This window comes from Acidovorax sp. NO-1, assembly GCF_000238595.1.
In the GTDB taxonomy this organism is placed as follows: Bacteria; Pseudomonadota; Gammaproteobacteria; order Burkholderiales; family Burkholderiaceae_C; genus Acidovorax.
Genome location: NZ_AGTS01000101.1, coordinates 1 through 114248 on the forward strand (window position 1 = coordinate 1; position 114248 = coordinate 114248).

At 65.1% G+C, this 114248-nt stretch carries 101 protein-coding genes, 6 tRNA genes, 2 pseudogenes and 2 riboswitches (1 of these 111 running past the window's edge); of the genes and pseudogenes, 33 read left to right on the top strand and 76 right to left on the bottom strand.

All coding sequences use genetic code 11. The features are described from left to right. Together KYG_RS16700 and KYG_RS16705 are read right to left on the bottom strand one after the other, a co-directional pair. A partial coding sequence (locus tag KYG_RS16700) for a DUF802 domain-containing protein (RefSeq protein ID WP_008906112.1) occupies nt 1–1402 on the bottom strand: 1402 nt, incomplete at its 3' end. Then, on the bottom strand, nt 1399–2220 hold the full coding sequence (locus KYG_RS16705; protein ID WP_008906113.1) for a DUF3348 family protein: 822 nt from the start codon (nt 2218–2220) through the stop codon (nt 1399–1401). The genes KYG_RS16705 and KYG_RS16700, both read right to left, overlap by 4 nt. A 343-nt stretch (nt 2221–2563) precedes the next feature. On the opposite strand from KYG_RS16705, the gene KYG_RS16710 reads away from it, so the two are divergent. From KYG_RS16710 to KYG_RS16740, 6 genes and pseudogenes are all read left to right on the top strand, one after another. Next, nucleotides 2564–3193, top strand: a complete 630-nt coding sequence (locus KYG_RS16710) for a YitT family protein (protein ID WP_182119131.1) — start codon at nt 2564–2566, stop codon at nt 3191–3193. 579 nt (nt 3194–3772) lie between these two features. Continuing rightward, nucleotides 3773–4051, top strand: a pseudogene (locus tag KYG_RS16720) (copper oxidase); the annotation flags it as partial. Nucleotides 4052–4072: 21 nt separating this feature from the next. Then, nucleotides 4073–4570, top strand: coding sequence for a plastocyanin/azurin family copper-binding protein (locus KYG_RS16725; RefSeq protein WP_034695072.1), 498 nt, complete (start codon nt 4073–4075; stop codon nt 4568–4570). Nucleotides 4571–4584: 14 nt separating this feature from the next. Further along, nucleotides 4585–5124 (top strand): DUF411 domain-containing protein, encoded by a 540-nt coding sequence (locus KYG_RS16730; protein WP_008906118.1) that lies wholly within the window; start codon nt 4585–4587, stop codon nt 5122–5124. Beyond that, nucleotides 5121–5507, top strand: coding sequence for a copper-binding protein (locus KYG_RS16735; RefSeq protein ID WP_008906119.1), 387 nt, complete (start codon nt 5121–5123; stop codon nt 5505–5507). The genes KYG_RS16730 and KYG_RS16735 overlap by 4 nt, the downstream gene beginning before the upstream one ends. Nucleotides 5508–5557: 50 nt before the next feature. Further along, nucleotides 5558–6566, top strand: a pseudogene (locus tag KYG_RS16740) (P1 family peptidase). A 145-nt stretch (nt 6567–6711) separates the two neighbouring features. On the opposite strand, the gene KYG_RS16745 reads toward KYG_RS16740, so the two are convergent. From KYG_RS16745 to KYG_RS16755, 3 genes are all read right to left on the bottom strand, one after another. Beyond that, nucleotides 6712–6788, bottom strand: a tRNA-Val gene (locus KYG_RS16745). Nucleotides 6789–6896: 108 nt separating this feature from the next. Further along, nucleotides 6897–9110 (bottom strand): bifunctional (p)ppGpp synthetase/guanosine-3',5'-bis(diphosphate) 3'-pyrophosphohydrolase, encoded by a 2214-nt coding sequence (locus KYG_RS16750; RefSeq protein WP_008906121.1) that lies wholly within the window; start codon nt 9108–9110, stop codon nt 6897–6899. Beyond that, entirely contained in the window at nt 9107–10066 is a 960-nt protein-coding gene (locus KYG_RS16755) for an alpha/beta fold hydrolase (protein WP_008906122.1), read from the bottom strand. The genes KYG_RS16750 and KYG_RS16755 overlap by 4 nt, the downstream gene beginning before the upstream one ends. A gap of 115 nt (nt 10067–10181) precedes the next feature. Between KYG_RS16755 and KYG_RS16760 the strand changes: the two genes are divergently transcribed. Continuing rightward, the gene (locus KYG_RS16760) at nt 10182–10964 is read left to right on the top strand and encodes a 3-hydroxybutyrate dehydrogenase (RefSeq protein ID WP_008906123.1); all 783 of its coding nucleotides are present in this window, start codon (nt 10182–10184) and stop codon (nt 10962–10964) included. Nucleotides 10965–11074: 110 nt separating this feature from the next. Here the strand turns inward: KYG_RS16760 and KYG_RS16765 are convergent, their stop codons facing one another. Then, entirely contained in the window at nt 11075–11788 is a 714-nt protein-coding gene (locus KYG_RS16765) for an SIMPL domain-containing protein (protein ID WP_034695074.1), read from the bottom strand. A gap of 217 nt (nt 11789–12005) precedes the next feature. Between KYG_RS16765 and ompR the strand changes: the two genes are divergently transcribed. Both ompR and KYG_RS16775 read left to right on the top strand, forming a co-directional pair. Continuing rightward, a complete protein-coding gene (ompR, locus tag KYG_RS16770) occupies nt 12006–12737 on the top strand; it encodes a two-component system response regulator OmpR (RefSeq protein ID WP_008906125.1) in 732 nt (243 codons plus the stop codon). Between the two features lie 10 nt (nt 12738–12747). Further along, a complete protein-coding gene (locus tag KYG_RS16775; protein ID WP_237707283.1) occupies nt 12748–14286 on the top strand; it encodes an ATP-binding protein in 1539 nt (512 codons plus the stop codon). Nucleotides 14287–14337: 51 nt separating this feature from the next. On the opposite strand, the gene ispF is transcribed toward KYG_RS16775, so the two are convergent. Together ispF and KYG_RS16785 are read right to left on the bottom strand one after the other, a co-directional pair. Beyond that, the gene (ispF, locus tag KYG_RS16780) at nt 14338–14817 is read right to left on the bottom strand and encodes a 2-C-methyl-D-erythritol 2,4-cyclodiphosphate synthase (RefSeq protein WP_008906127.1); all 480 of its coding nucleotides are present in this window, start codon (nt 14815–14817) and stop codon (nt 14338–14340) included. Nucleotides 14818–14918: 101 nt separating this feature from the next. Continuing rightward, on the bottom strand, nt 14919–15815 hold the full coding sequence (locus KYG_RS16785) for a 2-C-methyl-D-erythritol 4-phosphate cytidylyltransferase (protein WP_008906128.1): 897 nt from the start codon (nt 15813–15815) through the stop codon (nt 14919–14921). A 98-nt stretch (nt 15816–15913) separates the two neighbouring features. Between KYG_RS16785 and mfd the strand changes: the two genes are divergently transcribed. The 4 genes from mfd (at nt 15914) to KYG_RS16805 (ending at nt 21555) form a co-directional block, all read left to right on the top strand. Then, nucleotides 15914–19390 carry a transcription-repair coupling factor gene (gene mfd / locus KYG_RS16790; RefSeq protein WP_008906129.1) on the top strand — a complete coding sequence of 1159 codons (3477 nt, stop codon included), beginning with the start codon at nt 15914–15916 and terminating at the stop codon, nt 19388–19390. 68 nt (nt 19391–19458) lie between these two features. Then, nucleotides 19459–20118, top strand: coding sequence for a hypothetical protein (locus tag KYG_RS16795; protein WP_008906130.1), 660 nt, complete (start codon nt 19459–19461; stop codon nt 20116–20118). A gap of 100 nt (nt 20119–20218) precedes the next feature. After that, nucleotides 20219–20932 carry a phosphoserine phosphatase SerB gene (gene serB, locus KYG_RS16800; protein WP_008906131.1) on the top strand — a complete coding sequence of 238 codons (714 nt, stop codon included), beginning with the start codon at nt 20219–20221 and terminating at the stop codon, nt 20930–20932. A 26-nt stretch (nt 20933–20958) separates the two neighbouring features. Then, a complete protein-coding gene (locus KYG_RS16805) occupies nt 20959–21555 on the top strand; it encodes a protein disulfide oxidoreductase (protein ID WP_008906132.1) in 597 nt (198 codons plus the stop codon). A gap of 37 nt (nt 21556–21592) precedes the next feature. On the opposite strand, the gene KYG_RS16810 is transcribed toward KYG_RS16805, so the two are convergent. Beyond that, nucleotides 21593–22120 carry an Rrf2 family transcriptional regulator gene (locus KYG_RS16810; protein ID WP_008906133.1) on the bottom strand — a complete coding sequence of 176 codons (528 nt, stop codon included), beginning with the start codon at nt 22118–22120 and terminating at the stop codon, nt 21593–21595. A 92-nt stretch (nt 22121–22212) separates the two neighbouring features. Between KYG_RS16810 and ytfE the strand changes: the two genes are divergently transcribed. Together ytfE and KYG_RS16820 are read left to right on the top strand one after the other, a co-directional pair. Then, on the top strand, nt 22213–22950 hold the full coding sequence (ytfE, locus tag KYG_RS16815) for an iron-sulfur cluster repair protein YtfE (protein ID WP_008906134.1): 738 nt from the start codon (nt 22213–22215) through the stop codon (nt 22948–22950). Nucleotides 22951–22965: 15 nt separating this feature from the next. After that, nucleotides 22966–23412: a group III truncated hemoglobin gene (locus KYG_RS16820; RefSeq protein ID WP_008906135.1), complete on the top strand. Its 447-nt coding sequence runs from the start codon at nt 22966–22968 to the stop codon at nt 23410–23412. Between the two features lie 31 nt (nt 23413–23443). Here the strand turns inward: KYG_RS16820 and KYG_RS24870 are convergent, their stop codons facing one another. The 4 genes from KYG_RS24870 to KYG_RS16840 form a co-directional block, all read right to left on the bottom strand. Then, on the bottom strand, nt 23444–23617 hold the full coding sequence (locus KYG_RS24870; RefSeq protein WP_008906136.1) for a LiaI-LiaF-like domain-containing protein: 174 nt from the start codon (nt 23615–23617) through the stop codon (nt 23444–23446). A 97-nt stretch (nt 23618–23714) separates the two neighbouring features. Further along, the gene (locus tag KYG_RS16830) at nt 23715–23927 is read right to left on the bottom strand and encodes a DUF3820 family protein (protein WP_008906137.1); all 213 of its coding nucleotides are present in this window, start codon (nt 23925–23927) and stop codon (nt 23715–23717) included. A gap of 10 nt (nt 23928–23937) precedes the next feature. Beyond that, a complete protein-coding gene (locus KYG_RS16835; RefSeq protein ID WP_008906138.1) occupies nt 23938–24300 on the bottom strand; it encodes a translation initiation factor Sui1 in 363 nt (120 codons plus the stop codon). Further along, complete coding sequence (locus KYG_RS16840) at nt 24297–24764, bottom strand: DUF2721 domain-containing protein (protein ID WP_008906139.1); 468 nt, start codon at nt 24762–24764, stop codon at nt 24297–24299. The genes KYG_RS16835 and KYG_RS16840 overlap by 4 nt, the downstream gene beginning before the upstream one ends. A gap of 185 nt (nt 24765–24949) precedes the next feature. On the opposite strand from KYG_RS16840, the gene KYG_RS16845 reads away from it, so the two are divergent. Beyond that, a complete protein-coding gene (locus KYG_RS16845) occupies nt 24950–26233 on the top strand; it encodes a DEAD/DEAH box helicase (protein WP_008906140.1) in 1284 nt (427 codons plus the stop codon). A 35-nt stretch (nt 26234–26268) separates the two neighbouring features. Here KYG_RS16845 and KYG_RS16850 read toward each other — a convergent pair whose 3' ends face one another. Together KYG_RS16850 and KYG_RS16855 are read right to left on the bottom strand one after the other, a co-directional pair. After that, on the bottom strand, nt 26269–26604 hold the full coding sequence (locus tag KYG_RS16850; RefSeq protein WP_008906141.1) for a DUF6172 family protein: 336 nt from the start codon (nt 26602–26604) through the stop codon (nt 26269–26271). Nucleotides 26605–26693: 89 nt separating this feature from the next. Continuing rightward, entirely contained in the window at nt 26694–28340 is a 1647-nt protein-coding gene (locus KYG_RS16855) for a methyl-accepting chemotaxis protein (protein ID WP_008906142.1), read from the bottom strand. Between the two features lie 176 nt (nt 28341–28516). On the opposite strand from KYG_RS16855, the gene pstS reads away from it, so the two are divergent. From pstS to KYG_RS16870, 3 genes are all read left to right on the top strand, one after another. Next, a complete protein-coding gene (gene pstS / locus KYG_RS16860; RefSeq protein WP_237707284.1) occupies nt 28517–29614 on the top strand; it encodes a phosphate ABC transporter substrate-binding protein PstS in 1098 nt (365 codons plus the stop codon). Between the two features lie 113 nt (nt 29615–29727). Continuing rightward, nucleotides 29728–31254, top strand: a complete 1527-nt coding sequence (locus KYG_RS16865) for a CYTH and CHAD domain-containing protein (protein WP_008906144.1) — start codon at nt 29728–29730, stop codon at nt 31252–31254. A gap of 67 nt (nt 31255–31321) precedes the next feature. Beyond that, nucleotides 31322–32044 carry a 3'-5' exonuclease gene (locus KYG_RS16870; RefSeq protein ID WP_008906145.1) on the top strand — a complete coding sequence of 241 codons (723 nt, stop codon included), beginning with the start codon at nt 31322–31324 and terminating at the stop codon, nt 32042–32044. A 54-nt stretch (nt 32045–32098) separates the two neighbouring features. On the opposite strand, the gene KYG_RS16875 is transcribed toward KYG_RS16870, so the two are convergent. Then, nucleotides 32099–34153, bottom strand: coding sequence for an NADPH-dependent 2,4-dienoyl-CoA reductase (locus tag KYG_RS16875; protein ID WP_008906146.1), 2055 nt, complete (start codon nt 34151–34153; stop codon nt 32099–32101). 97 nt (nt 34154–34250) lie between these two features. Here KYG_RS16875 and KYG_RS16880 point away from each other — a divergent pair, with 97 nt between their 5' ends. Beyond that, nucleotides 34251–34883, top strand: a complete 633-nt coding sequence (locus KYG_RS16880) for a TetR/AcrR family transcriptional regulator (RefSeq protein ID WP_008906147.1) — start codon at nt 34251–34253, stop codon at nt 34881–34883. A 14-nt stretch (nt 34884–34897) separates the two neighbouring features. Here KYG_RS16880 and KYG_RS16885 read toward each other — a convergent pair whose 3' ends face one another. Together KYG_RS16885 and KYG_RS16890 are read right to left on the bottom strand one after the other, a co-directional pair. Then, complete coding sequence (locus tag KYG_RS16885; protein WP_008906148.1) at nt 34898–35125, bottom strand: SlyX family protein; 228 nt, start codon at nt 35123–35125, stop codon at nt 34898–34900. Between the two features lie 7 nt (nt 35126–35132). After that, nucleotides 35133–36323, bottom strand: a complete 1191-nt coding sequence (locus tag KYG_RS16890) for a PLP-dependent aminotransferase family protein (RefSeq protein WP_008906149.1) — start codon at nt 36321–36323, stop codon at nt 35133–35135. 188 nt (nt 36324–36511) lie between these two features. Here KYG_RS16890 and nth point away from each other — a divergent pair, with 188 nt between their 5' ends. Then, nucleotides 36512–37150 (top strand): endonuclease III, encoded by a 639-nt coding sequence (gene nth / locus KYG_RS16895; RefSeq protein ID WP_008906150.1) that lies wholly within the window; start codon nt 36512–36514, stop codon nt 37148–37150. A gap of 203 nt (nt 37151–37353) precedes the next feature. Then, nucleotides 37354–38487: a GGDEF domain-containing protein gene (locus KYG_RS16900; RefSeq protein ID WP_008906151.1), complete on the top strand. Its 1134-nt coding sequence runs from the start codon at nt 37354–37356 to the stop codon at nt 38485–38487. Nucleotides 38488–38546: 59 nt separating this feature from the next. On the opposite strand, the gene cobT is transcribed toward KYG_RS16900, so the two are convergent. The 22 genes from cobT to KYG_RS17010 all read right to left on the bottom strand — a co-directional run bounded on the left by cobT (nt 38547) and on the right by KYG_RS17010 (nt 67370). Further along, nucleotides 38547–39605, bottom strand: coding sequence for a nicotinate-nucleotide--dimethylbenzimidazole phosphoribosyltransferase (cobT, locus tag KYG_RS16905; protein ID WP_008906152.1), 1059 nt, complete (start codon nt 39603–39605; stop codon nt 38547–38549). A 369-nt stretch (nt 39606–39974) separates the two neighbouring features. Further along, nucleotides 39975–40169: riboswitch (cobalamin riboswitch) on the bottom strand. 36 nt (nt 40170–40205) lie between these two features. Then, nucleotides 40206–41117 carry a bile acid:sodium symporter family protein gene (locus KYG_RS16910; protein WP_008906153.1) on the bottom strand — a complete coding sequence of 304 codons (912 nt, stop codon included), beginning with the start codon at nt 41115–41117 and terminating at the stop codon, nt 40206–40208. A 36-nt stretch (nt 41118–41153) separates the two neighbouring features. Next, a complete protein-coding gene (locus tag KYG_RS16915; protein ID WP_034695082.1) occupies nt 41154–42902 on the bottom strand; it encodes an AMP-binding protein in 1749 nt (582 codons plus the stop codon). A gap of 441 nt (nt 42903–43343) precedes the next feature. Continuing rightward, the gene (locus tag KYG_RS16920; RefSeq protein ID WP_008906155.1) at nt 43344–44810 is read right to left on the bottom strand and encodes a cobyric acid synthase; all 1467 of its coding nucleotides are present in this window, start codon (nt 44808–44810) and stop codon (nt 43344–43346) included. A 35-nt stretch (nt 44811–44845) separates the two neighbouring features. Continuing rightward, on the bottom strand, nt 44846–45238 hold the full coding sequence (locus KYG_RS16925) for a DUF3037 domain-containing protein (protein WP_008906156.1): 393 nt from the start codon (nt 45236–45238) through the stop codon (nt 44846–44848). Next, the gene (locus KYG_RS16930; protein WP_008906157.1) at nt 45225–46019 is read right to left on the bottom strand and encodes a HipA family kinase; all 795 of its coding nucleotides are present in this window, start codon (nt 46017–46019) and stop codon (nt 45225–45227) included. The genes KYG_RS16925 and KYG_RS16930 overlap by 14 nt, the downstream gene beginning before the upstream one ends. Continuing rightward, nucleotides 46016–47092, bottom strand: a complete 1077-nt coding sequence (locus KYG_RS16935) for an aminotransferase class I/II-fold pyridoxal phosphate-dependent enzyme (protein ID WP_050813886.1) — start codon at nt 47090–47092, stop codon at nt 46016–46018. The genes KYG_RS16930 and KYG_RS16935 overlap by 4 nt, the downstream gene beginning before the upstream one ends. Continuing rightward, a complete protein-coding gene (gene cbiB / locus KYG_RS16940) occupies nt 47089–48102 on the bottom strand; it encodes an adenosylcobinamide-phosphate synthase CbiB (RefSeq protein ID WP_008906159.1) in 1014 nt (337 codons plus the stop codon). Before cbiB ends, KYG_RS16935 begins: the two co-directional genes overlap by 4 nt. Then, the gene (locus tag KYG_RS16945; protein ID WP_008906160.1) at nt 48099–49322 is read right to left on the bottom strand and encodes a Wadjet anti-phage system protein JetD domain-containing protein; all 1224 of its coding nucleotides are present in this window, start codon (nt 49320–49322) and stop codon (nt 48099–48101) included. Before KYG_RS16945 ends, cbiB begins: the two co-directional genes overlap by 4 nt. Continuing rightward, a complete protein-coding gene (locus KYG_RS16950) occupies nt 49309–52818 on the bottom strand; it encodes an ATP-binding protein (RefSeq protein WP_008906161.1) in 3510 nt (1169 codons plus the stop codon). Before KYG_RS16950 ends, KYG_RS16945 begins: the two co-directional genes overlap by 14 nt. Next, a complete protein-coding gene (locus tag KYG_RS16955; protein WP_008906162.1) occupies nt 52805–53473 on the bottom strand; it encodes a DUF4194 domain-containing protein in 669 nt (222 codons plus the stop codon). Before KYG_RS16955 ends, KYG_RS16950 begins: the two co-directional genes overlap by 14 nt. A gap of 2 nt (nt 53474–53475) precedes the next feature. Continuing rightward, nucleotides 53476–54933, bottom strand: coding sequence for a DUF3375 domain-containing protein (locus tag KYG_RS16960; RefSeq protein ID WP_008906163.1), 1458 nt, complete (start codon nt 54931–54933; stop codon nt 53476–53478). A 176-nt stretch (nt 54934–55109) separates the two neighbouring features. After that, the gene (gene cobO / locus KYG_RS16965) at nt 55110–55679 is read right to left on the bottom strand and encodes a cob(I)yrinic acid a,c-diamide adenosyltransferase (protein ID WP_008906164.1); all 570 of its coding nucleotides are present in this window, start codon (nt 55677–55679) and stop codon (nt 55110–55112) included. A 29-nt stretch (nt 55680–55708) separates the two neighbouring features. After that, nucleotides 55709–59926 carry a cobaltochelatase subunit CobN gene (gene cobN / locus KYG_RS16970; protein ID WP_008906165.1) on the bottom strand — a complete coding sequence of 1406 codons (4218 nt, stop codon included), beginning with the start codon at nt 59924–59926 and terminating at the stop codon, nt 55709–55711. Then, nucleotides 59923–60309, bottom strand: coding sequence for a DUF2149 domain-containing protein (locus KYG_RS16975; protein ID WP_008906166.1), 387 nt, complete (start codon nt 60307–60309; stop codon nt 59923–59925). The genes cobN and KYG_RS16975 overlap by 4 nt, the downstream gene beginning before the upstream one ends. Then, on the bottom strand, nt 60306–60773 hold the full coding sequence (locus KYG_RS16980) for a hypothetical protein (RefSeq protein ID WP_008906167.1): 468 nt from the start codon (nt 60771–60773) through the stop codon (nt 60306–60308). The genes KYG_RS16975 and KYG_RS16980 overlap by 4 nt, the downstream gene beginning before the upstream one ends. Nucleotides 60774–60802: 29 nt before the next feature. Continuing rightward, entirely contained in the window at nt 60803–61597 is a 795-nt protein-coding gene (locus KYG_RS16985; protein WP_034695088.1) for an ABC transporter ATP-binding protein, read from the bottom strand. Continuing rightward, complete coding sequence (locus KYG_RS16990) at nt 61594–62628, bottom strand: iron ABC transporter permease (protein ID WP_008906169.1); 1035 nt, start codon at nt 62626–62628, stop codon at nt 61594–61596. Before KYG_RS16990 ends, KYG_RS16985 begins: the two co-directional genes overlap by 4 nt. Next, on the bottom strand, nt 62625–63527 hold the full coding sequence (locus tag KYG_RS16995) for an ABC transporter substrate-binding protein (protein ID WP_008906170.1): 903 nt from the start codon (nt 63525–63527) through the stop codon (nt 62625–62627). The genes KYG_RS16990 and KYG_RS16995 overlap by 4 nt, the downstream gene beginning before the upstream one ends. Next, nucleotides 63527–64114 carry a bifunctional adenosylcobinamide kinase/adenosylcobinamide-phosphate guanylyltransferase gene (locus KYG_RS17000; RefSeq protein ID WP_008906171.1) on the bottom strand — a complete coding sequence of 196 codons (588 nt, stop codon included), beginning with the start codon at nt 64112–64114 and terminating at the stop codon, nt 63527–63529. Before KYG_RS17000 ends, KYG_RS16995 begins: the two co-directional genes overlap by 1 nt. Next, complete coding sequence (locus KYG_RS17005) at nt 64111–65490, bottom strand: cobyrinate a,c-diamide synthase (protein WP_008906172.1); 1380 nt, start codon at nt 65488–65490, stop codon at nt 64111–64113. The genes KYG_RS17000 and KYG_RS17005 overlap by 4 nt, the downstream gene beginning before the upstream one ends. After that, nucleotides 65487–67370, bottom strand: coding sequence for a TonB-dependent receptor domain-containing protein (locus KYG_RS17010; RefSeq protein WP_008906173.1), 1884 nt, complete (start codon nt 67368–67370; stop codon nt 65487–65489). Before KYG_RS17010 ends, KYG_RS17005 begins: the two co-directional genes overlap by 4 nt. An 81-nt stretch (nt 67371–67451) precedes the next feature. After that, nucleotides 67452–67691: riboswitch (cobalamin riboswitch) on the bottom strand. Between the two features lie 35 nt (nt 67692–67726). Here KYG_RS17010 and KYG_RS17015 point away from each other — a divergent pair. The 3 genes from KYG_RS17015 to KYG_RS17025 all read left to right on the top strand — a co-directional run bounded on the left by KYG_RS17015 (nt 67727) and on the right by KYG_RS17025 (nt 69455). Further along, a complete protein-coding gene (locus KYG_RS17015) occupies nt 67727–67954 on the top strand; it encodes a hypothetical protein (RefSeq protein WP_008906174.1) in 228 nt (75 codons plus the stop codon). After that, the gene (locus KYG_RS17020; protein WP_008906175.1) at nt 67951–68301 is read left to right on the top strand and encodes a cell division protein ZapA; all 351 of its coding nucleotides are present in this window, start codon (nt 67951–67953) and stop codon (nt 68299–68301) included. Before KYG_RS17015 ends, KYG_RS17020 begins: the two co-directional genes overlap by 4 nt. Before the next feature lie 338 nt (nt 68302–68639). After that, nucleotides 68640–69455 (top strand): sulfite exporter TauE/SafE family protein, encoded by an 816-nt coding sequence (locus tag KYG_RS17025; protein WP_008906176.1) that lies wholly within the window; start codon nt 68640–68642, stop codon nt 69453–69455. 61 nt (nt 69456–69516) lie between these two features. Here the strand turns inward: KYG_RS17025 and KYG_RS17030 are convergent, their stop codons facing one another. From KYG_RS17030 to hemN, 4 genes are all read right to left on the bottom strand, one after another. Beyond that, nucleotides 69517–71955 (bottom strand): EAL domain-containing protein, encoded by a 2439-nt coding sequence (locus tag KYG_RS17030; protein WP_034695090.1) that lies wholly within the window; start codon nt 71953–71955, stop codon nt 69517–69519. Beyond that, nucleotides 71952–73253 carry an HD-GYP domain-containing protein gene (locus tag KYG_RS17035; RefSeq protein WP_008906178.1) on the bottom strand — a complete coding sequence of 434 codons (1302 nt, stop codon included), beginning with the start codon at nt 73251–73253 and terminating at the stop codon, nt 71952–71954. The genes KYG_RS17030 and KYG_RS17035 overlap by 4 nt, the downstream gene beginning before the upstream one ends. Before the next feature lie 187 nt (nt 73254–73440). Beyond that, complete coding sequence (locus tag KYG_RS17040) at nt 73441–74187, bottom strand: sulfite exporter TauE/SafE family protein (RefSeq protein ID WP_008906179.1); 747 nt, start codon at nt 74185–74187, stop codon at nt 73441–73443. 6 nt (nt 74188–74193) lie between these two features. Further along, nucleotides 74194–75576, bottom strand: a complete 1383-nt coding sequence (hemN, locus tag KYG_RS17045) for an oxygen-independent coproporphyrinogen III oxidase (protein ID WP_008906180.1) — start codon at nt 75574–75576, stop codon at nt 74194–74196. Between the two features lie 185 nt (nt 75577–75761). Between hemN and fnr the strand changes: the two genes are divergently transcribed. Further along, on the top strand, nt 75762–76484 hold the full coding sequence (gene fnr, locus KYG_RS17050; RefSeq protein WP_008906181.1) for a fumarate/nitrate reduction transcriptional regulator Fnr: 723 nt from the start codon (nt 75762–75764) through the stop codon (nt 76482–76484). Between the two features lie 40 nt (nt 76485–76524). Here fnr and KYG_RS17055 read toward each other — a convergent pair whose 3' ends face one another. From KYG_RS17055 to KYG_RS17095, 9 genes are all read right to left on the bottom strand, one after another. Further along, a complete protein-coding gene (locus KYG_RS17055) occupies nt 76525–76818 on the bottom strand; it encodes a hypothetical protein (RefSeq protein ID WP_034695093.1) in 294 nt (97 codons plus the stop codon). Between the two features lie 56 nt (nt 76819–76874). After that, a complete protein-coding gene (locus tag KYG_RS17060) occupies nt 76875–77156 on the bottom strand; it encodes a FixH family protein (protein ID WP_008906183.1) in 282 nt (93 codons plus the stop codon). Nucleotides 77157–77217: 61 nt separating this feature from the next. Further along, entirely contained in the window at nt 77218–78663 is a 1446-nt protein-coding gene (gene ccoG / locus KYG_RS17065; RefSeq protein ID WP_008906184.1) for a cytochrome c oxidase accessory protein CcoG, read from the bottom strand. Between the two features lie 79 nt (nt 78664–78742). After that, nucleotides 78743–79660 (bottom strand): cytochrome-c oxidase, cbb3-type subunit III, encoded by a 918-nt coding sequence (ccoP, locus tag KYG_RS17070; protein WP_008906185.1) that lies wholly within the window; start codon nt 79658–79660, stop codon nt 78743–78745. A gap of 24 nt (nt 79661–79684) precedes the next feature. After that, complete coding sequence (locus KYG_RS17075) at nt 79685–79822, bottom strand: CcoQ/FixQ family Cbb3-type cytochrome c oxidase assembly chaperone (protein WP_008906186.1); 138 nt, start codon at nt 79820–79822, stop codon at nt 79685–79687. Nucleotides 79823–79833: 11 nt separating this feature from the next. Continuing rightward, nucleotides 79834–80466 (bottom strand): cytochrome-c oxidase, cbb3-type subunit II, encoded by a 633-nt coding sequence (ccoO, locus tag KYG_RS17080; protein WP_008906187.1) that lies wholly within the window; start codon nt 80464–80466, stop codon nt 79834–79836. A gap of 20 nt (nt 80467–80486) precedes the next feature. Then, nucleotides 80487–81926 carry a cytochrome-c oxidase, cbb3-type subunit I gene (gene ccoN / locus KYG_RS17085; RefSeq protein ID WP_008906188.1) on the bottom strand — a complete coding sequence of 480 codons (1440 nt, stop codon included), beginning with the start codon at nt 81924–81926 and terminating at the stop codon, nt 80487–80489. Between the two features lie 64 nt (nt 81927–81990). Continuing rightward, nucleotides 81991–82128 (bottom strand): cbb3-type cytochrome oxidase assembly protein CcoS, encoded by a 138-nt coding sequence (gene ccoS / locus KYG_RS17090; protein WP_008906189.1) that lies wholly within the window; start codon nt 82126–82128, stop codon nt 81991–81993. Beyond that, nucleotides 82128–84569: a cation-translocating P-type ATPase gene (locus KYG_RS17095; RefSeq protein WP_034695096.1), complete on the bottom strand. Its 2442-nt coding sequence runs from the start codon at nt 84567–84569 to the stop codon at nt 82128–82130. The genes ccoS and KYG_RS17095 overlap by 1 nt, the downstream gene beginning before the upstream one ends. Before the next feature lie 102 nt (nt 84570–84671). Between KYG_RS17095 and KYG_RS17100 the strand changes: the two genes are divergently transcribed. Further along, nucleotides 84672–85115: a universal stress protein gene (locus KYG_RS17100; protein WP_008906191.1), complete on the top strand. Its 444-nt coding sequence runs from the start codon at nt 84672–84674 to the stop codon at nt 85113–85115. 138 nt (nt 85116–85253) lie between these two features. Here KYG_RS17100 and KYG_RS17105 read toward each other — a convergent pair whose 3' ends face one another. From KYG_RS17105 to KYG_RS17135, 7 genes are all read right to left on the bottom strand, one after another. Continuing rightward, complete coding sequence (locus tag KYG_RS17105) at nt 85254–86828, bottom strand: malonyl-CoA synthase (RefSeq protein ID WP_008906192.1); 1575 nt, start codon at nt 86826–86828, stop codon at nt 85254–85256. Between the two features lie 62 nt (nt 86829–86890). Further along, the gene (locus KYG_RS17110; RefSeq protein ID WP_008906193.1) at nt 86891–87694 is read right to left on the bottom strand and encodes an enoyl-CoA hydratase/isomerase family protein; all 804 of its coding nucleotides are present in this window, start codon (nt 87692–87694) and stop codon (nt 86891–86893) included. Nucleotides 87695–87835: 141 nt separating this feature from the next. Then, nucleotides 87836–88831 (bottom strand): tripartite tricarboxylate transporter substrate binding protein, encoded by a 996-nt coding sequence (locus KYG_RS17115; protein WP_008906194.1) that lies wholly within the window; start codon nt 88829–88831, stop codon nt 87836–87838. A gap of 87 nt (nt 88832–88918) precedes the next feature. Further along, nucleotides 88919–90406 (bottom strand): malonyl-CoA decarboxylase, encoded by a 1488-nt coding sequence (locus KYG_RS17120; protein ID WP_008906195.1) that lies wholly within the window; start codon nt 90404–90406, stop codon nt 88919–88921. Next, a complete protein-coding gene (locus KYG_RS17125) occupies nt 90403–91071 on the bottom strand; it encodes a GntR family transcriptional regulator (protein ID WP_008906196.1) in 669 nt (222 codons plus the stop codon). Before KYG_RS17125 ends, KYG_RS17120 begins: the two co-directional genes overlap by 4 nt. 363 nt (nt 91072–91434) lie before the next feature. Then, nucleotides 91435–92256, bottom strand: coding sequence for a prolipoprotein diacylglyceryl transferase (lgt, locus tag KYG_RS17130; RefSeq protein WP_008906197.1), 822 nt, complete (start codon nt 92254–92256; stop codon nt 91435–91437). 28 nt (nt 92257–92284) lie between these two features. Next, on the bottom strand, nt 92285–93211 hold the full coding sequence (locus KYG_RS17135) for a LysR family transcriptional regulator (RefSeq protein WP_034695098.1): 927 nt from the start codon (nt 93209–93211) through the stop codon (nt 92285–92287). 121 nt (nt 93212–93332) lie between these two features. Between KYG_RS17135 and ilvD the strand changes: the two genes are divergently transcribed. Continuing rightward, complete coding sequence (gene ilvD, locus KYG_RS17140; RefSeq protein ID WP_008906199.1) at nt 93333–95039, top strand: dihydroxy-acid dehydratase; 1707 nt, start codon at nt 93333–93335, stop codon at nt 95037–95039. A gap of 107 nt (nt 95040–95146) precedes the next feature. Here ilvD and KYG_RS17145 read toward each other — a convergent pair whose 3' ends face one another. Continuing rightward, nucleotides 95147–95389 carry a TIGR04438 family Trp-rich protein gene (locus KYG_RS17145; RefSeq protein WP_008906200.1) on the bottom strand — a complete coding sequence of 81 codons (243 nt, stop codon included), beginning with the start codon at nt 95387–95389 and terminating at the stop codon, nt 95147–95149. A gap of 113 nt (nt 95390–95502) precedes the next feature. Here KYG_RS17145 and KYG_RS17150 point away from each other — a divergent pair, with 113 nt between their 5' ends. Further along, entirely contained in the window at nt 95503–95808 is a 306-nt protein-coding gene (locus KYG_RS17150; RefSeq protein ID WP_008906201.1) for a c-type cytochrome, read from the top strand. Nucleotides 95809–95930: 122 nt separating this feature from the next. On the opposite strand, the gene KYG_RS17155 is transcribed toward KYG_RS17150, so the two are convergent. Further along, complete coding sequence (locus KYG_RS17155) at nt 95931–96413, bottom strand: hypothetical protein (RefSeq protein ID WP_008906202.1); 483 nt, start codon at nt 96411–96413, stop codon at nt 95931–95933. A gap of 189 nt (nt 96414–96602) precedes the next feature. Continuing rightward, a complete protein-coding gene (gene acs / locus KYG_RS17160; RefSeq protein WP_008906203.1) occupies nt 96603–98597 on the bottom strand; it encodes an acetate--CoA ligase in 1995 nt (664 codons plus the stop codon). Between the two features lie 222 nt (nt 98598–98819). Between acs and KYG_RS17165 the strand changes: the two genes are divergently transcribed. Beyond that, nucleotides 98820–99395 (top strand): TIGR00645 family protein, encoded by a 576-nt coding sequence (locus tag KYG_RS17165; RefSeq protein ID WP_034695101.1) that lies wholly within the window; start codon nt 98820–98822, stop codon nt 99393–99395. A gap of 115 nt (nt 99396–99510) precedes the next feature. Then, nucleotides 99511–100296 carry a Crp/Fnr family transcriptional regulator gene (locus KYG_RS17170; protein ID WP_008906205.1) on the top strand — a complete coding sequence of 262 codons (786 nt, stop codon included), beginning with the start codon at nt 99511–99513 and terminating at the stop codon, nt 100294–100296. Between the two features lie 142 nt (nt 100297–100438). Here the strand turns inward: KYG_RS17170 and fumC are convergent, their stop codons facing one another. Beyond that, the gene (gene fumC / locus KYG_RS17175; protein ID WP_008906206.1) at nt 100439–101848 is read right to left on the bottom strand and encodes a class II fumarate hydratase; all 1410 of its coding nucleotides are present in this window, start codon (nt 101846–101848) and stop codon (nt 100439–100441) included. Between the two features lie 170 nt (nt 101849–102018). On the opposite strand from fumC, the gene KYG_RS17180 reads away from it, so the two are divergent. Further along, nucleotides 102019–103575: a fumarate hydratase gene (locus tag KYG_RS17180; RefSeq protein WP_008906207.1), complete on the top strand. Its 1557-nt coding sequence runs from the start codon at nt 102019–102021 to the stop codon at nt 103573–103575. 102 nt (nt 103576–103677) lie between these two features. After that, nucleotides 103678–104550 (top strand): glutamate racemase, encoded by an 873-nt coding sequence (locus KYG_RS17185; RefSeq protein WP_008906208.1) that lies wholly within the window; start codon nt 103678–103680, stop codon nt 104548–104550. 78 nt (nt 104551–104628) lie between these two features. On the opposite strand, the gene KYG_RS17190 is transcribed toward KYG_RS17185, so the two are convergent. From KYG_RS17190 to KYG_RS17245, 12 genes are all read right to left on the bottom strand, one after another. After that, on the bottom strand, nt 104629–105165 hold the full coding sequence (locus KYG_RS17190) for a M48 family metallopeptidase (RefSeq protein WP_008906209.1): 537 nt from the start codon (nt 105163–105165) through the stop codon (nt 104629–104631). A gap of 166 nt (nt 105166–105331) precedes the next feature. Then, a complete protein-coding gene (locus tag KYG_RS17195) occupies nt 105332–105970 on the bottom strand; it encodes a DUF6806 family protein (protein ID WP_034695104.1) in 639 nt (212 codons plus the stop codon). A 13-nt stretch (nt 105971–105983) separates the two neighbouring features. After that, a tRNA-Leu gene (locus KYG_RS17200) sits at nt 105984–106076 on the bottom strand. Between the two features lie 156 nt (nt 106077–106232). Next, nucleotides 106233–106308 (bottom strand) — tRNA-Gly (locus KYG_RS17205). Between the two features lie 172 nt (nt 106309–106480). Then, nucleotides 106481–106554: transfer RNA gene (locus tag KYG_RS17210), tRNA-Cys, on the bottom strand. 59 nt (nt 106555–106613) lie between these two features. After that, a tRNA-Gly gene (locus tag KYG_RS17215) sits at nt 106614–106689 on the bottom strand. 84 nt (nt 106690–106773) lie between these two features. Continuing rightward, complete coding sequence (gene lon, locus KYG_RS17220) at nt 106774–109215, bottom strand: endopeptidase La (RefSeq protein ID WP_034695106.1); 2442 nt, start codon at nt 109213–109215, stop codon at nt 106774–106776. Nucleotides 109216–109341: 126 nt separating this feature from the next. After that, on the bottom strand, nt 109342–110607 hold the full coding sequence (clpX, locus tag KYG_RS17225; protein ID WP_008906212.1) for an ATP-dependent Clp protease ATP-binding subunit ClpX: 1266 nt from the start codon (nt 110605–110607) through the stop codon (nt 109342–109344). Nucleotides 110608–110709: 102 nt separating this feature from the next. Further along, nucleotides 110710–111318 (bottom strand): ATP-dependent Clp endopeptidase proteolytic subunit ClpP, encoded by a 609-nt coding sequence (gene clpP, locus KYG_RS17230; RefSeq protein WP_034695109.1) that lies wholly within the window; start codon nt 111316–111318, stop codon nt 110710–110712. A gap of 132 nt (nt 111319–111450) precedes the next feature. Continuing rightward, nucleotides 111451–112764, bottom strand: coding sequence for a trigger factor (gene tig, locus KYG_RS17235; RefSeq protein WP_008906214.1), 1314 nt, complete (start codon nt 112762–112764; stop codon nt 111451–111453). Nucleotides 112765–112839: 75 nt separating this feature from the next. Further along, nucleotides 112840–112926, bottom strand: a tRNA-Leu gene (locus tag KYG_RS17240). A gap of 90 nt (nt 112927–113016) precedes the next feature. Beyond that, on the bottom strand, nt 113017–114248 hold the final stretch of the coding sequence (locus KYG_RS17245) for an efflux RND transporter permease subunit (RefSeq protein WP_008906215.1). Its footprint extends 1951 nt past the window's final position; only the last 1232 of its 3183 coding nucleotides appear in the window; its start codon lies beyond the right edge, outside the window — the gene reads right to left on this strand; it ends in the stop codon at nt 113017–113019.

Here is a 114248-nt window from a genome sequence, read left to right on the forward strand (position 1 = left end):
CGATTTTCTCGACCGTCTCCTGCAAGGAAGCCAGCAGCGCCGTGGTGCGCTGTTCGAAGGCCTGCGATGCGGTCTGCAGCGACTGGTCAAGCTGCACCGCAGCGCCCTCCAGCGCGTGACACACGCCGCGCTGCTGCTGCGCCGTTTGTTCGCCCATCTGCTGCCATTTCTCCGCCAGTCGGCTGGCCATGCCCTCCATGGACTGGCTCCAACCTGCAAGGCGCTGCTGGTCCGCCGCCAGTTGGGCCGCCTGTGATTGGGCCACTGTCTCTTGCAATGTGATCACCAGCGCGGTGGTGCGCTGCTCCAGCATCTGGGTGATGGACTGCAGCGCGCTGCCCAACTGCACCGCCTGCTGGTCCTGCGTCTGCGTGTGGCGGTGCAAGGCCTCCGTCCAGGTGTCGGCCACCTGGCGGGCCGTGCCTTCCCATTGGGCCGTGAGGGCATGCATCTGCACACCGGTAGCCTCGCGCAGCCGCTGGTGCGAGCGCTCGGCCTCTTGCGCCAGCGTTGCCATGGCCTGCTCCACCACCGGGCGGATCGTCTCACCCGCCATGCGGGCGCTGGCGCCCAGACTGTCGTGCAGGGATGCGCCCACGGTGGTGGCGAGCTGGGTGTAGGCCGCGGCCGCTTCGCGATGAAACACCTGCTGCTGGTCTTGCAATTGGCCGTTTAACTGCTCGTGGCGGCGCTCCAGCCCTTCCATCAGGCCGTGCAGGCGCTCCGCAATCAGCGGCATGGCCTGCGCCTGGGCCTTCAGGGCCTCGAACATTTCCTGGCGCCGGTGGGCCGCCGAGAAGGGGCGCAGCTCGCTGGCGATGCGGGCATCGAGCGTGCGCAACGCTGCCAGCCGCTCGCGGCGGCACAAGGCGGACATCAGCCCCAGCATGGCCGACGCAGCCACCCCGGCCACCGAAGTGCCAAACGACAGACCCAGCCCCTTAATGGGCGCGGCCAGCGCCGCCCGGATCGACTCCAGGCTGGACGAGGCTTCCAATGCGAACACCGCACCCTTGAACGTGACCACCATGCCGAGAAAGGTACCCAACATGCCGAGCATGACCAAGAGCCCCACCAGGTAGGGCGCCAGCGCAGGGCCCGGCAGCGGCACACGCTCCCCGTCAATCCGCTGTCGTACCGGGTTGCGCAGGGACGGATGCAGGCGCTCAAGCCAGCCGCCCAGGTTCTCCAGGGACTGCTGCCCCAGCCCGGCCAGAGCTGCCGATAGCGACGAGGTCGCGGCCCGGAATTGCATCAGTTCAAAGGCGCCCAGTACATAGACGGCGGCGATCACCACCGTCATGGTGAGCGCCAGCGGGCTGGAACCGGCAAAGCCCCAGCCCACCCAGCCCACCACGGCCAGGCCTGTGGCAAAGATGGCAGCCATCACACTCTTGTTCATTCGATCATTCCTGTTTCCGGTTCCGGGGTCTTCCTGGTTTTGGGGGCGCTGTGCGTGGAGCAGGGGGCGTCGTTCTGTGCCGCTTCCAGCAAGCCCGCAAGGGGTTCGAGCCGCACCTGCAGCTCGGCCAGCAGCAGCGCCTGCAGGTCGCGCTCAAAGGCATGCAGCCAGCCCCCCGGCAGCGACCACCGGTGCGGATCGTCGTCCCGCCCTGCGGCCTTCAGATGCTGCTCATGGGCCGTGCGCAGCTGCGCCATCCGCCGCTCCAGATGGCCGGGTAATGAGGCCCAAAGCCTTTGCTCGCGTGCGCCCAGCATCTGCTGCAACACGGCATCCAGAGCCGCGAGCCTGCGCAAGCCCGGCGGCCCCACCGACAAACCTTGGCGCAGTTGCAGCCGCAGGGCGGCCACCCGCGCGTCCAGCTGCTTGTGCAGTGCCAGATACCGCGCCACGTGGACGGCAAACTCTGCTGCGGCCTGGGGGTCCGGCTGGTCGGGCGAGGTGTTGTCGGCCCGCTGCCGCCCCGGTTTGACGGGGGCCGGCGGGACGGTGACAAGCTCGACCAGCTCCGCCCTGGTGGACTGGAAAGCCGCCTGCAGCGCGCGCGAGTCCACAGGGTGCTGCTTGTGGGGAATCGCCGGGGAATCCGTGGACTCCAGGGCGTGCAGCGCACGGCTCAGCGCGACGGCATCCACGGTGCTGAGCCATTGGCTCAGCTGCTCGGCCACGTCCGGGCGCGGCTGCACGCCCTGGGCATGCGCCCATTGCTTTAGCAGGAGAACGAGTCTTGAGCTGTTGAGTTTGTGGTGCTGGTACATCGGTGGGGGCCGGTCAGGGCGCCTGCAGCAGCCAGAGGGTGCAGGCGCCTTGGGGAGGAGGTCCCCGCAATCGGCAAAGCCTGCTATTTTCGCAGGAACGCTGGCGCCCCAGCCCCCGGGTGCCCTGGGTTGCAGGTGTTACATCTGTCTCTGGGGGCCCCTGCCCATCGCGCGCGCGGGGCAAATCACGCTGCCGATTGGTGTTTTGTTGACCACGGACAAGTTCTGACGGCCGCCCGGGAGGTCCAATCGCCCTCACGCTGCGCCGCCTGCGCATGCCGTGGGATCCCCTATTTACCTGCAATTCGCCATGTCCAACCCTTCCGCACCCCTTGGCGCGCCCATGGCGAAGACACCCGCCCGGGAAGCTGCCCCCGTTGCCGTGCCCCACACGCTTACAGAAGACGCGGTCGCCATCTTCACCGGCGTGCTGCTGATTTCCGTGGGGGTGGCATTTTTTACCAGCGCGGGGCTTCTGACCGGGGGCACAGCGGGCCTTGCGTTTCTGCTGCACTACGCCACAGGCATCGGCTTCGGCAAGATCTTCTTTGTGCTGAACCTGCCGTTTTACTGGCTGGCATTGCGCAAGCTCGGGCGCGCATTCACCGTGAAGACCTTTGCTGCCGTCCTGCTGCTTTCGCTGCTGTCAGAGATGCAGGCACAGTTTCTGCAGTTTGCGCAGCTGCAACCGCTTTACGCCGCCATTGCGGGGGGACTGATCACCGGGACAGGTTTTCTGGTGCTGTTCCGGCACCGCTGCAGCCTCGGCGGCGTGGGCATCGCGGCGCTGTACCTGCAGGACCGCTACGGATGGCGCGCCGGCAAGGTGCAGATGGCGGTGGACTGCTGTATCGTGCTACTGGCCCTCTGGACAGTCGACCCCCTGCGGGTCGCGTGGTCCATCGCCGGTGCAGTGGCCCTGAACCTGGTCCTCGCCATGAACCACCGGCCCGGGCGCTACATGGCGGTGTAGTGCGCAGATAGCGCCCCATTTCCCTTCAGTAACGTCGGAACGGGTGGGAACCAACTGGTCAGCCGTCGTATCATCTCTCGCATGCGTCGCGGCTTTTTCATGTTCCTGATGTTGGTGCTGGTCCTCAGAGGACTCACCGGCATGGCCATGGCCGCAGGGGTTGTACCCCCGTTGGTGCCCGCGGGTTCTCATCTCCAGGAGCTAGCCCATCACCATGGCTCGGTGGAGGCTCAGGACACCTCCAGTCATCACGCCGGCGTCTTCGTTGGTCACGTCACTCTCGCGTCTGACGCTGCCGAGCCCTGCGCAAGCGGTTCGGAGGGCTGCGGCCTGCATGCGGACCATGCAGGCACCTGCTCCGCCTGCGAGATTTGCCACTCGGCCATGCTTGCCCCATCAGCGCCTTCGCGCGTACCCCCTGTCCCCCTGGACCCAATGCCCCCACAGGGCGCGACCACCTTTCACAGCGCGCCCGCTGCGCCGGACATCAAACCGCCCATCGCCTGATCTCCCACGCCCGAAGTGCGTCTGCCAACGCCTGAAACCCACCCGACGAGGTGCCATCAGCGGCAGCGCAACATGCCGCTGCCCGACAACACCTTCCCCATGATGACCGGCACCGGACAGTTCGGCCCGGTGGAGATGGGCGGCATGTTCACCACGTTCAAGGTACGGGCCGACCAGCCAGCGGGCGACTACCGCGACCCGGGCGACTTCAAGCACCCTGCAGGCACCGTGGCTTACGAATGGCAGGGCACCCCCGCCAGCACTCCACGCCCTGCGCGCACCGACGCCCCTGGCACGGCACCCGGCGCTGCCAACGCACGCAAGCCCCCCACCAGCGGCCACCAGCACTAACCTTTCCCATCAGGACACACCATGAACACTATTAAATTGATAGCTGCTTGCGCTTTATGTATAAGCGCCAGCACCTCTTTTGGCCATGAAAATGCCCATCACACTCCGTCGAACAGCCCGGTGGTCAAGGAGCAAAAGGACTGGGGCATCGCGGGCGACGCCAAGGCTGTGCGCCGCACCATCACCCTGCGCATGACCGACGACATGCGCTTTGCGCCGAACCACATCGAAGTGCGCGAGGGCGACACCGTGCGGCTGCGCGCCGAGAACCGCGGCAAGGTGCTGCACGAGATCGTGATCGGCACCAAGGCCGAGCTGGACGCCCACGCCGAAATGATGAAAAAGCACCCCGGCATGGAACACGACGAGCCCTACATGGCCCACGTGGCGGCGGGCAAGACCGGCGATATCGTGTGGCACTTCAACCGCGCCGGGAGCTTTGACTTTGCCTGCCTGATCGCCGGCCACTACCAGGCTGGCATGACCGGCACCATCACCGTGCTGCCCCGCACCAAGTAACGCCAGGAGAAACCATGACCACCGTACACCAACATCGCCGCGCATCCGCCGCAGCCAGCCCTGCACGCCGCCAATGGCTCGCCACGGCACTACCCTTGCTGGCTGCGGGCGCGGCCATCACCCTGCTGCCCGGCGCGTCCCGCGCAACACCCAAAACGCCCACACCGCTGGAAGTGTGGAAAGACCCCAACTGCGGCTGCTGCCAGGACTGGGTGGACCACATGCAGGCCAACGGCTTTGCCGTGAAGGTGCACGAAACCGGCAACAACGCCGTGCGTGCCCGCCTGGGTCTGCCGCAAAAGCTCGGCTCGTGCCACACCGCCCTCGTTGGCGGCTATGTGGTGGAAGGCCATGTGCCTGCCAGTGACGTGCGCGCCCTTCTGCAGCAAAAACCCAAAGCCCTGGGCCTTGCGGTGCCCGGCATGCCCGTGGGCTCGCCCGGCATGGACGGCGCGGTGTACGGCAACCGCCGCGACCCCTACGATGTGCTGCTGGTCGCCCGCGACGGCACCACCCGCGTTTTCAACAGCTACAACCCAAAGGCCCCGTCATGAAACCACTCGCCCACTCCACCGCTGCCCTGTTACTGGCCTGCGCGCTGGGTCCGGCCCTGGCGCAGGCCCCCGCCCCGGCGGACGGCCATGACAGCCACCACCCTGCTGCCGCTCCGGCCGCACAGGGAGCCACTGACAATCCATCGGCGGACCAGAGCGAGCTGAGCGAAGGCGAAATCACGCGCTGGGACCCGCGCACGCTCAAGGTCACGCTGCGCCACGGCGAAATCAAGAACCTGGAGATGCCGCCCATGACCATGGTGTTCCGCGTGGCGGATGCGGGTGTGCTGGGGGAACTGAAGCCGGGCGACAAGGTGCGCTTTCAGGCCGAAAAAAGGCCCCCGGGCACCTATCACGTCACGCACATCGAGAAAGCGCCCTGAACACCGACCCACCCGTCTGACGCCAAGTCGGCGCACCATAATCGACGGCCATGAGCTCCCCACACATTCTCACTGGCAGCGCCGGCAGCATCACCCGCGTGGCCGGGATCGAGGTAGGCCACTTCACCGACACGCGCCGCCCCACGGGCTGCACCGTTGTCATGGCGCGCGAAGGTGCCGTGGGCGGCGTGGATGTCCGCGGCGCAGCGCCCGGAACGCGCGAGACAGATCTGCTCGACCCGTGCAACCTGGTCGAAAAGGTGCACGCCATCGTGCTGGCCGGCGGCAGCGCCTGGGGGCTGGAGGCCGCCACCGGCGCCGTGCGCTGGCTGGAAGAGCGCGGCGTGGGCTTTGACGTATCCGTGGGCCGCCTGCCCATCGTGCCCGCCGCGGTGCTGTTTGACCTGCTGGTGGGCGACATGCGCATCCGCCCCGATGCCGCTGCCGGCTATGCCGCCTGCGATGCCGCATCTGCGACAGATCCTGCAGAAGGCAACGTGGGCGCAGGAACAGGCGCCGCCGTAGGCAAGATCTTTGGAATGCAGCGCGCCATGAAAGGCGGCATCGGCACCGCATCGGTGACGGTAGAGGGAGTCACGGTGGGCGCCCTCATCGCCTGCAATGCTCTGGGAGATGTGGTGGACCCCGACACTGCCCAGGTGATCGCCGGTGCGCGCACCGATGACGGCCTGCGGCTGCGCGACACCCGCCGCGCCTTGCTGCGGGGCGAGGCCCCTCAACCACTCCTGGCCGGCACCAACACCACCATCGGGGGTGGTGGCCACGGATGCTGTGATCACCAAGGTGCAGGCCCACCGGCTGGCGGTATCTGCCCACGACGGCCTGGCGCGCAGCATCAACCCGGTGCACACCATGTCCGACGGCGACACGCTTTTCAGCCTGGGAACCGGCCGGGCCGGCAAGAGCGTGGGGATGATGGTCTTGGCCACGATGGCCGCCGAGGCCACGGCCATCGCCACGGCGCGCGCTGTGCGGGCGGCCCGCTCGATCACGACCGCAGAGGGTCTGCATCTGCCCTGGGCCGGGGAGCTCGGCTGAAGCAGCACGTCCCTCGAAACCCGTCGCCCAAGGGGCATAAAAATAAAAGCCACCCGCTGGGGTGGCTTGAGAGATGATTTGCAGGCAGGTGCCTGCAGCAAGTTTTTTTGGAAACGTCTGAAGCTGGTTTCTTCGGACAAAAACTTGGTAGGCGCGATTGGACTCGAACCAACGACCCCCACCATGTCAAGGTGGTGCTCTAACCAGCTGAGCTACGCGCCTGTCGTTGTTTAGACCACGATTATAGCCATAAAAAACGGGCCCTCAGCGCAGCGCTCGACAAATCGCTCGAGGCACCGTTGCGAAGACTCCTCGCGCCCCAGCCACCGATCAGCGCCTGCGCGCCGAGCGCACTCCCTGCACCCCGGCCACGATGCCCAGCACCTTGTTCAACCGGCCCGAATCCGACACCTCCACGGTGAAGGTCATCCATGCGGTGCCTTTAACAGACTGCGTCTGCACGCCGATCACGTTGGTCTTCTCGCGGGCAAAAACTTCCGAAATATCGCGCAGCAGACCCTGGCGGTCTGCAGCCTCCACCGCCACATCCACGGGGTAGACGGCAGCAAGGGCGGAGGCCTTCGGGGCGCCCCACTCCACGTCGATCACGCGCTCTGCGTTGCGGGCCGCCATCTGGCGGAAGTTGCTGCAATCCGCCCGGTGCACGCTCACGCCCTTGCCGCGCGTGACGAATCCGCGGATCACGTCCGGCGGCGCAGGCTTGCAGCACTTGGCCAGCTGCGTCATCAGCGAGTCGATACCCACCACCAGCACGCCCCCCTTGGGCGACGATTCGTTGGTGCGCGTCTTTTTCAGCAGCAGGAAATCATCGGGCGGCACCACCGGCTCGGGCGGGCGCAGTACGGTTTCGATGTTGCGCAGCGAAAACTCGTCCTTGCCCACCACTTCAAACAGGCCGTCGGCCGACTTGAACCCCAGCTGCACCGCCAGGTCTTCCAGCTTGATGGCAGTTTTGCCTTCGCGCTGCAGCAGTTTCTCGACCGCCTCGCGCCCCCGAGCCACCGTCTCGTGCGTCGCCTGGGCGTTGAACCACGCACGCACCTTGGCCTTGGCGCGGTTGCTGGTCAGGTAGCCCAGTTCGGCATTGAGCCAGTCGCGGGAGGGGCGGCCCTCCTTCACGGTGGAAATTTCCACCGTCTGGCCGTTTTGCAGAGGCGTATTCAGCGGCACCATGGCGCCGTCCACCTTGGCCCCCCGGCACCGGTGCCCCAGGCTGGTATGCACCGCATAGGCAAAGTCCACCGGGGTGGCGCCTTGCGGCAACTCGACCACGGCGGCATCGGGCGTCAGCACGTAGATGCGGTCCTCGAAGAGCCCCCGGTTGGGCACGGCGCCCGAGAGGTCGCGCTCCCACGCCAGCAGCTGGCGCAGCACGGCAATCTTGGCGTCATATTCGCCGGCGGCCGACACCCCCGCGTAGCCTTTGCTGCCAGCTTCCTTGTAGGCCCAGTGTGCAGCCACCCCGTGCTCGGCGTGGTCGTGCATGGCCTGCGTGCGGATCTGGATCTCGATGGGTTTGCCATGGTCGTCGCGCACGATGGTGTGCAGCGACTGATAGCCATTTGGTTTGGGCTTGGCGATGTAATCGTCAAACTCCTCCACGATGGGCTTGAACTGCTCATGCACCCAGCTCAGCGCTGCGTAGCAATCTTTCACGTTGGGTACGACCACCCGCAAGGCGCGGATATCGAACACCTGGTCGAAATTGAGCGACTTGCCGCGCATCTTCTTGACGATGCTGTAGATGTGCTTGGGGCGGCCCTGCACGCTGGCGCTGATGCTGCGGGCGCGCAAGTCGGATTCAAGCCGCGCGCGCAGCTGCTCCATATACACCTCGCGCTCGCCGCGCTTTTCGTCGAGCAGTCGGGCCACCTCCTTGTAGGTGTCTGGCTCCAGAAACCGGAAGGACAGGTCCTCCAGCTCCCACTTCACCTGCCAGATGCCCAGGCGGTTGGCCAGAGGCGCAAAGACCTGCAGGGATTCGCGCGCCAGACTGGGCGCAACGGGCAGCTTGCTGGCGGCATGAAAACGCAGGGTCTGCAGGCGCGAGGCCAGGCGCAGCATCACCACGCGCAGATCGCGCGAGAAGGCGAGCAGCATCTTGCGCACGTTCTCGGTCTGCACGGCCGGATCGTCCAGGTGCTCGGCACCGCGGGCCTGCTGCTGCACGCGCATCAGCTTGGTGGTTTCTACCGCCAAGGCGGCAAAGTTCTCGCCAAAGGCCTTGGCGATCACCTCTTCGGGCTTGTTCAGATGGATGCAGGCATGCACCAGATAGCTGGCGGCCTGCATGGCCTCCGACCCGCCGATGCTCTTGAGAATGGCGGCGACGGCGTCAGCGTGGGCCAGGGTGTTCTCACCCGAATCCAGCGTTTCGCCGGCCATCAGCGGCTCCGCAAAGGCACGGGCCCGTGCCAGCGCGTTCACCTGCTCGGGCAGTGTGTGCGCGGTGGCGGCCAGCAGCTGTGGCAGTGCCTCCGCCTGGGGAGCGTGCGACGCCTGAGCGGGAGGGTAGGTTTTCATCCGGCCAGAGCACCTTCCTGCGCAAGGAGGAACTGTGTGACCGCAGCGACCTGGTCTGCCGCCACCAGCGTGGGCGCATGCCCTACGCCGTCAAATTCGACCAGGCGCGCACGCGGCCCCCGCAGGGCCATGGCCGTCGCGGTTTCGCGCGAGAGCAGGTCGGACTGCGCACCGCGCAGCAGCAGCGTGCGGGCTGTGATGTGGTCATACAGCTGCCAGAGCGTGGCCTCGCCCGCCGCCGCAGACTCCTGGGTCAATGTCCTGAACGGTACAGCGATGGCCGGGTCGTAATGGAGCACCAGGCCCCCATCGGGCAGCTCACGCACCATGTGGCGCGACAGCTCCAGCCATTGCTCGGGCGTGTGCGGTCCGAAGCTGGTAGAGATCGCCCACATGGCATCGGCCGCCTGCTGCAGCGATTCAAACCGCACCGTCTGCCCCAGGTATTGCCCGATGCGCTGCAGCGCCTCCCACTGGATCACTGGCCCCACGTCGTTCAGCACCAGCCGGCGCACGGGCACGGGCAGCGGCAGCCCGGGCTGGCCCGTGACGCCCATGCCGATCAGCCCCCCCATGCTCGTGCCCACCCAATCCAGGGTGGCCATGGGTGCCTGCTGGTGGATCTGGCCGAGCAACGCCAGCATGTCAGCTGCATATTGCGGAATCTGGTAGCCCATCGGGTCGGCCAGCCAGTCGCTGCGGCCCCGCCCCACCACGTCGGGGCAGATCACGCGGGCATGCGCGCTCAGCGTGCGCGCCAGGGTGTCAAAGTCGCGCCCTTGCCGCGAGAGGCCATGCACACACACCACCACATGCGGGTGGGCCGGATTGCCCGTTGCATTCCACTCCCAGTATGCCATGCGGTGCTGCGATGTTGCCGCCGTGGCCGCGCCTGCAGACGACGGTGGGGCCGCAGAACCAGGGCACAGTACGTAGTTCAGCGTAGGTTCATTCATGGGTGCGAAATCCTGGAGCGGCGCTTGATAATGCTTGTGAAAGTCGGCCCGCATCGCCCAGCGTGCGCGCCGACTTTTCCTTGCTTTGCATCGTAATTCATTCGGAGAGACTCCCATGCTGAAAGGCAAAACTGCCCTCGTCACCGGCTCTACCAGTGGCATTGGTCTTGGCATCGCCAAGGCGCTCGCCCGCCAGGGCGCCAATATCGTGCTCAACGGATTTGGCGATGTGGATGGCCCCCGTGCCGAAGTGCTGGCAGCGGGCGAAGCTGCTGGCGCCCAGGTGGCCTACCATGGGGCCGACATGAGCCGCGCCAGCGACATCGAGGACATGATGAAGTACAGCGCAAGCCAGTTTGGCCGCGTGGACATCCTGGTGAACAACGCGGGCATCCAGCACGTGGCCAATGTGGAAGACTTTCCCGTGGAGCGCTGGGATTCCATCATTGCCATCAACCTCACCAGCGCTTTTCATACTTCGCGCCTTGCGCTGCCTGCCATGAAGGCTGCCAACTGGGGCCGCATCATCAATGTGGCGTCGGTGCACGGCCTGGTGGGCTCTGCACAGAAGTCTGCCTATGTGGCGGCCAAGCACGGCATCGTGGGGCTGACCAAGGTCACCGCCCTGGAGAACGCCACCACCGGAGTCACCTGCAACGCCATCTGCCCGGGCTGGGTGCTCACGCCGCTGGTGCAAAAGCAGGTCGATGCCAAGGCTGCGGAACGGGGCCTGTCCAACGAGGACGCCAAGAAGTTGCTGCTGGGCGAGAAAGAGCCTTCGATGCAGTTCACCACGCCGGAAGAGCTGGGCGAACTAGCCGTGTTCTTCTGCTCGCCGGCCGCCAACAATGTGCGCGGCGTAGCGTGGAACATGGATGGGGGCTGGGCCGCCCAATGAGCGCATGGCACCCTGCTGCGCTTGCAGCGCACCGGGGTCATCACACCACCCAAAAATGATAGCTACCAGCGCTTATCCAGTAAGCGCTGGCGGCTAATTTGGCTTGAAAATCAGCGCATCTGCACGGAACCCGACACGTTCACGATGACCTGGGCCTTGCCAGCCTCCACCGGCACGGCCGGGTCGGAGAACGAGCCCATCTTGGCTTCGGCTGCCATCATGCGGGGGCGTGGTCCGGGGTTCATCTCGTTGCTGTTCACCGCCACTTCCCTCAGGCTGTATTGGGTGAAGCCGAAACCCTTGGTCAGCTCGGCGGCCCGGGCCTTGAACTGTTCGATCGCCTCTGTCTGCGCCTCCGTCTCCACCTTGGCGCGCGCCTCGCGCGACAGGCCAAACGCCACGTTGTTGATCGTCAGTGTCTGAATCTTGCCGGCCGTGGTCGTGATGCGTGAAAAGTCACGCCCCTCCAGCACCAGTTCGGCCCGGCCCTGCCAGCCGTTGATCTTGCCGTCCTTGCCATAGCGTGGGTAAAGTCCGAAGGGCCCCGTGCGCACGTCCATCTGCCCGGGCTGGGCGTTGCGTTTGGCTTCGGCCAGGGCCGCGTCCAGCGCCTGCTTGAGCTGGGTCTGCACAGTCGCAGCGTCGGCGGCTTCCTTGCTGGTGGCCAGATTGAGCACCAGCAAATCCTGCTGGACTTCCACCGTGCCGGAGGCCGAGAGCTGCACGACATTGCGCGGCTCTGGCGCGGTCATGGTTTGCGAAAAAGCGGCTCCAGCGCAAGCGATCAAAGCGCTTGCAGCTATCAATTTTGTAGTGTTTTTCATGGTAGTTCCGTCCTTGCTTCGGGTGCGCGAGCCCGGTTTGGGCTGTGCGGAACGTCACCATAACCGCAGTGCGACCCACCGGCCATAAAGCGTGTTCGCTGCCATCGCGAAGCTGCGCAAAACATGTAACAGTTGGTCAAACCCAAGGTCAAAACACGAACTTCGGCGTTTCAACTGGTCAGAATCGGCTCTGTTACAAATTGGACTTGGGATCAAGATGGCCACAACAACCAATCGCACCGACAAAGTTCTGGTGGTAGACGACGACGCACGGATCCGCGACCTGCTGCGCCGCTACCTCACCCAGGAAGGCTTTGAAGTGATGGTCGCTGAAGACGGCAAGGCACTGAACCGCCTGCTGCTGCGTGAGACGGTCGACATCATCGTGCTCGACCTCATGATGCCGGGCGAAGACGGGCTTTCCATCTGCCGCCGCCTGCGCGCTGCCAACGACCGCACCCCCATCATCATGCTCACCGCCAAGGGCGAGGACGTGGACCGCATCGTGGGCCTGGAAGTGGGTGCGGACGACTACCTGGGCAAACCTTTCAACCCCCGCGAGCTGCTGGCCCGCATCCACGCAGTGCTGCGCCGCCGCCCCGCACAGGAAGCACCCGGGGCCCCTTCGGGCGACAACGAGGTGGTCACTTTCGGCCCCTTCACATTCGATCTGGGTACCCGCGCACTGCAGCGCAATGGCGAAGAGTTGCCCCTGACCACCGGCGAATTCGCCATGCTCAAGGCACTGGTGCGCCACCCCCGCCAGCCGCTGTCGCGCGAGAAGCTTGCCCTGCTCGCCCGTGGCCGCGAGTTCGAGCCCTTTGACCGAAGCCTGGACGTGCAGATCTCTCGCCTGCGCAAACTCGTAGAGGTGGATGCCGCAGCGCCGCGCTACATCCAGACGGTGTGGGGGGTGGGCTACGTGTTCGTGCCGGACGGAACGAGCTGACCCGCTACCTATGCGCAAAACCGACGGAAATCCGGGGTCGCGTTCAGCATCGTCCCGGCAGTCCGTGACCGGGCCTGCCGACGCCACCAGCCCCGCCCCCCTGGAAGCCCTGCGGCAGGCCCGCGAGCACCGTGCGCGCGTGGGGCTCAACCTTTTCTGGCGCACCTTCTTCCTGCTGGCATTGCTGCTGGTGGGGAGCATTCTGGCCTGGCTGCAGACCCTGCGTGCGCTGGAGTTCGAGCCGCGCACACTGCACACCGCGCAGCAGATTGCCTCGCTGGTCAACCTCAGCCGCGCGGCGCTGGTGCACTCGGACGCCATCGCCCGGGTGTCGCTCATCAAGACCATGGCCGACCAGGAAGGGGTGCGCATCCTGCCGCGCGAGCCGTCCGACAAATTCGAACTGCTCCAAGGCACGGCCCTGGGCAACCGCCTGACCGACGAGCTCACCCAGCGCCTGGGGCCCGACACCATCGTGGCGCAAAACGTCAATGGCGAGACCGGCTTGTGGGTGGGTTTCAACATCAACGGAGACCCCAACTGGCTGCTGATGGACCGCTCGCGCTTCAGCCCGGCCGGGGGCCGCACGTGGTTGATCTGGCTCGTCACGGCAGGAGCGCTGTCCCTGGCCGGAGCCGCCGCCATTGCACGACTGATCAACCGGCCGCTCAAGCAGCTGTCCTATGCGGCCAACCGCGTCAAGGACGGTGACTTTGCCGCCAGCCACCTGGACGAAGAAGTGGTGACCAGTGAAATCCGCGAGGTGAATATCGGCTTCAACCGCATGGCGCAAAAGCTGGCCAAGCTGGAGCAGGATCGCGCCGTGATGCTGGCCGGTATCTCGCATGACCTGCGCACGCCACTGGCGCGCCTGCGTCTGGAAACCGAGATGAGCGTCAACGACCACGTCGCGCGCGAGCACATGGTGGCCGATATCGTTCAGCTTGACGCCACCATCGACAAGTTCCTGGATTACGCCCGCCCCGACCACGTGACACTCACGCCCGTCAACATGCACGCGGTGGTGTCATCGTGCGTGTACGCCGTGCAGGACCATCGGGAGCTGCAGATCACCATGTCGGTACCCGAAGATCTGAACGTGCTGGCCGACGAGGTGGAGCTTGCGCGCGTGATCTCCAATCTGCTCGAAAACGCGCGGCGCTACGGCAAGACCGAAGACACCGGCATCACCAGCGTCGAGATTGCCGCCAAGGGCCGCGAAAACTGGGTACTGGTCAAGTTGCGCGACCACGGTCCGGGCGTACCGCCTGAACAGCTGTCCAACCTGACCAAACCGTTTTTTCGGGGTGACTCCGCGCGCACGGCTGCGGCGGGCGCGGGCCTGGGGTTGTCCATCGTCGACAAGACGGTGCAGCGCATGGGCGGCATTTTTGCGCTGGCCAACTCCAGCACCGGCGGCCTGGTGGCCCACCTGCAGCTGCAACGCGCCACCGACCTGCCAGGCGGTGCCGATCCGAAGCAACGCCTGCAGCGCCCCTCCGTCAAACGGCAGTTGCCCCGGCGCCGCGCTGAAGACCGCGTGACCTGAAACGGGCAACGGCAGCCTGCAAGCGCACCGCAGGCTGCCGGGGCCCTGCCGTCAGCAGGTGCAGATCAGCACTGCGGCACGCGCCTCGATGGCAAGCCCCTGCCCCACCGGCCCCAGACGCTCTGCCGTCTTGGCCTTCACGTTGACCTGCCCCAGCGCAACGCCCGCCGCATGCGCAATGGCCACACGCATTCCGGGAATATGTGCTGCCAGGCGCGGCGCCTGGGCAATGACGGTGCTGTCGATGTTGCCGACCTCATAGCCCGCAGCGCGCACGCGCCGCGCAGCCTCTGCCAGCAGCACGCCCGAATCCGCGCCGCGGAAGGCGGCATCGGTATCCGGGAAATGGCTGCCAATGTCACCCAGGGCCGCGGCCCCGAGCAGCGCGTCCGTGATCGCATGCAGCAGCACATCGGCGTCCGAGTGGCCCAGCAGCCCCACGGGGTGCTCAATCTCCACACCACCTATCACCAGCCGGCGGCCGGGCACCAGGGCATGCACATCCCAGCCTTCACCAATCCTGATATTCATCCACTTGCCTTTGTGTATTTACGTGCCTTGCGGCGTTGTGTTTGCCACGCGTTCCCCCCGGTGGCCCGTGCAGCCAGCGGGTGGGCCGGGAAGGGCCGCCCCTAAAAGAGATTCTTCTTGCCTGGGGCGGTAGTCACCTGCCCCCGTTCGCCGCCAAAGCGCTCCAGCGTGGTACTGTGCGCGCGCTGCGCCAGCACTGCGGCGGCCAGCGCGAAATCGTCCGGGTAGGTAACCTTGAAATTCTGCGCCCCACCGGGTACCAGGCGGGGGTGAAAGCCCATGGCCTCCATTGCGCTGGCCTCATCGGTCACGTTGGAGCCTACCTTGACGATGGCATCCATCAGCGGGCCGATGCGGAACATCTGCGGCGTTTGCGCCAGCCATTTGTCACTGCGGTCCACCGTGGAGGCCACGCGTACTCCGCCGGGCCCGTCGATGGAGGTTTTGAGCGTGTCGGCCAGTTTGTGCGCCAACAGCCCTCCCACGCTGTCGCCCGCACACTGGTCAATGAGGGCGTTGATCTGCTCGGAGGTCACCAGGCACCGTGCCGCATCGTGAACCAGCACCCAGTCATGGGGCTGGGCGCCACGTTCCAGCAGCGCCTTGAGGCCGCCCAGCACCGTGTCGGCCCGCGTGGGGCCACCACACTCCACCACAAAATAAGCGGGATGCGCGTGGGTCTCCAGAAACCGGTCACCCGGTGCTACCGCCACCAGCGTCCCCAGCAGCCGCCCCACGCCTGCAAAGGCTGCGAGTGTGTGCAGCACCATGGGATGCCCCGCCACCAGGTGGTACTGCTTGGGTAACGGGCCTGCAGTGACCGCGGTGGGGTCCGAAAACGCCGCCACGGTGGAGGGCTGGGCGGGAGCCGCCTGCGCAGCACCCGCAATGCCCGCTGCCACTGCACGCGACCCCACGCCCGCACAGGGCACCAGCGCCCAGAACCGCCCCTGGGCAGACAAAGGAACGAGCGGGGGTTGCAGCAAGGGAGCAATCATGGAGCGCTCATTCTAGAATCCTCCGTTGCCCTCCGATCCAGCCCGTGCGTGTTCCGCGCCCCTGGGGATGCGGGGGGCCCAACGACGCCACCGTCCGCATGGAACTGCCCAAACTCTCCCCCGGAAAACGCTTCACCCTGCCCCGCCCCGTGGGCAGCGCCGACTCTCTGCTGCTGGCCCGCCTGGCCGAGCGCGACAGGGCCGCGGGCCGCACCACCGCCATCGTCACGGCCGACGCCACCGATGCGCAGCGCCTCATTGATGAGATGGCCTTTTTTGCGCCTGGCCTGCGTTGCGCGCTGTTCCCCGACTGGGAGACGCTGCCCTACGACAGCTTCTCGCCGCACCAGGACCTGATCAGCGAACGCCTGGCCACGCTGTGGCGCATCAGCCAGAAGGACAAGGACACCGGCGCCGACGTGGTGCTGGTGCCCGCCACCACGGCGTTGTACCGGCTGGCGCCACCGTCCTTTCTGGCGGGCTACACCTTCCACTTCAAGGTCAAGCAAAAGCTCGACGAGGCCAAGTTCAAGGCCCAGCTCACGCTGGCGGGCTACAGCCACGTCTCGCAGGTCGTAAGCCCGGGCGAGTACGCCGTGCGCGGCGGGCTGATCGACCTGTTCCCGATGGGCTCGCTGGTGCCGTTCCGCGTGGATTTGTTCGACGACGAAATCGACAGCATCCGCACCTTCGACCCCGACAGCCAGCGCAGCCTGTACCCCGTGCCCGAGGTGCGCCTGCTGCCCGGCCGCGAGTTCCCCATGGACGACGAGGCGCGCGCCAAATTCCGCAGCCGCTGGCGCGAGATGCTGGAGGGCGACCCGACCAAGAGCCGCATCTACAAGGACATGGGCGCGGGCGTGGCCACGGCGGGTATCGAGTACTACCTGCCGCTGTTCTTCGACGAGACAGCCACCGTGTTCGACTACCTCGGCGGTGAGGCCACCGTGGTGCTGCACGGCGATCTGGAGCCGGCCTTTCAGCGCTTCTGGCAGGACACCAAGGACCGGTTCCGGCTGGTGCAGGGCGACCCCGAGCGCCCGGCGCTGCCGCCCGAGGCACTGTTCCTCTCGGCCGACCAGTTCTACACGCGCGCCAAGGAGCATGCGCAGTTGTCCCTCCGCCCCGGCGTGGAGGACGTGGATGACAACCCGCACTTCCACAAGCTCGGCGACCTGTCGGTGGTGCGCGGTGCAGAAGACCCGCTGGCCCGGCTGCACGCCCACATCCGCAACACGCAGCACCGCGTGCTGCTGCTGGCCGAGAGCGATGGCCGGCGCGAGAGTTTGCTGGATTTTTTGCGCGCCAGTGGCGTGAACCCGCCGGCCTTCGACTCGCTGGCCGAGTTCCAGGGCACGGCCGACGAGAAGGTGGGCATCGCCACCGCGGGCCTCACCGTAGGCTTCAGCTGGATCGAGGACGGCATCGACTTCGTCACCGAGACCGAGCTGTTTGCCGCCGGCCCCACCACGCGCCGGCGCAAGAAGCAGGAGCAGGTGAGCGATGTCGAGGCGCTGATCAAGGATCTGGCCGAGCTGAACGTGGGCGACCCCGTGGTGCACAGCGCGCACGGCATCGGCCGTTACCGGGGCCTCATCAACATGGATGTGGGCAACAAGAACCCCGATGGCACGCCCGCCATGCAGGAGTTTCTGCACCTAGAATACGCCGACAAGGCAGTGCTCTATGTGCCCGTGAGCCAGCTGCAGCTCATCAGCCGCTACACCGGCGTCTCCGCCGACGAGGCGCCGCTGCACAAGCTCGGGAGCGGCCAGTGGGAAAAGGCCAAGCGCAAGGCCGCCGAGCAGGTGCGCGACAGCGCGGCCGAGCTGCTCAACATCTACGCCCGCCGTGCACTGCGCCAGGGCCATGCCTTCCGCTACAGCCCGCAGGACTACGAAACCTTTGCCAACGACTTCGGCTTTGAGGAAACGGCCGACCAGAACGCCGCCATCCACGCAGTAATCCAGGACATGATCAGCCCCCGCCCCATGGACCGCCTGGTCTGCGGCGACGTGGGTTTTGGCAAGACCGAGGTGGCGCTGCGCGCGGCCTTCGTGGCCGTGACGGGCGGCAAGCAGGTGGCCTTCCTCGCGCCCACCACGCTCTTGGCCGAGCAGCACTACCAGACGCTGGTGGACCGCTTTTCCAAGTGGCCGGTGAAGGTGGCCGAGGTCTCGCGCTTCCGGTCGGGCAAGGAGATCACCGCCGCCATCAAGGGCATCGGCGACGGCACGGTGGACATCGTGGTGGGCACGCACAAGCTATTGAGCGAATCCACCAAGTTCCACAACCTGGGCCTCTTGATCATCGACGAGGAGCACCGCTTTGGCGTGCGCCACAAGGAGCAGATGAAGGCCCTGCGCGCCGAGGTGGACGTGCTCACGCTCACGGCCACGCCCATCCCGCGCACGCTGGGCATGGCGCTCGAAGGGCTGCGCGACCTGTCGGTCATCGCCACCGCGCCACAGCGCCGCCTGGCGATCAAGACCTTTGTGCGCAACGAGGGCACGGGCGTGATCCGCGAGGCGGTGCTGCGTGAACTCAAGCGCGGCGGGCAGGTGTACTTTTTGCACAACGAGGTGGAGACCATCGAGAACCGCCGCCAGAAGCTCGAAGAGATATTGCCCGAGGCGCGCATCGCCGTGGCCCACGGCCAGATGCCCGAGCGCGAGCTGGAGCGCGTGATGCGCGACTTCGTGGCCCAGCGCTACAACATCCTTCTGTGCTCAACCATCATCGAGACCGGCATCGACGTGCCCACGGCCAACACCATCATCATGAGCCGCGCCGACAAGTTTGGCCTGGCGCAGCTGCACCAGCTGCGCGGCCGCGTGGGCCGCAGCCACCACCAGGCCTATGCCTACCTGATGGTGCCCGACACCGAGGGCCTGACCAAGCAGGCCGCGCAGCGCCTGGACGCCATCCAGCAGATGGAAGAACTGGGCAGCGGCTTCTACCTGGCCATGCACGACCTGGAGATTCGCGGCGCCGGCGAGGTGCTGGGCGAGAACCAGAGCGGCAACATGCTCGAAGTGGGGTTCCAGCTGTACAACGAGATGCTGAGCGAGGCCGTGAAGGCGCTCAAGGCGGGCAAGGAGCCCGACCTGCTCTCGCCGCTTTCGGTCACCACCGACATCAACCTGCACGCCCCTGCCCTGCTGCCCGACGACTACTGCGGCGACGTGCACCTGCGCCTGTCGTTCTACAAGAAGCTGGCCACGGCCAAGACGCCCGACCAGATCGACGGCCTGCTCGAAGAGATCGTGGACCGCTTCGGCAAGCTGCCGCAGCAGGCCCAGACGTTGATTGACGTGCACCGCCTGCGCGTACTGAGCCAGCCCTACGGCGTGGTGAAGGTGGATGCGGCGCCTGGCGTGATCAACATCACCTTCAAGCCCCAGCCGCCGATTGACCCGATGCGCATCATCGAGCTGATCCAAAAGAACAAGCACATCAAGCTGGCGGGCAACGAGAAGCTGCGCATCGAGCGCGAGCTGAAGGAGCCGAAAGACCGCGCGCAGATGGTGCGCGACATTCTGCGCAACCTGGGGCAGCCACTGGTTACCGCATGAATATCAATGAAAATGGCCTCTGACGCTTATCCAGCATGCGCAAGCAGCTATCAATAGTGTAGTGAATCATGTGGTTTGAAGCTGCTCTTGTCCTCGTCGCCATGGTGGCTGCGCTGGCAGCAGGGCCCTGGCGCATGCTGGCCAGCGGCAAACCCCTGGCGCACGAAACCCATGGCGCGCCGTCTGCGCTGTGGACGCCGCTGCTGGCCACCCTGGTGCTGCTGCCCTGGCTGTGGGCCCTGCCCACGCTGCACGCGATGCCGTTGCAACTGCAATGGTCGGGCGCCTGCCTGGTGGTGCTGATGCTGGGCTGGCCACTGGCAATCCCGGTACTTGCCGCTGTGGGCGTGGTGGCCTGCCTGGTCTCCCCTGCCATGGCCTGGGCCGATGCGCTGGGCGCCACCGTGTGGCTGGGCGTGGTGCCGGCGACGCTGGCGCTGGGCTTGGGCGCGCTGGTGCGGCGCTACACGGGCACCAAACCGTTTGTCTATGTGCTGGGCCGTGCATTTCTGGGCACGGTGGTCTGCGTGTTTGCGGCGGGCGTGCTGTCGCAGTGGAGCGGCCACCTGCTGCCCGGCGTGGGCGATGAGCTGTCGCTGGTAGCGCGCTGGCTGATGGCGTGGGGGGATGGTTTTGTCACCGGCATGCTCACGGCGATTTTTGTGGCCTTCAAGCCCGAGTGGCTGGCGACCTGGTCGGACCGGCTGTACCTGCCCCGGCCCGACTGAACCCGTGGGCAAGCCCCCGCAGCCTTTCCGTATATCGGCCAGGGGCGGGGCGATACCATTACGCGTTCTGATCCCTGCACCCACCTGCCCCATTTGTGCCATGACCCACGCCACCGAATTCGCCCCCGGCCTTGTTGTCCAGGGCATCGTTCCGCCCCTGTCCCTGTCGAGCTACAAGCTCATCGCGTTTGACATGGACTCCACCCTCATCAACATCGAGTGCGTGGACGAAATCGCCGACGCCGCAGGCCGCAAGGCGGAGGTGGCCGCCATTACCGAAGCGGCCATGCAGGGCGTGATCACCGACTACAAGGAAAGCCTGCGCCAGCGCGTGGCCCTGCTCAAGGGCGTGATGGTGCAGCACATGGAACAGGTGTTCACAGAGCGCCTGCGCTTCAACCCCGGCGCCAAGGAGCTGATCACCGCCGCCAAGGCGGCGGGCCTGACCACGCTGCTGGTCTCGGGCGGCTTCACCTTCTTTGCCGACCGCGTCAAAGCCGGGCTTGGTATCGACTTTGCGCGCTCCAACATGCTGGAAGTGCAAGATGGCCAACTCACCGGCCGCATGGTGGACCAACCTTGGGGCGACATCTGCGACGGTGCGGAAAAGCGCCGCACACTGCTGGAGGTGGCTTCGCTCATGGGTATCTCGCCCCAGCAGGCGATTGCCGTAGGCGACGGCGCCAACGACCTGCCCATGATGGGCGCGGCCGGCCTTTCGGTGGCCTACCATGCCAAGCCCGCCGTGCGCGCGCAGGCCAAGGTGGCCATCAACCAGGGCGGGCTCGACCGGCTGCTGGAAGTGCTGCGCTGACCCCCGCACTCCGCGACACAACCACCATGCTGAAGGCCCGCACCATCCGCGCCGTGCAGTCCCTGCGCAGGGGCTGGAAGCAGCACCTGGCCACGCTCACGCTCGCCTGGATCGCCATCGTGGCGGTGGACACCTGGCGCACCCGCGACCTGCCCCAAGGCCCTGCGCCCGATGTGGCACTGCTCATGGCCCCCACCCTGGCGGATGCCAGCGCGCCGCCGCTGCACACCACCCTGGCACAGTGGCGCGCCCTGCACCCCGGCCAGCCCGTGGCCCTGCACTTCTGGGCCGAATGGTGTTCCATTTGCAAGCTCGAAGAGCCCAGCATCGCCAGCCTGTCTGCCGACTGGCCCGTGCTGGGCGTGGCCATGCAGTCGGGCAATGCCGAACGCGTGGCCCAGGTGCAGCGCCAGCGCGGCATGGCCTGGCCCACGGCGGTGGACGCGCAGGGCACCCTGTCGCGCAGCTGGGGCGTGCGCTCCGTGCCTGCGCTGGTGGTCATCGATGCCGATGGCCAGGTGCGGTTTGCCACCTCGGGCTACACCCCCGAATGGGCCATGCGCCTGCGGCTGTGGTGGGCACACGCCATGCCGAGGTGGGGCGCCATGCTCCTGAATAAATAGCTGCTCGCACCCACCAGTCAAGCGCTGGCGGCCAATTTCATTCAAATTCAGGCTCTGCCGCCCCCGGCTTGCGTCGCCGCGCCAGCGCACTGTTGCGCGGCAGGGCCACCGTGGGCAACACGGTGCGCGCCGCACTCCCTGCGCCCGACGCCCCGGACGACGTCACCATCAGATCCTCGAGCGTCACGCCGTCCAGCACCGCCAGGAACGCCTGCATGGCCCGCCAGAGCGCGCCTTTGAGGCGGCAATGGTTGTTCAGGCGGCACTGGTTGGTGGCAGGGTCAAAACACTCCACCAGGTTGAAATCGGTTTCGGTAGCGCGCACCACTGCACCGATGTTGATGGAAGACGCGGGCACCATGAGGCGCATACCGCCTCCGCGCCCGCGCGTGGTCTCCAGCAGGCCCTGCGCGGCAAGCTGCTGCACGATCTTCATCAGGTGGCTGCGTGAGATGCCATAGCCCTCGGCCACCTCGGTGATGGTCACTGGCTGGGCGCGGCCTTGCGTTGCCGCACAGTACATCAGCACGCGCAGGGTGTAGTCGGTCCATTGGGTAAGGCGCACGGGATTTGTCGCAGGTCAAAGTGAAAGATGTACAAAAATTGCATTTTATTGGATAAAATATTCACATCACATGAATCTTTAAAAGGACCGCCATGAACGCCCGTATCGACACCCTGCACGCAGCCCAGCCCGCCCTCCATGCCGACCAGCAGATCGGCCAGATTGCCGTGCAGCTGCCCGGCGCGACGGCGGTGTTCCGGCGCCTGAAGCTTGATTTCTGCTGCGGCGGTCAGGTCAGCCTGGCCCACGCGGCGGCAGAAAAGGGCCTGGACGTGGATGCGGTGCTCGCAGAGCTCTCTGCCCTGCAGCGCAGCGACGCCGCGCCGCAGGCAGCCACACCCGCAGAACTCATCGACCACATCCTTGCGCGCTACCACGAGGTGCATCGCCAGCAGCTGCCCGAACTCATCCGCATGGCGCGGCGCGTGGAGGCTGTGCACCGCGACAACCCGCATGTCCCCGCAGGCCTGGCCGACCACCTGGAGGCCATGCACCAGGAGCTGCTTTCACACATGCTCAAGGAAGAGCAGGTGCTGTTCCCCATGCTCAAGAACGGCGGGAATCCATTTGTCGGTCAGCCCATTGGCATGATGCGTGCCGAACACGTGGACCACGGCGAGGCATTGGACAAGCTCAACGCCCTGACCAACGACGCCACACCGCCACAAGGCGCCTGCAACACCTGGCGTGCACTGTACGCTGGCATTGCGCAGCTCGGCGATGACCTCATCAACCACATCCACCTGGAAAACAATGTGCTGTTCCCGGTGTTCGAGGCCAGCGCAGCACCATCGCAGGGCTGCGGCTCGTCCGGCTGCGGCTGCAGCTGAGGCGGAGCTGCTGCCATGAGTCCACCCGACGCTGCACGCCCGAGCCACTACCCGCTTGCGCCAAGCGTGGAAAGCATCTCGCAGCTGGTACACGGGTTTTATGGCGACGTGCGCCGTGACCCCTTGCTGGGCCCGGTGTTTGAACAGGCACTGCACGGCCGATGGGATTCCCACCTGCAGCGCCTGGTGGACTTCTGGAGCACCGTGGCCCTGGGCACGCGCAGCTTCAAGGGCGACGTCTTTGGCAAGCACATGGCGCTGGAGGGCGTCACGCCCGCCCACTTTGCGGCCTGGGTGGGGCTGTGGCAGCAGCACACCAATCGCCTTTTTGCACCCGAAGTGGCGCGCGAACTGCAGGTGGCCGCGCATGGCATTGCGCGCAATCTGTTCAGGGGCTACTTCGGCAATGACCCGGCGTTTGCGCCTGCGCGCCACACACACAGCGGGCACGACGTGCATTGATCCAAGGCCGGAACCTTGGCGCCGGGACCGACTACTTCTTCTTCTCGCCGGGCGTGAAGAACAGCGCCAGGCCCACAGCAATCAGCGCCACCGGCCACCACACCCGCAGCAGCTCACGCAGGCTGATGCTGATCAACCCGAGGTTGGTCAGCAGAAAAAACACGCCCAAAACGACCAGGACGATCGCAGCGATATGGCCCTTCATGTGCATTCCCTCGGGGTTTGTTGTCAGATGGTGGGGGCCATTATGGTGGAGGCCGGTGTCGGGAAAAGGACGGTGAACGCAACCGCCCCGGCACCGATTAACGGCTCCGCAACGGCGTGAGCAGGTCGGACAAGCCGTTGTGGTCGATTTCGTGCATCAGTGCCAGCAATTGCCCCAGTTCGCCCTTGGGGAAACCTTCACGCGCAAACCAGTTCAGGTAGTTGCCTGGCAGGTCGGCCAGCAGCGTGCCTTTGTGCTTGCCATAGGGCATCTCGGTGGTCACCAGGCGCTGCAGCTTGTCCGCATCCATTGCCCGCCCCTTAGCCGCCCGCACGCTTGACCTTGTGGCCCAGCTTTTGCAGTGCGGCCATCACACGCTCCACGTGGTCGCCCTGCACTTCGATCACGCCGTCCTTCACCGTGCCGCCGCTGCCGCAGGTGGCCTTGAGCTGCTTGCCCAGTTGCTCCAATGCAGCCGAGTCCACCAGCACGCCCTTGACCAGGGTGACGGCCTTGCCGCCACGGCCTTTCGTTTCGCGGGAAACGCGCACGATGCCGTCGCCAGTGGGCAGGGGTTTGTTCTGCCTGCAGGAGCACTGCGCCAGGGGCTGGCGGCAGTCGGGGCACATGCGGCCCAATTCGGTTGAATACACCAGCCCGCCCAGGTCCGCCAGCGATTTCATTTCGAGCCCTCCGCATCGCGCTGGAGCATGTGAAAGTTCAGCAGGCGGGTGGCCAGCAGGGTTTCGGCCAGAAAGCACACCAGGGCCAGCAAAAACGACACCACCCCTGCCAGAAACCCGGCCACGGCCAGCCGGTTGGACTGGAAGTTGGTGGTCTCTCCGAGAAACAGCAAGATGATGGTGATGCCGATCAAAAACGCACAGAACGTGAGCAAGCCAATACACCCGTTGGCCAGCCGCCCGCGCAACCGCAAATCGCCCAGCTCCTGGTAGGCGCGGGCCACAAAATCTGGCTCGGTGTTGGCGCGGGCGCGGTCTTCCACCACGCGGGCACGGTCAATGATGCGCGCCAGCCGCCCAGCCACGGCTCCAATCATTCCGGACACGGCGGTCAGCAGAAACACCGGAGCCACCGCAAGCTGAATACCGTGGGTGATGGCTGAAGAATCGAGGGTGAGGGCCATGGCATTGAAATGGGAACGTCGGCGAATCGCCGGTGGGGTGATTATCGGCCGCTCCACAGCAGCGCGCGGCGGCCCTCGAGCCACTGCATTCACGGCCGTTGTGCAAGTGCGGTGACAATCGCAGCTTCTTTTTGCGATTGCGCTGGCGTGCGTTCACCTGTCGGGCGCCGCCTGGCGCTGCCTCCATGCCCTTTGCCTCTCTCGGTTTGTCCCCTGCCCTTGCCCACGCTGCAGAAAAAGCGGGCTTTGTCACGCCCACCCCCATCCAGGGTGCGGCCATCCCGGCCATCCTGCAGGGCGCGGACCTGCTGGGTGCGGCGCAGACGGGGTCTGGAAAAACCGCCGCTTTTGCCCTGCCCTTGCTGCAGCAATTGCAGCTGAGCGCCACCGGGGGGCCGCGCAGGGTGCGGGCCCTGGTGCTGGTGCCTACGCGCGAGCTCGCGGCCCAGGTGGGCGAGGTGCTGCGCAGCTTGGCCCAGCACCTGCTGCAACCGCTCAAGATCGCCATCGTGTTTGGCGGCGTGTCGATCAACCCCCAGATGCTGGGCCTGCGCGGTGGCGCCGACATCGTGGTGGCCACACCCGGCCGCCTGCTGGACCTGGTGGAGCACAACGCACTGCGGCTGGGCGCCGTGGCGCATCTCGTGCTGGATGAAGCCGACCGGCTGCTGGATCTGGGCTTTGCGGAAGAACTGCAGCGTGTGCTGGCACTGCTGCCTGCGCAACGGCAGAACCTCTTTTTTTCTGCCACCTTCCCAGCGACAGTGCAGACGCTGGCCGATGGCCTCCTGAAAAACCCCGTGCGTGTCGAGGTGCCTCACACCCCCGGCAAGGAACCCGCCATCGAGCAACGCGCCATTGCGGTGGACGCCAGCCGCCGCACCCAGCTGCTGCGCCATCTGGTGAAGGAGCACAACTGGTCACGCGTGCTGGTGTTCGTGGCCACCCAGTATGCCGCCGAGCATGTGGCCGAGAAGCTCTACAAGGCCGGCATCTATGCCACGCCGTTCCACGGCGGGCTCAGCCAGGGCGCGCGCAGTCAGGTTTTGCAGGAGTTCAAGGACGAGCGCTGGCAGGTGGTGGTGACCACCGATCTGGCCGCGCGCGGCATCGACATTGCGCAGCTGCCGGCCGTGGTCAACTACGACCTGCCCCGTTCTGCCGTGGATTACGTGCACCGCATCGGGCGCACCGGCCGTGCGGGCGAAAGCGGCGTGGCCGTGAGTTTTGTGACGGCGGACGCGGAGGCGCACTTTCGCCTCATAGAAAAACGCCAGCACCTCGCACTGCCGCGAGAACAGATTGCAGGGTTTGAACCCACCGAGGCACCCGCGCCCGCACCGGTCACCGACCCCGAAGGCACCGGTGGCGTCAAAGGCAAACGCCCCAGCAAGAAAGACAAGTTGCGCGCGGCCGCTGCGCACGCTGCTTCCGCCGATACCGCCGCCCACAACAAAAAAGGCTCCTGAAAGGAGCCTGTCATTGCTGGGTAAAACCGGGGCGTTCAAATTTCGTCGTCGGCCTCTTGGGTCTCGTTGCCAGCGGCCTCGCCCGGCGCCCTGGGCTTGCGCTGGGCAGCTCTGGCCAGAATTTCCACATAGAACTGCGCACCGCCCTCGGCTGCCACCTCGTTGATCAGGCCAGTCAAAGCCGACAGGTGCGCCTCCTGGGCGTCCTCCTTGGTCCGGCCAAAGCGGCAATCGAAATCCCAGAAATCGGCGCCTTCGGGCAGATCGCGGCGGCGCTCGCGCTTGATGTACTTGCGGATTTCGTGCTTGACGGCCTCCAGAACGCGGTCGCGGTTCTTGCCTTCAACGTGGAGTTGGAAAATTTTTCTCATGGGCGATGGTACCGCCTGCAGCGGCACCCACCCCACACCACCTGCGCGCACGGGCGCTGCACACCCTGCAGAGCCCCGCTTTTTTTGCGTCAGTGCGCGGGCAGCGACAGCGGCCGGGAGGATGTGGCCCCACCGTGCAAGGCCGGCACCGTAAGTCCCACCGGGCCCCCGGTCAACGCCACATCCCCGCCCCCAGGGGACGACGGCGCAAGCTGAAACTGCTGGACAACCTCCAGCAGGCGCCGTACCTGATTTTTCATGCCATTGGATGCGGACGAACTGTCATCCACGAGCAGGGCGTTCTTCTGCGTCGCAGCGTCCAGTTGGCGCACGGCCTCGCCAATCTGCGCGATACCGCGGGCCTGCTCCTGCCCGGCGTCCTTGATCTCACCCATCAGCGCCATCACGCCACCCACCCTTTGCACGGTCAGGGCCACGCGTTCACCCGCCTGGTCAACCAGGGTGGCGCCCCGCTCCACGCTGCGCACGCTCGCCGCGATCAGCCCCCGGATCTCCCGGGCTGCCGTGCTGCTGCGCTGGGACAAACCGCGCACCTCACCCGCCACCACGGCAAAGCCGCGCCCCTGCTCCCCCGCACGTGCAGCCTCGACGGCCGCGTTCAGGGCCAGCAGATTGGTCTGAAACGCGATGTCATCGATCACCTTGATGATGTCGGTCACCTTCTGCGACTGCACGCTGATCTCCTGCATGGTCGCAATCACGTCGCGCATGACCGTGCCACCTTCATGGGCCACCCGGGCGGCTTCCTGCGCAAGCTCGGTGGCCCGGTGGGCGTTGTCGGTGTTGTGCTGCACGGTGACTGTCAGTTGTTCCATCGATGCGGCCGTCTCCTGCAGGTTCGATGCCTGCACCTCGGTGCGGCGTGCCAGGTCTTCGGTGCCGCCGGCGATCAGCACGGCCTCCTGCGCCACGGTTTCGGTGCTTTCGCGCACCTCGGTGATCACGCGCACCAGCTGGTGGTTCATCTCGCGCAGGGCGCCCAGCAACTCGGCGGTTTCGTCGCTGCCGCGAACGTCGATGCGGGCAGTCAGATCGCCGCCCGCGACCGTGCGGGCAAGCACGACGGCCTGGCCCAGGGGCCTCGCAATGGAACGGGTGATGACCCAGGCCATCGCAGCTCCTGTCATCAAGGCCAACGCCGTGGCCGCCAACATCCACCAGTGGATGGTGTCGCTCAATGTCCGCGCTCCAGCAAACTCGGCAGCCGCCACATCGATCTGCATAGCCACCAGGCGCTCGATGGCCTCCTGCACCTTGACGGCGTTGGGGCGGATCTGGTTGATGTACAACTCGGAACCGTCGTCGTATTTGCCCGCCACCAATGCAGTGGAAGCGGGGATCAGGCCTTTGTCGAGGTAAGTGGCGTTGGCGTTGGCAAAGGCCTGCGCCAGGGCCTGCTCGTCGACGCTCAGGGGTTTGACGGCATAGTCATTCCACAAGGTCTGGATGCGCTCGACATTGGCGGTCAGGGCTGAGTGGCTGGCCTGCAGGTTGCTGGTGCCCGGGTCCATCAGCATGTCCATCACCAGCACACGGTTGCGCTGCGTGAGATGACTGATTTCAGCTAGCACGCCCATGGGCACGGTACGGTCGCCGTACAGCGCGGCGCTGCGCTCTGTCAATCGCTTGGCTCCACTGATGCCGCCCGCGGCCACGGCCGATATCAGCAGCAAAAGCACTGCGAACGCCAGTCCCAAGCGGGTACCAATTTTCATTTTATGAAGCATATGAATCTCTTGTAAACGTTCACCGGATATTGCCGCAGGGCTGCATTGCCCCATGCGGATCTTTACCTGATGTCAAAGATACTAATTGTTTCAAATGACAGAATAGTGACGACCCGAGACATTCAATCACTTTTCCGATACGCTAAAATTCGCGTCGCCTTAATATGATTAACATCAAAAATCTTCTGGACATGAAATATTTTTACTTCGTATTTTTGCTGTCGCTTGGGCTGATACCCGCCGACCACGCCAATGCTCAGAATGTGACCGGCGCTGGCTCATCCGCAGCCGCTCCCATTTACCGCAGCTGGGCCAAGGCGTATTTCAAGGCCACCGGTAGCAAAGTGGACTACGACCCCGTCGGCTCCAGTGCGGGCATGAAAAAAATCCAGCAGCAGGCCACCGGCTTTGGGGCCACGGATGTCTATCCACCTGAGAAGGACCTGATGGAATACGGCCTTCTGGCGCTGCCCGTGGCCATCACGGGCATTACTCCCATCGTGAACCTGCCCAAGGTGCAAAGTACGCAGTTGCGCCTGGACGGGAATGTGCTGAGCCGGATCTTCATGGGGGAAATCAACCGCTGGAACGCAGCGGAAATCACCGCACTGAACCCCGAAATGTCTCTGCCTGACCTACCCATCAAGGTGGTGGTGCGTGCAGATGGCTCGGGTACCACCTATAACTTTGCGGACTACCTGGGCAAGGTCAACCCCCAATGGAAGGCCACCTACGGCACCAAGACAAGCATTGCATGGCCTGCCGGGTTTCTCGCCTTCAAGGGTAGCGATGGCGTGGCCAAAGGCGTGCGCGACACCTTGGGTGCCATCGGCTACGTGGACTTTGGGTATGTAGCCGAATATGGTCTGGCTGCCGTGCAGATGAAAAATGCCGAAGGCGTGTTTGTCGGGCCCTCCATTGATGGGTTCAGGGCGGCCCTCTCCCATAGCGACTGGTCGGCCTCCGGAGCTTTCCACAGCACACTGACCCAGCGCCCGGGCAAATCGGTGTGGCCGATCACCATGGGCACTTTTGTGGTGTTTCCCAAAGTGACCCAGGCCCCTGAGCAGACAGCCCAGGCGCTCAAATTCATTATCTGGTCATTCTTGAATGGCGACACCCTGGTGCAAGAGAATAATTTTGTGCGCCTGCCAGACCGCGTACAGGCCTCGGCATTCAAACTCATTACATCGATTCGTGATCACCAGGGAAAGCCACTGGGAATGAGTTTGATGTCATCCTTGAACTCCTTCGCACAATAATCAATTTTGAGTTAATCATACATATTGCATGATATATTAATATTGGCCGTGGTGCGATTTTCAGCACTGAAGCGTTCACAAAGAGCAGATATTTCAGGATAATTTTGCTCCACATGGAAATCGAGTTCAAATTTTGCATCCCCGCGGAGCGCGTGGCAGGCGTGAACGCCGCCATGCGCCGAGGCCGTTTCGAGCCCATCCGCATGGAAGCGCGCTACTTCGATACGGCAGATGGCGCGCTGTCGTCCCGTGGCATTGCTTTTCGCTTGCGCCGCGAGGGCGATCAGTGGGTGCAGACCGTCAAGGCCCTGGGCGATGGCCCGCTGGACCGGCAGGAGCACAACGCCGCACGCGGCCCGGCCACCGCAGGCACCGTGCCCGAGCCCCTGCCCCGACTGCACACTGGCACTGTGGCAGGTGCCCGGCTGCTGGAGGCGCTGCACGCCGCCAACGGCCCGTTGACCGAAACCTACGGAACCGAAATGGACCGCATCACCCGCGAAATCACCCGGCAAGGGGCGGTGGTAGAGCTGGCACTGGACACAGGGCGGGTTGTGGCCCACCGTGGGACCGCGCAACAGCGCGAGGCACGCATTTGCGAGCTGGAGCTGGAACTCAAGGCCGGGCCGGTGGCAGGCCTGGCAGCGCTCGCCAGGCAATGGGCCACACGGCATGGACTGTTTTTGAGCACGGTGTCCAAGGCCGAGCGGGGCGAACGGCTGCTGACCGTGCCCGGCAACCACTCGCACCGCAAGACCAGACCTCTGTCCACCATTGACCAGCAACTGCCCACAGGAGCAGCATTGCAGCGCGCCGTGGTGGCGCAGTGCTTGCAGCAAATCCTGGGCCCTGCCAGCGACCTCGCCGAGGGCTCACGTGACGACGAGCACGTGCACCAGCTGCGCATTGGCATCCGCCGCCTGCGCACCGCCCTGCGCGAGCTGGCGCCCTTGGCCCCCGGCGGCTTCGACCCCGCCTGGGAGCCGCCGCTGGTGCAGGTCTTCCAGCAACTTGGCCACCTGCGGGACCGCAGCCAAGTGTTGCAACGCATCGGGGCAGAACTGCGCGCCGCCGGAGCACCCCATCTGGAGATGTTGGGGGATGGGTCAACCGGTTCCGCGCCCGCAGAGCACATCGTGCGCGATGCAGCCTTCCAATGCGCGCTGGTGGGCCTGATGGCCTTCACCACCCAGGGCCTGGATGGCGCCACCGGCAGCGAACCGGCGGGTCTGGCTGCAAAAGACACTCGTCGCTGGGTGCAACAGCGCCTGCACACACTGCATGCCCAGGTGCACAAAGGCATGCAGTGCTTTGCCGAACTCTCCCCCGACGCCCAACACCGCCTGAGAAAACGCCTCAAACGTTTGCGCTACCTCACCGAGTTTGTGGAGCCGGCTTTGGATGGGCCCAGCGCGCGGTTTCTGGACAGCCTGCAGCCTGCGCTGTCGGCTCTGGGCCGACTCAACGACGAGCGCGTGGCCGCGGCGTTGTACCGGGAGATTGCCGAGGCGGGCGAACCGAACGCCTGGTTTGGCGTGGGCTGGCTGGCGGCACACCAGGAGTTGGCTATCACGGCCTGCGCAGAAACCTTGTTGCAGATCGCGAAAGCTCCCCGCTTGCGCAAAACCGGTAAGCGCTGAGGTGGCCAGGAGGCCACGCCGTCGCGGCTCCATCAAGCCCGCCCGCCCGCACCTGCCGCACGGCACAATGGTCAGCATGACGGATTCTCTCCCTGACCCGCGCCTGCCGCACCCTGGCACGCGCCAGCACACTGCACGCACAGCCCAGCACCCCACGCCAGACAAAGACCAGATCGCCCTGCTGGAACCCTTTGAGCGCCTGGGCATGGACCGCATTGCGCTGGTCTCCACGCCCGCGCAGGCCGACGAGGCATGCACCGATCTGGCCACCGCCAGCGCCTGGGGTTTTGACACCGAATCCAAGCCCACCTTTGTGCGCGATGAGCCGTCGGACGGGCCGCACATCGTGCAACTGGCCACGCTGGAGCGGGCCTGGGTCTTCCAGCTCCACAACCCCGGCTGTCGCGCCCGCGTGGCCGAGCTGCTGGCGCTGCGCGGCGTGACCAAGGCAGGCTTTGGGCTGGGCGACGATACCAAGCGCATCCAGCACAAGCTGGGCGTTCAGCCGGCCGACGTGCTGGAGCTGAACACCGTGTTCCGGCAGCAGGGCTACCGCAAGGACATGGGCGTGAAAGGCGCGGTGGCCGTGCTGTTCAACAAGCGCTTCATCAAATCCAAGAAGGCCGCCACCTCGAACTGGGCCAACGCCCGGTTGACTGAAGCACAGTTGGTCTATGCAGCCAACGATGCGTGGGCGGCGCTGCGGGTGTTCCACGCGCTGCAAGGGCCTGACAGGCAGCATACAGCGGCACCACCATCACCCATTCACTATAAAAATAGTAGCTACTAGCGCTTATCCACCAAGCCCTGGCGGCCAATTTTAATTAAAATTCGGCCATGCACTTCACAGCCGCGCCGCCAGCCGGGCCGCCTGGTCGATGGCGCGCTTGGCATCCAGCTCGCCCGCTTCCAGCGCACCGCCAATGCGGTGCGGCTTGTGGCCCGCAGCCTCCAGCGCCTGCGCCAGGCTGAAGAGTGGCACCTGCCCCGCGCACAGCACGACGGTGTCGCACGCAATCCACGTGGGGTCGTCGCGCTTTTCGCCATAAGACACCAGCAGGCCCTCGTCGGCAATGCGCTCGTAGTTCACGCCGCTCACCATCTGCACTTCTTTCATCTTGAGCGTGGTGCGGTGGATCCATCCCGTGGTCTTGCCCAGGCCCGCGCCGAGTTTGCCCTTCTTGCGCTGGAGCAGCGTCACCTGCCGTGCAGGGGGCGTTACGCGCGGGCCGCTGGCGGCCAGGCCACCGCGCGCATCGGCCGGGTCGGTGATGCCCCACTCCGCCTTCCAGGCGGGCAGATCGAGCGTGGTGGAGGGGTGGTCGCCATGCGTGAGGAATTCGGCTACATCAAAGCCGATGCCGCCCGCGCCGATGATGGCCACGCGCTCGCCCACCGGCTTGCCGTGGCGCAGCACGTCGATATAGCTCAGTACCTTGGGGTGGTCCTGGCCGGGGATCTTCGGGTCGCGCGGCTCCACGCCGGTCGCGACGATGACTTCGTCAAAGCCCGCCAGGTCGGCGGCCTGCACGCGCTGGTTCAGGTGCAATTGCACGCCCGTGTCCTCCACCCGCGTGGCCAGGTAGCGCAGCATTTCGTGGAACTCTTCCTTGCCCGGAATCACCTTGGCCATGTTGAGCTGACCACCGATGGCGGGGGCGGAGTCGAACAGATGCACCTCGTGCCCCCGCTCGGCCGCCACGCTGGCGGCGGTCAGGCCCGCTGGCCCTGCGCCCACCACCGCCACACGCTTGCGCGACGACACCGGGCGGTACACCAGTTCGGTCTCGTGGCAAGCGCGCGGGTTCACCAGACAGCTGCTGGTCTTGTTCTGGAACACGTGGTCCAGGCAGGCTTGGTTGCACGCGATGCAGGTGTTGATGCGGTCTGCCCGACCCTCGGCGGCCTTTTTCACAAACGCCGCATCGGCCAGCAGGGGCCGCGCCATCGACACCATGTCGGCGCAGCCATCGGCCAGCACCTGCTCGGCCACCTCGGGCGTGTTGATGCGGTTGGACGTGACCAGCGGCGTGGTGATGCCTGCCGCCGCAAACTCGGCCTTCATCTTTTGTGTGACCCAGGCAAACGCTGCGCGCGGCACGCTGGTGGCAATGGTGGGCACCCGTGCCTCGTGCCAGCCAATGCCGGTGTTGACGATGTTCGCACCGCCCGTGGCCACGGCCTTGCCCAGGGTGACGATCTCGTCCCACGCGCTGCCGCCGGGCACCAGGTCGATCATGGACAGGCGGTAGATGATGATGAAGTCCGGCCCCACGGCCTCGCGCATGCGGGCCAGGATCTCCACCGGCAGGCGCATGCGGTGGCTGTAGTCGCCGCCCCAGGCGTCGGTGCGCAGGTTGGTGGCTTGCGACAGGAACTGGTTGATGAAATAGCCCTCCGAGCCCATCACCTCCACGCCGTCGTAGCCCGCCTCGCGCGCCTTCACTGCACAGCGCACGAAGGCGCGGATCTGTCGCTCCACCCCGCTCGCCGACAGCGCGAACGGCGTGAACGGCGAAATCGGCGACTGCAGCCGCGAGGGCGCCACGGCCAGTGGGTGGTAAGCGTAGCGGCCCGTGTGCAGGATCTGCAGCGCGATCTTGCCGCCCGCACCGTGCACGGCGTCGGTCACCACGCGGTGGCGTTTGGCGGCGCCCGAGGTCGCCAGCGTGCCCGCAAACGGCTTGGCCCAGCCCGCGATGTTGGGCGCAAAGCCGCCCGTCACGATCAACCCCACATCGCCCTCGGCCCGCTCGCGAAAGTACGCCGCCATGCGCGAGAGGTCGCGCCCGTCCTCCAGCCCGGTGTGCATGGAGCCCATGAGCACGCGATTCTTGAGGGTGGTGAACCCAAGGTCCAGGGGGGCGAGCAGGTGCGGGTACAAGGCGGCGCCGGGCATAGAGGCAGCGGCCGCAGGGGCGGCAATGGAGGAAGAATGCATGGAAGGAGCGTGGGCTAGAAGTATTTTCTAGAACTTTATTCTAGAATCCAGTTCCATGGCAAGCCGCAATTCCCCGCCTCCCACTTCATCCTCTGCCGAAGCCCCCACCGACCGCCGCCAGGACATCCTGAACGCCGCCCTGGCCTGCGCGGCCGAAGGGGGAGTGGACGCGGTGACCATCGACGGCGTGCGTGCGCGCTGCGGGGCCAGCGTGGGCAGCATTTATCACCACTTTGGCAACCGCGACGGCATCGTGGCAGCATTGTTCTTCGACATCTACCACGACCAGTCGCGCAGCGTGCAGGCGCAACTGGATGCCGCCCAGAGCGTGGAGGCGGGCGTGTTGGCCTTGGTCACGGGCTATTTGGACTGGGTGGTGGCGCAGCCCGAGCGGGCGCGTTTTCTGTTCCAGGCCCGGGGCGCCGTGGCAGCCGGCCCACGCACGCCCGACCTTGCCGAGGCCGCCCGGCGCCGCAACCAAGCCCTGGTGGCCTGGTTTGAGCCGCACCGGCAGTCCGGCGCGCTGCGCAACCTGCCGTGCGAGCTGATGCCCTCTCTGGTGATGGGGCCCGTGCAGAGCTATTGCAGGGCCTGGCTGTCGGGCAACGCGGCCCAGGGCGGACTGCCCTCGCCTACCACCTATCGTGCAGAGCTGGCGGATGCAGCCTGGCGGGCTGTGAAGGCTTAGATCGAAAAATCAGATCAGTAATGCGGCGGCAGCTCGTCGCGCAGGTTGCGCGGGCCGTTCGAGCCGCCTTCGGGCGCCTGCTGGCGCAGCTGGATGACCTCGTGCGTCAACCGGTCGATCAGTTGCTGCTGCTGGTAGATGGTCATGTTCAGCTGGTCCAGCAGGTCTTCGGTAAAGCTGGCCTTGATCTCCAGGCTTTCGAGGCGCTGGAGAACGTTGGCGAGATCGTTGGTGTCGGACATGGAGGCGTCAGATCGCCTGGCCCAGGCGCGCCACGCCTTCGCGGATCTTGTCCACATCGGCCGTGGCAAACGACAGGCGGAAGGTGGCGTGGTCGGGGTTGGCGCAGAAGAAGGGCGTGCCGGGCACAAAGGCCACGCCCTTTTCAATAGCGCGTTTGGCCAGCACGTTGCCGTCGGCCACCTTGCCGCCCGCACCGGTGAGCCGCGCCCACACAAACAGGCCGCCCTGGGGCTGCACAAATTCGATGGCGTCGTCCAGGTCGTTCCGCAGCGCATCGCCCATGGCCTGGGCGCGTTCGGCGTACACCTTGCGCACGTTGGCCAGCGTGGCGGGCATGCGGCCGGCCTTGAGGTACTGCGCGGCCGTGGCCTGCGCAAAGGTGCTGGTGTGCGCGTCGCTGAATTGCTTGCACATGGTGGCCTTGCCCAGCAGCTCGGCCGGGGCAATCATCCAGCCCACGCGCAGGCCGGGCGACAGCACTTTGCTCAGGCTGCCGCAGTGCACCAGCAGATCGCGGCTGCCGGGCACGGTGGCCGAGAGGTTCAGCAGGCTGGGCGGAGGCGCGTCGCCAAAGTACAGGTCGCCGTAGGGGTCGTCCTCGACGATCAGCGTGTTGTGCTTGACGGCCATCTCCAGCACGGCCTTGCGGCGCTCCAGGCTCAGCATGGCGCCGCTGGGGTTGCCGAAGGTGGGGATCAGGTAGACGAACTTGGGTTTGTGCTCGGCGATGAGTTTTTCCAGCTCGTCGGTTTTCACACCGTTGCCGTCAATGGGCGCACTGATGAGTTCGGCACCGTAGAGGCGAAAGCACTGGATGGTGGCCAGGAAGGTGGGACCCTCCACGATCACCTTGTCGCCGGGGCTGATGAGCGTCTTGCCCAGCAGGTCCAGCGCCTGCTGGCTGCCGGTGGTCACGATCAGGTTGTCGGCCACCACATCTTTGGCGCCCTTGGCTGTCATGAAGGCTGCCAGTTGCTCGCGCAGCGGGTTGTAGCCTTCGGTCGCGCCGTATTGCAGCGCAGCGCCGGGCTCTTCGGTCAGAGCGGCATTGCTGGCGGCGCGGATGCCTTCCACGTCGAACATCGCGCTGTCGGGGAAGCCACCCGCAAAGCTGATGATGCCGGGCTTGCCCAGCAGCTTGAAGAGCTCGCGGATGGCGGAGGTTTCTACGTTGTTCAGGCGGTCGGCAAATTGCATGGCGTGGACAGGATGGTTGGCAAAGAATCACGCATTGTCGCCAATTGGCGAGCAGGTTTCCTGCGGCTTACACTGCGTCGGCCTGTGCGTCGGCCTGTTGCAGGCGCCGCCGTTGCAGCGCAGCGGCTGAACAGCGCACCCCTTGCCACCGCACGCCCTTCGACTCCCCACCCCCACCCAACCCACCGATGAAGACCGCGCAGATTGAACCCTTTTTTGCCACCCTGAAGGCGGCCAACCCCCTGCCCAATACGGAGCTGGAATACACCACGGTGTTCGAGCTGCTGGCCGCTGTGCTGCTGTCGGCCCAGGCCACCGACGTGGGCGTGAACAAGGCCACGCGCCGGCTGTTCCCGGTGGCGGGCACGCCGCAGGCCATTGTCGAGCTGGGACTGGAGCGGCTGGAGGGCTACATCAAGACCATCGGCCTGTACAAGAGCAAGGCGCGGCACCTCATGGAAACCTGCCGCATTCTGGTGGAGAGCCACGCCGGCGTGGTGCCCCGCACCCGCGAAGCACTGGAAGCCCTGCCCGGCGTGGGCCGCAAGACCGCCAACGTGGTGCTGAACGTGGCCTTTGGCCAGCCCACCATGGCGGTGGACACCCACATATTTCGAGTGAGCAACCGCACCGGCCTGGCGCCCGGCAAGAACCCTTTGGCGGTGGAAATGCAGCTGATGAAGCGTGTTCCTGCGGAATACGCCGTGGATTCACACCACTGGCTCATCCTGCACGGCCGCTACGTGTGCCAGGCGCGCAAGCCGCGCTGCTGGGAATGCGCGGTGAGCCCGTATTGCGACTACCGGCCCAAAACGCCGGCGCCCTGATCTCGGCCCATTAGCTACATTTTTAATAGCTGTCAGCGCTTTACCATAAAGCGCCAGCGGCCAAAAATGCTTGAAAATCTGGCTGTAACCACCGCCCCACACCAGCGTCACTCAAGGCCTTCCGCCGCAGCGGGCCGTGGCTATACTGAGCGCCGCGTAGAAACATTTTTTTACGCCTTTATCCCCCAAGCCCGCACCACTGGATGACGAACCTCGACCCGCGTTCCATGATTGCCCTGGGGGGCTTCATGTCCGCCGTCATGGCCATGGTGCTGCTGTTCATGCGGCGGCACTACCCGCCCAGCATCCGGGGCGTGGGCGGCTGGGCGGCAGCGCCCCTGATCTGGCTGGGCTCCACCTTGCTGTTCGGCATGCGCGGCGCCATCCCCGACTGGCTGGGCCTGGTGCTGGCCAACCAGCTGCTGGTGCTGGGCAACGTGACCTACTACATGGGTACACGGCAGTTCCTGGGGCAGCCCCCCACCTGGCGCACCTGGAACTGGGTGATGGCGGGCAGCACCGTGGTGTTCATCTACCTCACGTACTGGGCCCCCAACTACCCCGCGCGCGTGGGGTTTTTCACCCTGTTGATGGGCGTGCTGTATGCCGTGCAGCTGCGCTTCATGCTGCGCCACGGGGGCCGCAACTTTCCCGTGCGGCTGGTCGAAGTGGTGCTGGCGCTGCACATGCTCGTGCTGGCTGTCCGGCTCGGCTCCATCGTGGCCGGGAAGGCGGGCAGTGGCCTGATGGAAGCCTCGGTGTTCCAGACCCTCTATGTGGGCGCCTACGTGCTCACGGTGCTGATGCTGTCGATCGGCGCGGTGCTGATGGCCACCGACCGCTTGCGCACCGAACTGGAGCACCTGGCCACCTACGACTCGCTGACACAGGCCCTGAACCGCCGCGCATTGCTGCAGCGCTGCGAGGATGAACTGGAGCGCGCCCAGCGCTATGGCAACGGCCCCTCCATCATGATGCTGGACCTCGACAACTTCAAGGCCGTGAACGACACGCATGGCCACCAGCACGGCGATGCCGTACTGGTGCACTTTGCCGAACGCACCCGCCAGGTGCTGCGCCGTGCCGACCGGCTGGGGCGCTACGGGGGTGAGGAGTTCCTGGTGCTTCTGCCGGGCGCAGACACGGCTGCGGCCGTGGGTGTGGCCCAGCGAATCCACGCCACGCTGGCCTCAGGCCACCCTCTCGACTGCCAGGTGAGCATCGGCCTCACCAGCTGGACCGGGCCCCAGGAGACCCTGGACGCCATGCTATCCCGTGCCGACGCCGCGCTCTACCGCGCCAAGGCAGAGGGTCGCAACAGGACCGTGGTGGCCTGAGCGACGGGCCTGGACAGGCGCAGCCCTGCCGGTATGGGGCGATTGCGCGCCCCTCCGTATCAGCTCTTCGGGGTGGCTACACCCGCTGATTCAAAGCTCGCCATCTCGGCCAGCACGGCACAGGCCGACTGCAGAAGTGGCCAGGCCAGTGCCGCTCCCGACCCCTCGCCCAGACGCAGCCCCAGGTCGAGCAACGGCTCGGCCTGCATCTGTGCCAGCATCAGGCTGTGGCCCCGCTCGCCGGAGCGGTGGGCAAACACGCAGCGCTGCAGCACATGGGGAGCCAGGCGACTGGCCACGAGCACGGCCGCGCTGGTGATGAAACCATCCACCACAATCACGCGCCGCTGTGCGGCCGCCTCCAGTACGGCGCCCACCATGGCGGCCACTTCAAAGCCGCCCAGCGACGCGAGCGCGGCCAGTGGCGTGGTGGCATCGACGTTGGCATCCAGCGCCTGCTGCAGCACTGCGCGTTTTCGCTCAATGCCCGCCGCGTCCAGCCCCGTGCCCGCACCCGTGCAGTCGGCAATCGGCAGGCCGCACATGCGGGCCAGCAGCAACGACGCCACCGAGGTATTGCCAATACCCATTTCGCCCAGCAGCACTACGTTGCCGGGCAGTTCGCGCACGAGTTCGACGCCGTGCAGGAGTGCCCGGGCGCACTGCGCGGCGCTCATCGCCGGGCCGCTGCTGGCATCTTGCGTGCCGGGCGCCACCTTGCGCAGCAGCAGACGCGGCTGGTCGGGAGCGTTTTCACGCGGGGCAATATCGCGCGCCACGCCGCAGTCCACCACCGTGAGGGCCAGGCCATGCTGGCGCGCAAGCACACTCACGGCGGCACCACCAGCCAAAAAGTTTTCCACCATTTGCCAGGTCACATCACTGGGGAAGGCCGAGACGCCGCGCGCGGCCAGACCGTGGTCGCCCGCAAAGACGACCATCTGCGGCTGGCTCAGCGCCGGGGTATCGGTGCCCAGAATCTGCCCCAGCCTGAGCGCCAGGGCCTCCAGGCGCCCGAGCGAACCCAGCGGCTTGGTTTTGTGATCAAGCTTGTGTTGAAGGGCCTGGGTGATTTGCGGATTGTTCAGGTCGGTAACCGCGGGCAGGTGTGTGGTCATGGTGTGTTTTTGCTCAAGCAGGACTCGGCGCAGCCCGAACGGGCCTGCGCTGGAAGGTGGGATATAGCGGCGGGCCAGCCCGTCGCGTAGAAATGGGTTCAGGCGGCAGGGCGCTTGAAACCCACTGGGGGCACGCAGTGCGCAGCGGTGAGGCTGCGACCGGTCACCACGTTGGGCACGGGCGTGGGCAAAAACTGCCCGCGCCCGTGGCGGTGAGAAAAGATGGCGTCGTAAATAGCCCGTATATGGCGTCGTCAATGGCGTCGCGGGCTTCTTGTGCGAAGTCGCGAACGCTTTGCGCGGCTGGCGCTGGAGCGGTATTCATGGCAGTCCCCTGTGCGTGAATAGGTGGCGCGCTGCCTGGCCTTGCAGCGCGTTGGATATTCAGGCCGGTCTTCTGGCTTGGAGTCTTCTGGCCCCTGCGCCTTCCCGGCCTTGGGGGCCAGTGGCATTGAGCAGGGGTCATCATCCTTACAGCGTTGGGCACGCGGCGGATTTGCACCGCCTTCCCGATTCTCCCGTTGCCGCCAAGCGGCATTGGGCACCTGAAGCCGCGAATGGTAGCAGCCCGGTGCGCCCCATCCATTCAAGGACTGGATCTCAGCTCGCCAGCACCGAGCCGTCCTTGGCACGGTCGCGGGCCAGTGCTTCGGCCATGCTCTTGCGGCGAAAAAACACTGTCACGATGCTGGAGGTGATCACGATGAACAGCGAGTACAGCACCGGAATCAACAGCACCTCCTGCTGCATGGGGCCGGTAAAAGTGAGAGTCACGATCAGCACAGCCAGCGGGCCGTTCTGGATGCCGGTCTCCAGCGCGATGGTGCGGCTGCGGTTGGGGTCCTGCTTGAGCAGCCGGGCCAGCCCAAAACCCAGTGCGATGCCAAAGATGCCCAGACCGATGGCGGCAAAGAACACGTACCACGGCGTGCCGGCCAGCAGCATGTGGTTGCGCGGAATCCACGTAAACACCAGGAACAGGATCACCGCCACCCCCAGCATGCCACCCAGCAATTCAATGGTGGCGCCGATGTTGGGGTTGAGCTTGCGCAGCACCATGCCAAGGACGGTGGGCACCAGCAGCACAAACAGCACCTGTGCCACGTTGCCTGCCGGAATCTTGAAATCGCCGCTCAGCCCGGCCAGCTGCGAGTAAAACTCCAGCAGCGCGGGCACCATGCCCAGCGCGATCAGCGACGACACCGAGGTCATCATGATCGACAGCGCCAGCACCGCCTTGCTGAAGTAGGTAAAGATGTTGGAGGTGGTGCCGCCCGGCATGCACGCCATGAGGATCAGCCCGACCGTCAGGCCTTGCGAGAGGCCCAGCGCCTTCGCCAGCACAAAGCCCAGCAGCGGCATGATGCCGTACTGGCACAAAAGGCCCACCATCACGCCCTTGGGTTTGCGAAAGGCGATGCGAAAGTCGCGCCAGGTGAGCGATGCGCCCATGCCGAGCATGATGACGATCATCATGATGCCCAGCAGCTTGGTCTCGAATTCGGAGATCATCTTGGAGTACTCGTTCTCAGGGTGGAGGGGTGGGGCTCAACCCCGGTTCAGCTCTTCGGCCACCGCCCTGCGCAGGTCCTTGCGCAGCACCTTGCCGACGGGGCTCTTGGGCAGTTCATCGCGCACCACCACCAGCTTGGGCACCTTGTAGGCCGCCAGGTGCTGCTTGCAGTGGGCGATCACGTCGGCGGGCATCACTTCCTTGGCGTGGTCCGGGTTCTGCACCACGTAAGCACGCACCGCTTCGCCCGTCTTGGCGTCGGGCACACCGATCACGGCGACCTCCAGCACATGGTCCATGTCAGCGATCACGTCTTCCACCTCGTTGGGGTACACGTTGAAGCCCGACACCAGAATCATGTCCTTCTTGCGGTCCACGATGCGCATGAAGCCGTGCTCGTCCATCACGGCCACATCGCCCGTGGCGAACCAGCCGTTGTTCATGACCTTGGCGGTTTCTTCTTCGGCGTTCCAGTAGCCCTTCATGACCTGCGGGCCACGCACCCAGATCTCGCCGGGTGCTCCCGGCGCGGCATCCTGCCCCTGGTCGTCCACCAGGCGCACGTCGGTGCCCGGGGCGGGAATGCCGATGCTGCCGTCGCGCGGCGTGCCGGTCAGCGGGTTGAAGCTCACCACCGGCGCGGTCTCGGTCAGGCCATAGCCCTCGGCGATCGGCGTCTTGGTCAACTCGCGCCAGCGCTGCGCCACCACGGTGTGCAGCGCAGTGCCGCCAGAAATGGACGCCTTGAGCGTCTTGGGCGGATAGGCCACGAACCACTCTTCGTTGAGCAGGCCGTTGAACAGGGTGTTGACCCCCGTCATCCATGTGATGGGGAAGTTCTCCATGGCGCGCTGCAGGTTCTGCACTGGCCGGGGGTTGGGGATCAGCACGTTATGCCCGCCAATCGACAGAAAGCCCAGCAGATTGGCCGTGAAGGCAAAGATGTGATACAGCGGCAGGGCCGTCAGCACGCATTCCTCGCCCATGGCCATGTGGGTCTGGCCCATGGCGCGGGTCTGCTGGATGTTGTTCAGCAAATTGTCGTGCGTCAGCATCGCGCCCTTGCTCACGCCGGTGGTTCCACCGGTGTACTGCAGCAGCGCCAGGTCATGGCGGCCCACGGTTTCCCAGTAGGTGCGGGCGGGCGTCTTGGCCAGCGTGGCGCGCCCCTGGGTCAATGCATCCTTCAGCCGCACATGGGGCACCGAAACCTGCGGCAGCACCCGGTTCCAGTAGCGTTGCACCCCGCGCACCACCGCGCCCGGCACGGTGGGGAAGAACTCCGAAATCGCCGCCAGCACCACTTTCTCGACACCCGTCTTGGCCAGCACGGCGGGCAGCTTGTCGGCAAACATGTCCACCATCACAAGCACCTTGGCGCCGGCGTTGTTGAACTGGTGGATCATTTCTGTCTCGGTGTAGAGCGGGTTGGTGTTCACCAGCACACAGCCGGCCTTGAACACACCCAGGGCTGCCACCGGGTAGCCCAGGCTGTTGGGCATTTGCACCGCTACGCGGTCGCCCGCCTTCAGGCCCGCCACGGCACGCAGGTAACCAGCAAACGCATCGGAAAGTTCGTCCACCTGCTCAAAGCTCAGACGGCCATTCATGCCGTTGGGCACCACGCAACTGAAGGCGGCCTTCACCTTGCTTTGCGCCTGCCACTTCTTGCAGCATTCGTGGGTCAGTTCGGCCAGGTTGCGGTAGGGCATCGACTCCAGTTCCGGGGCAATGCCCACCTGCTGGTACGACGGGTGCCAGGGCCTTAGAGGCAATTCGGTCATGGAATGCTTCGCAGAAGGGTTGAAAAATCGAACGGTCGTTCGGAACTGGCGGATGTTAGCCAAGCCCGGCCCGGATTTCTGGAGTCCGTTCTCAGTTTTACGCCGGGGTTTTCCCGCTTGTGGCGAACGCGCGCATGGCCGGTCGCGGGCATACGACCTGGGCTTCTCTGAGGCCCGCCGAGTGGGGGAGAGCCCCACCCGCGCCCGTTACCAACGGCGGTTGAGCGCGCCCGAATCGACAACCCGGGTGACGATGACCCTGCGGGCTGTTGGGCTACCGATCACCCTGGTGTTGATGATGGCAGCAGATGTGTCGACGTCAACGTGGGGTGCGCAATTGCTTCTTTTTTGATAGCTGCTGGCGCTTGATGGATAAGCGCTAGAGGCTATTTTTATATGAGTTTCATGCGCCATGCCCCCAGGGGAGTGCCATCGCGGGGCTTACTCGGCGTCAGCTTGCGCGACAAGGGCGTCCAGCACACCGGGTTCGAAGCGCCGGGCAACGCCATCGGCCAGCCCATCAAACACAGCCTCCAGTGTGGGCGCATGGGCACCAAAAAGGGCTTTCAAAACAGCAGCGTCTTCCAGCAAACCGTGCAGGTACACGCCCAGCACATTGCCCGCCGGGTTTTGCCAGGCGATGCCGGGGATGACCTCGCGCGCCACATCGCCCTTGGCAGCCATGGCCGGGTGCTGGGCTGTCTGGCCGTGGTGGATTTCGTAGCCGGTGACGGGCACACCCGCCAATGCCGCCCACGCGCCCTGCACTGCACCCAACTGCGCCTGCGTGCGCTGCACGGTCTTGGCGACTTCGAACGTGGTGACCAGGGGCAGCAGGCCCAGGCCCGGCGCATTGCCGTCGATGCCGGCGGTGTCGATCAGCGCCTCGCCCAGCATCTGCAGGCCGCCGCACACGCCCAGCACCGTGCCGCCCTGCCCCGCGTGCTGCGCTATGGCCTGATCCAGACCCTGTGCGCGCAGCCAGGCCAGGTCGGCGGCGGTGGACTTGGAGCCGGGCAGCACCACCCAGTCGGAGGGCTTCAGCCCGCCCAGGTCTGCCGGACTGCGCGCCCACAGCAGACGCACGCCGGGCACGTTCTTGAGCGGCTGGAACTCGTCGAGATTGCTGATGCGCGGGTAGGCCACCACGGCCACCGTGGTGTGCACGGCGCCCGCTGACAACGTGCGGTCATCGAATACACCATCTTCTTCGGGCAGACCGTGGCGCCACTGCATCGGTATGGTGGCCACCGTGGGCACGCCGGTCAGGTCTTGCAGCAACTGCGGCGCAGGGGCCAGCAGGCTGGCGTCGCCGCGAAACTTGTTGAGCACAAAGCCATGGATCAGCGCACGCTCGTCCTCGGGCAGCAGCGCCCAGGTGCCGTACAGGTGGGCAAACGCGCCGCCCCGGTCGATGTCGGTCACCAGCAGGCAGCGTGCATCGGCATGGCGGGCCACGCGCATGTTGACGATGTCACTCGCGTGCAGGTTGATCTCTGCTGGCGAACCTGCGCCCTCGATCACCACCACGTCGTTCTCGGCACGCAGTGCATCCAGCGCTGCAGCGATCTGCGGCCACACCTTTTCGCTGCGGCCGCGCCAGGGCATGGCCGTCAGCTCGGCACTCACCTGCCCCATCAGCACGACCTGGCTGTGCGTGTCGGCCTCGGGCTTGAGCAGCAGCGGGTTCATGCGCACCTCAGGCTCGGCGCGCGCGGCAAGCGCCTGGAAATACTGGGCGCTGCCGATTTCGCCCATCACACCCGCAGGGCCAGGCACCACACGTGCGTTGTTGCTCATGTTCTGCGCCTTGAACGGCGCGACCTTGAGGCCCAGGTTGCTGTAGTAGCGGCATAGCGCGGTGGTGAGCCAGCTTTTGCCCGCACCGCTGGTGGTGCCCAGCACCATCACGCAACGGGCCAATTGGGGAGCAGAGTTTTCAGTCAAGGCAATGGGCGGACCATGCGGTCCATGATGTGTTCAAGTGCTGCGGCCGCATCGGAGCAGCGGCCCGTGTGCACGGGCGAGGTCTGGATGATGGCGCTGCGTTTGGCGGTGAGCCAGTGAAAACGCTGGCGGTACGGCAGGCGGGCGATGGGGCCACAGCCTTCGTCGCCCGCACAGATGGCCACGATGGCGGCCAGATGGCGGCGCACGGTGTCGATGTCGGCGTGCGGGTCCATGGTCAGCAGGCGCGCTTCATCGAGCGCGATGGCAGCCTGGAGAAAGCCGGTGCGCTGGCACGACAGGATCACGCCGGCGTTGATGAACTCTTCGCGCTCCACGCGCGGTACCACGCGCACGATGGCGTAGTCGTACACCTCAGGCGCGTGCATCGACGGCCTCCTTCAGCGCATTCACCCAGGTGGTGCGCCCGGCAATGCGCGCGCAGAAGTAGTCCACATAGGCTCGGCGGTGGGTAGCGGCTGCGGTCAGCAGGCCTTCTTCGTGGTCGGCACCGGCCAGCACCAAAAACTCGTCGGGCACCTCGGCCAAAATGCCGGTCACCACCTCGGGCGTGAGGCGCGCGGCCAGCTCGGCATCCACCTGCGCGAGCAGCGTGGCCCGGGCCAGCAGCACATGGTCGGCAATGGGCGCAAAGGGCTTGGCGGGCAGGGCCACCGTGCCGTTCCAGGCGTGGTGAAAGGTCAGCGCCGCACCATGGTCGATGAGCCAGGGCTGGCGGTGCCACATGAGCAGATTGGTGTTGCGCGCGGTGCGGTCCACATTGCCCACCAAGGCATCGAACCACACGAGGCGTGTGGCAAAATCATCGGACACCACATCCACCGCCGGGTCGAAATTGAGCGCGCCCGACAGGTAGTCCAGCCCCACGTTCAGGCCGCCGCTGGCGCGCACCAGGTCCTGGATCTCGGGGTCGGGCTCGGTCTGCGCCAGCGCGGGGTCGAGCTGGGCCAGCACGATCTCGGGCACGGGTAGGCCCAGCGCACGGGCGATACCGCCCGCGATCATCTCGGCCAGCAGTGCGCGCACGCCCTGCCCTGCGCCACGGAACTTGAGCACGTAGGTGCCCAGGTCGTCGCCCTCAACGATGGCGGGCATGGAGCCACCTTCACGCAGCGGCGTGACGTAGCGATTGACGGTGATGGTTCTCACGAGGTCTCCCCTGAACCGTTTGAAACTCTGTGCGGGATGGTACGGCCCGGCAGCGCCTGCCATGCGGCCTGCAGCGCATCTTGAGCAGCAGGCGCCAGCACCCCCAGCCGCACGGTGCCGGGCAGGCCGAACGATGTTGCATCGCGCAGCTTGATGCCGCTGGCGCGCAGCGCGGCCAGGTCGCTTTGCAGCTTGACTGAGACGGGCTGCGCGCAAAAATAGTTGGCCAGGCTGCCGGCGTGCAAGGCCCAGCCCAGGTCGGTGCACAGGGCCTGCTGGCGCGCCTTCCAGGCGCCCAGAGTGCGCAGGCTGCGCACCAGCCACTGCTGCACGGTGGCTTGCGTCCACGCCTGCAGCAGTGCCACACCGTGGGCGCCCACGGGCCAAGAAGGGGCCAAGGCCGTCAGCCCCAGCGCCTGCTCTTCACCGTCTGGCGGTGCAATCGCATAGGCGGCACGTACGCCCGTCAGCCCCAGGGCCTTGTTGGGGGTCCAGAGTTGCCAGCTGGCCGATGGCAGGTACGGCTGCGGTGCGCCCGTCCATGCGCCCTCGGGGTCCAACCGCAGGGGGACATACGCGCAGTCGAGCACACGCCTGGCAGCAGCAGCATCGCCCGGCCGCCAAGCACCCAGCGCGGGGTCTTCCAGCCCCAAAGGGCTCGACGGCTCGCACGCCCATTGCAGGCCTGCTGCGGCGCCGCCGCCCCGCAGCACCTCCAGCCCCCGCACCTGTGCGGCCTGCGCGTAGTCGCCATAGCTGTATTGCGGCACGGCGACCTGCACAGCGCCCTGCTGTGCGGCCAGCGCGGTGATGCGGTGGATGAACTCGCTGGCACTGGCCGCCAGCACGATACGCCCCGGCGCCACGCCATGGAAGGCGCCCAGGGCCTCGCGCAGCGCCGTGTAGGCCGGGTCGGGGTAGCGCGTGGCGTCGGCCGCCTGCACGGCGTGCAGCGCCTCAGGGCATGGCCCGCAGGCGTTGCTGTTGGTCGAGAAATCAAACACCGGAACGCCCGCAGCATCCGGCCCACCGTGCAATGGCACGGACGTGGAGAAACATCTTGGGGAGGTCATGCGTGCGCCCAGGCAACCCCCACCAGCACCAGTAGCTGCAGGCCCGCCACCACGGGCACCATCGCCAGCACCACCTGCGTGCCCAGGCGCGCGGCACGCCGCGTATCCAGAGGCCCCGCCCGGCGGCCCTTGCTGTGCAGCGTGTACACACCGGGCTTGGCCAGGCGCACGTTCAACGCCAGCGCCATGGCCGCCATGGGCCAGCCGCTGTTGGGGGATGGCGTCTTGCGCGCCTGGCGGGCCAGCGTGGAAAACGGCAGGCCCCTGGCGACCACCGCCAGCAACAGGGCGGTGATGCGGGCTGGCACCCACGACAGCACGTCGTCCGCCCGCGCCGCCCACTTGCCCGCCCATTGCCAGTAGCGCCCGCCGCGCATGCCGGGGTAGCCCCACATGGCATCGGCCGTATTGGCAAAGCGGTACAGCGCAGCGCCCGGCAGGCCCAGCAGCGCAAACCAAAAGAGCGGCGCTACCACGGAATCATTCAGGTTCTCGGCCAGCGACTCGATGGCCGATTCGCGCACCTGTCCGGCGGTGAGTGCGCTCACGTCCCGGCTCACCAGCCGGGCCAGCTGCGCGCGCCCGGCGGGCAGCGACTGACCCAGCGCCACGTCCACCGCCAGCACCTCGTCGTGCAACATGCGCCAGGCCAGCAGGGGTTTGAGCAGGAGCGCCAGCAATGCCATGGCAAGGAACGCATGGAGCATCAGCACGAGGTGCTGAATCCCCCAGGCAACTATCAAAACAATAGCTGCCAGCGCATACCAGACAAGCGCCGAGCGCCAAAAAACCTTGAAATCTCGGGCCACAGGCACTGCGGGCGCCAGGCGGTCGCCCCACCACTGCAGCGCCTTGCCCATCCACACCACCGGGTGCCACGCGGCGGGGGGCTCGCCCAGCAAGTAATCCACCGCCAAAGCCAGGGGCACCGCCAAGAGAAACGCGAGCCAACCTGCGGCCCACATGCCGGGCAACATTGCGGGCCACAGATCGTGCAACGGCATGTTCATTCAGATTCCCCGGTCGGCTGCAGCACGGACAGGGCCTGCTCAACCCAGCCAAACCCGATGCGTTCTTGCTCCAGCCGCAGGGGGGGCTCTGCCCGCACCCGGCCATAGCGCAGGTCGTCGTAAAGCGCGGATTCATGAGGGTGCAGCCGTGGCAACTCGCGAGTCAAGGGCTGGGGTTCGTGCCCCCAGTGGTCGGCATGGGCCAGCAAGGTGGCGCGGTCCATCAACAGCGACTGGGCCTGCGGCAGCGTGGCGCGCAGTTGGTCCAGGATGGCAAAGCCGTGCGTGTCGATGTCACCCCAGTAGTGCACTGCACAGTGCCGCAGCCAGGCCGCGCCCGCCAGCACCTCAAAACCGTAGCCCGCGCCAAACACCACCAGGCTGTCGGCAACCGGTGGCAGGGCCAAAAAATTGACTTCGTTTTCGGTAATGAACACCCGGCGCACGCGCGGGTTCAAAGACTCGAAAGCGCCTTGTGTGATGGTGATATCTGTGATGCCCGCCCCCCACGGCGCGAGCGCAGCCGCCCCCAGCCAGCGCAGCCGAATGCGCAGCGGCTTGTCGGCAAAACCATAGCGGCGTGCAAACTGGCCCACGCCCGTGGCCGCAGCGTCCACGGCCTGGGGCGGCAGGACCAGGTCCAGCAGCTCGGTCAGCACGCCCCGGTGCGCTTCGGTGAACTTGGTGTCCACGCCGGGCAGGTCCATCTGGCGCAGGTAGATGCCGGGCCGGGGGTGGGCCTGCAACCATGCCACCACGGCCAGCAGCCGAGGCCAGGCCGCAGCCAGCGCCAGGGCCTGCAGAGGGCGGCGCGCCAACCAGGGCAACAGCAAGGGCTGCTGCCCGGCAGTGGTGGCCACCAGCGCGGCAAAGCGGCGGGCGTCGGCGGTTTTGCCGATCAGGGCCAGGGCTGCGTCCAGGCTGTCTACCCAGGCAACGTCGGGCAGGCTGTGCTGGCCTACCTCGCGGTGACGCAGTTCGCGTTCTTCCAGCCGGTAGTGGCCTGCGCCTGCCCGCAGGCTGCTGGCCCAAGCGCGGGCCTCGGCAAAGCGCTGGGCCAGCTCGCTGGAGCTGGGCGCCACCACGCGCAGTCGGCAGGGGAAGACCAGCGACGGCGTGTCCACCGCTGCATGGCCAGCTACCAGCGCGGCCAGCAGCTCGCCCCGGTCCCAGCGCTTTTGCACCTGCGCGCGCAGGTCGTCCGGGCTAGTCCAGGCCATGGCCGGGCTCCGGGTGGATGTGGATTTGCTGCGTGAGGCCCTCCAGCCGCTCTTTCTCGGCCTGGTACTCCTCAATGCTCAGGGTGCGCAGTTGCGAGTCGCGCCCCTCTGCGTTGTGCACAAAGCCTACGCTGGACACAAAGGGCTCGATGATGTGAATTTTTTGCAGCGGCGTGACGATGAGCAGTTGTAGATTGAGCCGCTGGAACAGCTGCAGGCCATATTGCGCCGATTCGTCCGAGCCCCTGCCAAACGCCTCGTCGATGACCACAAAGCGAAAGCTGCGCGAACGCGTCTCGCCCCAGGCCAGGCCAAACTGGTAGGCCAGGCTGGCGGCCAGGATGGTGTAGGCCAGCTTTTCCTTTTGCCCGCCCGACTTGCCGCCCGAGTCGCTGTAGTGCTCGTGTTCGCGCCCATCGGCACGCCAGCGCTCGCTGGCCGAAAACACGTACCAGTTGCGCACATCGGTCACCTTGGCGGCCCAGCGGCGGTCAGGCTCGGCCAGGCCCGGGCGGCCGCGCAGGCGCTCGATGATGGCCTTGACCTGCAGGAACTTGGCCTCTGAGTACTGGCTGCCCTGCCCCGCCCCGTCACCGGGCAGGGTGCCCGACATCGCCCCCGACAGGCAGGCCGTAAGCTCGGCGCGAAACTCACGCACCTCCACGTCGCCCGTGGCCTGAGCCTCCAGCACGATGAAGCGCTCGGGGTTGTAGTCGATCTGGGTGAGCGACTGGTTGATGAGCGCAATGCGTTCCTGGATGGTTTCGCGCTCGCGGTTGAGCTGCGAGTTGAAATGCGCCACCTCGTTGATGGTGTTCTCATTGAGCAGGCGTTTGAAGTCGGCCTCAAAACGCGGCAGGTCGTCGGCGTGCAGTTGCTCCAGCAACTTGCGGTATTCACTGGCCGAAGCCACCGCCACGTCGATTTCCTGCGTCTCCAGCGCATAGGCGGTGTTGAATGCGCGCATGGCGGCGATGATTTTTTCCACCAGTTGCTGGCTGCGCCGCCCTTCGGCGTCGATGGACTTTTGCAGCGCCTCGCGCAGCTCGCGCTCGCGGGCGTCGCAGTGGGGCAGCGTGAGCGGCTGGCCGCCCAGCACCTCGGACAACAGGGTGTTCAGGTGCTCGGCGGCAGCACGGTCTGTAGGGGGCTCATCGGTAAGGGCCGCTTCTGTATCGCTGCGCCGGGTGCGAGCGTGGGCCAGGTTCACCTCGGTGCGGGTGCGCCGGTCGCGCTGCTCGGCCAGGCGCCCCTCCAGCTGGACCAGTGCTCTTTCCACCTCAGCCAAACGCCCGGTGAGGGTTTGCAGCAGGTCGGAGGATGCGCGCAACTGCGCCAGTTCGTCGTTCAGCCTCGCCACCTCGCGCGCAGGGGTTTGCCAATCCAGCTCCGCATAGTCGCGAAACTCCACCAGCTTGTCGAGCCAGCGCAAGCGCTCTTGCACCGACTGCTGCTGCGTCTGCAGCTCGGCAATGCGGGCGCCCACGCGGCCCAGGTGGGCCTCCAGCACTTTGGCCTTGGCCTGCAGGGCCGCCAGCTTGGCGGTGTTGCTCCAGCCCAGCACGTAGCGGCTGCGGTCGGCCAGCGCGTGGCGGTCGTCCTTTTCGTGGCGCTCGCCGCCCTTGATTTGCCCGGCGCGGGTGATGGCCCGGGGCTCGCGGCGAAACTGCTCTTGGGTGGTGCAGCACACCACGTTGAAGCGCTGCCACAGCGCCTGCTCCAGCCAGCCGTAAAAGGGTGAATCGGGTTTGATGGAGAGCTTGCGCAACAGGGCATCGGCGGGCAGCTCCGGGACGTCTGCAGGCCGCGTTGGGTGCACCTTGTAGTACACCAGCCGTCCGCGCAGGGCCGTCTGGTCCACCCATTCGGCCACGCGCGCATAAAGCGCTTCGGGCACCAGCAAAGACAGGCCAAAGTTGTGCATCAGCCGCTCGATGGCGCCTTCCCAGTCGCGTTCGCTGTCTCGCACCTCGATCAGCTCGCCCGCAAAGGGCATGCGGTCTTCGGGCACGCCCAGCGCCTGGCACAGCGCCGCGCGGATGCCGATCTGCCGCGCATCGATGTTGCTGCGGCGCCCGCGCAGGCTGTCGATCTCGGCCGCCAGCGCGGCGTGCTCCTGCCGCCCCTGGTGCAGCGCGGCGCCCTGCTCCACCTCTTCGTTGCGCAGCTCGTTGCTGCGAGCCCCTTCCACCTCACGCATGCTTTGGCAGGCCTGCTGCTGGGTCAGCAGCTCTTGCGCGTTGCCCACCTGCAGCAGGCCCAGCGGCTGGCGCAGCGCGTCGTAGCGCGCGGCATGGGCTTTGCGGCGCGTGCTTTCGGCCTGGCTGCGGGCCATGGCTTCTTCCAGCTGGGCAATGCGGTCGCCACCGCTTTGGGCAATGGCCGCGCGCAGTTCGCGCTCTTGCGTTTGCTGGCGGGCTTTGTCGGTCTCCAGCACCTGCACCTTGGTGTGGTCGCTGGCCAGGGCATCGGTGAGCTGCGCAATGCGCTCATCCAGCAGCGCCAGCTTAAGCCCGGCAAAGTGCGCGCGCAGCGCATCGCGGCTGGCGCGCTGGGTGTCGATGTGGGCCTGCACCTGGGCATGGCGGTCGCAGTCGGCCACCAGGGGGGTCAGCAGCGCCACCTGGTGCTGCGCCTTGAGCACCGCCGCATGGGCGCGGCTCAGGTCGTCAAAGTGGGCCATCAGGCTCTGGATGCGCGGCGCCACGTCAAAGGGCTCCAGCATGTGGTGGCGCACAAACTCAGTGAGGTTGCCCACCGACTTCATCGACACCGTCTGGTGAAACAGCTCCAGCGCCTGCTCGCCGAGGTTGCCAAACCGGCGCCGAAAATGCGCGCCATATTGCGCAAAGCTGTCAAACAAGGCCACACCGCCTTTGCGCAGCCGTGTGCGCAGCCCGGTGATGGCGCTGCCAAACTGGGCAAAGTCGTCGGTAATCGACAAGGCCTTGTCGGCCACGGCGTACAGGCGTTCGGGCTGCCCCTGGGCCTCCTTGAGCCAGAACACCTGCGCCAGCGTCACCGTCTGGTCAAACCCCGCGTTGTGAAACACCCCCAGGATGACCGAATAGCTGCCCGCATCGCGCAGGGCCACGGGCTTAGCGCTACCGCTGGTTTCGTTGCGCTCGGACTTGAAATGCCCCAGCACATAAGAGCGCAAGGAGCGCTCACGCGCATCGGCCCCGGCGGCCTTGTTGTAGGCAATGCGGTGCGCTGGCACCAAGAGCGTTGTGACGGCATCGACCAGCGTGGACTTGCCCGAACCAATATCGCCCGTCAGCAGCCCGTTGCGGCCGTCCAGCGCCAACGACCACACACGTTTGTCAAACGTGCCCCAGTTGAACACCTCCAGCCGCATGAGCCGAAAACCCGAGAGCGCCGCAACTGTGGGAGCCGCCGCCCGCTCCTGGGCCCCGCTCGGCCCGGCAGGGGCAAGCGGGGCCGCGGGGGCCGCCGGGTCGCCCGCAAACAGGTCGCCCTCGTCACTGCTGTGCATCGTCTGCCTCCGTCTGCGAGGTGCTCAAGTGCTGCTGGTAGGCCTGCAGGCGCTCGTCAAAATCGGCCAGCCACTGGGCATCGACAAAGGCCTTCAGGATGCGGCGCACCTCGTACACCGGTGCCTGGCCCGCATGGGTGGCCTTGAGGCGGCGCACAAAGCCCAGCTCAATCACTTTGTTCAGGTGCGTTTCGATCTGGTCGATCAGCCGCGCATCGTTGGTGCTGGCGGGCATGAAGATGCGCACCATCTCCACCACCTCGTCGCGCGCCAGAATCAGCCGGGCTTCGCCGCCGGTGGCATCCAGCTCCGCCAGCTTCTTGCGCAGCAGGGCCAGCAGCAGGCTGACGTGAAAACTCAGGGGCTGGCGGCGCACCAGGCGCGGCAACTTGGCGGCCGCCTCGTCCTCCTCTTGCACGCGCGAGCGCACAAAGGCATAGCCTTCGGCCTCGTCCACCACCAGGTCCAGCGCCAGCACCGCCACGTAGTCTGCCGCCCGTGCACGCAGCGCCTGCAGGGCGTCCCACAGCGCAGCGTCTTCGTCGCGGTAGACCACGCCACGCAGCAACGGGATGACCACGGCAGACAGATCCCACTGCGGTAAGGGGTTGGCGATTGCATCGATGGGCGCTGCGTCGTTCAGGTCGTCGCTCATGCTCAAGTCCTCACAAAGATCACACGCGGCAGCGTGGCGCTGCGTTGCACGCCGTCGGATGCGGTCCAGTGCACCGTCTCTTGCACAGCTTCATCCACCACGGCCTGCGCGGCCACGCTGGCCAGTTGCAGGTAGGCCACCAGCTCGCCCAGCCCCTGCTGCAGCGGACGCATGTGCAGCAACTCACCCAGGCTGACCTGGGCCCGCGTTTGCAGCGCTTGCCGCACATGGGCAGCCAGCGCGGCCTTGTCCACCCGCACCTGGGTAAAGAGCGCCGCAGCGTCCACCCCAGCGTCGCCTACCTGCACGGGAGCATCGTTCAGCGCTACGGCGGCCGCAGGGCGAAACAGCGGGCGCTCCAGGGGTAACTGCACGGCGGGGTGCAGGGCGTCCACGCCGAACACCTCGCCGGGCGGGGGTGCATCGCGCAGCGCCACGGCCCGCGCTTCGATGCCGTGAAGCAGCTCCATGATGCGGCGGTTCTCCAGCCAGGCCTGGTCGTCCAGAAACCGGCGCAACTGCTGCGACAACTGGGCCACCGTGCGCTGGGCGTGTTCGCCCGCCTCCAGCCAGTCGTAGTGCACGCGGCGCAGCCGTGCATCGGGGGCCAGTTGCGCCACCGGGTCGAGGGCCAGCACGTGGTCGAGCAGCGCGCTCAGTTGCTCTTGCCGCGCCTGCGACATGAGGAATTCCCAGAACGCCCGAAAGCTCTTGCCCTGGTCGGATTCGGCAATGGCGTCGCGCTCGCCCAGGATTTCGCGCAGCAGCGCACCCCGGCCCTGCGTGGGGCCACCATCCCACAGTGCGATGCGTTCGCGCACCTTGCGGTCGAGCTGGCGAAAGTTGTGCTCCACCTCCCGAAAATCGCCCAGCAGCTCGCGCGCCAGGCTGGTGAACTGCTGGAACCGGTCTTTGAGCGCGGTGTCGTCCAGCAGCGGCATGTGTCCGCCCAGCACCTGGGCGATTTCCGCGTCGATGGCATCGCGGCGCTTGTGCAGTTCAGCGATGCGGGTCTCGGGGTTGGTGTCGGTGCCTTCGCTCATTTGCTGCAGCAGCGCAAACAGCGTGAGCAGGCGCGATTCGGTGCCCACAAAGCTGCGCTCTGTCAGGCTGGCCAGCCAGGTCAAGGCCCGCTCGGTGGCGGGGGTGAGGTCGAACTGCGGCTCGTCCGTGCCCGGGGGGTAGAACTTGCGCAGCCAGCCCTTGTCGTGCGCGGCCCAGTCGTTCAGATAGTCCAGCGCCGACCGGGGGAAGGCCTGCTCGCCCAGGCGTTCACGCAGATCGTAAAGCGTGTCGTTCAGCGCCTCCACCAGGTTGGCCTGCGCCATGGAGCGCACATTCGGCGCAATGAAAACGCGGTGCAGAAAACTGGCCACCAACGGCGCATGCTCGGCCACCAGCAGCCGCCAGGCGGGGTGCTGGCGGCGCATTTGGTGCAGCGTGGTGTAGTCCAGATCCATGCGAAGTTTGAAGAAGGGTCGGGGGCTTTGCACGAGCGGCGCCCAGGCTTCGACAGGCTCAGCCCGACCGGTAGTGGGTGTCGACAATGCGCCAGGTCGATACCGGGCGTGTTCGCCGCACCTTCACAAAGCGGGCAACACAGTCAGGCCGCATTGTCGGCCATGCGCGCGCCCCTTTAGTCCTCAATACCGCGCTGCGCGGGAATGCCCGCCTTGAACGCGTGCTTGACCATCTGCATTTCGGTCACGGTGTCGGCCAGTTCGATGATCTCGGGCGGGCAGCGGCGGCCGGTGAGGCACACATGCACGTCCTTGGGCCGCTCGCGCAGGGTCTGCAGCACGCCGTCCAGCGGCAGCCAGCCGTAAATCAGCGGGTAGGTGATCTCGTCGAGCACCACCAGAAAGTGCTCGCCCGACAGGATGGCGGCGCGCGCCTTCTCCCAGCCGTCGCGCGCGAGCTGGGCAGAGTGCTCCAGGTCCTTGCTCTTCCAGCTGAAGCCGTCGCCCAGCCCCTCGATGGGCAGGCCAATCTGCTCGAACATGCGGTGCTCGCCAAAGCGTGCGGTGGGCACCTTCATGAACTGGAAAATCTTCACGGCCTTGCCCCGGCCGTGCGCGCGCAGCGCCAGGCCAAAGGCGGCCGTGCTTTTGCCCTTGCCATCGCCGGTGTTGACGATGACGATGCCCCGGCGTTCGCCCTCGGGCTTTTCGTAGCGTTTTTCGGTGGGCGGGGTTTCGATCTGCATGGTGTCGATTCTTTCAGAGAGGCCGGGCATCACACGCCGGCCGGTTGCAAAGGGGAAGACAGCGAGGACGGACGGCGCGCCTGCCACGCGGCGCCCGCCATCGCCACCAGGGCCATGACCAGCAGGGCCACGATGCCCGCCATGCGCTCCACGGGGCTGGGCTCGGTGGCGCTGTCAGAAGGGGCTGGCTCGGGCTGCCGCTCCAGCAACACGCCCATGGTAGGCACGGCGGGCGCGGAAGGTGGTGCTTCTGCCTGGGCGGGCGGCGCGGGCAGGTCAGCGGCGGGGGGCGCGGGCTGTGGCACTGCCAGGGCTGGCGACTGCGGCGCAGCAATGGCCATGCCAGCAGCTGGGGTCAGCTCTACGGCCTCACCACGTGCCGCTCGCTCCACCCAGCGGCGCACGCTGGGCAGTTCGGCCGCCAGCGGCGCGGCACGCGTCAGTTCCTGGTACATCTGTGCCAGTTGTTTTTGCGTGTCGGCATCGGCCTGCCAATAGCCCTGGCGCTGCGCCTGCACCAGGCGCTCCAGCGACTGGGCGTAGGCCTGTGGATGTTCTTTCAGCCACTCGGGCAGGCCCAGCTGGTGCTTGTCGCGCACCAGCACGTCGTAGAAGCTTTGCCAATGGTCGCTGCGCACCGTGTCGGGCGCCACGGCCTGCCAGCCCCAGGCGAACTGCACGGCCTTGAGCACCTGCAGCGTGCCCGAATAGCCCTCGGCCTTCTGCGCCTGGAGCCAACCCGGGTGCAGGTAGCGCGACTGCATCTCCAGCGCAATGGCGCGCTGTGCAGTTTCGGTGGTGGGCTCACTCACATCCCGCAGCTGGGCCACATGCAGCTCCAGCCCCTGCGGCCGGCCGGCCACACGGGCTGCGGCCGACAGGCCACCCAGGTACTGGAACGGGTCGTCCGAGCTGACCATAGCGTACAGGTTCGAGCTGCGCGACAGGATGGCTGCGTCGGTGCGGCGCAGGTGCGCTCCCAGCGCCTTCGCCGCCGTGCCGCCCGCAACCCCCGTCACCGGCTCGCCCTCCAGATAAGGCTGGCTCATCCGCTCGAGGAACATCTGGCCCAAGCGCGCATCGTTGGTTTGCAGGCCGTCGCTTTGCACCGCGTCGGACAGGCCGGTGCCATAGTCGCCCACCGCATTGCCGAACGAGCGCACGCGCGCCAGTTGCTCGGCCTGCGCGCGGGGCACGCCCTGCTTGCGCAGCTCCTGGCCGATCTGCGCGGTGGTGCGCGCGATCACATTGCCGGGCTCGGCCGTGGCGGCCTGGGCCACCGCACGGTCCAGCAAGCCCATCAGCGCGGGGAACTGGTCGCGGTAGGAGCCGGTGATGCTCATGAGCACATCGACGCGCGGGCGCTTGAGCTCATCGGCGGCAATGGTCTCCACGCGCACCGGGCGGCCCGAGTCGTCCCACACCGGGCGCATGCCCAGCGCCACAAGCGCCTGCGCTTCCATGATGCCCTGGTGGCGCAGCGTTTCGCCCGCCCACAGCGACAGCGCCATACGCTCTGGCGCCCGGCCACCATGGCGCGCCTGGTAGTCCTTGAACCAGTCGTTGAACAAGGTCTGCGCCACGGCATAGGCCTGGCGCGTGGGCAGGCGGCTCGGGTCCAGCCCCGTGAGGTTGCGGCCTGTGGGCAGGCTGTCGGGGTTGCGGATGGGGTCGCCGCCGTAGGCTGCGGGCAGGAAGCGGCCCTCCAGCCCCGCGAGCAGGCCGGGCATTTCGCCTTCGGTGGCCAGCAAGCGCTCCAGCTCCTGCGCGCGTTGCGCAAGCTGCAGCAGCGCGGGCGTGTCGATGGGTTTGCGCGCGGCGCGGTTGGGCACATGGTCTTCGGCGCGCACCAAGCCGTCTTGTGCTGGCGACGCGTCAGGCGGCACGGGGCGCAGGTCCAGCACGCTGGCGGCCTGCGCATCGGTCAGCGCCACTTCCAGCCAGCGCGCGGGGCGTGCAGCCAGCACCGCGTCGTGCTTGATCAGGAAGGCTTCGTCGATGTCTTCGCCCAGCGCCTCGATCAGCGGCTTGCGCAGCGCCTGCAGGATGGTCTCGCGCCGCTGCTCGGGCGCGGGCACGCGGCCGAACACGGCCAGGCCCTTGGGCTGCGAGCTTTGCGCGAGCTGGTCCAGGTAGGGGTGCAGGATTTCAAGAAAGCCGTGGAAGTCGGCCGCGATGCGCTCGGCGCTCCAGCCCAGGTCGCGGTGCAGCTGGTGCTCCACAAACTGCGCCACCAGCTGCTTTTCGAGCGCGCGGCGCGTGGGGCCTTCGTCCACGGTTTCCCATTCGTGCATCACCTCGTGCATGTGGGCCATGCGCGCCTCGAAGCCCGCCGGGGCAAACACCGGCGTGCGGTGGCTCACCAGCACGGCGCGGCCCCGGCGCTTGGCGGTGAGGGCCTCGCCCAGGTTGTCCACGATGTAGGGATAGACCACGGGCAGGTCGCCCAGGGGCAGCAGCGCGTCGTCGTGCACATCCAGCGCGCGCGCCTTGCCGCCCGCCCATTCCTGCGTGCCGTGGGTGCCGAAGTGGATGAGCGCGTCGGCCTCCAACTGCGCCCACAGGTACACGGACAGGTAGTGGTGCGACAACGGCGCCTTGGACTTGTGCATGAACGGGTTCTGGCCCAGGCGCAGCGTTTCTTCGCGCGGGGGCTGGGGCAATACCGAGAGCTTGCCCACCTGCAGACGCGGGATGGCGAACACTTTTTCGCCCTGCCACTCGACCACGTAACGGCTCTTTTCGGGCGTGCCCCAGTGCGCGTTCATGCGCTCGCGCACGGCCTTTGGCAGCGTGGCCAGGTGCTGCTCATAACGCGCCAGCGGCAGCGCGGCGGCCTGGTCGTTTTGCAGCAGCGCGCGCACATCGGCGCCGGGGTAATACGCGGCGAGCAGCGGCTTGAGCCCATCGATCCAGCCCTGCTCGGGCACCTGCTGTGTGCGGTAGCCCGCCTGGGCCAGGCCGCCCGAAACCTGCTCTAGGCTGCGCGGCACGTTGAGGAACGAGGCGCCGAAGTTGGTGCCACCCGGCGGGTAGTTGTAGACCATGGCCACCAGGCGCTTGTCGGCGGCGGGTTTGGTCTGCAGCGCGATCAGGCGCCGCGCCTTCGCGGCCACGGCCTGGGCCTGGCGCTCGATGAGGCGGAAGTCTTGCCCCTCGGCGCCGTGGGCAGCGACCAGGACCGGGTCGATGGCGCCTGCCGCCTCAGGCTGCGCTAGGTAGAACGGCACATCGGACAGCGACAGGCCCGTGTCGCTGGCTTCCCACGCTGCCGCATCGCCTGCCCGGTAAGGCTGCGTGCCCAACAGCGGCACGCCCCAGCGGGCCAGCAGCGGCTGCAGCGCAGCGGCCTGGGGCACAAGCTGGTGCAGCACCAGGACCGAGGCATGCAGGCGGCCCGGGCCGGTGCCGCTTTCGGGGGGCAGCTCCAGCACCTCGGCCAGCGTCTGCGCCGTGACCTGCTGGCCAAAGGCCGCATAGGCGAACAGGCCTTGCTGGCGGAAGGTGCGCAGCCAGGCATCGAGCCATTCGGTGCTGCCATCGACAAAATGGTGGCGGTGCACCAGCACGGCCACGACCGGCAGGCTCCGCAGTGCCGGCTCACCCTGGCGCCAGGCCTCCAGCGCGGCGGCGTTGGGCAGCAGGCGGGGCGCATCGGGGTGGTAGATGCCCCGAGGGGGCAGGATGTCGGGCGCGGGCAAGGCGGACATGGCAGCACCCGCCACGGTGGCCCGCGCTAGGGCGATGGCGTTCTTCAGATTGCGCGGGCCGCCCGCCTGCAGGTAAGCCACCATGCGGGCGGGAGCCTCCAGCGCAGACAGGTCAACAGCCGGTGTGCCCGCAGGCACCCAGACCACGCGGCCCGGGGCGCTTGCGGCACGGGCATCGAGCTGAGCGCCCACCATGCGGCGCAGGCGCGCCTCCACGCTGGCGTGCGGAGCATCCACCCACACCATGGCGGCGCCCGCCAGAGCGCGCTCCAGCTTCTGGGCCTGGGCCGCGTCCAGTACCGCCGGGCCGGCCAGCGGGTAGTCGATGTGCACAAAGCCCAGGCCCGCGTCGGAGGCCAGGCGCAGCACCATGGCCGTGCGCGGGGTGGTGGTGATGTCGGACGTGAGCCAGAGCAGCACCGGCGCTGTTTTATCGGCGCCGCCCGCTGCCAAGGCTTTCTCAGCCTGGACGGCATGCACCAGCGGCGCAGCCAGCAGCAGGCACCACAGTGCCGCGCGCAAGATCAGTGTCTTCATGGCTTGGCGGGTGCCGGCGTGGCGGAGCCACCCGCGCCACCGGCCGAAGCTCCAGCTGGAGCAGCGCCCGTTTCAGGGATGTAGACGATATTGCCGTCTTCCAGCTTGTAGGCCACGCCCGCACGCACGCCCTGCCCTTGCGCTGCGCTGCCAGCGCCCTTGAAGCGCACTTCCTTGCCCTGCTCGCGCACGACCACTTCCATGTCGGGCTGGCCCGCATTACGGATGATGCTCACGCTTTCATTGGCACTCGTCTGGCTTTGCACGGCCACGGCCGTGAGCAGTGCCACCACCAGCACCAGGAACACGTCCACCAGGTTCACGGCCGACAGCATCGGATCGTCATCGTCCTCGGCGAGGACGCTTAGGTGCTTCAAGGTCATTGCGCCACCCCGCGCTCCTTGCGCACCACCAGCAGCTCGGCCAGCAGCCAGCGGCGGCGCACCGAGTACACCACCAGGCCCACCGACGCAGCCGCTAGCGCCAGCACCACGCCCGCAAAGGCGCCGCTGAAAACGGCGAGGGCCTGCTGGCCGTTGCCCGCCGCCACGCTCTGCAGCGCAGGGCCCAGCGGGATCATCGTGGCGATCAGCCCCAGCATGGGCGACAGACGGCTGAGCAGGCGCACGGGCTCCACCTGGCGCACTAGTTGCAGTTCCAGCTCTTCCATCGACAAACCCGGAGCCACGCGCAGCGAACGGTACTGCGGCTGGCGCCAGCGCTGCCACGCCTCCATGAGCGTGGCGCCGCCCGACCACAACGCGTAGACAAACGCCAGCCCCACCAGCACCAGCACCGGCCACAGCAACGACTGCGCGACCTGCGAAAAACCCGATTCGATGTTCATGCTTCCACTCCCTCAATCCATGTGTTGTTTCATTGGCTGTGCTTGCGCTGCATCGATGGCAGCGCCATCCACATGCCATCCAGATGCCGCACGTGGATGCGGTGATCAAACACGCTCTCCAGCGCCGCGTGCGTGGCGGGTGCATCGCAGGCGCCCTGGTGCAGCACGCGGCCCTGTGCCATCACCACCATGTCGTCGGCCTGCAGCGCGAGCGACACCTCGTGCAGCACGCTGACCACCGTGCCGCCCGCATCGACCAGCGCGCGCATGGTGTGCAGCCAGTCGGTCTGGTGCGGCGGGTCGAGGTTGGCCAGGGGTTCGTCCATCAGCAGCACTCGCGCCTGCACGGCGAGGGCGCGGGCCAGCAGCACGCGCTGGCGCTCGCCGCCCGACAGCTGCGACAGCGGGCGGTGGCGCCAGTCCCAAGCCTGGGTGGTGCGCAGCGCCTGCTCGACGGCGGCATGGTCGGCAGCACTTGGCGGGGCCAGCCAGGGCTGGTGCGGCAGACGGCCCAGCATGGCCACGTCGTAGCTCGTGAGGTCGTCGGCCGAGCCTTCGTTCTGCCCCAGCCAGGCGAGCTGGCGGGCGCGTTCGCGAGCCGGGATCTGCGCCAGCGGGCGGCCCAGCAATTGCACCTCGCCCTGCACGGCTGCGCGCGGCAGCAGGCCCGCCAGCACCTTGAGCAAGGTGGACTTGCCCGCACCGTTGGGGCCGACGATGCTGGTCCAGCGCCCGGCGGGCAGTTGCAGGTCAATGCCCTGCAATATCAAGCGGTTTCCGATGCTTGCGCCTATCTGGCTTGCCTTGATAGCTATTGAATTCATAGCGCACCGCCTTGCGATGTGCGCCGGTGCATGAGCCACAGCAGGTAGGTGCCGCCCAGGGCCGCCGTGAGCACACCCACGGGTAGCTCCTGCGGCGCGAGCACCCAGCGCGCGAGGATGTCGGCCGCCATGAGCAGCACCGCGCCCATCAGGCTGGAGAGCACGATGTGCCGCTCGTGCGTCACGCGGACGATGGAGCGCACCAGGTGCGGCGCGGCCAGCCCCACAAAGGCGATGAGCCCGGTCTGCGCCACCGCCGTGCCCGTGGCCAGCGCCATGGCGGCCACCAGCCCCACGCGCATGGGCATGAGCGGCAGGCCCAGGCTGGCGGCCGTGGCCTCGCCTAGCGTGAGGCCATCGAGCGCGCGCGCAAGCATCCAGGCCACCAGCGAGCACAGGGCCCACACGGCTGCCATCAGCACGCAGGCCATCCAGCCCACAAAGGCGGTGCTGCCCAGCGTGAAGGCTTGCATGGCCTGAAGGATGTCGGGCGAGGCCAGCTCCACAAGGTCACGCACGGCCCCCAGCACCACGCCCACAATCACGCCCGCGAGCAGCAGGCGCAGCGTGTGCTGCACCCCGCGCGCGAGGATCAGCGTGAGCACCACCGCCCCCGCCGCCCCCAGAAATGCCATGCCCGTGATGCCGATGCGGGCCATCCACTGCGCCGCCACCGGCGACACGCCGAACAGCGCCATCGCCACGGCACCACCCAGCGCGGCGCCCGAGGCGCTGCCCAGCAGGTACGGATCGGCCAGCGGGTTGCGAAACAACCCCTGCGCCACCGCGCCCGACAGGCCCAGCAGCGCCCCCGCCAGCCACGCGCCCAACGTGCGCGGCAGGCGGATGTCCCACACGATCTGCCAAGCCACGGGGTCGCCGTGCATGCGCAGCACGCTGTCAAAACCCGTGCTGCCCACGCTGGCGCCACACAGGGCCAGCAAGACGCTGGCCAGCAGCAACCAGGCAGCGCACCACGCGGCGCGGCGGGTGGCGGAACTGGTAGGCACACCGATGGAAGCGCCGGTCATGGGGCCTTTTCCACCAAGCAGCGTGCCATGATGCGCGCGGCTTCGGCCATGCGCGGCCCAGGGCGCACCACCACATCGGAGTCGCCAGAACCAAACACGCACAGCCGGTTCTCGCGGATTGCGCGCATGGTGGCCCAGCCGGGGTACGGCACCATAGCCTGCATGCTGCGGTTGCCGATCATGATGATGTCGGGGTTGGCGCGCACGACGAACTCGGGGTTCAGGCGCGGAAACGGGCCCAGCGACGCGGGCACCACGTTGCGCACGCCCAGCCGGGTGAGCGATTCGCCAATGAACGAGGCCTCGCCTGCCGCATAAGGCCCACGGCTCACTTCAAAATACACGCGCGCGTTCTTTGCCTTGGGCGGCAGCGATTGCGCCGCTGCCAACACGCCCGCGTCGATCACGCGCCAGAGGCGGTCGGAGCCTTGCGCGCGGGGCACGCCCAGCAGGTCGCTCACGGTGCCCAGCACGCGGCGCACGTCGGCATGCGTCTTCGGCTCCAGCTGCACCACCGTGAGGCCGAGCGCCTCCAGCCGGTCGCTGGCGCGCGAGCTGACGGACATGAGCACAACGTCAGGCTTGAGTGCCACAACGGCCTCGATGCTCGGGTCCAGCCCGCCGCCCACCTTGGGCAACTTGCCAATCACCGCCTCCGGCCAGTTGGAATAGCGGTCCACACCCACCAACCGGTGACATTGCTCCAGCTCGCACACGCTTTCGGTCAACGACGGCAACAGGCTCACGATGCGCTGCGGCGGGCGCGGCAACGAGATCTCGCGGCCCTTGTCGTCCTTGATCTGCACCGGCTGCGCCTGGGCCAGCCCGGCCATGAGCAGGCCCAGCGCGATGAGGATGGCGATCACCCAGAGGATGCGGCGCACGGGGGTGGGTTTCATCACCGGGGTTCTTTCAAGGTAAGAGGCAGGCCTGCGGCCATGAGCGTAACGCGGGGGCACACCTGCGCCACCTGCTGGTTGAGTATGCCCAGCGCATCCACAAAGGCGCGCACCTCACGCCCCATCGGGATGACCCCCAGGCCAATTTCATTGCCCACCAGAACAACGGGGCCGGGGGATTTCCGAATTGCTCCTAAAAACATAGCTGATTGCGCTTTCCAGTCAAGCGCTAGCGCCTGTTTTTGTTCAATACTCATGGATTCCACACCCACGGGCATGGTCCAGTGGGTGAGCCAGAGCGTGAGGCAGTCCATCACCACCAGCGTCTGCGGCGTGCTGAAGCGCACGAGGGCTGCCGCCACGTCGCGCGGCTCTTCCACCGTCTCCAGGCCGGGCACGCGCTCGGCGCGGTCACGCTGGTGGCGGGCGATGCGCTCGCGCATCTCGTCGTCCCAGGCCTGCCCGGTGGCGATCAGCACGGCGCGGTGGTCGGCAGACTGGGCCAGCCAGTCGCGCGCCAGCAGTTCGGCGCGGCGGGACTTGCCGCTTTTCTGGCCGCCCAGGATGAGTTCGGTGGTGATCGTCATACGGAAGCGCCTCCCAGCAGATGCGCCACCGCCTCGGGGCTGGATGGGAACCAGGCGTGGAAATAGCTGCCGTGGATGCTGCCCTGCCGGTACAGCGCCTCGCCCGCATCGGGCGCAACCGCCTCGTTCGGGCGCGCCGTGCGGGCCACCACGGGGGCGCTGCTGTCGCTGGTCGAATAGTGAAACGTATGGCCGCGCAGCGTGTGCCCTGCCACCGTCAGGTGCTGCGGGCCGAGGGCCGCCAGTCGCTTTTGCATGGTCACGCGGCCGGGCAGCAGGCCCCACAGCGGAGCCGTGCTGCCATCGGCCAGCGTGATGGAATCGAACAGCGCCATCATGCCGCCGCACTCGGCCCACAGGGGTTTGCCTGCGGCCACATGGGCACGCAGGCTGGCTTGCATCCCGGTGTTGGCCGCGATCTGCGCGGCGTGCAGCTCGGGGTAACCGCCGGGCAGCCACACGGCATCGCAGTCCGGCAACGCCGTGTCTTGCAGGGGCGAGAAGAACGCCACGCGGGCGCCCATCTGTTCCAGGCATTGCACATTGGCGGCGTAGGTAAAACAGAACGCCGCGTCACGCCCCACGGCCACGGTGCGGCCCGCGAGCAAAGCAGGCACGGCAACCTGGGATGCAGGCGCCGGAAAGTCCACGGCCCAGCGCTGCAGGTCCCCCAGCGTCATCTGGCCCAGCGGCGTGGTGGCCAGCGCGTCAGCCGCAGCGTCCAGCCGCTGCAGGCTGTCGTCCAGCTCGTGCGCAGCCACCAGGCCCAGGTGGCGTTCAGGCAGCAGTGCCGCACCGGACTTGGAAGCTGCAGGCGCGTGGGTTGGCTGCACCCGCATCAGCGCGCCCATCCAGTCGTCGGCATCGTGCAGGCCGTCCCGCAGCATGTCGGCATGGCGCGCGCTGCCCACACGGTTGGCCAGCACACCCGCCCAGGGCAGACCCGGACGGTAGTGGCGCAGGCCATAGGCCAGCGCGCCAAAGGTGCCGGCCATGGCCGAGGCATCGACCACCGCCAGCACCGGCACGCCAAAGTGCCGGGCCAGGTCGGCCGCGCTGGGGTTGCCATCAAACAGGCCCATCACACCCTCGATGAGGATCAGGTCCGACTCGCGTGCAGCATCGTGCAGGCGCTGCGCGCAGTCGGCCTCGCCGTTCATCCACAAATCGAGCTGGTGCACCGGCGCACCGCTGGCGAGCTGGTGCCAGTGCGGGTCCAGAAAATCCGGCCCGCACTTGAACACCCGCACCCGTCGCCCCTGGCGCGCATGCAAACGCGCCAGGGCGGCGGTAACGGTGGTCTTGCCCTGCCCGGAGGCCGGCGCTGCAATCAGCAGCGCCGGGCAGCGGGCGGAAGCGGTTGACGCCAGGGTCACTGCGGAGCCCACTTGACGCCCAAATAAACCGTGCGGCCTGCGGTAGCGTAGGTGCGGGCCAGCTGGTAGTCCTTGTCGGCCAGGTTGTCGACGCGGGCCAGCAGCGTGGTGTCGCGTGCGATGCGGGTACTGGCGTACAGGTTTACGAGCGCATACCCCCCCAGCACGTTGGTGTTGGCCACGGTGTCAAATCGGCGGCCCGAAGCCTGCACCTCGGCACCCACCGTCCAGCCCGCCAGGCGGGTGTCGGCGCCAAAGGTGGCGTGCTGCCTGGCGCGGCGGGCCAGCTGCTTGCCCGTGGCAAGGTCGCGCGGGCGCTGCAGGTCAATGGAGCCGTGAAGCTGCACATTGCCCACGCGGTGCGAACCCGCCAACGTCACGCCCCTGTATTCGGCGCGGGCGGTGTTGGCGTAGCAGCCAAATTCCGACAGGCAGCTGCCAGGGCCCGAGAACGAAATCAGGTTGGTCACCCGGTTGCGAAACAGCGTGGCCGAGAAGGTGCTGTTGCCCTGGGCATAGCGCAGCGCCACTTCGGCATTGCGGCTGCTTTCGGGGCGCAGCGTGGCCACACCGTATTCGCTGAAGCGGTGGTACAGCGTGGGCGCACGGAAGGCCGTGCCCACCGACGCGGTGGCGCGCCACTGCGGGGTGATGGCATAGCCGTAGGCCACGCTGCCGGTGCTCTTGCCACCGAATTCGCTGTCGGAATCATGGCGCAGGTTGAGCTGCACCGTGTGGCCTGCCGCGTTGTAGCCGTAGCCCAGCGCCAGCGCGTCTTGCGAGCGCTTGGCGTCAATGGGCGTGTTTTCCAGGCGGTCTTCGCGGCGCTCCAGCGCGGCCGTGACGAGGTGCGCGCCCTGGCGCCATTCGTTCTGGAAGAAGTAGCCACGCAAGCGCGTGTCGCTCAGATACCGCGAAGGGCGGGTTTCGTATTCGTCGCGCGAGTCGGTGATCGAAAGTCGCGTTTTGTAGGCGCTGTTCCACTGGGCCGTCCAGTTGAGGCCCAGCGCGTGCAGGGTGTGCAGGTTGCGGTCGTCCTTGCCCAGGCCGCTGTCGTAGCCGCTGTTGGTGTCATTCAGCATGAGGGTGCCTTCGAGGCGATGCACTGCGTTCACCTGCAGGCCTACCCGCGCGTGGCCCGCTGTGGAGCGGTAGCCGTCGCGGTCCGGGTTCTGCCCGGCGACAGGGCGCGCGTTGAAGCCCTTGCTGTCTTCACGCGCCAACCCCAGGGCGTAGTCCAGCGTGCCGCCGGCACCGCTGATCCCCGCCTCTAGCCTGGTGGTGTTGTGGCTGCCCACACCTACGCCCACGTACGGCGCCGTGCTGTTTTCGCCGCGCTTGGTGAAGATCTGCACCACACCACCCAGGGCATCCGAACCATAAACGGCACCCGCCGGGCCACGCAGCACTTCAATGCGGTCGATGAGGCCCAGGGGAATGCTCTCCCAGGGTGCGCCGCCGGTGGACTGGGAGTCGATGCGTACCCCATCGATGTACACCGCGGTGAAGCGCGACTCGGCGCCACGCAAGAAGACGCCGGTAGTGCTGCCCGGGCCGCCATTGCGCGAGAACTCGACACCGGGCAGGCGGGCCAGCAGGTCGGCCAGGCCGGTGGCACCACTGCTTTCAATGGTTTCGCGGTCCACGATGGAGAAGTCGGCCACCAGGTCGGACAGTGGCTGCGGCGTGCGCGTGGCGGCCACCACGGTTTCAGACAACGAGGGCGCGCGCAGGTTCTGCGCCAGCAGCTCACCGGAGGCCGGGGCAGTCTGGGCCAAGGCGGTGCAGGCGCTGCCCGCAACAAGGGACAGCATGGCCAGGCGCGGTGCGGACAGGCGCAACGACGCCACAGGGCGCGCACGAAGGGTACGGATTTTCATGGGAATCAAGATCAACAAACAACCCGGGCCGGCCTCCCGCCAGCGTGTGGGTGATACAGCCGCGCAGCGCCAAAAAAGAGCGCACGCAGCCACCGTGTTGGCCGGTATCCGGGCTGGCGGAACACCCCCCCAATGCCTTCCCAGGCGCTTGTTCAAGGCGCCCAGTGGCTTATGGATGGAGAGAGAATCGAGTGATTCGTCCGCTGACCGTTGCGGGGGCAGCGCAGGCTGGGCGGGTACCGGTGGTACCGCGCCTCCCTGCTTCCCGTTGAACTGCGGCGTGTGAACCACACCGCGAGCACCAACGGGCGAATTTTACGACCGATTTTTACGCCAACCCTACAATCAGGCGCTGTATGGCCACACCATCCACCATCGATCAGATCGCCGAGCGCGTCGAACGCCTGCTGTTGCGCCATGCCGAGCTGCAACGCACCAATGCACTGCTTGCAGATCAGGTCGCAGCCCTGACGCAGGAACGGGACTCGCTCAAGTCGCGGCTCAGCGCCGCCCGCGCCCGCGTGGATGCCCTGCTGGAGCGCCTGCCCGCCGCGACCCCCGCCGTCACGAAAGAAATCGAATGAAGCAAATCGAGGTGCAGATCCTCCAGCAAAGTTACCTGCTGACCTGCCCCGAGGGCCACGAGAGCCGTCTGCTCGACGCCGTTGAGCGCGTGGATACCGCGATGACGCGCATCCGTGACGCTGGCAAGGTCCGCGCCCGTGAGCGCATTGCAGTGCTGGCAGCGTTGAACCTGGCCTTTGAAATCGCCGATCGTGAGGCCGCCGACCTGGCAGCCAGCGCCATCAGCGCGACGCCAGCGCCGGCTGGACACCAGGCAGCGCTCCTGCCTGACGAGGAACACGAGGATCTGCAGAGGCTGGTTCAGCGTCTGGACCAGGCTCTCGGGGATGACGGACGCCTGATTTAGCCCGCCCATTTCACGCCGGATGGCGCGGGCTTTACATGCCCCACGGCTGGAATGCAGGTTGCCAGCGCCTACAATGGGAGCGTCTGCGAAGCCGCCGGGCCCTATATTTCCTTGAACCAATGCTCAACGAGCTCGGGCTTGGTACATTGCCCGGTGAGCGTGATCATCTCGCGTCAGATGAACCCAACGCTTGGCTGCCCTCGCCCACCTGAACCCCCGGTTCAGGATGAGGGTCCGGTGGCATTCGCAGACACCCATTTTCAGATGCCTGTCCAGTGCGCACCCTGCGCCCCATCCAGTGCACTCCCGCGTTCTCCCCTTCCTTTCTTTCTGACCCCATGCTGGATCCCCTCCTGATCGTTGAACTCGGCGTGCTCGGCCTTGCCACAGGTTTTCTGGCAGGTCTGCTGGGCATTGGCGGCGGCATGCTGCTTGTACCGTTCCTGACCTACATCCTCGGCGCGCAACAAGTGGCGCCCGATCTGGCCGTGAAGATGGCCATCGCCACTTCCATGGCGACGATCATGTTCACATCCATCTCCAGCGTGCGCGCCCACCACAAGCGCGGGGCGGTGCGCTGGGACATCGTCAAGCGTCTGGCACCAGGCATCGTGCTGGGGGGCTTCATTGCCAGCCTGGGCGTGTTTTCGCTGCTCAAAGGCTCGTTTCTGGCGATCTTCTTCGCACTGTTCGTGAGCTTCTCGGCGACGCAGATGTTCCTGGATAAAAAACCGGCGCCCGCGCGACAGATGCCTGGCGGAGCCGGACAGGTAGCTGCAGGTGGCGTCATCGGATTCCTGTCAGGACTGGTGGGTGCGGGCGGTGGTTTTGTGAGTGTGCCTTTCATGACCTGGTGCAACGTTGCCATCCACAACGCCGTGGCCACCAGTGCAGCGCTAGGTTTCCCGATCGCGCTGGCCAATGTGGTGGGCTACGTGATCGGCGGCCAGAACGTGACCGGTCTTCCCGCCGCCTCGGTCGGCTATATCTGGTTGCCAGCATTGCTGGTGATCGCCACCTGCAGTGTGCTGACCGCGCCACTGGGTGCCAAGGCGGCGCACAACCTGCCGGTAAAGCAGCTCAAGCGGGTATTTGCGTCCTTGCTGTTCGGTCTGGCGGCATACATGCTCTGGAAGGGCGTGGCAGCCCTCTGACCGGTTCGCGGCCGCCCGCGCGATTGCCAGCGCCAGCGGCTGGTGCCACGACCCGCCAGCACTACGCCGGGCTTCGCCTGCCCTGGGCTTTCAAGGGCAATGGTTTGCCCAGCATGACGCGAAACTCCTCGGACGGAAGCCCGGGCGCACACAGAAACCCCTGGTAGTGGTCGCACTGCATCTGCAGCAGCACCGCTTGCTGGGTTTCGGTCTCGACGCCCTCCGCGACAACCTCAATGTGCATCGCGCGGCCCATGCTGATGATCGCACTCACAATGGCCCGGTCGCCTTCGTCATCAGGGAGCCCCCGTACAAACGACTGATCGATCTTGAGTTTGTGGATAGGCAATTTTTTCAGGTAGGCGAGGCTGGAGTAGCCAGTACCAAAATCGTCAATGGCCAGTCCAATGCCCAGATCGGCCAGAGCCAGCAAACGCTGCTCCATTTCCTGCGCGTCCTGCAGCAGGATGGTTTCCGTGAGCTCCAGTTCAAGCAGCGTGGGAGGCAGTTGGTGCACCGCCAGCAAGCGCGTCAGCCGTTCGACAAAGTCGGGTTGCCGAAACTCCAGCGCCGACACATTGACAGAGATCATGATGGGCGTGCCACCGTGCATCCACATGGCGGCCTCGCGTACCGCCTGCTCCATGACCCATGCACCCAGCGTGACGATATAGCCCGACTCTTCCGCCAGCGGGATGAAGTGCGCCGGTGACACGGAGCCAAACTCGGGATCGGTCCAGCGGATGAGCGCCTCGGCGCCGGTGATTCGCCCCGTTGCCATGTGCACCTGAGGCTGGTAGTGCACCGCCATAAGGCCCTTGCCCAGCGCCTGACGCATGGCATGCTCCATCTGCATGCGCGACAGAAGGTTGGCATTCATCTGCGGCTGATAGAAGCCATAACTCCCCCGCCCCCGCTCCTTCACGCGGTACATGGCGGTATCGGCCTGCTTGATCAGATCATCGAGCGTGGCACCGTCCTGCGGGTAGAGCGCCATGCCGATACTGCACTGGATGGAGAAGCCCATGCTGTCGAGCGTGAACGGCTTGAGCATGTCGTCCAGAATGCGGCGAGCGACGCTCTCGGCCACTACGGCATCTCCACCATGCAGGTAGATGACGAACTCATCCCCACCGAGCCGGCAAAGCATGTCCGTCTGGCGCAGGCAGGCCTGCAGGCGCTCTGCCACCAGCTGCAGGACACGGTCCCCAAATGGGTGACCCAAGGAGTCATTGATGATCTTGAAGCGGTCGAGATCAAGGAACAAGATCGCAAAACCCGTATCGCTTTGGCGTGCCCCCTGAATGGCGGTATCCACCCGCTGCGACAACAGCAGGCGATTGGGCAAGCCCGTGAGCACATCACTGTAGGCCAACTCTTCAATGCGTTTCTGGGCTGCGTGCTGAAGGGTGAGGTCGCGCATGAAACCAATGCTCTGTACCAGACGCCCCTCATCGTCACGCAGTGCCACCCAGGACAGCTGCACGGCGCAGTAGGTGCCATTGTCACGGGGCAGCCAGAGCTCGCCCTCCCAGAAACCTTCATGGGCCCAGCCCTGCAAAACCTGCTCCATGAACGCTGCATCCGAACCGCCGCCAAACAGGGATGCTGCCACGCAGCCTTCAAACGCCTTCGCAGACGGGCCTACAAGGCGTTCGCAACCAGGGTTCATGCGCAGCACACGGTGCTGGCTGTCAGCAATAAAAATGGCGTCGAGACTGGACTCGAAAACGCGCGCAGCCAGTCGGAGGCTGGCATGTATCTCGGTCTGGCGGGTAATGTCGCGGTACGAATACACGCGTCCGACCGGTCGTCCCTGAATGAACTGGGGCACCGTGCGCATCTCCAGAACCATCCCATCCCGCAGCGTCACGATGTCGGTGCTTTCCAGCATGGGCTCGCGTACAAGAGCCGCCATGCGCTCCACGTAAGCGCGTGCATCCTGTGTCTGCGCCACCATGTGTGCATAAACCGCCGCGTCATCGCGCTCCACCAACAGCTCGTTGGGGATGTTCCAGAGTTGCGCCAGCCGCTGGTTGAATGCACGCACCGTTCCCTCGAGGTTGCACACCAGCATCCCGTCAGCTGCAGAGTCGAGCGTCGCCCGCAGTTCGGACAGCAATGTCTCCAGCTCACGCTCGGTGGACTCCTGTACGCTGCGATCGAGCATGGTGACCATGAAGACCGAAAGCGCAGGATCGTCGCCGGGAACCCGCGTGACCCTGCGATCAACCGGCACCAGTGTGCCGTCGGTTCGTAAAAGGCTGGTATGGGAATGGATGCCGTCTGCAAGCACCTCGGCCGGCTCACCCCAGAATGCCACGTCTTGCGGCGTGCAGGCCAGGCGCAACACCGACGTACCTACCATGTCGGCCAAGGTCAGGCCCACCAGGCGCTGGGCAGCGGCATTTGCGTGCAGGATGTGCAGGCCGGTCTCTTCCACCAGCCACACAGCCTCCTGCAATCCGTCCAGCCAGGCGTGAGACGGCGAAGCTGTCACGACTCAGCCTCGTCAGGCCCCGGGGCGACGGCGCGCTCAAAGAAGTAGCAGATGCGCTGGCGAGGAGAGAGGTAGTCCAGCGCATCCCGCGGCAGCTGCGCCGGCTTGAGGCTACGACGGATACCCAGCTCAGGCACCGTTTCAAGATCCAGAATCTGTGCCTCGTCCTTGGGAACGCGGGGGTCATGCACGATGACCTTGGGCCGCAACGGACGTGAAGAGTTCACGGAGACCACCGTGGCATAACGGTCGTTAACCAGCTGCACGATGGAGCCGGGCGGATAGACGCCCATCATGCGGATGAATGCCCCCAGCACCACGGAGTCGAAACGTACCTTCAGTTGGGCAAAAATGACGGACAACGCCTCGTGCGGCGTGAGCGCGTCCACACCGTTGGCAGGATTGCACATCCGGTCGTAGCGGTTGACCAACGCGAGAACCTGGCTCGACCGGCCCAGATCAGGGCCCGACAGCCGCAGCGGAAACCCGCTGCCGTCAGCCATCTCATGGTGCCGGGCGACAGCAGTCCACACGGGCTCGCTCAGCCCCATGCGCTTGGCAAAGGTCACTGATTCTGCGACATGGCTTTCGTAGCGCAAACGCTCTTGCGGAATCATGGAAGCGGTGGGCTGCCGGAGATTGGGAGGCAGCTTGATCTTTCCCAGATCATGGATCAGCGCTGCGATGCCAAGGTCGAACAGTTCGGCACTCTTCATGCCGAGAGCCCGCCCCAGGAGCAGTGAAATCACCATCACATTGATGGGATGGAGCGCGTTGCGCTCGCCCACGCCCTCCGACAGAAGCCGGATGACCGAGTCACCATTTTCAAGAAGTTCTGCAACACAGCCGGACACCAGCGCATCACCCTTTGCACGGGCTTCCTCGGGCTGGGCGGTCACGACCCGTTCTAGCGCCTGGTACTGCCTTGAGGCCTCACCAAACCGCTTGTCGCACGCTGCCAGGGCGCGGTTCTGGGCGTCGAGCAGTTCACGCCGTCGTTGGGCCTCAGCGTCCACCAGGACTGGCGCCCCGGCTGCATCCACCTGCCTGCCCGACGCCGTATCGTTCATTTCCGGCACATCCCAGGCCGCCGGCACCAGATCCCTCAGTTCCGGATCACTCTTCTTCGGGAGGTACCGCACTTCCGTCAGCCCCAGCTCCCTCAACGCAGCGATCTGCTCCGCCGAGGCAACCCGAAAACTGCTCACCGGGAAAGGATGGTGCAACCAGCCCACGTCAAGCTGGATGTACATGCCGACGCGCAGTTGGCTGATGTCAATGAGGATGGAAGAATTCACTTTCGGGCGCGTGCAACATCGTGACGTCGATGCCACCAATGGTTACACACATTATCGCCAGTTCCACCGATGCATCAGCGAGGGGTATCGGTTGCCGCAGCTTAACGGCAACAGTCGTCACACAAAGCAAGGCCCGCCGCAGGGACGAGCGCAATCAGGATGGTCCCTGGACGCCTGAAGCAGCCGCCTACCGGCACCACAGCGAAGGCTTATAGACCAGATCCATCCAGAGCGCCCAGCAGGCGATTCCGAAAAGCAGGCCTCCCGCCACCCGCGTTCCCCAGTCCGCGCGGGCTGTGTTCAGCCTTGTTTTCAGCTGGGTCCAGACCCATGGCCCTCCCGCAAGCCACACCCCGCTGCCCAGCCCAAACAGTGCCATGGTCACTGCGCCTTCGAGAGGACCTCCGCTCAGGGCGGCCACCAGCAGTGCCGAATAGAGCAAGCCACAGGGCATGAGGGCCCACAGCCCGCCCGCAATGAGAACCCCGGAGGGGGCACTGATCAAAGGACGGGTGCGCGCCCATACAGATCGGCCGGCATTCTCCAGCCATTGCGGCTGGCGTGCCTGCGCCATCATCATCACACCCCAGGCCATCACGGCTACATGCATGAGCGTCCAAGCGGGACGCAAGGCGGTCGTGTGCTGGGTAAGCCACGCCAGGCTGTCCATTGCCCATGCTGCCAGGCAACCCGCCAGCGAGTAACCGAGCAGGCGTCCGACATGGAAAGCCGCCGCGCGCCGAAAAATGCCACCCCGCGGCATCCACTGCACGGTGTGAGTCCCGGGCGATGGTGCAATCCGGTCAGTGGCAGAAGCTTTTTGCTCCCGCCCCTGCCCCACCAGCGCACCACAGGGCGCTGAGCACATCGCCAGGCAATGAGTGCCTCCGACAAGCCCCATCAAGAAGGCAGTCGATGCCACCGCGATCATCATGATCGTTCAGATAATGCGGGAAAACCGTGCCCGATTGCGATCTGCCTGGAGATAGCGGTCGAAGACCATCGCAATTCCACGCACAAAGAACCACCCCATCGCCGTGACTTCAATCCCGTCAGGCCGCAGGACGACAAGTCCTTGCTCTGCCATGGCTTCCAATTGCACCAGTTCGCTCGAAAAATATTGCCTAAAGTCAATCAACCAGGCCTGCTCCATCGGTTCGAACAACAGCTCACCCTGGCACATCAACGCCATGATGACGGCACGGCGAACAAGATCGTCCCGTGTCAGCGCCAACCCGCGCACCACAGGCAACCGCCCCTGGTCGAGCAGGTCGTAATATTCCTCCAAGGTTTTCGCGTTCTGGCTGTAGGTCGCCCCCACACGGCCAATCGCTGAAACGCCCAGGCCAATCAGGTCGCAGTCCGGCTGGGTGCTGTAACCCTGGAAGTTGCGATGCAGCCGCCCCTGCCGTTTTGCCACTGCCAGCGCGTCTTCAGGCAACGCAAAATGGTCCATGCCCACATACACATAGCCCGCGCCCATGAAGGCGTCCAGGGAACGGGAAAGCATCGAGACTTTCCCCGCCGCAGTGGGCAGCTCGACCGACGCGATGCGACGCTGTGGCTTGAAACGTTCGGGCAGATGTGCATACGCATACAGTGCGATGCGGTCCGGCCGTAGTTGGGCGACCTGGGCCAGGGTACGATCAAAGGACTCTGGGGTCTGGCGGGGAAGTCCGTAGATCAGATCCACATTGATGGATTCAAAACCCAGTGACCGCGCAGACTCCACCAGCGAGAACACCTGCTCTGCGGGCTGAATGCGATGGACTGCTTTCTGAACCTCCGGATCGAAGTCCTGCACACCAAAACTCAAGCGGTTAAAACCCAGCTCCGCCAGCACCGCAAGGCGGTCCGCATTGACCGTGCGCGGATCCACCTCGATCGAATACTCTCCGCCTGGCGCGAGCGTGAAGCTTCGCTTGAGCATCGCCATCAACTCACGCAGCCCATCATCCGTCAGGAAAGTAGGCGTGCCCCCCCCCAGGTGCAACTGGCTCACGACCTGGCCCAGCCCGCAGTGGGCAGTGTGCAGGTCGATCTCGCGACTGAGGTACCGGAGATAGACCTCCGCGCGGTCATGGTGTTTGGTAATGATCTTGTTGCAGGCGCAGTAGTAACATAGCGACTCGCAAAACGGGATGTGCACATACAGTGACAGCGGCAAGGCCTTCGCCATCGAGCCCAGGCGCCGTTGCTCCAGTGCAAGCGCATAGTCATCCTTCCCGAAGGCCTCGACGAATCGGTCGGCAGTGGGGTAAGAGGTATAACGAGGACCCGGCACATCAAAGCGGCGCAACAGGTCGGGTGTGACAACGGTCATGGGAGATTTCCTTGCGTACACTGCAACTGTGCATTACGCTGAGGCCATTGTCCTTGACCTGCGTCAAGCGAAGAACGGACCCCTTCGACGACAATTTGATGCAAGTCAGTCGCCCAACCGTACGCCACAGTGCCGCTGCGGTGGCATATTGAGCCTTTGCTCACATCCAACCTGTTCCTGTGCTTATGAATCCGCTCACCATCAAAGTCGCCTGCTCCAACTGCAATCTGCGTGAGTTGTGCATGCCAGTTGGCCTGAACGACGAGCAACTTCAGCGTATTGATGAAATTGTTGCGGTGCGTAGGAAGATCAAGCGCGGAGGCACGCTTTTTCGCAACGGCGAGTCTTTTACCTCCTTGTATGCGATCCGCACCGGTTTCTTCAAGACCTGCGTCGCTACGGAAGACGGCCGCGACCAAGTGACGGGTTTTCAGATGGCTGGCGAAATCATCGGCCTCGATGGCATCGTGAATGACCACCATACGTGTGACGCGGTGGCTTTGGAAGACGCAGAAGTATGTGTCATGCCGTTTGACCGCATCGAAGAACTGTCGCGTGAAGTCAATGCGCTGCAGCACCATGTGCACAAGATCATGAGCCGCGAGATCGTGCGCGAGCACGGCGTGATGCTGTTGCTGGGCAGCATGCGTGCTGAAGAACGCCTCGCAGCTTTTCTGCTGAACCTGGTTCAGCGTTTGCATGCGCGAGGTTTTTCACAATCCGAACTCGTGCTGCGCATGACCCGGGAGGAAATCGGCAGCTATCTCGGCCTGAAGCTCGAGACGGTGAGCCGAACTTTTTCAAAGTTCGTGGAAGAAGGCATTGTGGAGGTCAAACAGCGCCATGTCCGCATTCTCGAAACCGATGCACTCAAGCGCATCGTGAACAACCAACCCGCCTGCCACTGATCCGCCAACACTGCGCTGCCATCGGCAACCTGCAAGCCCTTCAGGAGCAGGAAGTCGTCTTGCGGCAATCATCGGGGCGCTCCCCCTCCGGCACAGGGCAACGGTTGAGCTCGAAGGGTGACATGGCCAGCAGTGTGGTCAGCGCACTGGACGCCATCGTGATCGCCCAGAACGCAAAAAAGGCCAGCGTGTAGACCCCCTGCCGTGACAGCGCGAGCGGTTGCCCAAACCAATGCAGATCTTGCGGGTCCACCATGGCAAAGACCAGCATCTCCAGCACACCAGCCATCAGAAACGCTGGCCACGCAATCCACATCAACCGTTGGGTCCACATCGTTTTGTCTCCGGGTAAGCCCTTGCAAGCCATGAGCCGCAGGGGCCCGTTGTGTATCAGCGCGGCTGGTCTTGCGCTGGCGTAGCCGCATGGTTGCGGCCCTTCATCGCGGGTGCGAGGCTCTTCTCGGGTTCCGCAAGGTTCTTGTTGATTTCGATGCCCTGGCGATAGTAGTCCTCGGCCACCACGGGATCAGGCCGTGAAATCGCCAGCCACAACGTCACAAATCCCGCGACGATCACGATGAGCGGTCCGGCAATAATCAGCCAGACATGGCCGAACTTCCACCACGGTTCTGGGACGGAAGGCTCAGCACTGAGTGCAGAACTGGTTGGCATGGTGTTAACTCCTGAAAAATAGTCGGCTGAGAGCACACAGTGCCATCACAAAACAATCATCCTAGCGCGGGACCAGAAACACCGATTTCTCGGTCACATGGCTCGCAGTACCCAAGGCCTGAACGTCGAACTGAACCGCATGGGAACCCGCTGGCGCTGACCCGTAAGGAATCTGCAGCCTGACGGCCACCCACCTGGATTCAGCAGCTCCAATCTCCACCTCCGCATCCGAAGCGACCACCAACCCCTCAAGGCCGCGTGCGTCAATGCGGTAGCGTTGCGGGCCTTCTGTGGCGTTCATGATCTGCAGGCGGTAGATGTTCTCCAGCTTGCCCCCGGCCACAATGCGCGACAGGGCGGCACGGTCTCGCACTACATCCACCTTCAGTGGCGTGCGAGTGACCAGGCTGGCCATCATGCCCACGCACAGCGCGACGAGCACGGTGCTGTAGATCAAAACGCGCGGACGCAGGACGCGGCGCAACATCTGGGACTGGCTCCAACGCTGGGCGACGCCATTTTGTGTGGAAAAACGGATCAACCCTCTCGGGTAGTGCATTTTGTCCATCACCGTGTTGCATGCATCCACACACAGGCCGCAGCCGATGCACTCATACTGCAGACCTTTGCGGATATCGATGCCCACGGGGCAAACCTGCACACACAGGGTGCAGTCGATGCAGTCACCCAGGCCCTTGGCCTTGTAGTCGATCGTCTTGTTGCGGGGGCCGCGTGGCTCACCGCGTTCGACGTCGTAACTCACGATCAGGGTGTCCTTGTCGAACATCGCGCTCTGGAAACGGGCATAGGGGCACATGTATTTGCACACTTGCTCACGCATGTACCCTGCGTTGCCATAGGTGGCAAAGCCGTAGAACAGCACCCAGAAGATCTGCCAGCTGCCCTGGAACGCCAGCAACTCTGCGCCAAGCTCGCGAATCGGCACAAAGTAGCCCACAAACGTGAACCCGGTCCACAACGCCACCGAGACCCAGACCACCTGCTTGAAAAACTTCTTGCGGATTTTTTCAAAGGTCCAGGGGCCGTTGTCCAGGCGCAGACGCGCGCTGCGGTCACCCTCAATCTTGTGCTCGATCCACATGAACATTTCGGTGTAGACCGTCTGCGGACATGCAAACCCGCACCACAAGCGCCCCGCCACTGCCGTAAAAAGGAACAGCGACAGCGCGGAGATGATCAGCAGACCCGTGAGGTAGATGAAGTCCTGCGGGTACAGAACCAGCCCGAAGATGTAAAACCGCCGCGCGCCCAGGTCAAACAGGACCATCTGGCGCTGACCCCATTCAAGCCACGGCAGACCGTAAAAGATCAGCTGCGTGAGGAACACCATGCCCCAGCGCCAGCGCGCAAACAGACCGCTGATCGAGCGTGGATAGATCTTCTTCTGCGCTTCGTACAGTGACACGATCTCCACCTGCGATGAGGCATCGGAGGCAACCGGGTTGATCGGGATGACCTTGCGAGCAGGCTCGCTGGGTGGCTTCATGGTGGTGTCGATCCGTGTGCCCCGGGGTCGTCAACCCCAGGGCGTTTGGCAGCAATGACTGAAAATGGCGGCGATGGACTTAACGTGCAGCCGCCTGGTTGCCGTTGGACAGGCCCCAGACGTAGGCAGACAACACGCCGATTTGTGCTTCTGTCAGCTTGTCGGCCTGCGGTGGCATTTCGTTGACCTTGCCATTGTTGACGATGGCCGTGATGGCGGCCTCGCCCCAGCCGTGCAACCAGATGTCGTCAGTCAGGTTGGGCGCTCCCAAGGCCTGATTGCCCTTGCCATCCATGCCATGGCACGCAGCGCACGCCGTGAACTTGGTTTTGCCCAGAGACGCGCGCAGCGAGTCGTGCGGACTGCCGGACAGGCTCAGAACATAGTGCGAGAGATTGCGCACGTCTTCCGACGAGCCCACCGCTGCAGCCATGGGAGGCATGTTCCCCACACGGCCCTTCTCGATGGTCTCGCGGATCTTTTCCGGTGCACCCCCATGCAGCCAGTCGCCGTCGGCCAGATTGGGAAAGCCCTTGCTGCCACGCGCGTCGGAGCCATGGCACTGCGCGCAGTTGTTCATGAACAGCCGCTCGCCAATGGCCTGGGCCTGCGGGTCTTTGGCAACGTCTTCAGGCTTGATCGACGCAAAGCGGGCGTACAGGGGCTCCAGCTCCGCCTTGGCCTTGGCCATCTCGGCCTCATATTCGCCCTTCTGGGTCCAGTTGAGCTTGCCCGAGAAGCTGCCCAGACCGGGATAGGCGGCAAGGTAAGCCAGGCCAAAGACAATGGTGATAACGAACAGCCACACCCACCAGCGCGGCAGGGGATTGTTCATCTCGACCAGGTCCTCGTCCCAGACGTGCCCGGTGGTGTTGTCGGAGGTAGCAGCGACCTTTTTGCGCCCAGCCATCCAGAGCAGGATGCCGCAGGCAATGATGCCGACCAGGGTCAGCGTGGTCACAAAGACCGACCAGAAATTGCTGGTGAAGTCACTCATGGGGTGTTCTCGTTCTGATGAAGGTCAATCTTGCTCAAAGGGCACCCGCGCGGCCTCGTCAAACCGGGCCTTGTTGCGACCACGGTAGGCCCAGACCCAGATGCCGATGAAGCAGGCCAGCGATGCCAGCGTGGCGACGATGCGCATGGTGGTGATGTCCATCGCTATCTCCTTTACTTGAGCGCGCGGCCCATGACCTGCAGGTACGCGATCAGGGCATCCATCTCGGTTTTGCCCTTGACATCGGCAGCCGATGCGGCGATTTGCTCATCGGTATACGGCACGCCAATCGTGCGCAGCGCTTTCATGCGCGGAGCAACGCTGGCCGGGTCCACGGCACTCTTCTCCAGCCAGGGGTAGGCGGGCATGTTGGACTCTGGCACCACGTCACGCGGATTATTCAGGTGGATGCGATGCCACTCGTCGCTGTACTTGCCCCCCACGCGGTGAAGATCGGGGCCCGTGCGCTTGCTGCCCCACTGAAAGGGGTGGTCGTACACGAACTCGCCCGCTACCGAGTAGTGGCCATACCGCAGCGTCTCGGCGCGGAACGGGCGGATCATCTGCGAGTGGCAGTTGTAGCAACCCTCGCGGATGTAGATGTCGCGGCCCACCAGCTGCATCGAGCTGTAGGGCTCCACTCCCTTGACGGCTTCGGTCGTGGACTTCTGGAAGAACAGGGGCACGATTTCGACCAGGCCACCAATGGCAATCACCACCAGGATCAGCACGATCATCAGGAAGTTGTTGGTTTCCACCTTTTCGTGGGTGAAGCCGGTCGAAGCAGACGTTTTGTTATCGGACATAAGTTATCTCTCCTTCGCGTTCAGGCGTGGGCAGCGTTCACAGCCGGAATGGCCACCTTGACCGAACGGCCCGATATCGCTGTCACCCATACGTTCCAGGCCATGATGATCATGCCGCCCAGGTACAGCAGGCCGCCAGCCACACGGATCACGTAGAAGGGATACGTGGCTTTCACGCTTTCGACAAAGGTGTAGGTCAGCGTGCCGTCGGGGTTGATGGCGCGCCACATGAGACCTTGCATCACACCGGCGATCCACATGGCGGCGATGTACAGCACGATGCCGATGGTGGCCATCCAGAAGTGCAGTTCAATGGCCTTGATGGAGTGCATCTTGTCCTTGCCGAAAAGGCGGGGAATCAGGTAGTACAGCGATCCCATGGTGATCAGGCCGACCCAGCCCAGGGCACCCGAGTGCACGTGGCCCACGGTCCAGTCGGTGTAGTGGCTCAGGGCGTTGACGGTTTTGATGGACATCATCGGCCCCTCGAAGGTGGACATGCCGTAGAACGACAGCGACACGATCAAAAAGCGCAGGATGGGGTCGTCACGCAGCTTGTGCCAGGCGCCCGACAGAGTCATCAGTCCGTTGATCATCCCGCCCCAGCTCGGGGCCAGCAGAATCAGCGAGAACACCATGCCCACGGACTGCGTCCAGTCAGGCAGCGCCGTGTAGTGCAGGTGGTGGGGGCCCGCCCACATGTAGGTGAAGATCAGCGCCCAGAAGTGCACGATGGACAGGCGGTAGCTGTACACCGGGCGGCCTGCCTGCTTGGGGATGAAGTAGTACATCATCCCGAGGAAGCCCGCGGTCAGCAGAAAGCCCACGGCGTTGTGGCCGTACCACCACTGGACCATGGCGTCCTGCACACCCGCATAGGCCGAATAGCTCTTCATGAAGCTGGCCGGGATGGCCGCGCTGTTGACGATGTGCAGCAGCGCGATGGCCAGGATGTAAGCACCAAAGAACCAGTTGGCCACGTAGATGTGCTTGACCTTGCGCATGCCGATGGTGCCGAAGAACACGATGGCGTAGGCGACCCAGACCACGGTGATCAACAGATCGACGGGCCATTCCAGCTCAGCGTATTCCTTGCCTTGGGTGTAGCCCAGCGGCAGGCTGATGGCAGCCGCCACGATGACCAGCTGCCAGCCCCAGAAGGTGAACGCCGCCAGCGGCCCGGCAAACAACCGCACCTGGCAGGTGCGCTGCACCACGTAGTAGCTGGTGGCAAACAGCGCGCAGCCGCCAAACGCGAAAATCACCGCATTGGTGTGCAGGGGGCGCAAGCGCCCGTAGCTGAGCCAGGGAATGCCGAAATTGAGTTCAGGCCAGGCAAGCTGGGCGGCGATGATGACGCCCACCAGCATGCCAACCACACCCCACACCACGGCCATGATCGAGAACTGTCGCACCACCGTATCGTTGTAGTGCGCAGTATTTGTTTTTGGAAGATCCATCGGGCACCTCTTTGTATAGCAATAAGAGTTTGTTGTATTCAGCTTTTTTGGGCATTGACACAAGTCAACCGTCTCGGAGAATCCGCTCCCCCTCCTGCTCGACGCTTTCGAACTGCCCGTGGTACACGGCCCACCACAGCCCCGCCAGAATCATCAGCACCAGAACGACCGACAGCGGAATCAGCAGATAAAGAATGTCCATCAGGCGGCCTCCAGCCGTGGCTTTGCGATATCGATGGGAATGGTGCCTTCCAGGCGCTGGTTGGCCAGTTCCGACGACGGCAGTGCAGGAAGATCCCGCGCCAGGCGCGCGGCGTTGAGCACCACCAGCAGCGAACTGAGCGCCATGCCCAGCCCGGCCAGCCAGGCGGGCATCCAGCCCACCACGGCCAGCGGAACGCACAGCGCGTTATAGCCCGCCGCCCACCAGAGGTTCTGGCGCACAACGCGCAATGTGCGCCGTGCCAGCAATACGGTCTGCGGCACCAGCGCAAGGCTGTCGCCCAGCACCACAAAGTCGGCCTGGGACTGCGCCAACGGCACCGCGCGGCCAAAAGCGAACGACACATGCGCACCCGCCAGCACCGGGCCATCGTTGAGGCCGTCGCCTACCATGGCCACATGGCGGCCAGCAGCCTGCAATGCCTGCAGTGCATCCAGCTTGCCCTGCGGGGTGCATTCGCCGGTGGCCTGGGCGATGCCCGATTGGGTTGCCACCCGCTGCACCGCACCCATGCGGTCGCCCGATAGCAATTGCACCGACGCTCCCGCTTGCTCCAACGCGGCCACCACGGCGGGGGCTTCGGTGCGCAAGTCCTCCATCAGGTCAAACCGGGCCAGCTCCAGCACCCTGCCGTCGGCCAGATGCTCCGACAGCACCACCTGCAGCGCCGGGTTGGCATCACTGGGCGCAACGCCCGCGTGGCGCGCAGAACCGAGATGAACCCTGCGCGCCGCCTCTCGTGGTTCATGAACATTGCGTACCTGCGCCACCAGGCCCAGCCCCGCTGCCTCGTGCAGGTCTGTCACGGCCCAGGGGCCATCGCCCTCGCCTGCCGCAGCGGCCAGCGCACGTGATGCCGGGTGCATCGAATGGCGGGCCAGGCTGGCGGCAAGGCCCAGGGCATCGTGTGCGCTCCAGCCGCTGGCCGTGTGCACGGCCTGCAGCGCCATGCCGTCGCGCGTGAGCGTGCCGGTCTTGTCAAACACCACGGTGTCTACATGGGCCAGCGCCTCCAGCCCCTGCAGATTGCGCACCAGAACGCCGTGGCGCGCCAGCGTGCCGGCGGCCGTGAGCATGGCGACCGGCGTGGCCAGCGAGAGCGCACACGGGCAGGTGACGATCAGCACCGCCACCGCCACCATGAGCGCATGGCCCGGGTCGGATGGCCACCAGTACACGGCCGACAGCGCCGCCGCCACCAGCACGGCGATCAGGAAGGGCCGCGCAATGCGGTCCGCCAATTGCGCCAGCCTGGGCTTTTGCAGCGACGCGCTTTCCATCAGCGCCACGATCTGCGCGAAGCGGGTCTGCCCGCCCGTGCCCTCCACCAGCACCTCCACCGGCGCCCGCAGGTTGTAGCTGCCTGCCGTGACCACACTGCCCACGGGGCGGGCCACGGGTGTGGATTCACCCGTCAGCAGCGATTCGTCGGCATGGGTGCTGCCCAGCGTGATGCGGCCATCGGCCGGAAACGCCTCACCCGGCAGCACGCGAATGGTGTCGCCCGCCACCAGGCGCCGCGTGGCCACGCGCACAAAGCTGCCATCGGGCGCACGCCGCTCCACGCTGTCGGGCAGGCGGTTCATCACGGCCTCCAGCGCGCCGGCCGTGCGGTCGCGCAGGCGCAGTTCCAGCCAGCGACCCGTGAGCAGGAAGAAGACAAACATCGTCAGCGAGTCGTAGTACACCTCCTTGCCGAAGATGCCTGCGGGGTCAAACGTGCCCGCCGTGCTGACCACAAAGGTGATGGCCATGCCCAGCGCCACAGGCAGGTCCATGCTGACGCGGCGCAGGCGGATGTCGCGCAGCGCGCTGGAAAAAAATGGCCCGCACGAGAACACCACCATGGGCAGCGTGATGACCCACGAGGCCCAGCGCAGCAGTTGCTCCATCTCGCCCGTCAGATCCCCGGGCTGCGCCACATACGCGGGCCACGCGTACATCATGACCTGCATCATGCAAAAGCCGGCCACCAGCCAGCGCCACAGGGCGCGGCGGTTCTCGCGCTGGCGCTGCTCGCGGGCAAAGGCATCCATGGCGGGCATGGCGCGATAACCGGCCTTGTGCACAGCGCCTATCCACTGCGAAGGCTGCACCTCTGAGGGCTGCCACACCACCCGCGCACGGCGCGTGGCCGCGCTCACGTCGGCCTGCAGCACGCCGGGCACGCTGCGCAGGGCATCTTCAATGGTGAGCGCGCAGGCTGCGCAGTGCATCCCTTCCAGCACGACCTGGGAATCCCAGGTGCAGGCACGGGGGTCGGCGCCAGCACCACTGGCGGCGGGCACGGGGCGGCCAAAGGCCGACCACTCCTGGGGATCGTCGAGAAGAACGGCCTGCGCGGGCGACGCTGCTGGCGGTGGTGTACCAAGCGGATGCGCCGGAGATAAATCCGGTGATCCGGGTTGAAACGTTGACATGGTTCAAGCCTATCGTTGGAACATGACAGGTACATTGACCTGCATCAAGTCCCGGAACATGATTCATCCTAAGCTTGTTCCATCACTTTGAGGAGATCTTTCATGTACAAACGCATCCTGATCGCAACAGACGGCTCCCCCCTCTCGGACAAGGCCGTCGAACACGGGCTGTCGCTCGCAGCCCTCACGGGTGCCACCGTGGTGGCCCTCAAGGTGGTGCCCCGCTATCCGCGCAGCTACTTTGAAGGTGGCATGCCGGTGGATGCCAACGATGTGAAGCGCATCGAGACCCAGTGGGGCAATGCAGCGCAAGCGATGGTCGATGGTGTGAAAGCCCAGGGCAGCGCCCAGGGTGTGACGGTCAAAGCCATCGTCGCCAAGTCCGACCTGGTGGCAGAAGCCGTCATCTCGGCCGCGAAAAAGCACAAGTGCGACATGATCGTGATGGCGTCGCACGGGCGCAAAGGCATCAAGCGCCTGCTGCTGGGCAGCGAAACGCAGCACGTGCTCACCCACTCGCACATTCCGGTGCTGGTACTGCGCTGATGCTTCGGCGGCCGAAATTTGAATAAAATTGGCCTCTAGCGCTTGCTGAATAAGCGCCAGCAGCTATCAAATAAGAAGCAATTTAGAAATATCAATGGGGCCGTGGGCCCCATTGTTGTTTGCCGGGCATCCCGCCCCTTATGCAAACAAACCCTTGTACTGATCACGCAGCAGGTTTTTCTGCACCTTGCCCATGGTGTTGCGGGGGAGCTCGGGCACCACAAAGCACTTCTTGGGAATCTTGAAGTTGGCCAGTTGCGACTTGAGCTGCGCCACGATGGAGTCCGGGTTGATCTGTGCTCCTGGTTTGGCGATCACCACCGCCACGCCCACCTCGCCAAAGTCCGGGTGGGGCACGCCGACCAGCGCGCTCTCGGCCACGCCGCGCATCTCGTTGATGTAGCCCTCGATCTCGGCCGGGTAGACGTTGTAGCCGCCGCTGATGATGAGATCCTTGCTGCGGCCCACGATGCTGACGTAGTCGCGCTCGTCCACCTTGCCCACATCGCCGGTCTTGAACCAGCCGTCAGCGGTGAACTCTTCGGCCGTCTTCTCGGGCATGCGCCAGTAGCCCTTGAACACGTTGGGGCCCTTGACCTGGATGTTGCCGATCTCGCCCACGGGCAGGGGTTTGCCCGCGTCGTCCACCACACGCAGGCCCACGCCGGGCAGCGGAAAGCCCACGGTGGCGCCCCGTCGCTCGGTCTGGCCTGCATGGCGCGCGTCGGCGGCGTAGGGGTTGGACGTGAGCATGATGGTCTCGCTCATGCCATAGCGCTCCAGAATAGTGTGGCCGGTGCGCTGCTGCCATTCATTGAAGGTTTCGATCAAGAGCGGTGCGGAGCCTGCAATGAACAGGCGCATGTTGCGGGCGGCCTCCTTGTTCAGCCCTGCCTCGGCCAGCAGGCGCACGTACAGCGTGGGCACCCCCATGAAGACGGTGGCACGCGGCATGGCAGCCAGCACGGCCTTGGGGTCGAACTTGGCCATCCAGATCATCTTGCTGCCGTTGATGAGCGCGCCATGGATGGCCACAAACAGGCCATGCACGTGGAAGATAGGCAGCGCGTGGATCAGCACATCCCCACGGCCATCAGGCCCTCCGGTAGCCGTCCAGCCCCAGTAGTCCTTGAGCACCTGGGCGTTCGACAGCAGGTTGCCATGCGTAAGCATCGCGCCCTTGCTGCGGCCCGTGGTTCCGCTGGTGTACAGGATGGCGGCCAGGTCATCCGCCTTGCGCGGCACGGGCGTGTGGGCGTCGCCATGGTGCGCGGCGCGCTCCAGCAGGCTGCCGGTGCGGTCGTCGCCCAGCGTGAAGACATGCGGGGTGCCCAGCGTGAAGGCGATTTTGGACACCCAGCCGAAGTTGCCGGGGCTGCAAACCACCACCGCAGGCTCGGCATTGCCGATGAAGTATTCGATCTCGGCGCTCTGGTACGCCGTGTTGAGCGGCAAAAACACATAGCCCGCGCGCAAGGTGGCCAGGTACAGCAGCATGGCTTCGACCGACTTTTCCACCTGCACGGCCACGCGGCTGCCTTCGGGCAGCTTCAGTGATGCGAGCAGGTTGGCGATGCGCGCACTGGCGTGGTCCAGGTCGGCCCAGGTGTAGAGCAGCGGGGCGCCATCGGGCGCTGTGGCCTCGACGGCGGTGCTGTTCAGGTCGGCGGGAAAGGCTGCGCGCAGTGCGCTGAAAAGATTGTGTTGGCTCATGGCAGTGGGCGGTTTGAGGGGTTCATTCAGATCATCAGATCAACAACGGCAGGCGGCGCCCGTCAAAACAGGGGGGCGCGCTTTTCCAGGAACGCGGTGATGCCCTCGCGGTGCTCTGCACTGTCCGCGTAGGCATAGGGGTCAGGCAATTCATTTACTATGTTTTTTATAGCATTAGGCGCATTACCATCAAGCGCTGAAGGCATTTTTAATGCCCGAAGTGTTTGCTTGTTCATGCGTGCCGCCTGGGGAGCCAGTGCGGCAATGCGCTGGGCACTGCCCTGCGCTTCCGCAGGCACCAGGTCGTCCGCCACAACGCGGCTCAGAAAGCCGCGCGCCAGCATCTCGGCGGCGTTGAACGTGGCGGCCTCCAGCAGCATCTGCCGCGCCGTGACATCGCCCACAGCCCCTGCCACCAGTTGCGCCTCTCGCGGGGCCATGGGAAAGCCGAGCCTGGCGATGGGGGCACCAAAGCGTGCCGACGTGCCCGCGATGCGGATGTCGCAGCAGCTGGCAATCTCCACGCCCGCGCCCATGCAGGCACCGCTGACCTGCGCCACGATGGGTACATCGCACAACAGCATGGCGTTCAGGGCGCCCCAGACATCGTTCTCATGGAAGTCGCGCAGGGCAGCGGCGTCAAACCGGAAGCCGGGGTATTCCGAAATATCGCCACCCGCACAGAACGCCCCGCCCTCGCCCGCAATGAGCACACAGCGCACGTCGCTGCGCGGCTGGAGGCCTTCAAACACCGCACGCAGCTGCCGCCACATCGAGCGCGACATGGCGTTCAGCCGCCCGGCGTGGCGCAGGGTGACACGCACCACACCGCCCTCACCCGCATCCATCAACACTTCACCCGACATATTCGTTGCCCATCACGATTGCAAAGTCCCCTGCCCGCAACAACTGGGGCTGCGCCATCGCCAGTGCCACCGTGGAACTGGCTTTGCCAGGCCACGGGTGGCGTCCCCCTTCAGGGGGAAGGCGCGAAGCGACTCAGGGGGTTAATCAAGTTTTGCGCCAGAGGCCTTCACCACTGCCGCCCAGCGCTTGACTTCGCTGCTGACCATGCCTGCAAACTGCTGCTGGGTCATCCCGCCGTATTCGGCGCCGTTGTTGGCCCAGATGGTCCTGAGCTCCTCGGCGGTGCCGAGCTTGCGGATTTCTTCCACGATGCGCGCCTGCACGTCGGCCGGCGTGCCCTTGGGCGCCCACAGGCCGTACCAGGTGGTGACGGTGTAGTCGGGCAGGCCCACCTCGGCAGCGCAAGGCACATCCGGGAATGCCGGGTTGCGCTTGGGCCCCGACACCATCAGCGCCTTGATGCGGCCGCCCTTGATGTGCGAGGCCGATGAGCCCAGACCATCAAACATCATGTCCACCTGCCCGCCGATCAGATCCTGCAGCGCAGGGCCCGCGCCCCGGTAGGGGATGTGGGTGATGAAGGTGCCCGTCTGCTGCTTGAACAGCTCGCCCGCAAGATGGTGCGACGTGCCCGCACCGGCCGAGCCGTAGTTGAGCTTGGCGGGGTTGCGCTTGACGTACTCCATGAACTGCTGGAAGTTGCTGACCGGCACGTTCTTGGGGTTGACCACCACCACCTGGGGCACATTGGCCAGCAGGTACAGCGGGATGAAGTCTTTCTCAATGTCGTAGTCGAGCTTGGGGTACATCGAGGGGGCGATCGCATGGTGCACGGCCCCCATGAACAGGGTGTAGCCGTCCGGTGCGGCCTTGGCGGCGTAGCTGGCACCCACGGTGCCCCCCGCACCCCCGCGGTTGTCGATCACCAGTGTCTTGCCGGTCGCCTTGGAAAACTGCGCCGCCAGCGGGCGGGCAAACGCGTCGGTGCCGCCCCCGGCCGGGAAAGGCACCACCAGGTTCACCGGTTTGGTGGGCCAGCCCGCACCCTGCGCCCAGCCGGAGCCGCTGGCCAGGCCCAGGCCTGCCGCCGCTGCACCCAGCAACACCTCTCTGCGTTGGATTCGCACGTTCTTCATCTCTTGTCTCCTGTCGTCGTTGTAAAAAATTTCCTGGTGGCTGGATCTGTGGCCTCCAGGACCACAGATCCGATGCACGCCGGGTCGTCAGTCGCGGCAAAGGCTGTCGATATCCCCCGACACCGGCACCTTGCCCTGCGCGAGCAAGCTGCGGTGCTTGTCGATGCGCTTGAGGTCATACAGGTAATTCACCATCAGCCCGTACGATTGTTTCTGCCCTTTGCTGGACGGGTCCCCGGCCCAGTTCAGCCGTTCCACCCGCGCGCCGTTGCCCAGGTGAAAACGGGCCACGGGGTCCACCGGTTTGCCGTCTTGCAGCTCCCGCGCCAGGTACCACGCGGCACACTCCAGCAACATCTGGCGCACAGGCGATCTGGCGTCCAGGTCGGTGACCTTGTCGAGTGCCGCAAGCAAATGGGTGGCCTGCGGGGGTTCAAAACCCACGGCCCGGCCCAGCTCGCTGCGACGCTTGTCGTCCAGGCGCTCCAGCATGGCCCCGGCATGTTTGCCCAGCCATGCGCGAAAACCCGGGATCGGCGACAGCGTGGCAAAGGTGCGCAGCCGGGGAAATTCGGAGGTGAGGGTCTCCACCACGTGCTTGATGAGCGAATCGCCAAAGCTCACGCCGCGCAGCCCCGTCTGCGTGTTGCTGATCGAATAGAAGATCGCCGTGGTGGCCCGCGAGATGTCCACGGGCGCCGCTGCCTCGTCCAGGAGCGGCGTGATGCTGGCAGACATCTTGTCCAGCAGCGCCACCTCCACAAAAATCAAGGGCTCGTTGGGCAGGCGCGGGTGAAAGAAACCGTAGCAGCGGCGGTCGCTGTCCAGCCGGTTTTTCAGGTCGGCCCAGCTGCGGATGTCGTGCACGGCTTCGTACTTGATGAGCTTTTCAAGCAGCGAGGCCGGCGAGTCCCACGACAGGCAGCGCAGTTCCAGGAAGGCCACGTCGAACCAGGTGGAGAACAGGTGTTCCAGCTCGGCATCGAGCGCCAGCAGCCGCTTGTCGGCCTTGAGCAGGGGCAGCAGCTCGGCACGCATGTCCAGCAAAAAGCGCATGCCTTGCGGAAACACCGAAAACCGCTGCAGCAGCCGCGTGCGTGGCGACACCAGTGCGCGGCGCAGGCTGATCTCGGCCTGGCCTTCTTCGGCCGTGCCGGCTGCGGCTTCGTAACGCTGGCGGGCCGACTTGAAGCGCGTGGCATCGGGGGCAAACTGCTCGCACATCAACAGCCACATATCGCGGCGCTCTTCGGGCTCGGCCTTGGCGTACCACTCGGCCACGGCCTGGGCGCGGCGGCCCCCTTCGATTTCGCTCACCTGCGGGGCCACCACCTCCTGCAGGTCGGCCAGCAGGCGGCGCAGCGCGCGCGGCGACAAGGCCTCCTGCCCGCGGCGCAGTGTGGCCTGCAGGCGCTCATGGGTAGATCGCGGCACCGCCACCTTGGCGACCACATCGGTCACGGTTTTGTCGAGCACAGCCTTGGCGGATTTGTCCACCACCTTGTCGGCAGGCGGTGCTGCCGTGCGCAGGCGCGATACGCTGCGTGCGATCCACTCAGGGGTACTGTTGATCATGGTGTCAACCTCGATTGCTGGTTGCGGGCTACATCGCGCAGCGCGTCACGCTGGCGCAAAAGATGGTCGCGCATGGTCTGCTCGGCGGTTTCGCAGTCGCGCAACTTGAGGGCGGCAAACACCGCCAGGTGTTCGGCCAGGCTTTGCTGCAACCGGCCCGGCACGTGCAGGGTCTGCGCCCGCGCCAGCCGCAGGATCTTGCGCAGATCGCCAATCACCTGGGCCAGCCAGCGGTTGTCTGCCAGGGTGATGAAGGCCTCGTGGATGGCGTAATTGGCTTCGTAGTAATCCGCAATGCGACCCTCTGCTGCAAACTGCTGCAGCCGCTGGTGCAACACGTCGAGCGCCGCGATGTCGGCCGCCCCCGCCTTGCGTGTGGCCTCATGGGCGGCGCGGCCCTCCAGCAAGGCGATCACGGGAAATATGTCATCCAGATCCTGTTCGGTGATCTCGGCCACAAAGCAGCCCCGGCGGGGCTCATGGCGCAACAGGCCTTCTGCCACCAGCACCTTGAGGGCTTCACGCAGGGGTGTGCGCGAAATTGCCAGCCGCTCGCACAGGGCCGCCTCGTCCAGAAAACTGCCCGGCGGCAACGCGCCGGCAAAAATCTGCTCGCGCAGGCGTGACGCCGCTTCGTCGTGCAGAGAATTGGGAACCGGACGCATGGTACAGGTGGACTCCATAGCGCAAAGGCCGCGACCGGAGTGGTCGTCTTTGGCATCCAACACACCGCTAACGGTATGCAAAGTGGGTGCAGGCCTCTGATGCCACGTAATTTCTCATAATTATGAAAAATTACAAGCAAACAAACCCGCATCCGACCACGGGAACCCGCACAAGGGGCTCACTTGATGCAGCGCCGCAACAAGGAATGTGAGCCCAAGACGTCGCTCCCGCCGACGGTGTGATGCCGTTTCTCCCGCGGGTGCCCCCATTGCCGCTGAGGCCCACCGCTGCCCATCACCGCAATTAACTACATTTTTTATAGCTGCCAGCGCTTATCCAGTATGCGCTAGAGGCCATTTTTATCAAATTTTCTTAGCCACAGGCTGGCGCTGGGCCCACACCCACAGGGCCACGCCCGCGGCAATCATCGGCAGGCACAGCCATTGCCCCATGCTCATGCCCAGCGACAGCAGCCCCAGGAAGCTGTCGGGTTCACGGAAATACTCGGCGATGAAGCGGAACACGCCGTAGCCCATCAGGAACGCTGCGGCCACCTGACCCTGGCGACGCTCCTTGCGCGCATACAGCCACAGCAAAATGAACAGCAGCAGCCCTTCCAGCAGAAACTGGTAGACCTGCGACGGGTGGCGCGGCTGCATGGACCCACTGTGCGCAAACACCATGCCCCAGGGCAGGTCCGGGCTGGCAAAACGGCCCCACAGCTCGCCATTGATGAAATTGCCCACCCGGCCCGCGGCGAGACCCGTGGGCACGCAGGGCGCCACAAAGTCGGCCACCTGCAGCCAGGGGCGCTTGCGCGAATGTGCGAACCACAACATGGCCACGATCACGCCCAGCAGGCCGCCGTGAAAGGCCATTCCCCCTTGCCATACGGCAAAAATCTCCAGCGGATGGCTGAGGTAATACGCAGGTTTGTAGAACAGGCAGTAGCCCAGACGCCCGCCAATCACCACACCCGCCACACCCAGAAAGAGAATGTCTTCCACATCCTTGCGCGACCACGCGCCGGGCCCGGTGATGGAGGCAAATGGCTCGTGCCGCAGGCGCCGGATGCCCAGCAGCATGAACAGGCCAAAGGCCGCGAGGTAGGTCAGGCCATACCAGTGGATGGCCAGCGGGCCGATCTGCAGGGCAACGGGGTCGATGTGGGGATAGGTCAGCATGGGGGCGATTGTGCACGCGAAGCAAGCCCTACGCTTTCAGGGCGCTGGCCTGCACCTCCTGGGCCACAAAGTCGATCCACCGTGCCAGTGCGGGCGGCACGGCGGCGCCCCAGACCAAGCTGGTTTCACAGACCGGCACCGGTGCCGACTTGCCGTCCAGTTCGCGGTAGACGACGCCCGGCCGTTGAAACTGCCGCACGCTGGCAGGCACCCAGGCCAGCCCCAGGTCGGCCGACACCAGATTGACGATGGTCTGCATCTGGATGGCCTCTTGCGCCACCTGTGGCTCCTGCCCTGCCGCGTGATACAGCGCCACGATGGCGTCGTACAGCGACGGCAGGATGGGGCGGGGAAAAATCACCAGGGGCTCCTGCTGCAGATCGGAGAAACACAAGGTGGGCCGGTGCGCCATCGCGTGGTGTTCGGGCAGCGCGAGTACCAGCGGCTCTTGCGCCACGCACAGGCTTTGCAGCGCCGGTGGCGCGCCGCCGGGCGTGTGCAACAGCAGCCCGGCATCAATCTCCCCCCGCGCCAGCGCCTGCAGTTGCACATCGCCCGTCGCCTCGATCAGCTCCAGCCGTACCCCGGGCCACTGGGCCCGGAAGGCACGCACCCATTGCGGCAGCAGGCCGAAACCCACCGTAGAGACAAAGGCCAGACGCAGCCGCCCCACCTCGCCCGCCGCCGCCGCGCGTGCCTGCGCAGGGAGCGCCTGGGCGCGTTCGAGCAGATCCAGCACCTGCGGCAACAGGGCTGCACCGGCGGGGGTCAGCTGCACGCTGCGTTTGGTGCGGTCGAACAGCTGAAGGCCCAGCGTGCGCTCCAGCCCGGCAATGGCCTGGGTGAGCGGCGGTTGTGTCATGTGCAAGCGCTGCGCCGCCCGGCCAAAGTGCAGTTCCTGGGCCACTGCGGCAAACTGCCGCCACAAACGCATATCAATGAATGGCTCTTTCATATGCCGTACATATTAATCGCCCTGTACAAATGGATTGGATGACGCCCACCAATCGCCGCATACTCGCGGCTGCGAAAAGTTTCCCCACCCACAAGATTCGCTCCACGAAGGAAAACACACCATGGCAGACAACAAAGTCATCCCGATCCAGCCCATCAACCGCCGCAGCGCCAACATCACGCAAGGCAAGTCGCGCGCGCCCAACCGCTCCATGTACTACGCCATGGGCTACGAGGAAGGCGACTTCGTGAAACCCATGGTGGGCGTGGCCAATGGCCACAGCACCATCACCCCCTGCAACAGCGGCCTGCAGAAGCTGGCCGATGCTGCCATTGAAGGCATTGAAGAAGCCGGCGGCAACGCCCAGGTGTTCGGCACGCCCACCATCAGCGACGGCATGGCCATGGGCACCGAAGGCATGAAATACAGCCTGGTGAGCCGTGAGGTGATCAGCGACTGCATCGAGACCTGCGTGGGCGGCCAGTGGATGGACGGGGTGCTGGTGGTGGGCGGCTGCGACAAGAACATGCCGGGCGGCCTGATGGGCATGCTGCGCGCCAACGTGCCCGCCATCTACGTGTATGGCGGCACCATCCTGCCCGGCAGCTACCAGGGCAAGGACCTGAACATCGTGAGCGTGTTCGAGGCCGTGGGGGAGAACGCCGCCGGCAAGCTCAGCGACTTTGACCTCAAGGAGATCGAAAAACGCGCCATCCCCGGCACCGGCTCGTGCGGCGGCATGTACACCGCTAACACCATGTCCAGCGCTTTCGAGGCACTGGGCATCAGCCTGCCGTATTCGTCCACCATGGCCAACCCGCACGACGAGAAGATGAACTCGGCCAAGGAATCGGCCAAGGTGCTGATCGAGGCGATCAAGATGGATCTGAAGCCGCGCGACATCGTGACGCGCAAATCCATCGAGAACGCCGTGGCCGTCATCATGGCCACGGGCGGCTCGACCAACGCGGTGCTGCACTTCCTGGCCATTGCACATGCAGCGGGCGTGGAGTGGAGCATCGACGACTTCGAGCGCGTGCGCGTGAAGACCCCCGTGCTGTGCGACCTCAAGCCCAGCGGCAAATACCTGGCCGTGGATCTGCACCGCGCGGGCGGCATCCCGCAGGTGATGAAGATCTTGCTCAATGCCGGCCTGCTGCACGGCGACTGCATCACCATCTCTGGCAAGACGGTTGCCGAAGTGCTGAGGGACGTGCCGGACGAGCCGCGCGCCGACCAGGACGTGATCCGCCCGATCGACAAGCCCATGTACGCGCAGGGCCACCTGGCCATCCTGAAGGGAAACCTGAGCCCCGAGGGTGCCGTGGCCAAGATCACAGGACTGAAGAACCCGGTCATCACCGGCCCTGCCCGCGTGTTCGACGACGAGCAGTCGGCCCTGCAGGCCATCCTGGACGGCAAGATCAAGGCCGGCGATGTGATGGTGCTGCGCTACCTGGGCCCCAAGGGCGGCCCGGGCATGCCCGAAATGCTGGCCCCCACCGGCGCGCTGATCGGCGCGGGCCTGGGCGAGAGCGTGGGCCTGATCACCGACGGCCGGTTCTCCGGCGGCACCTGGGGCATGGTGGTAGGCCACGTGGCGCCTGAAGCGGCGGCCGGCGGCACGATTGCCTTCGTCAACGAAGGCGACAGCATCACCATCGATGCGCGCCAGCTGCTGCTGGAGCTCAACGTGAGCGAGGAAGAAATTGCCAAGCGCCGCGCCGCGTGGACGGCTCCGGCGCCCCGCTACACCCGCGGCGTGCAGGCCAAGTTTGCGTTCAATGCCTCCAGCGCGAGCAAGGGCGCGGTGCTGGACGCTTATTAAGCATTGCCAACAATACAAATGCCCGGTGTGTAAGGCACACCGGGCATTTTTTATGATGAGCGGCCAGCCGGGACAGACGGCTGCCGCTTGCCAAAGGCGTCAGGCGCCTAGCGCGGCTTGCGCGGGCGGATGCCCAGAGCTTCCTTGTTCTTGTTGATGCGGTCCTGCTTGCGCTGCTCCATCTTTTCCACAGCTTTACGTTTCGTATATCCCGTGGAATCAGCCCAGGCCCACCATAAGACCGTAAGCCCAAACGGCGCCAGCACCCACCACCAGGACCAGGCGGCCACAGGACCGATCTCGAAATACTTCAGCGCAAGCAACACCAATGAAAGACCCAGCAGGTACATCGCGATCTCCTGAAAAAGCCGAAAAAACCTGGTTGACCCCGCGCAATCCCGTGTCAACCCAAGACACTACAATCCCATTGAAGAACTGTAACCCAACCACAGGAAATCCCACCATGAAGCGTACCCTGATCACCCTTGCCATGACGCTGTCGGTTGCGGCACCCGCCATGGCCGACATGGCGCTGGCAACGTCGAAAAACTGCATGGCATGCCACGCAGTGGATAAGAAGTTGGTGGGCCCCTCCTACAAGGATGTGGCGGCCAAGTACGCGGGCCAGAAAGACGCTGTGGACAAGCTGGCTGCAAAGATCATCAAGGGCGGTTCTGGTGTGTGGGGGCCCGTGCCGATGCCTGCCAACGCCCAGGTGAACGACGCCGATGCGAAGAAGCTTGCAGCCTGGGTGATGACCCACAAGTAATCCCACGCCTTCCGCCCTGGTGGGCGGGCCGATTGGTCAATGGCCGCGCCACATACAGTGACGCGGCCATTTGCGTTTATGCCGCCAGATTTGCTGTCTGCTTCTGATCCCGCAGGCTGGCGTCAAACCCGGCGAAGCTCTGGTGAAGCGTCCATGCTGCGCGTGCGCAGCTGGTGCTCCAGCTGGCCCACATACGCGGCGGTGGCATTGTCAGACTCTGTGGCACGGGCAGCCAGGTGCGCCTCCAGCTCATCCAGCCGCGCCAGCACCGTGGCGTGCGCCTGTTGGTGCTGCGCATCCAGAAACGCACGCAACTCGGTAAAACGCGAGGCTTCCGCCTTGTCGGCAAGTTCGCGTTGGGCCTGCAGCTCTTTCGTGTGCCGGCGCGTTTCCATCAGCACCGAGCCCTGGAGCGCAAGCACATAAGCGATGAAAAACACCCCTAGCAGCGTGGTGAGGGCCAGCATGATGAGCCCCAGTGGCGCTTCAAATACCACCACGCCCAGAGACACGGTCGATGGAGTTGCCAGCGTAGCCCAGTTGAGTGCTGCAAGCGCGGCGATGGCGACGACTGTCAGCAGCAGGACGATGGAACGCAGATGCATGAAAATTCTCCTGTGGAAACCCACAGGCAGAACATTCTGCAAGCGGGCGCATGCAGGGTTGTACCGCACAGGGCGCCGGGCTAAGGCCAATGCGCCGCGATTTCAGTCCCTGTCCTACAGGATGACCGCTGGAGCTACCGCCCGGTTGCCCCCACCTCGCGGCCAGCGCGAGGGTGGGGGCTGGCCCGCTCAGTTGGGCTTGGACAACTGGTCCAGAATGGCCGGATTCTCCAGCGTGCTGGTGTCCTGTGTGATGGCCTCGCCCTTGGCGATGCTGCGCAACAGCCGACGCATGATCTTGCCGCTGCGGGTCTTGGGCAGGTTGTCGCCGAAACGGATGTCCTTGGGTTTGGCGATGGGGCCGATTTCCTTGGCCACCCAGTTGCGCAGTTCGTTGGCAATCTGCTTGGCTTCTTCCCCGGTGGGGCGGGAGCGCTTGAGCACCACGAACGCACAGATGGCTTCGCCCGTCACATCGTCCGGACGCCCCACCACGGCGGCTTCGGCCACGAGGTCGGTCTTGGAGACCAGGGCAGACTCGATCTCCATCGTGCCCATGCGATGGCCCGACACGTTGAGCACATCGTCAATGCGGCCGGTGATGCGGAAATAGCCCCGGTCGGCGCTGCGCACGGCCCCGTCGCCGGCCAGGTAGTAGCCCCTGAGCTCTTCGGGGAAGTAACTCTTCTTGAAGCGCTCGGGGTCGTTCCAGATGGTCCGGATCATGCTGGGCCACGGCCGCTTGATGACCAGGATGCCGCCCGCGCCATGGGCGACGTCATTACCGGTTTCATCCACGATGGCGGCGGTAATACCGGGCAGCGGTAGCGTGCAGCTGCCAGGGACCAGGGGGGTGGCGCCCGGCAGCGGGGTGATCACATGGCCGCCCGTTTCAGTCTGCCAGAAGGTGTCCACGATGGGGCAGCGCTCGCCGCCCACGTTCCGGTGGTACCACATCCAGGCTTCGGGGTTGATGGGCTCACCCACGCTGCCCAGAATGCGCAGGCTCGACAGATCGGAGCGCGCCGGGTGCACTGCCGCGTCAGCCTCGGCAGCCTTGATGAGCGAGCGGATGGCCGTCGGTGCGGTGTAGAAGATCGTGCACTTGTGCTTCTCGATCATCTGCCAGAAACGGCCCGCATTCGGGAAGGTGGGGATGCCTTCAAACACGATCTGCGTGGCACCGGCGGCCAGCGGGCCATAGGCCACGTAGGTGTGGCCAGTGATCCAGCCAATGTCGGCCGTGCACCAGAAAACGTCGTCAGAGCGCAGGTCAAACGTCCAGTCCATCGTGAGCTTGGCCCACAGCAGGTAGCCGCCCGTGCTGTGCTGCACGCCCTTGGGCTTGCCGGTAGAGCCGCTGGTGTACAGGATGAACAGCGGGTGCTCTGCCCCCACGGCCACGGGAGGGCAGTCGGTGCTCTGGCCAGCGAGGGCCTCGGTGAAGGTCTTGTCGCGCCCCGCGACCATGTTGCACGCCGTGGGCGTGCGTTCATATACGAACACGTGGCGCAGGGTGTCACAGCCGCCAGTCGCCAGGGCTTCATCGATGATGGCCTTGAGCGGCAGCTCCTTGCCGCCTCGCATCTGGTAGTTGGCGGTGATCACGGCCACGGCACCGGCATCGATGATGCGCTCGTGCACCGCTTTGGCACTGAAGCCGCCAAACACCACGCTGTGCGTGGCGCCGATGCGGGCACAGGCCTGCATGGCCACCACGCCTTCGATGGTCATGGGCATGTAGATCAGCACCCGATCACCCTTGCCCACCCCGTGGGCCTTGAGCGCGTTGGCAAACTGGCTCACGCGCGCCAGCAGCTCCTTGTAGGTGATCCGGGTGACAGCGCCGTCGTCCGCCTCGAAGATGATGGCGGTCTTGTTCTCGGTGGGCGTGCCAATGTGGCGGTCCAGGCAGTTGGCAGAAGCGTTGAGCTCGCCATCGGCAAACCACTGGTAGAACGGCGCGTTGGACTCATCCAGCGTGCGCGTGAAGGGCTTGGTCCACTGCACGTTTTCGCGCGCCAGGCGTGCCCAGAAGCCCTCGAAGTCCTTGTCGGCCTCGGCACACAGCGCCTCGTAGCCCGCCATGCCGGACACGCGGGCGGCCTTGACGACCGCATCGGAAGGCGGGAACACGCGGTTCTCAACCAGTACGGATTCGATCGCAGATGATGGCGCACTCATGGTGTTGTCTCCTGGGTCTGATGGAATTGGAATTGGGCGGTACTGTCGGACGCAGCACTTACAAGCCACTGACTGGCACGAAGCTTACAGAATACGGGACCGCCGCTACTGGGAATGCACAAGGCTCCAGGGGTTGCCAGGCCGGGCGCCTAAAATCGCGCGTCCCAGCAGCCCCTCCCCCATTTCATGTCACTTCCCAAAAACCCCGCCACCCCCTCCCCCATGCGCCCACTGCCCTCGTTGATTTTTGCCAGCCGGTGGCTGCAACTGCCCCTGTACCTGGGCCTGATTCTGGCGCAGGCGGTGTACGTCTTCCACTTCTGGGTAGAGCTGGTGCACCTGATCGAAGCGGCCTTTGGCAACACCGATGCGCTCAAGCTGCTGGTGTCCAGCATCGGCTACAAGAGCGATTTCGAGGTGACCTCGCTCAACGAGACCATCATCATGCTGGTGGTGCTGGCGCTGATCGACGTGGTGATGATCTCCAACCTGCTGATCATGGTGATCGTGGGCGGCTACGAAACCTTCGTCTCGCGCCTGCACCTGGAAGACCACCCCGACCAGCCCGAATGGCTGAGCCACGTGAATGCGTCGGTGCTCAAGGTCAAGCTGGCCACCGCCATCATTGGCATCAGCTCGATCCACCTGCTCAAGACCTTTATCAACGCTGCCAACTACGACCTCAAGGTTCTGATGTGGCAAACGATCATCCACGTGGTGTTCCTGCTGAGCGCGCTGGCCATTGCACTCACTGACCGACTCATGACGCACACGCCGCCCCCGGGCCCGAGCCACTGATCACGGGCGAGTACCGCCGTGACGGCCGCTTGGGTAAACTCGCAGCCCTGCCCGCCCTGCCCTGACGCACATTGCTGCAGCTGCATGGTGCGAAGGCCCCTGAGAGCGCCCGACCATGCCCCCCAACCCTAGCCCCGAGCCTCCTGACCACGAGACGGACCGCAGTCCGCAGCGGCCCTTTCTGAGCCCGCAGGAGCGCGAAGCGATCAACCGTGGACGCTGGTTTGCCGCGCTCACGCCCTCGCTGCGGCACGACATCTTCCGGCTGGGCCGGGTCACCCGCTACACACACGGCCAGCTCATCGTGGAACAGGGTGAGCTGGCGCAAGACTGGTTCAGCTGCGCCAGCGGCGCGATAAGGTTCCGGCGTACCACCCCATCGGGCAAACAGGTAACGCTTGCCTACGTGGAGCCAGGCATCTGGGTAGGCGAGGCCGAAGTGCTGCACCGCGGCCCGAACACCTACGACGCGCATGCCCATGGGCCCACCACGGTGCTGAGCGTGGCGGAGGGCGTGTTCCGCCAGCTGCTGCGCCAGCACCCTGAATTCGGGGAAGCCCTGCTCACCCTGCAGGCACGGCGGATGCGTTACCTGTACTGGATGATGGAAGACATGGCCACGCTGCCCCTGCGCGCGCGGCTGGCCAAACAGCTCCTGCACGTGCTGCGCCGCTTTGGCGAACGCGCTGCCGTGCCAGGCCAGCGCGGCCCCATCGGGCTGTCGCTGGTGCAGGACGAGCTGGCCCAGTTGCTCGGTGGCTCCCGCCAACGCATCAACGTGGAGCTCAAGTGGATGGAGCGCGAAGGCATCATCGGCATTCACCAGCGCAACATCGTGGTGTACCAGCAGGACCAGCTGGAAGCGCTTGCCCAGCAGGAGGGCCCTGACGGCCGCAGCTAGGCGGGTGCTGCGCGGTCCCGGCACCGCGAAACAGACGCCTCTTCAAAAATGATAGCTGCCTGCGCTTTACTGACAAGCGCTAGAGCCCTATTTTCATCAAAATCTTTGCCTTGCCAGATCGTGGCAACGGCACAGGGGCAGGTCAAGGCCCCACCATCTGGCCCGGCACCACCCACTGGTCAAACTGCTCCGCCGTGACATGTCCCGAGGCGATGGCCGCCGCGCGCAGGCTGGTGCCTTCCTTGTGCGCCTTCTTGGCAATGAAGGCCGCCTTGTCGTAGCCAATGTGGGGGTTCAGCGCCGTTACCAGCATCAGCGACTGCTCTACCAGGTGGTTGATGCGCACCTGGTTGGGCTCGATGCCCACGGCGCAGTGTTCGTTGAAGCTGGCCATGCCATCGGCCAGCAGGCGCACGCTCTGCAAGAAGTTATGAATCACCAGGGGGCGGAACACGTTCAGCTCAAAGTTGCCCGAGGCCCCGCCGATGTTGATGGCCACGTCGTTGCCCATCACCTGCGCGCACAGCATGGTCAGCGCCTCACACTGCGTGGGATTCACCTTGCCGGGCATGATGGATGAGCCCGGCTCGTTCTCGGGGATGGTGATCTCGCCGAGCCCGCTGCGCGGGCCGCTGGCCAGCCAGCGCACATCGTTCGCAATCTTCATCAGGCTGGCCGCCAGCGTCTTGAGCGCACCATGGGCATGCACCAGCGCATCGCAGCTGGCCAGCGCCTCGAACTTGTTGGGGGCGGTGACCAGCGGCAGGCCGGTGAGGTCGGCCAGTTCTTTCGCTACCGCCTGGGCATAGCCAGCGGGGGCGTTGAGCCCAGTGCCCACGGCCGTGCCGCCCAGGGCCAGTTCGCACAGGTGCGGCAGCGCGGCGCGCACATGCCGCTCGCCATGCTGCAGCTGCGCCACCCAGCCCGAGATCTCCTGGCCCAAGGTCAGCGGCGTGGCGTCCTGCAGGTGCGTGCGGCCAATCTTCACGATGCCGGCAAATGCCTCGGCCTTGGCCGCCAGCGTGGTACGCAAACCCTGCAGCGCAGGCACGAGGCGGTGCATCAGCGCGTCCACCGCCGCCAGGTGCATGGCGGTGGGGAACACATCGTTGCTCGACTGGCTCCGGTTCACCTCGTCGTTGGGGTGCACCAAGCGCGCCTCGCCGCGCGGGCCACCCAGCAGCTCGCTGGCGCGGTTGGCCAGCACCTCATTCATGTTCATGTTGGTCTGCGTGCCCGAGCCGGTCTGCCACACCACCAGCGGGAACTCCTGCAGGTGACCACCTTCGATCACCTCGTCTGCCGCCGCCACGATGGCCGTGGTCTTGGCCGCATCGAGCAGGCCCAGCGCATGGTTCACATAGGCACTCGCCCGCTTGACCTGCGCCAGCGCGCGGATCAGCTCGGGCGCCATGCGCTCGCCCGAGATGGCGAAGTGGTGCAGCGAGCGCTGCGTCTGTGCCCCCCACAATCGTTCGGCGGGCACTTCGATGGGGCCGAAGGTATCTTTTTCGATGCGGACTGCGGGCGGGGCGGGGGTGGAAGTCTTCACGGGTGGGCCTTGCCGCTCAGCGAGCGAATGGGAGTGGAACGAAACACCAGACCGCAGCATACCCACCCCAGGCCACGGCGCCCTACCACCCCTCTTCTCCCCCGACAGGCCCGCGCAAGCCCGGCAAGGGATAATTAGGGGTTCGCGTTTTCCCTTAAAACCCCACCGCCATGACCACGACGACCATTCGCCAAGAAGACCTGATCGAATCCATTGCCGGCGCACTGCAGTACATCAGCTACTACCACCCCACCGACTACATCGCCCACCTGGCCCGCGCCTATGACCGCGAAAAAAGCCCGGCGGCCAAGGATGCGATCGCCCAGATCCTCACCAACAGCAAGATGAGCGCCACCGGCCAGCGCCCCATCTGCCAGGACACCGGCATCGTCAACGTCTTCCTGAAAGTGGGCATGGACGTGCGCTGGGAAGGTTTTACCGGCAGCCTGGACGACGCCATCAACGAAGGCGTGCGCCGTGGCTACAACCACCCCGACAACACCCTGCGCGCCTCGGTCGTGGCCGACCCGCAGTTCGCCCGCAAGAACACCAAGGACAACACCCCTGCCGTGATCTTCACCGAGATCGTGCCCGGCAACACCGTGGACATCACCGTGGCGGCCAAGGGCGGCGGCTCGGAGAATAAATCCAAGATGTACATGCTCAACCCCGGCGACAACGTGGTGGACTGGGTGCTCAAGACCGTGCCCACCATGGGCGCGGGCTGGTGCCCGCCCGGCATGCTGGGCATCGGCATTGGCGGCACGGCCGAAAAGGCGGTGCTCATGGCCAAGGAAAGCCTGATGGACGACCTGGACATGTACGAACTGCAGGCCAAGCAAGCCAGCGGGGCCGAACTCGACAATGTCGAAAAGCTGCGCCTGGAGCTGTTTGAAAAGGTCAACGCCCTGGGCATCGGTGCACAGGGCCTGGGCGGCCTGACCACGGTGCTGGACGTCAAGATCAAGATGTACCCCACACACGCGGCCAGCAAGCCGATTGCGATGATCCCCAACTGCGCCGCCACGCGCCATGCGCACTTTGTGATGGACGGCTCGGGCCCCGTGTACCTCACGCCCCCGAGCCTGGACCTGTGGCCCAACGTGGACTGGGCACCCGACTACAACAAGAGCAAGAAGGTCAACCTCGACACGCTGACCAAGGAAGAAGTGGCCAGCTGGAAGCCCGGCGACACGCTGCTGCTCAACGGCAAGATGCTGACCGGCCGCGACGCCGCGCACAAGCGCATCCAGGACATGCTGGCCAAGGGCGAGAAGCTGCCCGTGGACTTCACCAACCGCGTCATCTACTACGTGGGCCCTGTGGACCCCGTGAAGGGTGAAGCCGTGGGCCCTGCAGGCCCCACCACCGCCACGCGCATGGACGGCTTCACCGACATGATGCTGGAGCAGACCGGCCTGATCGCGATGATCGGCAAGGCCGAGCGCGGCCCGGTTGCGATTGAGTCCATCAAGAACCATAAGAGCGCCTACCTGATGGCCGTGGGCGGCGCTGCCTACCTGGTGAGCAAGGCCATCAAGACCGCCAAGGTCGTCGGCTTTGAGGACCTGGGCATGGAAGCGATCTACGAGTTCGACGTGGTGGACATGCCCGTGACCGTGGCCGTGGACTCGGGTGGCACCAGCGCCCACATCACCGGGCCCGCCGAATGGCAAAAGCGCATCGCCACGGGCGAATTCAAGGGCATCGGCGTCGCCGCGGCCTGATCCTGCCAATGCCGGCCCGAGCGGTTGGGGAGCGCGCTGGCGCCTGCCCCTTCCGCCCGGGTTCCCTCCCGACTTCTCTCCCAGTCCGGTTTGACAACATCCATGTCCGAGGCACGGCAACTTCCCATCGGCGTATTTGACAGCGGCGTGGGCGGCCTGAGCGTGCTGCGCGCCCTGCGTGCCGCACTGCCCCATGAGCGTTTTGTGTACCTGGCCGACAGTGCCCACGCGCCGTACGGCGAGCGCGGCGACGCCTATGTGGGTGCCCGCACCCACGCCATCACACAGTATTTGCTCGAGCAGCACCACATCAAGGCTCTGGTGGTGGCCTGCAACACCGCCACGGCCGCAGCCATCCATGAGGTGCGCAGCCGCTACCCCGCCCTGCCCCTGGTCGGCCTGGAGCCCGCCATCAAGCCCGCCCTGGCGGTGACCCGCACGGGGCGCGTGGGAGTCATCGGCACGCGAGGCACGCTCACCAGCGCCAAGTTCGGCAAGCTGCTGGGCTCGCTGGCCGGCCAGGCGGAGTTTGTGGTGCAGCCCTGTGATGGCCTGGCGCACGCCATCGAGCGCAGCGTGGCGCAACCCGAACCCTCGCCCGGCACCCCGGTGGGCGCTACGGAAACAGGCGCCCTGTGCGCACGCTACATCGGGGCGATGGGCGATTTCGGCACAGCACCCGGGCAGATCGACACGCTGGTGCTGGGGTGCACCCACTACATCTTTGTGGCGCACGAGCTGCGGGCGCTGGCAGGCCCCGAGGTGCAGTTCATCGAGACCGGTGAACCTGTGGCACGGCAAACGCGGCGCCTGCTGGAGACGGCAGGCCTGCTGGCCGCGCCCAATGGCGATCAGGTCAAGGAGGCACCGCACACCCGCCTGCTGACGACCGGGCCGGTGGCCATGCTTCAGGCCGCTGCGCAGCGCTGGCTCGGTCTGCCCGCAGACTGTTGTGAGACCGTATCCGTGCCCTGATCAGGCATCTTTTAAGGCTCCAGCGCTTTACCAGAAAGCGCGAGCAGCTATAAAAATCGTAGTAATCAATACGATTGCTCAGGCCGACCCTGAATCTGGAGCCGCGTTCCACAGCCGCTCGCCGGCATGCTCCACATGGGTGAGGTACAGGCGCAGGTCGAACTCGTATTGGTGGTACTGCGGCTCCATGTGCGCGCACAGCTGGTAAAAGGCCTTGCCGTGGTCCTTCTCGCGCAGATGGGCCAGCTCGTGGACCACAATCATGCGCAGAAATTCTTCCGGCGCCTGCTTGAACATCGAGGCGATCCGGATCTCATGCTTGGCCGCCAGCCGGTTCCCCTGCACGCGCGAGACCGCCGTGTGCAACCCCAAGGCATGGCGCACCACGTGGATCTTGTTGTCAAAAAGGACCTTGTTGACCGTGCCCGCATTGCGCAGGTAACGCGCCTTGAGTTCCTGCGCGTAGTCATACAGCGCCTTGTCACTGCGCACAGCGTGGGCCTGGGGGTACTTGCGCTGCAGCATGACCCCGAGCCGCCCCTGCGCCAGCAGATCACGCGCCTGGTCCTGCAAAGCGGCAGGATAGGAGCGCAGATAGGGCAGGTCAGAGGTCATGGCAAACGGTGTCGGGGCTGATAGAGCACCGAGCACGGCCCAGGTGAGGCCGGACGCCAGTGCGCAAGCACGCGGTCATTGCCGGTGTGGTGCTCAAAAACTTCACTGCGGCGCACGCAGGAACCCGCTCGGGCGCGCCTGCGCGCCTGAGCGTCGGCTCAAGGAATCAGTGCAGGTGGCGCGGACGGCGGCCGCCTCCACCACCATGGCCGCTCCCGGAGGAGCCCCCTCCAGGACCGCGCGGCGGCTTGCCGATCTCCAGCGAGTTCACCAGCGCGTCAAATCGCAGGCTGAAAAGCTTGTCGATCTCGGCCACCACACCGCCCAGTTCGGCGCCATCGAAGTGACGCTCCATCATGTTCACAACGTCCTGCACCAGGAGATCACGCTGCACCTGCATGATGGCCGCGGGCGTCGGGCCCACAAAGAGCATGAGGAAGTCGTCACGCGACTCCGCGCCCTGCTCTTCCTCGTCTTCATCGAAATCGGCGTCGTAGAACGTGACCTCGATGGCAGCACCGTGCTCGGCCAGCTCGTTGAGGCTCATGCACATCTCATCCAGCACCTGGCGAAAGTCCTCATCTCCGCGGACCGTCCAGCACATCTGCAACAGGTGTTCCTGGGCGTCGAACTTGATGCCCGGCTCTTCTTCGTAAGCACTGGCCGCGCCATCGGCCAGCGAACGGGCTCCCGCGTACTTCCACAAGGGTTTGAGCGCCTCCTGGAGCTGGTCGAAGCTCGCATCAGCGCGCAACTGGACTTGTCCGTGGACGTGGATTTCGAAGGGAGCGTTGTAACTTGACATGATTGAATCTTCGTGGTGCCCCGAGCCGGGGTCGAACCGGCACGCCCCTTTTCAGGAAAGCGGCGGATTTTAAGTCCGCAGTGTCTACCAATTTCACCATCGGGGCGCCGGCTGCTGAGCGCACACCTGCGTCGCAGCGTAACCCGGGCAGCGCATGCGCGCAATGCCCTGTCGCATCTCTGGTCACAGGGCTGCCGCCCTGCCGGGCCACTTGCCTCGCAACACCAAGAAAAAAGGGAAGCCGAAGCTTCCCTTACATATTTGGAGCGGGAAAAGAGTCTCGAACTCTCGACCTCAACCTTGGCAAGGTTGCGCTCTACCAACTGAGCTATTCCCGCATTTGCCAACTGACCATGTTGCTTTCAGCAGCACCGATCAGCTAGCCTCTCATTATATCGATATTTTTGGCTCTATCCAAATGCAGACCAAAAAATCACCAACATTTCTTCAACAGCTTCCTGGCCGCGACGATCCGCAAGGATCTTCAAAAGTCAGAAGGCAAACCGTATCTGGAGGCGCGGTCCGGAGTCGAACCGGACTAACCGGATTTGCAATCCGGGGCATAACCGCTTTGCTACCGCGCCAGCAATCCACACTTCTCTGACGAAAAAGGGAAGCAACTGCTTCCCTTTTTCTGGAAATTTGGAGCGGGAAAAGAGTCTCGAACTCTCGACCTCAACCTTGGCAAGGTTGCGCTCTACCAACTGAGCTATTCCCGCGTTTTACCGAAGCCTCACATTGTACAACGTTTGCTGCGATGAACTGAATTGTAGCGCATTTTTTGGAGCTTCTCAAAAAAAACGTCAATGTTTCAATCCATCGGCAGCGGCGGATGAGCCGGCTGCCTTATCCGTCGACACCGCCACCGCAGCAGCAGACGCAGCCACTTCTTCATCGGTGAGGGGCACAGGCTTGCTTTCCAGCGCGACTTCAAGAACCTTGTCGATCCAGCGCACAGGCACGATCTCGAGACCACTCTTCACGTTATCCGGGATCTCTGCGAGATCCTTGACGTTTTCTTCGGGGATCAGCACCGTCTTGATGCCGCCACGCAAAGCCGCCAGCAGCTTTTCCTTGAGGCCACCAATGGCGGTAACTTCGCCGCGCAACGTGATCTCGCCCGTCATCGCAACATCTGCGCGTACAGGAATGCCGGTCAGGGCGGAAACAAAGGCCGTTGTCATTGCAGCCCCTGCGCTCGGGCCGTCCTTGGGCGTCGCACCATCTGGCACGTGGATATGGATGTCGCGCTTCTCGAACGCCTCATCCTTGATTCCCAGAATGCGCGAGCGGCTGCGCACCACCGTGCGGGCAGCTTCCACCGATTCCTTCATCACATCTCCCAGCGAACCGGTGCGCGTGATGACGCCCTTACCGGGCATGGCGGCAGCTTCGATGGTGAGCAGATCCCCGCCCACTTCCGTCCAGGCCAGACCGACCACCTGGCCGATCTGATTCTGTGCCTCGGCCCGCCCATACGTGTACTTGCGCACACCCAGGAAGTCTGGCAGGTTGTCAGCGGTGACGACCACCTGGGGCACGAGCTTCTTGAGTTGCAGGCCCTTGACCACCTTGCGGCAGATCTTGGACAACTCACGCTCAAGCGATCGCACGCCTGCTTCCCGCGTGTAGTAGCGCACCATGTCGCGCACGGCGGGCTCTGTGATGAGCAGTTCCTCATCCTTCACGCCATTGTTCTTGAGCTGCTTGGGCAGCAGGTACTTCATGGCAATGCTGGTCTTCTCGTCCTCGGTATAGCCCGACAAACGGATCACTTCCATGCGGTCCAGCAGCGCCGGGGGGATATTCATGGAGTTCGACGTAGCGACGAACATCACATCGCTCAGGTCGAAGTCCACCTCGACGTAATGGTCGCCAAACGTATGGTTCTGCTCGGGGTCCAGCACCTCCAGCAGCGCGCTGGACGGGTCGCCCCGGAAGTCCGTGCCGAGCTTGTCGATTTCGTCCAGCAGAAACAGCGGATTGCGCGTACCCACCTTCGACAGGCTCTGCAGCACCTTGCCAGGCAGCGCGCCGATGTACGTGCGGCGGTGCCCACGGATTTCAGCTTCGTCGCGCATGCCGCCCAGGGCCATGCGCACGTACTTGCGGCCCGTGGCCTTGGCAATGGATTGCCCCAACGAGGTCTTACCCACGCCCGGTGGCCCCACCAGGCAGAGGATAGGCGCCTTGACCTTGTCCACGCGCTGCTGTACTGCAAGGTATTCGAGGATGCGATCCTTGACCTTGTCGAGGCCGAAATGGTCTTCGTTAAGCACGCCCTCAGCATTCACCAGATCGTGCTTGATCTTGGTCTTCTTGCTCCAAGGGAGTGCGGTGAGCACGTCAATGTAGTTGCGCACCACGGTGGCCTCGGCCGACATGGGCGACATCAACTTGAGCTTCTTGAGTTCTGCATCAGCCTTCTTGCGCGCCTCGGCAGGCATCTTGGCGAGCTTGATCTTTTTCTCGATCTCCTCGATGTCTGCACCTTCGTCGCCCTCACCCAGTTCCTTCTGGATGGCCTTGACCTGCTCGTTCAGATAGAAGTCGCGCTGGTTCTTCTCCATCTGGCGCTTGACGCGCCCACGGATCTTCTTGTCTACGTTGAGGATGTCCACCTCGCGATCGAGCTGCTCAAACAGGTTTTCGAGACGCGCCTTCACATCCGACAGATCCAGCACCACCTGTTTGTTCTCAAGCTTGAGGGGCAGGTGTGCAGCAATGGTGTCCGCCAGACGACCCGGGTCGTCAATGCTGGAGATGGAAGTCAGGATTTCCGGCGGGATTTTCTTGTTGAGCTTGACGTACTGGTCAAACTGCTGCATCACCGCGCGCCGCAGGGCCTCGATTTCGCTGGGCTTGCTGCCTTGGGGCGTCGCCTCGACAGGCACCACCGTGGCCATGAAATGGGTATCAGCATCCTCAATGGAGGACACCTGGGAACGCTGTTGCCCTTCCACCAGGACCTTCACGGTGCCATCGGGGAGCTTGAGCATCTGCAAGATGGTGGAGACGCAGCCCACATCGAACATGTCGGCCACCGAGGGCTCATCCTTGGCGGCGGTTTTTTGCGCCACGAGCATGATGCGTCGGTCGGCCTCCATGGCCATCTCCAGGGCCTTGATGCTCTTGGGGCGGCCCACGAAAAGCGGGATCACCATGTGGGGGAACACCACCACATCGCGCAATGGCAACAGCGGCAGATCAATAGGGGTGGCTGGCAGGGGTGTATGTCCGGACATGGAAATCCTCAAAGTGCTCTGTGGAAGTGGGTCCACATGTGGGGATTTTCAACCCTTGCACGCAGCCGTACTGGCGCAAGGGTTGATGGTTCAAAGGGCGACAACATGGCGCCCGCTCCGGTCTTCTCAGGCCTTCTTGGCCGCTTCGCGGTACACGAGCAGCGGCGGCTTGTTTTCTTCGATGGTTGACTCGTCCACCACCACCTTCTCAACGTTGCTGGTATTGGGCAGATCAAACATCGTGCCGATCAGCGACTGCTCGAGAATGGAACGCAGGCCGCGCGCACCTGTCTTGCGGGCCAAGGCCTTGCGAGCAATGGCTTTCAAGGCTGCAGGACGGATTTCAAGGTCCACACCTTCCATTGCCAGGAGTTTGCTGTACTGCTTGACGAGTGCATTCTTGGGCTCGGTCAGAATCTGAACGAGCGCATCTTCACTCAGCTCTGCCAGCGCTGTCACTACAGGCATCCGCCCCACCAGTTCAGGAATCAGGCCGAACTTGATCAAATCTTCGGGCTCGATTTCAGTGAATACCTCGGTCAACGAACGTTGCTTCTTGCTTTTGACCGATGCGCCAAAGCCGATGCCCGAGGCCTCGGTACGGTTCTCGATGACCTTTTCCAGCCCTGCAAACGCGCCGCCGCAGATGAACAGGATGTTGGTCGTGTCGATCTGCAGGAAATCCTGGTTCGGGTGCTTGCGACCGCCTTGTGGCGGCACGCTGGCCATGGTGCCTTCGATGAGTTTGAGCAGCGCCTGCTGCACGCCCTCGCCCGACACGTCGCGCGTAATGCTGGGGTTGTCAGACTTGCGCGAGATCTTGTCGATTTCGTCGATGTAGACGATGCCACGCTGGGCGCGCTCGACTTCGTAGTTGCAGCTTTGCAGCAGCTTCTGAACGATGTTTTCCACGTCCTCGCCCACATAGCCCGCTTCGGTCAGTGTGGTGGCATCAGCCATCACGAACGGCACGTCCAGCATGCGCGCCAACGTCTGGGCCAGCAACGTCTTGCCGGAGCCCGTCGGGCCGATCAGCAAGATATTGCTTTTGGACAGCTCCACATCATCCTTGTGGGCTTTGTCCTTGTGGCGCAAACGTTTGTAGTGGTTGTACACCGCCACCGCCAGCGTGCGCTTGGCGACATCCTGGCCAATCACATAGTTATCCAGATTGGTCTTGATTTCTGCCGGCGTCGGCAGGTCGCTGCGACCTTCCCGTGCCAGATCACCAGCCGGAAGTTCGTCGCGGATGATCTCGTTGCACAGGTCAATGCACTCGTCGCAGATAAAGACCGACGGGCCAGCGATCAGCTTCTTCACTTCATGCTGGCTTTTGCCGCAGAAAGAGCAGTACAGGGTTTTTTCGCTGGAAGAGCCTTTTTTCTCGGCCATGGGGGCAATGCCTTGCTTGTTTCGGAAAGTTGTCGGGATGATAACCAAATAAAAAACGGCGTCTTCCGCGCGGGAAAACGCCGTTCTTGCCGCCTGCGGCGGTCAGGCGCGCTTGCTGATCACCTGGTCAACGAGGCCGTATTCCTTCGATTCCTCAGCCGACAGGAAATAGTCACGCTCGGTGTCACGCTGGATCTTTTCGAGTGGCTGGCCCGTACGCTCGGCGAGGATCTTGTTGAGCTGCTCGCGCGTCTTGAGGATTTCGCGCGCGTGGATCTCGATCTCGGTCGCCTGGCCCTGCATTCCGCCCAGGGGTTGGTGGATCATGACCTTGGAGTTGGGCAGCGCAAAACGCTTGCCCTTGGCACCAGCCGCGAGCAGGAAGGCGCCCATGCTGGCCGCCATGCCCGTGCACAGGGTCGAGACATCAGGCTTGATGAAATTCATGGTGTCGAAAATCGCCATGCCGGCGCTCACCGAGCCCCCCGGGGAATTGATATAGAACGAGATGTCCTTGTCGGGGTTCTCGCTCTCCAGGAACAGCAGTTGTGCCACCACCAGGTTGGCCGTCTGGTCGTTGACCGGGCCGACCAGAAAAATCACCCGCTCCTTGAGCAGGCGCGAGTAGATGTCATAGGACCGTTCGCCACGGCCAGACTGCTCGATGACCATGGGGACCATGCCCAAGCCTTGTGTTTCCAATGCGCTCATGTATTTCTCCAGACAAGCAGGTACTGTACCCAGAAATGAATTGGGGCTTGTGCACGAAAGCACAAGCCCCTTGCGTGTCGTGACAGCCAAACCGGAGGCTTGCACAAAGGCAAGCCGCACGGCGAGGGCCTGTCAGCCCTGCTGCGCCATCAGATCGTCGAAGGAAATGGCCTTTTCGACCACCTTGGCCTTGGACAGCACAAATTCCGTCACATTGTTTTCGATCACGACCGCTTCGACTTCGGCCAGACGCTGACGGTCGCCAAAGTACCAGCGCACCACGTCTTCGGGCTTTTCGTAGCTGGCGGCCAGCTCGTCGATGTGGGCCTTGAGCTGCTCAGGCTTGGCCTGCAGCTCATTGGCACGCACCAGCTCGGCCACCACGAGGCCCAGACGCACACGGCGCTCGGCCTGGGGGCGGAACACGTCTTCAGGGATCTCCGCCTTGTCGGCGTCCTTGATGCCGCGCTGCTTGAGTTCGGCGCGAGCGCCTTCCAGCAGGCGTGCGATTTCAGCCTGAATACTGGCGTTGGGCAGATCCAGCTCGGCCTTGGCGACCAGGGCATCCATCACGGCAGCCTTGTTGCGGGCCAGCAGGCGGAACTTGACTTCGCGCTCCAGGTTCTTCTTGATGTCGGCGCGCAGGCCTTCTACCGAGCCGTCGGCAATGCCGAGGGACTTGGCCAGCGCGTCGTTCACTTCGGGCAGGTGGGCGGCTTCGATCTTCTTGATCGTCACGAGGAAGTCGGCAGTCTTGCCGGCGACGTCCTTGCCATGGTATTCGGCCGGGAAAGCCAGCGGGAAGGTCTTGCTTTCGCCAGCCTTCATGCCCCGCACGGCATCTTCGAATTCCTTGAGCATCTGGCCTTCGCCCACCAGGAACTGGAAGTCTTCGGCCTTGCCGCCTTCAAAGGGCTCACCGTCGATCTTGCCTGCGAAGTCCACCGTCACGCGATCGCCATCTTCGGCGGCAGCGCCCTGGGCGCGCTGGGCGAAGCTGCGGCGCTGCTTGCGAAGGATGTCGATGGTCTTGTCGATGGCGGCGTCGGTAACTTCCGCCGACAACTTTTCGATTTCTGCGCCGGACAGGTCAGCGATCTTGACCTCTGGAAACACTTCGAAAATGGCGTCAAAAGTGACTTGACCTTCAGGGGCGCCTTCCTTTTCCGTGATGCGGGGCTGGCCGGCAACGCGCAGGTTGGCTTCGTTGGCAGCCACGGCAAAAGCTTCGCCGACCTTGTCGTTCAGCACTTCGTACTGCACCGAATAGCCGTAACGCTGGGCCACCACATTCATGGGCACCTTGCCAGGACGGAAGCCGTCCATCTTGACCGTGCGGGCCAGGCGCTTCAGGCGCGTGTCCACTTCGGACTGGATCAGGGTGACGGGCACGCTCAGCGTGATCTTGCGCTCGAGCTTCTCAAGGGTTTCAACAGTAACGGCCATGGCTATTCCTCTTATGAATGTGGATCGTGCTGGCTGCAGCGCAGCAGCGCCGTGTTCCGCAAAGTCTCACATGGGTGGTGCGCGGGGGGGGACTCGAACCCCCACACCATTGCTGGCGTCAGGACCTAAACCTGGTGCGTCTACCAATTTCGCCACCCGCGCGGTTCTACAAACAAACAGGCGGCAACCTCAGCTGCCGCCTGTGTGAAATCGGTCAACCTTCTATTTTACCTGATGCGGACATGCCGCCTGTCAAACGCCCCCCAGAAGTTCGGGCTCCGGGCGTTTGACGCGAAACCACGCCGCGTACATCGCCGGCAGCGCCAGCAGGGTCAGCACGGTGGCAACGATCAGCCCGCCCATGATGGCCACGGCCATGGGGCCCCAGAACACGCTGCGTGACAGCGGGATCATCGCCAGCACGGCGGCGGCCGCCGTCAGCACAATGGGGCGCAGGCGGCGCACGGCCGACTCGACAATCGCGTCCCACGCAGGCACGCCCCGGGCGCGGTCCTGCTCGATCTGGTCAATCAGGATCACGGAGTTGCGCTGGATCATGCCCATGAGCGCAATCACACCGAGCAGCGCCACGAAGCCAAAAGGCCGGTTCAGCACCAGCAGCGCCGCCGCCACACCCGCCAGCCCGAGGGGCCCGGTCAGGAACACGAGCATCGCGCGGCTGAAGCTGTGCAGTTGCAGCATGAGCAGCGTGAACGTGATGAACAGCATGATGGGGATGCCCGCCGCGATCGAGGCCGAGCCCTTGGAGCTTTCCTCCACGGCGCCCGCCACCTCGATGCGGTAACCCGTCTGCCCTGCCGAGCGCCACTTGGCTTCCATCGCCTTGAGAGACGGCAGCAGCGCGGCCGTCACGGTGGCGCCCTGCAAGCCCTCGGTCACGTCGCCCTGCACGGTGATGGCGTAGTCGCGGTTTTCGCGCCACATTACTCCAGGCTCCCAGGTGAACACGGGCTTGGCAATCTGCGTGAGCGGAATCGACTTGCCCGAGGCCGTGGGCAGGTAGGCATTGGCAATGTCGGTGATGGCATTGCGCTCGTCCAGCGGCTGGCGCAGCACGATGTCGATGAGCTTGTCGCCCTCGCGGTATTGCCCCACCTGCGTGCCCGACAGAATGGTCTTGGAGGCCTGCGCGATCGACTGACTGGTGACGCCCAGGGCACGCGCCTTGGCCTGGTCGACCTCCAGGCGCAGCACCTTCACGGATTCGTTCCAGTTGTCGTTCACGCCACGCATGTCGGGGTTCTGGCGCAGTTGTGCCTTCACCTCGTCCGCACGCTCGCGCAGCACCAGCGGGTCGGGGCCCACCACGCGGAACTGCACGGGATATGGCACGGGCGGGCCGTTGGGCAGCAGCTTGACGCGGCCACGCACTTCCGGGAACTCCTCGGCAAGCAGCGCGGGCAGCTTCACACGCAGCGATTCGCGCACCTTCAAGTCCTTGGGCACCACAATGAACTGCGACA

Coding starts and splice junctions, on each gene's coding strand:
- KYG_RS16705 (WP_008906113.1), bottom strand. CDS start 2,220: ATGTACCAGCACCACAAACTCAACAGCTCAAGACTCGTTCTCCTGCTA.
- KYG_RS16710 (WP_182119131.1), top strand. CDS start 2,564: ATGGCGAAGACACCCGCCCGGGAAGCTGCCCCCGTTGCCGTGCCCCAC.
- KYG_RS16725 (WP_034695072.1), top strand. CDS start 4,073: ATGAACACTATTAAATTGATAGCTGCTTGCGCTTTATGTATAAGCGCC.
- KYG_RS16730 (WP_008906118.1), top strand. CDS start 4,585: ATGACCACCGTACACCAACATCGCCGCGCATCCGCCGCAGCCAGCCCT.
- KYG_RS16735 (WP_008906119.1), top strand. CDS start 5,121: ATGAAACCACTCGCCCACTCCACCGCTGCCCTGTTACTGGCCTGCGCG.
- KYG_RS16750 (WP_008906121.1), bottom strand. CDS start 9,110: ATGAAAACCTACCCTCCCGCTCAGGCGTCGCACGCTCCCCAGGCGGAG.
- KYG_RS16755 (WP_008906122.1), bottom strand. CDS start 10,066: ATGAATGAACCTACGCTGAACTACGTACTGTGCCCTGGTTCTGCGGCC.
- KYG_RS16760 (WP_008906123.1), top strand. CDS start 10,182: ATGCTGAAAGGCAAAACTGCCCTCGTCACCGGCTCTACCAGTGGCATT.
- KYG_RS16765 (WP_034695074.1), bottom strand. CDS start 11,788: ATGAAAAACACTACAAAATTGATAGCTGCAAGCGCTTTGATCGCTTGC.
- ompR (WP_008906125.1), top strand. CDS start 12,006: ATGGCCACAACAACCAATCGCACCGACAAAGTTCTGGTGGTAGACGAC.
- KYG_RS16775 (WP_237707283.1), top strand. CDS start 12,748: ATGCGCAAAACCGACGGAAATCCGGGGTCGCGTTCAGCATCGTCCCGG.
- ispF (WP_008906127.1), bottom strand. CDS start 14,817: ATGAATATCAGGATTGGTGAAGGCTGGGATGTGCATGCCCTGGTGCCC.
- KYG_RS16785 (WP_008906128.1), bottom strand. CDS start 15,815: ATGATTGCTCCCTTGCTGCAACCCCCGCTCGTTCCTTTGTCTGCCCAG.
- mfd (WP_008906129.1), top strand. CDS start 15,914: ATGGAACTGCCCAAACTCTCCCCCGGAAAACGCTTCACCCTGCCCCGC.
- KYG_RS16795 (WP_008906130.1), top strand. CDS start 19,459: ATGTGGTTTGAAGCTGCTCTTGTCCTCGTCGCCATGGTGGCTGCGCTG.
- serB (WP_008906131.1), top strand. CDS start 20,219: ATGACCCACGCCACCGAATTCGCCCCCGGCCTTGTTGTCCAGGGCATC.
- KYG_RS16805 (WP_008906132.1), top strand. CDS start 20,959: ATGCTGAAGGCCCGCACCATCCGCGCCGTGCAGTCCCTGCGCAGGGGC.
- ytfE (WP_008906134.1), top strand. CDS start 22,213: ATGAACGCCCGTATCGACACCCTGCACGCAGCCCAGCCCGCCCTCCAT.
- KYG_RS16820 (WP_008906135.1), top strand. CDS start 22,966: ATGAGTCCACCCGACGCTGCACGCCCGAGCCACTACCCGCTTGCGCCA.
- KYG_RS24870 (WP_008906136.1), bottom strand. CDS start 23,617: ATGAAGGGCCATATCGCTGCGATCGTCCTGGTCGTTTTGGGCGTGTTT.
- KYG_RS16830 (WP_008906137.1), bottom strand. CDS start 23,927: ATGGATGCGGACAAGCTGCAGCGCCTGGTGACCACCGAGATGCCCTAT.
- KYG_RS16835 (WP_008906138.1), bottom strand. CDS start 24,300: ATGAAATCGCTGGCGGACCTGGGCGGGCTGGTGTATTCAACCGAATTG.
- KYG_RS16840 (WP_008906139.1), bottom strand. CDS start 24,764: ATGGCCCTCACCCTCGATTCTTCAGCCATCACCCACGGTATTCAGCTT.
- KYG_RS16845 (WP_008906140.1), top strand. CDS start 24,950: ATGCCCTTTGCCTCTCTCGGTTTGTCCCCTGCCCTTGCCCACGCTGCA.
- KYG_RS16850 (WP_008906141.1), bottom strand. CDS start 26,604: ATGAGAAAAATTTTCCAACTCCACGTTGAAGGCAAGAACCGCGACCGC.
- KYG_RS16855 (WP_008906142.1), bottom strand. CDS start 28,340: ATGAAAATTGGTACCCGCTTGGGACTGGCGTTCGCAGTGCTTTTGCTG.
- pstS (WP_237707284.1), top strand. CDS start 28,517: ATGATTAACATCAAAAATCTTCTGGACATGAAATATTTTTACTTCGTA.
- KYG_RS16865 (WP_008906144.1), top strand. CDS start 29,728: ATGGAAATCGAGTTCAAATTTTGCATCCCCGCGGAGCGCGTGGCAGGC.
- KYG_RS16870 (WP_008906145.1), top strand. CDS start 31,322: ATGGTCAGCATGACGGATTCTCTCCCTGACCCGCGCCTGCCGCACCCT.
- KYG_RS16875 (WP_008906146.1), bottom strand. CDS start 34,153: ATGCCCGGCGCCGCCTTGTACCCGCACCTGCTCGCCCCCCTGGACCTT.
- KYG_RS16880 (WP_008906147.1), top strand. CDS start 34,251: ATGGCAAGCCGCAATTCCCCGCCTCCCACTTCATCCTCTGCCGAAGCC.
- KYG_RS16885 (WP_008906148.1), bottom strand. CDS start 35,125: ATGTCCGACACCAACGATCTCGCCAACGTTCTCCAGCGCCTCGAAAGC.
- KYG_RS16890 (WP_008906149.1), bottom strand. CDS start 36,323: ATGCAATTTGCCGACCGCCTGAACAACGTAGAAACCTCCGCCATCCGC.
- nth (WP_008906150.1), top strand. CDS start 36,512: ATGAAGACCGCGCAGATTGAACCCTTTTTTGCCACCCTGAAGGCGGCC.
- KYG_RS16900 (WP_008906151.1), top strand. CDS start 37,354: ATGACGAACCTCGACCCGCGTTCCATGATTGCCCTGGGGGGCTTCATG.
- cobT (WP_008906152.1), bottom strand. CDS start 39,605: ATGACCACACACCTGCCCGCGGTTACCGACCTGAACAATCCGCAAATC.
- KYG_RS16910 (WP_008906153.1), bottom strand. CDS start 41,117: ATGATCTCCGAATTCGAGACCAAGCTGCTGGGCATCATGATGATCGTC.
- KYG_RS16915 (WP_034695082.1), bottom strand. CDS start 42,902: ATGACCGAATTGCCTCTAAGGCCCTGGCACCCGTCGTACCAGCAGGTG.
- KYG_RS16920 (WP_008906155.1), bottom strand. CDS start 44,810: ATGGTGCTGGGCACCACCAGCGGTGCGGGCAAAAGCTGGCTCACCACC.
- KYG_RS16925 (WP_008906156.1), bottom strand. CDS start 45,238: ATGCACGCGCCTGAGGTGTACGACTACGCCATCGTGCGCGTGGTACCG.
- KYG_RS16935 (WP_050813886.1), bottom strand. CDS start 47,092: ATGACCTCCCCAAGATGTTTCTCCACGTCCGTGCCATTGCACGGTGGG.
- cbiB (WP_008906159.1), bottom strand. CDS start 48,102: ATGAACATGCCGTTGCACGATCTGTGGCCCGCAATGTTGCCCGGCATG.
- KYG_RS16945 (WP_008906160.1), bottom strand. CDS start 49,322: ATGGCCTGGACTAGCCCGGACGACCTGCGCGCGCAGGTGCAAAAGCGC.
- KYG_RS16950 (WP_008906161.1), bottom strand. CDS start 52,818: ATGCACAGCAGTGACGAGGGCGACCTGTTTGCGGGCGACCCGGCGGCC.
- KYG_RS16955 (WP_008906162.1), bottom strand. CDS start 53,473: ATGAGCGACGACCTGAACGACGCAGCGCCCATCGATGCAATCGCCAAC.
- KYG_RS16960 (WP_008906163.1), bottom strand. CDS start 54,933: ATGGATCTGGACTACACCACGCTGCACCAAATGCGCCGCCAGCACCCC.
- cobO (WP_008906164.1), bottom strand. CDS start 55,679: ATGCAGATCGAAACCCCGCCCACCGAAAAACGCTACGAAAAGCCCGAG.
- cobN (WP_008906165.1), bottom strand. CDS start 59,926: ATGAAGACACTGATCTTGCGCGCGGCACTGTGGTGCCTGCTGCTGGCT.
- KYG_RS16975 (WP_008906166.1), bottom strand. CDS start 60,309: ATGACCTTGAAGCACCTAAGCGTCCTCGCCGAGGACGATGACGATCCG.
- KYG_RS16980 (WP_008906167.1), bottom strand. CDS start 60,773: ATGAACATCGAATCGGGTTTTTCGCAGGTCGCGCAGTCGTTGCTGTGG.
- KYG_RS16985 (WP_034695088.1), bottom strand. CDS start 61,597: ATGAATTCAATAGCTATCAAGGCAAGCCAGATAGGCGCAAGCATCGGA.
- KYG_RS16990 (WP_008906169.1), bottom strand. CDS start 62,628: ATGACCGGCGCTTCCATCGGTGTGCCTACCAGTTCCGCCACCCGCCGC.
- KYG_RS16995 (WP_008906170.1), bottom strand. CDS start 63,527: ATGAAACCCACCCCCGTGCGCCGCATCCTCTGGGTGATCGCCATCCTC.
- KYG_RS17000 (WP_008906171.1), bottom strand. CDS start 64,114: ATGACGATCACCACCGAACTCATCCTGGGCGGCCAGAAAAGCGGCAAG.
- KYG_RS17010 (WP_008906173.1), bottom strand. CDS start 67,370: ATGAAAATCCGTACCCTTCGTGCGCGCCCTGTGGCGTCGTTGCGCCTG.
- KYG_RS17015 (WP_008906174.1), top strand. CDS start 67,727: ATGGCCACACCATCCACCATCGATCAGATCGCCGAGCGCGTCGAACGC.
- KYG_RS17020 (WP_008906175.1), top strand. CDS start 67,951: ATGAAGCAAATCGAGGTGCAGATCCTCCAGCAAAGTTACCTGCTGACC.
- KYG_RS17025 (WP_008906176.1), top strand. CDS start 68,640: ATGCTGGATCCCCTCCTGATCGTTGAACTCGGCGTGCTCGGCCTTGCC.
- KYG_RS17040 (WP_008906179.1), bottom strand. CDS start 74,187: ATGATGATCGCGGTGGCATCGACTGCCTTCTTGATGGGGCTTGTCGGA.
- hemN (WP_008906180.1), bottom strand. CDS start 75,576: ATGACCGTTGTCACACCCGACCTGTTGCGCCGCTTTGATGTGCCGGGT.
- fnr (WP_008906181.1), top strand. CDS start 75,762: ATGAATCCGCTCACCATCAAAGTCGCCTGCTCCAACTGCAATCTGCGT.
- KYG_RS17055 (WP_034695093.1), bottom strand. CDS start 76,818: ATGTGGACCCAACGGTTGATGTGGATTGCGTGGCCAGCGTTTCTGATG.
- KYG_RS17060 (WP_008906183.1), bottom strand. CDS start 77,156: ATGCCAACCAGTTCTGCACTCAGTGCTGAGCCTTCCGTCCCAGAACCG.
- ccoG (WP_008906184.1), bottom strand. CDS start 78,663: ATGAAGCCACCCAGCGAGCCTGCTCGCAAGGTCATCCCGATCAACCCG.
- ccoP (WP_008906185.1), bottom strand. CDS start 79,660: ATGAGTGACTTCACCAGCAATTTCTGGTCGGTCTTTGTGACCACGCTG.
- KYG_RS17075 (WP_008906186.1), bottom strand. CDS start 79,822: ATGGACATCACCACCATGCGCATCGTCGCCACGCTGGCATCGCTGGCC.
- ccoO (WP_008906187.1), bottom strand. CDS start 80,466: ATGTCCGATAACAAAACGTCTGCTTCGACCGGCTTCACCCACGAAAAG.
- ccoN (WP_008906188.1), bottom strand. CDS start 81,926: ATGGATCTTCCAAAAACAAATACTGCGCACTACAACGATACGGTGGTG.
- ccoS (WP_008906189.1), bottom strand. CDS start 82,128: ATGGACATTCTTTATCTGCTGATTCCGCTGTCGGTCGTTCTGGTGCTG.
- KYG_RS17095 (WP_034695096.1), bottom strand. CDS start 84,569: ATGTCAACGTTTCAACCCGGATCACCGGATTTATCTCCGGCGCATCCG.
- KYG_RS17100 (WP_008906191.1), top strand. CDS start 84,672: ATGTACAAACGCATCCTGATCGCAACAGACGGCTCCCCCCTCTCGGAC.
- KYG_RS17105 (WP_008906192.1), bottom strand. CDS start 86,828: ATGAGCCAACACAATCTTTTCAGCGCACTGCGCGCAGCCTTTCCCGCC.
- KYG_RS17110 (WP_008906193.1), bottom strand. CDS start 87,694: ATGTCGGGTGAAGTGTTGATGGATGCGGGTGAGGGCGGTGTGGTGCGT.
- KYG_RS17115 (WP_008906194.1), bottom strand. CDS start 88,831: ATGAAGAACGTGCGAATCCAACGCAGAGAGGTGTTGCTGGGTGCAGCG.
- KYG_RS17120 (WP_008906195.1), bottom strand. CDS start 90,406: ATGATCAACAGTACCCCTGAGTGGATCGCACGCAGCGTATCGCGCCTG.
- KYG_RS17125 (WP_008906196.1), bottom strand. CDS start 91,071: ATGCGTCCGGTTCCCAATTCTCTGCACGACGAAGCGGCGTCACGCCTG.
- lgt (WP_008906197.1), bottom strand. CDS start 92,256: ATGCTGACCTATCCCCACATCGACCCCGTTGCCCTGCAGATCGGCCCG.
- KYG_RS17135 (WP_034695098.1), bottom strand. CDS start 93,211: ATGAAAGAGCCATTCATTGATATGCGTTTGTGGCGGCAGTTTGCCGCA.
- ilvD (WP_008906199.1), top strand. CDS start 93,333: ATGGCAGACAACAAAGTCATCCCGATCCAGCCCATCAACCGCCGCAGC.
- KYG_RS17145 (WP_008906200.1), bottom strand. CDS start 95,389: ATGTACCTGCTGGGTCTTTCATTGGTGTTGCTTGCGCTGAAGTATTTC.
- KYG_RS17150 (WP_008906201.1), top strand. CDS start 95,503: ATGAAGCGTACCCTGATCACCCTTGCCATGACGCTGTCGGTTGCGGCA.
- KYG_RS17155 (WP_008906202.1), bottom strand. CDS start 96,413: ATGCATCTGCGTTCCATCGTCCTGCTGCTGACAGTCGTCGCCATCGCC.
- acs (WP_008906203.1), bottom strand. CDS start 98,597: ATGAGTGCGCCATCATCTGCGATCGAATCCGTACTGGTTGAGAACCGC.
- KYG_RS17165 (WP_034695101.1), top strand. CDS start 98,820: ATGCGCCCACTGCCCTCGTTGATTTTTGCCAGCCGGTGGCTGCAACTG.
- KYG_RS17170 (WP_008906205.1), top strand. CDS start 99,511: ATGCCCCCCAACCCTAGCCCCGAGCCTCCTGACCACGAGACGGACCGC.
- KYG_RS17180 (WP_008906207.1), top strand. CDS start 102,019: ATGACCACGACGACCATTCGCCAAGAAGACCTGATCGAATCCATTGCC.
- KYG_RS17185 (WP_008906208.1), top strand. CDS start 103,678: ATGTCCGAGGCACGGCAACTTCCCATCGGCGTATTTGACAGCGGCGTG.
- KYG_RS17190 (WP_008906209.1), bottom strand. CDS start 105,165: ATGACCTCTGACCTGCCCTATCTGCGCTCCTATCCTGCCGCTTTGCAG.
- KYG_RS17195 (WP_034695104.1), bottom strand. CDS start 105,970: ATGTCAAGTTACAACGCTCCCTTCGAAATCCACGTCCACGGACAAGTC.
- lon (WP_034695106.1), bottom strand. CDS start 109,215: ATGTCCGGACATACACCCCTGCCAGCCACCCCTATTGATCTGCCGCTG.
- clpX (WP_008906212.1), bottom strand. CDS start 110,607: ATGGCCGAGAAAAAAGGCTCTTCCAGCGAAAAAACCCTGTACTGCTCT.
- clpP (WP_034695109.1), bottom strand. CDS start 111,318: ATGAGCGCATTGGAAACACAAGGCTTGGGCATGGTCCCCATGGTCATC.
- tig (WP_008906214.1), bottom strand. CDS start 112,764: ATGGCCGTTACTGTTGAAACCCTTGAGAAGCTCGAGCGCAAGATCACG.